This window comes from Acidovorax sp. BLS4 (assembly GCF_032929295.1).
Taxonomy (GTDB): domain Bacteria; phylum Pseudomonadota; class Gammaproteobacteria; order Burkholderiales; family Burkholderiaceae_C; genus Paracidovorax.
Window position 1 is genome coordinate 614577 of the sequence record NZ_CP136797.1, and the last position, 111734, is coordinate 726310.

The 111734-nt window shown below is 69.1% G+C and carries 101 protein-coding genes, 1 pseudogene and 1 CRISPR repeat array (2 of these 103 cut by a window edge); of the genes and pseudogenes, 55 read left to right on the forward strand and 47 right to left on the reverse strand.

The genetic code is table 11. The features are described from left to right. From R1Z03_RS02940 to R1Z03_RS02950, 3 genes and pseudogenes are all read left to right on the forward strand, one after another. Window positions 1-101, forward strand: partial view of a thioesterase II family protein gene (locus R1Z03_RS02940; RefSeq protein WP_284429184.1) — the 3' portion only. The gene continues 643 nt to the left of window position 1, outside the view; 101 of the gene's 744 nt are visible here — the last part of the coding sequence; its start codon lies beyond the left edge, outside the window; the stop codon is at window positions 99-101. Then, entirely contained in the window at window positions 79-771 is a 693-nt protein-coding gene (locus tag R1Z03_RS02945; RefSeq protein ID WP_284429183.1) for a 4'-phosphopantetheinyl transferase superfamily protein, read from the forward strand. Before R1Z03_RS02940 ends, R1Z03_RS02945 begins: the two co-directional genes overlap by 23 nt. 105 nt (window positions 772-876) lie before the next feature. After that, a pseudogene (locus R1Z03_RS02950) lies at window positions 877-4164 on the forward strand (condensation domain-containing protein); the annotation flags it as partial. A 161-nt stretch (window positions 4165-4325) separates the two neighbouring features. Beyond that, a CRISPR array of direct repeats spans window positions 4326-6335; the repeat unit is 28 nt; unit sequence TTTCTGAGCTGCCTATACGGCAGTGAAG. Window positions 6336-6465: 130 nt separating this feature from the next. On the opposite strand, the gene cas6f reads toward R1Z03_RS02950, so the two are convergent. The 10 genes from cas6f to araD all read right to left on the reverse strand — a co-directional run bounded on the left by cas6f (window position 6466) and on the right by araD (window position 18873). Further along, window positions 6466-7032, reverse strand: coding sequence for a type I-F CRISPR-associated endoribonuclease Cas6/Csy4 (cas6f, locus tag R1Z03_RS02955; RefSeq protein ID WP_317356737.1), 567 nt, complete (start codon window positions 7030-7032; stop codon window positions 6466-6468). A 14-nt stretch (window positions 7033-7046) separates the two neighbouring features. Beyond that, window positions 7047-8072, reverse strand: a complete 1026-nt coding sequence (gene csy3, locus R1Z03_RS02960) for a type I-F CRISPR-associated protein Csy3 (protein ID WP_317356740.1) — start codon at window positions 8070-8072, stop codon at window positions 7047-7049. A 59-nt stretch (window positions 8073-8131) separates the two neighbouring features. Beyond that, entirely contained in the window at window positions 8132-9211 is a 1080-nt protein-coding gene (csy2, locus tag R1Z03_RS02965) for a type I-F CRISPR-associated protein Csy2 (protein ID WP_317356742.1), read from the reverse strand. Continuing rightward, window positions 9208-10623, reverse strand: coding sequence for a type I-F CRISPR-associated protein Csy1 (csy1, locus tag R1Z03_RS02970; protein WP_317356745.1), 1416 nt, complete (start codon window positions 10621-10623; stop codon window positions 9208-9210). Before csy1 ends, csy2 begins: the two co-directional genes overlap by 4 nt. A 48-nt stretch (window positions 10624-10671) precedes the next feature. After that, window positions 10672-12990, reverse strand: coding sequence for a type I-F CRISPR-associated helicase Cas3f (gene cas3f / locus R1Z03_RS02975; RefSeq protein ID WP_317356748.1), 2319 nt, complete (start codon window positions 12988-12990; stop codon window positions 10672-10674). Next, a complete protein-coding gene (locus tag R1Z03_RS02980; RefSeq protein WP_317356750.1) occupies window positions 12948-14162 on the reverse strand; it encodes a CRISPR-associated endonuclease Cas3'' in 1215 nt (404 codons plus the stop codon). Before R1Z03_RS02980 ends, cas3f begins: the two co-directional genes overlap by 43 nt. A 35-nt stretch (window positions 14163-14197) precedes the next feature. Beyond that, window positions 14198-15184 (reverse strand): type I-F CRISPR-associated endonuclease Cas1f, encoded by a 987-nt coding sequence (cas1f, locus tag R1Z03_RS02985; protein ID WP_317356751.1) that lies wholly within the window; start codon window positions 15182-15184, stop codon window positions 14198-14200. Window positions 15185-15335: 151 nt separating this feature from the next. Then, on the reverse strand, window positions 15336-16301 hold the full coding sequence (locus tag R1Z03_RS02990) for a Bug family tripartite tricarboxylate transporter substrate binding protein (RefSeq protein ID WP_372588230.1): 966 nt from the start codon (window positions 16299-16301) through the stop codon (window positions 15336-15338). A 98-nt stretch (window positions 16302-16399) separates the two neighbouring features. Beyond that, complete coding sequence (locus tag R1Z03_RS02995) at window positions 16400-17110, reverse strand: ribonuclease activity regulator RraA (protein WP_284397471.1); 711 nt, start codon at window positions 17108-17110, stop codon at window positions 16400-16402. 17 nt (window positions 17111-17127) lie between these two features. Next, on the reverse strand, window positions 17128-18873 hold the full coding sequence (araD, locus tag R1Z03_RS03000; RefSeq protein ID WP_317356757.1) for an L-arabinonate dehydratase: 1746 nt from the start codon (window positions 18871-18873) through the stop codon (window positions 17128-17130). An 81-nt stretch (window positions 18874-18954) separates the two neighbouring features. Here araD and R1Z03_RS03005 point away from each other — a divergent pair, with 81 nt between their 5' ends. Then, a complete protein-coding gene (locus tag R1Z03_RS03005; RefSeq protein ID WP_317356759.1) occupies window positions 18955-19647 on the forward strand; it encodes a GntR family transcriptional regulator in 693 nt (230 codons plus the stop codon). A gap of 126 nt (window positions 19648-19773) precedes the next feature. On the opposite strand, the gene R1Z03_RS03010 is transcribed toward R1Z03_RS03005, so the two are convergent. Then, window positions 19774-21015, reverse strand: coding sequence for a DUF5666 domain-containing protein (locus R1Z03_RS03010; RefSeq protein WP_317356761.1), 1242 nt, complete (start codon window positions 21013-21015; stop codon window positions 19774-19776). Between the two features lie 486 nt (window positions 21016-21501). On the opposite strand from R1Z03_RS03010, the gene R1Z03_RS03015 reads away from it, so the two are divergent. Next, window positions 21502-21807: a flagellar basal body protein gene (locus R1Z03_RS03015; protein ID WP_317356763.1), complete on the forward strand. Its 306-nt coding sequence runs from the start codon at window positions 21502-21504 to the stop codon at window positions 21805-21807. A gap of 199 nt (window positions 21808-22006) precedes the next feature. Here R1Z03_RS03015 and R1Z03_RS03020 read toward each other — a convergent pair whose 3' ends face one another. Next, a complete protein-coding gene (locus R1Z03_RS03020; protein ID WP_272566451.1) occupies window positions 22007-22258 on the reverse strand; it encodes a DUF2061 domain-containing protein in 252 nt (83 codons plus the stop codon). A gap of 174 nt (window positions 22259-22432) precedes the next feature. Here R1Z03_RS03020 and R1Z03_RS03025 point away from each other — a divergent pair, with 174 nt between their 5' ends. The 6 genes from R1Z03_RS03025 (at window position 22433) to R1Z03_RS03050 (ending at window position 31137) form a co-directional block, all read left to right on the forward strand. After that, window positions 22433-23494: an SPFH domain-containing protein gene (locus R1Z03_RS03025; protein ID WP_317360223.1), complete on the forward strand. Its 1062-nt coding sequence runs from the start codon at window positions 22433-22435 to the stop codon at window positions 23492-23494. A 71-nt stretch (window positions 23495-23565) separates the two neighbouring features. Then, entirely contained in the window at window positions 23566-25062 is a 1497-nt protein-coding gene (locus R1Z03_RS03030) for a DUF4178 domain-containing protein (protein WP_317356766.1), read from the forward strand. 64 nt (window positions 25063-25126) lie between these two features. Continuing rightward, window positions 25127-25351 carry a DUF350 domain-containing protein gene (locus R1Z03_RS03035; RefSeq protein WP_272566455.1) on the forward strand — a complete coding sequence of 75 codons (225 nt, stop codon included), beginning with the start codon at window positions 25127-25129 and terminating at the stop codon, window positions 25349-25351. Window positions 25352-25502: 151 nt separating this feature from the next. Then, window positions 25503-27674 (forward strand): TonB-dependent siderophore receptor, encoded by a 2172-nt coding sequence (locus tag R1Z03_RS03040; protein WP_317356769.1) that lies wholly within the window; start codon window positions 25503-25505, stop codon window positions 27672-27674. 97 nt (window positions 27675-27771) lie between these two features. Further along, window positions 27772-29436 (forward strand): polyamine aminopropyltransferase, encoded by a 1665-nt coding sequence (locus tag R1Z03_RS03045; RefSeq protein ID WP_317356771.1) that lies wholly within the window; start codon window positions 27772-27774, stop codon window positions 29434-29436. A gap of 30 nt (window positions 29437-29466) precedes the next feature. Further along, a complete protein-coding gene (locus R1Z03_RS03050; protein WP_317356773.1) occupies window positions 29467-31137 on the forward strand; it encodes an FAD-dependent oxidoreductase in 1671 nt (556 codons plus the stop codon). Window positions 31138-31165: 28 nt separating this feature from the next. Here R1Z03_RS03050 and R1Z03_RS03055 read toward each other — a convergent pair whose 3' ends face one another. Beyond that, window positions 31166-31924 carry a M91 family zinc metallopeptidase gene (locus R1Z03_RS03055; protein WP_317356775.1) on the reverse strand — a complete coding sequence of 253 codons (759 nt, stop codon included), beginning with the start codon at window positions 31922-31924 and terminating at the stop codon, window positions 31166-31168. Between the two features lie 233 nt (window positions 31925-32157). Here R1Z03_RS03055 and R1Z03_RS03060 point away from each other — a divergent pair, with 233 nt between their 5' ends. After that, window positions 32158-32676, forward strand: a complete 519-nt coding sequence (locus tag R1Z03_RS03060) for a PadR family transcriptional regulator (protein WP_317356777.1) — start codon at window positions 32158-32160, stop codon at window positions 32674-32676. A 128-nt stretch (window positions 32677-32804) separates the two neighbouring features. Beyond that, on the forward strand, window positions 32805-33686 hold the full coding sequence (locus R1Z03_RS03065; RefSeq protein WP_317356780.1) for a siderophore-interacting protein: 882 nt from the start codon (window positions 32805-32807) through the stop codon (window positions 33684-33686). A gap of 33 nt (window positions 33687-33719) precedes the next feature. Here the strand turns inward: R1Z03_RS03065 and R1Z03_RS03070 are convergent, their stop codons facing one another. After that, the gene (locus R1Z03_RS03070) at window positions 33720-34658 is read right to left on the reverse strand and encodes a LysR family transcriptional regulator (protein ID WP_317356782.1); all 939 of its coding nucleotides are present in this window, start codon (window positions 34656-34658) and stop codon (window positions 33720-33722) included. A 65-nt stretch (window positions 34659-34723) separates the two neighbouring features. Here R1Z03_RS03070 and R1Z03_RS03075 point away from each other — a divergent pair, with 65 nt between their 5' ends. The 4 genes from R1Z03_RS03075 (at window position 34724) to R1Z03_RS03090 (ending at window position 38258) form a co-directional block, all read left to right on the forward strand. Then, complete coding sequence (locus tag R1Z03_RS03075) at window positions 34724-35626, forward strand: DMT family transporter (protein WP_317356784.1); 903 nt, start codon at window positions 34724-34726, stop codon at window positions 35624-35626. 112 nt (window positions 35627-35738) lie between these two features. Next, entirely contained in the window at window positions 35739-35978 is a 240-nt protein-coding gene (locus R1Z03_RS03080; protein WP_272566466.1) for a hypothetical protein, read from the forward strand. Window positions 35979-36076: 98 nt separating this feature from the next. Then, a complete protein-coding gene (locus R1Z03_RS03085; protein ID WP_317356786.1) occupies window positions 36077-37438 on the forward strand; it encodes an esterase-like activity of phytase family protein in 1362 nt (453 codons plus the stop codon). Between the two features lie 115 nt (window positions 37439-37553). Continuing rightward, window positions 37554-38258, forward strand: a complete 705-nt coding sequence (locus R1Z03_RS03090) for a riboflavin synthase subunit alpha (RefSeq protein ID WP_284409993.1) — start codon at window positions 37554-37556, stop codon at window positions 38256-38258. 105 nt (window positions 38259-38363) lie between these two features. On the opposite strand, the gene R1Z03_RS03095 is transcribed toward R1Z03_RS03090, so the two are convergent. Continuing rightward, window positions 38364-40139: a diguanylate cyclase gene (locus R1Z03_RS03095; protein WP_284407147.1), complete on the reverse strand. Its 1776-nt coding sequence runs from the start codon at window positions 40137-40139 to the stop codon at window positions 38364-38366. Between the two features lie 218 nt (window positions 40140-40357). Here R1Z03_RS03095 and R1Z03_RS03100 point away from each other — a divergent pair, with 218 nt between their 5' ends. Further along, a complete protein-coding gene (locus R1Z03_RS03100) occupies window positions 40358-40903 on the forward strand; it encodes a GNAT family N-acetyltransferase (protein ID WP_317356791.1) in 546 nt (181 codons plus the stop codon). Between the two features lie 22 nt (window positions 40904-40925). Here R1Z03_RS03100 and gcvA read toward each other — a convergent pair whose 3' ends face one another. Continuing rightward, a complete protein-coding gene (gcvA, locus tag R1Z03_RS03105; RefSeq protein ID WP_284430526.1) occupies window positions 40926-41816 on the reverse strand; it encodes a transcriptional regulator GcvA in 891 nt (296 codons plus the stop codon). A gap of 181 nt (window positions 41817-41997) precedes the next feature. Between gcvA and R1Z03_RS03110 the strand changes: the two genes are divergently transcribed. Further along, window positions 41998-42909, forward strand: coding sequence for a DMT family transporter (locus R1Z03_RS03110; RefSeq protein ID WP_317356793.1), 912 nt, complete (start codon window positions 41998-42000; stop codon window positions 42907-42909). Here R1Z03_RS03110 and R1Z03_RS03115 read toward each other — a convergent pair. Continuing rightward, complete coding sequence (locus R1Z03_RS03115; protein ID WP_317356795.1) at window positions 42906-43826, reverse strand: LysR substrate-binding domain-containing protein; 921 nt, start codon at window positions 43824-43826, stop codon at window positions 42906-42908. The genes R1Z03_RS03110 and R1Z03_RS03115 overlap by 4 nt on opposite strands. Window positions 43827-43941: 115 nt before the next feature. Here R1Z03_RS03115 and R1Z03_RS03120 point away from each other — a divergent pair, with 115 nt between their 5' ends. Both R1Z03_RS03120 and chrA read left to right on the forward strand, forming a co-directional pair. After that, window positions 43942-44646 carry an SDR family oxidoreductase gene (locus R1Z03_RS03120; RefSeq protein WP_317356797.1) on the forward strand — a complete coding sequence of 235 codons (705 nt, stop codon included), beginning with the start codon at window positions 43942-43944 and terminating at the stop codon, window positions 44644-44646. Between the two features lie 126 nt (window positions 44647-44772). After that, on the forward strand, window positions 44773-46131 hold the full coding sequence (gene chrA, locus R1Z03_RS03125; protein WP_317356799.1) for a chromate efflux transporter: 1359 nt from the start codon (window positions 44773-44775) through the stop codon (window positions 46129-46131). Window positions 46132-46154: 23 nt separating this feature from the next. Here the strand turns inward: chrA and R1Z03_RS03130 are convergent, their stop codons facing one another. After that, the gene (locus R1Z03_RS03130; RefSeq protein WP_317356801.1) at window positions 46155-46592 is read right to left on the reverse strand and encodes a helix-turn-helix domain-containing protein; all 438 of its coding nucleotides are present in this window, start codon (window positions 46590-46592) and stop codon (window positions 46155-46157) included. A gap of 63 nt (window positions 46593-46655) precedes the next feature. On the opposite strand from R1Z03_RS03130, the gene R1Z03_RS03135 reads away from it, so the two are divergent. After that, window positions 46656-47039 carry a DUF4148 domain-containing protein gene (locus tag R1Z03_RS03135; RefSeq protein WP_317356803.1) on the forward strand — a complete coding sequence of 128 codons (384 nt, stop codon included), beginning with the start codon at window positions 46656-46658 and terminating at the stop codon, window positions 47037-47039. 46 nt (window positions 47040-47085) lie between these two features. On the opposite strand, the gene R1Z03_RS03140 is transcribed toward R1Z03_RS03135, so the two are convergent. The 4 genes from R1Z03_RS03140 to paoA are packed head-to-tail and all read right to left on the reverse strand — an operon-like array spanning window position 47086 to window position 51937. Further along, complete coding sequence (locus tag R1Z03_RS03140) at window positions 47086-48099, reverse strand: XdhC family protein (protein ID WP_317356805.1); 1014 nt, start codon at window positions 48097-48099, stop codon at window positions 47086-47088. A gap of 18 nt (window positions 48100-48117) precedes the next feature. Next, on the reverse strand, window positions 48118-50316 hold the full coding sequence (gene paoC / locus R1Z03_RS03145) for an aldehyde oxidoreductase molybdenum-binding subunit PaoC (protein WP_317356807.1): 2199 nt from the start codon (window positions 50314-50316) through the stop codon (window positions 48118-48120). After that, the gene (locus R1Z03_RS03150) at window positions 50313-51269 is read right to left on the reverse strand and encodes a xanthine dehydrogenase family protein subunit M (protein ID WP_317356809.1); all 957 of its coding nucleotides are present in this window, start codon (window positions 51267-51269) and stop codon (window positions 50313-50315) included. Before R1Z03_RS03150 ends, paoC begins: the two co-directional genes overlap by 4 nt. Beyond that, entirely contained in the window at window positions 51266-51937 is a 672-nt protein-coding gene (gene paoA / locus R1Z03_RS03155) for an aldehyde dehydrogenase iron-sulfur subunit PaoA (RefSeq protein WP_317356811.1), read from the reverse strand. The genes R1Z03_RS03150 and paoA overlap by 4 nt, the downstream gene beginning before the upstream one ends. Window positions 51938-52236: 299 nt before the next feature. Between paoA and R1Z03_RS03160 the strand changes: the two genes are divergently transcribed. The 4 genes from R1Z03_RS03160 (at window position 52237) to R1Z03_RS03175 (ending at window position 56826) form a co-directional block, all read left to right on the forward strand. Next, window positions 52237-52719, forward strand: a complete 483-nt coding sequence (locus tag R1Z03_RS03160; protein WP_272566313.1) for an NUDIX hydrolase — start codon at window positions 52237-52239, stop codon at window positions 52717-52719. A gap of 193 nt (window positions 52720-52912) precedes the next feature. After that, the gene (mnmA, locus tag R1Z03_RS03165) at window positions 52913-54040 is read left to right on the forward strand and encodes a tRNA 2-thiouridine(34) synthase MnmA (protein ID WP_317356816.1); all 1128 of its coding nucleotides are present in this window, start codon (window positions 52913-52915) and stop codon (window positions 54038-54040) included. A 16-nt stretch (window positions 54041-54056) separates the two neighbouring features. After that, window positions 54057-54947 (forward strand): LysR substrate-binding domain-containing protein, encoded by an 891-nt coding sequence (locus R1Z03_RS03170; RefSeq protein ID WP_317356818.1) that lies wholly within the window; start codon window positions 54057-54059, stop codon window positions 54945-54947. Between the two features lie 217 nt (window positions 54948-55164). Further along, window positions 55165-56826, forward strand: a complete 1662-nt coding sequence (locus R1Z03_RS03175) for an L-lactate permease (protein WP_272566317.1) — start codon at window positions 55165-55167, stop codon at window positions 56824-56826. Between the two features lie 157 nt (window positions 56827-56983). Here the strand turns inward: R1Z03_RS03175 and R1Z03_RS03180 are convergent, their stop codons facing one another. Beyond that, entirely contained in the window at window positions 56984-57322 is a 339-nt protein-coding gene (locus R1Z03_RS03180) for a serine/threonine protein kinase (protein ID WP_284397368.1), read from the reverse strand. Between the two features lie 150 nt (window positions 57323-57472). Next, window positions 57473-58354 carry an MBL fold metallo-hydrolase gene (locus R1Z03_RS03185; RefSeq protein WP_317356823.1) on the reverse strand — a complete coding sequence of 294 codons (882 nt, stop codon included), beginning with the start codon at window positions 58352-58354 and terminating at the stop codon, window positions 57473-57475. A 124-nt stretch (window positions 58355-58478) separates the two neighbouring features. On the opposite strand from R1Z03_RS03185, the gene R1Z03_RS03190 reads away from it, so the two are divergent. From R1Z03_RS03190 to R1Z03_RS03210, 5 genes are all read left to right on the forward strand, one after another. After that, window positions 58479-58793, forward strand: a complete 315-nt coding sequence (locus tag R1Z03_RS03190; protein WP_284397363.1) for a helix-turn-helix transcriptional regulator — start codon at window positions 58479-58481, stop codon at window positions 58791-58793. 5 nt (window positions 58794-58798) lie between these two features. Continuing rightward, a complete protein-coding gene (locus R1Z03_RS03195; RefSeq protein ID WP_317356825.1) occupies window positions 58799-59227 on the forward strand; it encodes a YeeE/YedE family protein in 429 nt (142 codons plus the stop codon). Window positions 59228-59243: 16 nt separating this feature from the next. After that, window positions 59244-59666: a DUF6691 family protein gene (locus tag R1Z03_RS03200; RefSeq protein ID WP_284430508.1), complete on the forward strand. Its 423-nt coding sequence runs from the start codon at window positions 59244-59246 to the stop codon at window positions 59664-59666. 102 nt (window positions 59667-59768) lie between these two features. Next, a complete protein-coding gene (locus R1Z03_RS03205) occupies window positions 59769-60317 on the forward strand; it encodes a type 1 glutamine amidotransferase domain-containing protein (protein WP_284427864.1) in 549 nt (182 codons plus the stop codon). Window positions 60318-60322: 5 nt separating this feature from the next. Further along, window positions 60323-60595, forward strand: coding sequence for a hypothetical protein (locus R1Z03_RS03210; RefSeq protein WP_317356828.1), 273 nt, complete (start codon window positions 60323-60325; stop codon window positions 60593-60595). Window positions 60596-60706: 111 nt separating this feature from the next. Here R1Z03_RS03210 and ssb read toward each other — a convergent pair whose 3' ends face one another. After that, entirely contained in the window at window positions 60707-61276 is a 570-nt protein-coding gene (ssb, locus tag R1Z03_RS03215) for a single-stranded DNA-binding protein (protein ID WP_272566325.1), read from the reverse strand. 175 nt (window positions 61277-61451) lie between these two features. On the opposite strand from ssb, the gene R1Z03_RS03220 reads away from it, so the two are divergent. The 4 genes from R1Z03_RS03220 (at window position 61452) to R1Z03_RS03235 (ending at window position 69118) form a co-directional block, all read left to right on the forward strand. Continuing rightward, a complete protein-coding gene (locus R1Z03_RS03220) occupies window positions 61452-62798 on the forward strand; it encodes a chloride channel protein (protein WP_284430506.1) in 1347 nt (448 codons plus the stop codon). A gap of 50 nt (window positions 62799-62848) precedes the next feature. After that, window positions 62849-63331, forward strand: coding sequence for a C40 family peptidase (locus R1Z03_RS03225; RefSeq protein WP_284397350.1), 483 nt, complete (start codon window positions 62849-62851; stop codon window positions 63329-63331). A gap of 45 nt (window positions 63332-63376) precedes the next feature. Continuing rightward, a complete protein-coding gene (locus tag R1Z03_RS03230; protein WP_317356836.1) occupies window positions 63377-64492 on the forward strand; it encodes a 3-deoxy-7-phosphoheptulonate synthase in 1116 nt (371 codons plus the stop codon). Window positions 64493-64615: 123 nt separating this feature from the next. Then, window positions 64616-69118: an EAL domain-containing protein gene (locus R1Z03_RS03235; RefSeq protein WP_317356838.1), complete on the forward strand. Its 4503-nt coding sequence runs from the start codon at window positions 64616-64618 to the stop codon at window positions 69116-69118. A gap of 963 nt (window positions 69119-70081) precedes the next feature. On the opposite strand, the gene R1Z03_RS03240 is transcribed toward R1Z03_RS03235, so the two are convergent. Continuing rightward, entirely contained in the window at window positions 70082-70663 is a 582-nt protein-coding gene (locus R1Z03_RS03240) for an acyloxyacyl hydrolase (protein WP_284397338.1), read from the reverse strand. Window positions 70664-70838: 175 nt separating this feature from the next. Continuing rightward, the gene (locus R1Z03_RS03245) at window positions 70839-71426 is read right to left on the reverse strand and encodes a Spy/CpxP family protein refolding chaperone (RefSeq protein ID WP_284397335.1); all 588 of its coding nucleotides are present in this window, start codon (window positions 71424-71426) and stop codon (window positions 70839-70841) included. Between the two features lie 366 nt (window positions 71427-71792). Between R1Z03_RS03245 and R1Z03_RS03250 the strand changes: the two genes are divergently transcribed. From R1Z03_RS03250 to R1Z03_RS03270, 5 genes are all read left to right on the forward strand, one after another. Further along, the gene (locus R1Z03_RS03250; RefSeq protein ID WP_284430504.1) at window positions 71793-72797 is read left to right on the forward strand and encodes a recombination-associated protein RdgC; all 1005 of its coding nucleotides are present in this window, start codon (window positions 71793-71795) and stop codon (window positions 72795-72797) included. A 185-nt stretch (window positions 72798-72982) separates the two neighbouring features. Next, complete coding sequence (locus R1Z03_RS03255; RefSeq protein ID WP_284430503.1) at window positions 72983-73375, forward strand: DUF6152 family protein; 393 nt, start codon at window positions 72983-72985, stop codon at window positions 73373-73375. An 8-nt stretch (window positions 73376-73383) separates the two neighbouring features. Next, window positions 73384-73875 (forward strand): DUF2214 domain-containing protein, encoded by a 492-nt coding sequence (locus R1Z03_RS03260; RefSeq protein WP_284427922.1) that lies wholly within the window; start codon window positions 73384-73386, stop codon window positions 73873-73875. A gap of 84 nt (window positions 73876-73959) precedes the next feature. After that, complete coding sequence (locus R1Z03_RS03265; protein WP_317356842.1) at window positions 73960-75213, forward strand: nucleoside recognition domain-containing protein; 1254 nt, start codon at window positions 73960-73962, stop codon at window positions 75211-75213. A gap of 79 nt (window positions 75214-75292) precedes the next feature. Then, window positions 75293-75541: a DUF3297 family protein gene (locus R1Z03_RS03270; protein ID WP_284397321.1), complete on the forward strand. Its 249-nt coding sequence runs from the start codon at window positions 75293-75295 to the stop codon at window positions 75539-75541. Between the two features lie 125 nt (window positions 75542-75666). On the opposite strand, the gene R1Z03_RS03275 is transcribed toward R1Z03_RS03270, so the two are convergent. The 7 genes from R1Z03_RS03275 to R1Z03_RS03305 all read right to left on the reverse strand — a co-directional run bounded on the left by R1Z03_RS03275 (window position 75667) and on the right by R1Z03_RS03305 (window position 81541). Further along, window positions 75667-76143, reverse strand: coding sequence for an STY0301 family protein (locus tag R1Z03_RS03275; RefSeq protein ID WP_317356845.1), 477 nt, complete (start codon window positions 76141-76143; stop codon window positions 75667-75669). A 20-nt stretch (window positions 76144-76163) separates the two neighbouring features. Next, on the reverse strand, window positions 76164-76556 hold the full coding sequence (locus tag R1Z03_RS03280) for a BPSL0067 family protein (protein WP_284430500.1): 393 nt from the start codon (window positions 76554-76556) through the stop codon (window positions 76164-76166). Window positions 76557-76628: 72 nt separating this feature from the next. Then, window positions 76629-77816, reverse strand: a complete 1188-nt coding sequence (locus R1Z03_RS03285; RefSeq protein WP_317356848.1) for an acetyl-CoA C-acyltransferase family protein — start codon at window positions 77814-77816, stop codon at window positions 76629-76631. Between the two features lie 183 nt (window positions 77817-77999). Next, window positions 78000-78842 (reverse strand): enoyl-CoA hydratase/isomerase family protein, encoded by an 843-nt coding sequence (locus tag R1Z03_RS03290; RefSeq protein ID WP_372588231.1) that lies wholly within the window; start codon window positions 78840-78842, stop codon window positions 78000-78002. A gap of 145 nt (window positions 78843-78987) precedes the next feature. Continuing rightward, a complete protein-coding gene (locus R1Z03_RS03295; protein ID WP_317356850.1) occupies window positions 78988-80661 on the reverse strand; it encodes an ATP-binding protein in 1674 nt (557 codons plus the stop codon). Between the two features lie 254 nt (window positions 80662-80915). Then, window positions 80916-81347 (reverse strand): Cu(I)-responsive transcriptional regulator, encoded by a 432-nt coding sequence (gene cueR / locus R1Z03_RS03300; RefSeq protein WP_284407806.1) that lies wholly within the window; start codon window positions 81345-81347, stop codon window positions 80916-80918. Beyond that, on the reverse strand, window positions 81344-81541 hold the full coding sequence (locus R1Z03_RS03305; RefSeq protein WP_272550052.1) for a heavy-metal-associated domain-containing protein: 198 nt from the start codon (window positions 81539-81541) through the stop codon (window positions 81344-81346). The genes cueR and R1Z03_RS03305 overlap by 4 nt, the downstream gene beginning before the upstream one ends. A 140-nt stretch (window positions 81542-81681) precedes the next feature. Here R1Z03_RS03305 and R1Z03_RS03310 point away from each other — a divergent pair, with 140 nt between their 5' ends. Both R1Z03_RS03310 and R1Z03_RS03315 read left to right on the forward strand, forming a co-directional pair. Then, on the forward strand, window positions 81682-84036 hold the full coding sequence (locus tag R1Z03_RS03310) for a heavy metal translocating P-type ATPase (protein ID WP_317356856.1): 2355 nt from the start codon (window positions 81682-81684) through the stop codon (window positions 84034-84036). A 106-nt stretch (window positions 84037-84142) separates the two neighbouring features. Then, window positions 84143-85798, forward strand: a complete 1656-nt coding sequence (locus R1Z03_RS03315) for a methyl-accepting chemotaxis protein (protein WP_284430495.1) — start codon at window positions 84143-84145, stop codon at window positions 85796-85798. A gap of 84 nt (window positions 85799-85882) precedes the next feature. Here R1Z03_RS03315 and R1Z03_RS03320 read toward each other — a convergent pair whose 3' ends face one another. From R1Z03_RS03320 to R1Z03_RS03330, 3 genes are all read right to left on the reverse strand, one after another. After that, entirely contained in the window at window positions 85883-88993 is a 3111-nt protein-coding gene (locus R1Z03_RS03320) for a CusA/CzcA family heavy metal efflux RND transporter (RefSeq protein WP_317356859.1), read from the reverse strand. After that, complete coding sequence (locus R1Z03_RS03325; protein ID WP_317356861.1) at window positions 88990-90234, reverse strand: efflux RND transporter periplasmic adaptor subunit; 1245 nt, start codon at window positions 90232-90234, stop codon at window positions 88990-88992. Before R1Z03_RS03325 ends, R1Z03_RS03320 begins: the two co-directional genes overlap by 4 nt. 79 nt (window positions 90235-90313) lie before the next feature. Next, window positions 90314-91672 carry a TolC family protein gene (locus R1Z03_RS03330; protein WP_317356863.1) on the reverse strand — a complete coding sequence of 453 codons (1359 nt, stop codon included), beginning with the start codon at window positions 91670-91672 and terminating at the stop codon, window positions 90314-90316. Window positions 91673-91784: 112 nt separating this feature from the next. Here R1Z03_RS03330 and R1Z03_RS03335 point away from each other — a divergent pair, with 112 nt between their 5' ends. Further along, window positions 91785-92516 carry a response regulator transcription factor gene (locus R1Z03_RS03335; protein WP_317356865.1) on the forward strand — a complete coding sequence of 244 codons (732 nt, stop codon included), beginning with the start codon at window positions 91785-91787 and terminating at the stop codon, window positions 92514-92516. Then, window positions 92513-93949 carry a sensor histidine kinase N-terminal domain-containing protein gene (locus R1Z03_RS03340; protein ID WP_317356867.1) on the forward strand — a complete coding sequence of 479 codons (1437 nt, stop codon included), beginning with the start codon at window positions 92513-92515 and terminating at the stop codon, window positions 93947-93949. Before R1Z03_RS03335 ends, R1Z03_RS03340 begins: the two co-directional genes overlap by 4 nt. 230 nt (window positions 93950-94179) lie before the next feature. Here R1Z03_RS03340 and R1Z03_RS03345 read toward each other — a convergent pair whose 3' ends face one another. The 4 genes from R1Z03_RS03345 to R1Z03_RS03360 all read right to left on the reverse strand — a co-directional run bounded on the left by R1Z03_RS03345 (window position 94180) and on the right by R1Z03_RS03360 (window position 96811). Beyond that, window positions 94180-94791: a hypothetical protein gene (locus R1Z03_RS03345; protein ID WP_284397281.1), complete on the reverse strand. Its 612-nt coding sequence runs from the start codon at window positions 94789-94791 to the stop codon at window positions 94180-94182. Then, a complete protein-coding gene (locus R1Z03_RS03350; protein ID WP_284430490.1) occupies window positions 94782-95159 on the reverse strand; it encodes a hypothetical protein in 378 nt (125 codons plus the stop codon). The genes R1Z03_RS03345 and R1Z03_RS03350 overlap by 10 nt, the downstream gene beginning before the upstream one ends. A 121-nt stretch (window positions 95160-95280) precedes the next feature. After that, window positions 95281-95586 carry an NIPSNAP family protein gene (locus R1Z03_RS03355; protein WP_317356871.1) on the reverse strand — a complete coding sequence of 102 codons (306 nt, stop codon included), beginning with the start codon at window positions 95584-95586 and terminating at the stop codon, window positions 95281-95283. A gap of 100 nt (window positions 95587-95686) precedes the next feature. Beyond that, window positions 95687-96811, reverse strand: a complete 1125-nt coding sequence (locus R1Z03_RS03360; RefSeq protein WP_317356873.1) for an alkene reductase — start codon at window positions 96809-96811, stop codon at window positions 95687-95689. A gap of 360 nt (window positions 96812-97171) precedes the next feature. On the opposite strand from R1Z03_RS03360, the gene tauA reads away from it, so the two are divergent. From tauA to R1Z03_RS03375, 3 genes are read left to right on the forward strand one after another with little or no spacing between them, the layout of a single operon-like run. Continuing rightward, window positions 97172-98206 (forward strand): taurine ABC transporter substrate-binding protein, encoded by a 1035-nt coding sequence (tauA, locus tag R1Z03_RS03365; protein ID WP_317356875.1) that lies wholly within the window; start codon window positions 97172-97174, stop codon window positions 98204-98206. 40 nt (window positions 98207-98246) lie between these two features. Next, on the forward strand, window positions 98247-99068 hold the full coding sequence (locus R1Z03_RS03370) for a taurine ABC transporter ATP-binding protein (RefSeq protein ID WP_372588265.1): 822 nt from the start codon (window positions 98247-98249) through the stop codon (window positions 99066-99068). 20 nt (window positions 99069-99088) lie between these two features. After that, complete coding sequence (locus R1Z03_RS03375; protein ID WP_317356877.1) at window positions 99089-99958, forward strand: ABC transporter permease subunit; 870 nt, start codon at window positions 99089-99091, stop codon at window positions 99956-99958. Between the two features lie 45 nt (window positions 99959-100003). On the opposite strand, the gene gstA is transcribed toward R1Z03_RS03375, so the two are convergent. The 3 genes from gstA to R1Z03_RS03390 all read right to left on the reverse strand — a co-directional run bounded on the left by gstA (window position 100004) and on the right by R1Z03_RS03390 (window position 101642). Next, window positions 100004-100612: a glutathione transferase GstA gene (gene gstA, locus R1Z03_RS03380; RefSeq protein WP_284397266.1), complete on the reverse strand. Its 609-nt coding sequence runs from the start codon at window positions 100610-100612 to the stop codon at window positions 100004-100006. Window positions 100613-100651: 39 nt separating this feature from the next. Further along, window positions 100652-100960, reverse strand: a complete 309-nt coding sequence (locus R1Z03_RS03385; RefSeq protein ID WP_317356880.1) for a YkgJ family cysteine cluster protein — start codon at window positions 100958-100960, stop codon at window positions 100652-100654. 85 nt (window positions 100961-101045) lie between these two features. After that, the gene (locus R1Z03_RS03390; RefSeq protein ID WP_317356882.1) at window positions 101046-101642 is read right to left on the reverse strand and encodes an NAD(P)H-dependent oxidoreductase; all 597 of its coding nucleotides are present in this window, start codon (window positions 101640-101642) and stop codon (window positions 101046-101048) included. 233 nt (window positions 101643-101875) lie between these two features. Here R1Z03_RS03390 and mnmG point away from each other — a divergent pair, with 233 nt between their 5' ends. From mnmG to R1Z03_RS03430, 8 genes are all read left to right on the forward strand, one after another. Beyond that, a complete protein-coding gene (gene mnmG, locus R1Z03_RS03395) occupies window positions 101876-103882 on the forward strand; it encodes a tRNA uridine-5-carboxymethylaminomethyl(34) synthesis enzyme MnmG (RefSeq protein WP_317356884.1) in 2007 nt (668 codons plus the stop codon). Next, a complete protein-coding gene (rsmG, locus tag R1Z03_RS03400; protein ID WP_284430483.1) occupies window positions 103879-104577 on the forward strand; it encodes a 16S rRNA (guanine(527)-N(7))-methyltransferase RsmG in 699 nt (232 codons plus the stop codon). Before mnmG ends, rsmG begins: the two co-directional genes overlap by 4 nt. 30 nt (window positions 104578-104607) lie before the next feature. Further along, window positions 104608-105222 (forward strand): LysE family transporter, encoded by a 615-nt coding sequence (locus R1Z03_RS03405; RefSeq protein ID WP_317356887.1) that lies wholly within the window; start codon window positions 104608-104610, stop codon window positions 105220-105222. A 22-nt stretch (window positions 105223-105244) separates the two neighbouring features. Further along, complete coding sequence (locus R1Z03_RS03410; protein WP_284405563.1) at window positions 105245-106015, forward strand: ParA family protein; 771 nt, start codon at window positions 105245-105247, stop codon at window positions 106013-106015. Window positions 106016-106090: 75 nt separating this feature from the next. After that, complete coding sequence (locus R1Z03_RS03415) at window positions 106091-106627, forward strand: alpha/beta fold hydrolase (RefSeq protein WP_317356890.1); 537 nt, start codon at window positions 106091-106093, stop codon at window positions 106625-106627. Next, window positions 106627-107142 carry a hypothetical protein gene (locus R1Z03_RS03420; RefSeq protein WP_317356892.1) on the forward strand — a complete coding sequence of 172 codons (516 nt, stop codon included), beginning with the start codon at window positions 106627-106629 and terminating at the stop codon, window positions 107140-107142. Before R1Z03_RS03415 ends, R1Z03_RS03420 begins: the two co-directional genes overlap by 1 nt. A 20-nt stretch (window positions 107143-107162) precedes the next feature. Beyond that, window positions 107163-108083, forward strand: a complete 921-nt coding sequence (locus tag R1Z03_RS03425) for a ParB/RepB/Spo0J family partition protein (RefSeq protein WP_317356894.1) — start codon at window positions 107163-107165, stop codon at window positions 108081-108083. Between the two features lie 163 nt (window positions 108084-108246). Beyond that, complete coding sequence (locus R1Z03_RS03430; RefSeq protein ID WP_317356896.1) at window positions 108247-110223, forward strand: gamma-glutamyl-gamma-aminobutyrate hydrolase family protein; 1977 nt, start codon at window positions 108247-108249, stop codon at window positions 110221-110223. An 18-nt stretch (window positions 110224-110241) separates the two neighbouring features. Here R1Z03_RS03430 and R1Z03_RS03435 read toward each other — a convergent pair whose 3' ends face one another. The 3 genes in view from R1Z03_RS03435 to R1Z03_RS03445 are tightly spaced (at most 7 nt apart) and all read right to left on the reverse strand, a layout consistent with a single transcriptional unit that may run on beyond the window. After that, window positions 110242-111186 carry a lysylphosphatidylglycerol synthase transmembrane domain-containing protein gene (locus tag R1Z03_RS03435; protein ID WP_317356898.1) on the reverse strand — a complete coding sequence of 315 codons (945 nt, stop codon included), beginning with the start codon at window positions 111184-111186 and terminating at the stop codon, window positions 110242-110244. Further along, window positions 111183-111593 (reverse strand): GtrA family protein, encoded by a 411-nt coding sequence (locus R1Z03_RS03440; protein WP_317356900.1) that lies wholly within the window; start codon window positions 111591-111593, stop codon window positions 111183-111185. The genes R1Z03_RS03435 and R1Z03_RS03440 overlap by 4 nt, the downstream gene beginning before the upstream one ends. Window positions 111594-111600: 7 nt before the next feature. Then, window positions 111601-111734 carry the 3' end of an NAD(P)/FAD-dependent oxidoreductase gene (locus tag R1Z03_RS03445; RefSeq protein WP_272566269.1) on the reverse strand. The gene runs 1207 nt beyond the window's last position, so the window shows 134 of its 1341 coding nt (coding positions 1208-1341); the start codon falls outside the window, past its right edge; its stop codon occupies window positions 111601-111603.

The following is a 111734-nucleotide window of genomic DNA, read 5'->3' on the forward strand; positions in this document are numbered from 1 at the left end:
TCTTCCTGCGGCAACAGGAAGGCCCCTTCCTGGAGTCACTCGTGCGCCGCCTGGCGCAGACCACAGCGGGAGGTGCGCATGCCGCTGCAGCGCTTGCCTGAGCCGATGCCGATGGGCATCGAGGGCTACCGCCTCGACTTCGATCTGGAAAGCGATGAAGCACTGCATCTGGACGTCCTGAGTCCGGCGGAGCGCGCACGCGCCGGCCGGTTCCTGCGGGCGGCGGATCGCCTGCGCTTTGCGGAGACCCGCGCGGCCACCCGGCGCTTGCTGGCCGGCCGCCTGGGCTGCGGACCCGCCGAGGTGCCGCTGGCGCAGGATGCCCATGGCAAGCCGTTCATTGAAAAAGGTGGCGAAGTACCGCTGTTCAACGTGTCGCACTCCGGAGGCCATGCGCTGATCGCCGTGGCAGACCCGGGCGCCGTCAGTGCCGTGGGCATCGACATCGAGCAATGCCGCGAAGGGCTGGATATCGACTCCCTGGCGCAGACCGTTCTGACCGATCGGGAGCGTGTCGCGGTGACCTGGGCGACCGATCCGCAGCACGCCCTCTACCAGTGCTGGGTGGGCAAGGAAGCGGTGCTCAAGGCCATCGGCGTGGGCATTGCCGAGCACTTGCGCTGCGTAGGCATTCATCCCGACCGGGAAGGCCGGTGGTCAGTGGAAAGCACCGTGCCGCAATGGTCTGGGCTGGAGGCCATGGCGCTTTCAGCGCCGCCGGGCTACATGGCGGCGCTGGCATGGCGCAGCAAGGTGCCGGCTCCCGGTTAGTGGGCCGAGGTCTACCGCATCCGCCCGCCGCCCTTCAGGGTGCGAAACGGGCCAATCAACCATGGGAATGGACACATGACAGGCTTGACAGCATCGGTTGGCCGGATGGACCCGGCACCGAAGAATTTCGTGGAGCACCTGCAATCGCTGGCCCTGACGCGGCCGGATGAGGTGTGGCTCACCGTCGCGGGCGAGTCCGACGGTCAGCCGGTGGAAAGGGCCTTCACTTACGGCGCCTTCGAGCGGCGCACGCGGTCCCTGGCGGCGCGGCTGCAGCAGCAATGCGCGCCGGGTGATCGGGCCCTGGTGATGCTCGACAACGACGAACACTACGCCGCGAGCATGCTGGCCTGCTTTTACGCCGGTGTGATCGCCGTGCCCGTGTTTCCGCCGGAATCCCTGCGTCCCCAGCACCTGGCCCGGCTCACGGGCATTGCCACCGATTCCCAGGCCGCCTGTGTGCTCACCTCTTCGGCGCTTTTGGCGCTGATGGCTTCGGCCAAGGAGGGTTTCGATCAGGTCCGGACGATCGCCGTGGACTCGGTGGCTCTGGAATTGGCGGAGGACTGGCGCCCGTTTTCCCCGTCCGATGACGACGTGGCCTTCCTGCAATACACCTCGGGATCGACTGCTGCGCCCAAGGGGGTGATGGTCACGCACGGCAATCTCATGGCCAACGAGTGCGCCATTCGTGAGCGCATGGAAATCGGTCCGCAGGACAAGTTCGTGTCGTGGGCGCCGCTCTATCACGACATGGGCCTGATCGGCGGGCTGCTGCAGCCGCTCTACAGCGGCGCGCCTTTGGTGCTGACTTCGCCTCGGTACTTCCTGGAGCGTCCGGTGCGCTGGCTGGAGCTGATTTCGCGCCACCGCGCCACGCTGAGCGGCGGCCCCGACTTTTCTTACCGGCTGTGCACGGAGCGTGTGTCCGCGTCCCAGATGGATGGGCTGGACCTGTCGTGCTGGCGGGTGGCCTACACCGGTGCCGAGCCGGTGCGTGCGGACACGGAACTCGGGTTCTGCGAGCGCTTTGCCTCCGCGGGCTTTTCCGCTCAGGCCGTGTACGCCTGCTATGGCCTGGCCGAAGGAACGCTCTTTGTCACGGGCAGCCAGCGCGATGCCGGCATGGTGGCCCACCATTTCGACAGCGAGCAGCTCGCGCAGGGCGTGGGGGCGCGCCTGGAAGGCGAGGGCCATGCAGGCTCGCCGCTGGTGGCCTGCGGCACGGCGGTGCCGGGGCACACCGTCATGCTCGTCGATCCGTCGACGCTCGCCGAGAAAGCGCCGGGCCGGGTCGGCGAGATCTGGGCCGAAGGGCCGAGCATCTGTGCGGGCTACTGGGGCAAGCCGCAAGAAACGGCAGCCACGTTCGTCGAACGCGAGGGCCGCCGCTGGCTGCGCACGGGCGATCTCGGCTTCTTGCATGGGCAGCAGCTGTATGTGACCGGCCGCATCAAGGACCTGATCATCCTGCGTGGGCACAACCTGTATCCGCAGGACATTGAGCGCACCATCGAGGGCAGTGTGGATGCGGTGCGCAAAGGCCGGGTCGCCGCCTTCGCGGTATCGGGGCCGGACGGAGAGGGCATCGGCGTGGCTGCGGAGGTTTCGCGCAGCCTGCAAAAGCTCGTACCTGCGGCGGCACTGGCCGAGGCGCTTTCGGCTGCCGTCAGCGAAGTGTTCGGGCAGGGCCTGTCGGTGGTCGTGCTGCTCAACCCTGGGACACTGCCCAAGACCTCCAGCGGAAAGCTGCAGCGGCAGGCCTGCCGAAAGGGCTGGGAGGGCAAGACGCTGGATGCCTATGCCGTCTGGGAACATGGTGCCCTGGTAGAGGGGAAGGCCCCGGTTCAAGCAGTCAGCGGCCCGCTCTCCGACCACGAGCAGGCCCTGGCGGAGATATGGCGCGAACTGCTGCAATGGCCGCAGGACCGACCCATCGAGCGGGGCACGCACTTTTTTGCCGCCGGTGGCAACTCCCTGCTGGCGGTGCAGGCCGCGGTGCGCGTGGCCACGCGCTGGGACATCGAGTTCACGCTGCGCGATTTTTTCGAGCAACCGCGATTGGCCGATTGCGCTGCCATGGTTCAGGCGCGGCAGCGCAGTGCGACGGGAACGGTGCCGCCGTTGCGCATCACGCCTTTGCCTGCCGAGCAGCGCTTTCAGGGGCTGCCGTTATCCGCCGCGCAGGCGCGCCAGTGGTTCCTGTGGCAGCTGGCGCCGAGCAGCGCGGCCTACCACGTCGCAGCGGCGGTGCGTCTGGAGGGCGCACACCTTCCGACCGCGGTGCTGCAAGCCGCCGCCGAGGCGCTGGCCACACGGCACGAATCGTTGCGCACCGTGTTTCGCGCAGGTGCCGATGGCACGCCCCGGCAATGGATACAGCCTGCCTTGCAACCCGTGGTTTCCGTGGCGGACCTGAGTGGGCTGCCCGGCGGCGAACAACGGTTGCGCATCGACGAACTGGCATTGCAGTGGAGGACCGAGCCCTTCGATCTCGGGCGCGGCCCTCTGTGGCGCCTGGCGCTGATTCGCCTGGCCGACACGTCGCAGATCGTCGTGCTCGTCATGCACCACATCGTGTCCGATGCGGCGTCCATGCAATTGCTGCTGGACGCCTTGGCGGCGCACTGTGCCGCCGCGTTCTCAGGCAGCGGCTTGCCCCTTCTTGCGAGCGATGGCCTCCAATATGCGGACTATGCCGTTTCGCATGGCGCCTGGCTGCAGGAAGGGGAGGGCGCGCGCCAGCTGGATTGGTGGCGCAGTCAGCTGGGCGAGGTGCACCCGGTGCTGGCCCTGCAGACCGACCACCCGCGCCATGCCCAAGGCCGCTATCGCGCGGCGCGCCACGGGATGGCACTGCCGGCGGATTTGCTGGCAACCCTGCGCCAGCGGGCGCAGGCGCACGGCACCAGCCTGTTCACGGTGCTGCTGGCAGCGCTGCAGGCGCTGGCGTATCGCTACACGGGCATGGAGGACATCCGCATCGGCATTCCCGTGGCCGGCCGGCACCGTCCAGGAACGCAAGGACTGGTCGGCCTATTGGTCAACACCGTTGTGCTGCGCAATGGTGTGCAGGCTGGCATGGCGCTGGAGGAAATTCTGGCGGGCGCCCGCGCATCCATGCTGGGGGCGCATGACCACCAGGACCTGCCCTTCGACCAACTCGTCGAGGCATTGAAGCCGCAACGCAACGCGGGGCAGAACCCGCTGTTCCAGCTGCTTTTCAACCATGTTTTTGAAGACTACCGCGCGCTCGAACGGATTCCGGGTGTCACGGCGCACGCACACGCCCTGCCGGAAGGCGAGGCCCAATTCGAATGGGTACTGGAGTCGAGGGAGCGGGCCGATGGACACCTGTCGCTGGCCATCCTCTATGCGGCGGAGCTGTTCGATTCTGGGACGATGGAGCGGATGGGGGAGCACTACATGGCGCTCTTGCAGGCGCTGGCGGAGCGCGCGTGCGACTGGAGCCATCGGTGGATCAGGCGCTTTATTGCGAATAGGACGGGGCCGGGAATACGGGGGCAACATCAGACCAACGTCTGCGAGACGATTTTCCGAGCTGCCTATACGGCAGTGAAGGTCGTGCTTGAGCGGACCGTGCGGGAGCTGCATTTCTGAGCTGCCTATACGGCAGTTAAGGAAATGCTCTCCATCCTGTCCGGCTTCTTTTTTTTCTGAGCTGCCTATACGGCAGTGAAGAGCGCGCACTGAAGCATGCGCAAGCGGCAGCATTTCTGAGCTGCCTATACGGCAGTGAAGGCCGGGGGGCGGCAGATCGCGCCGACGACGCCTTTCTGAGCTGCCTATACGGCAGTGAAGTGCGGAAGACCCGCTCCTGCCTGAAGCTGGACTTTCTGAGCTGCCTATACCGCAGTGAAGGCGTGCTGGCCACCGCAGCCGCGGCCATTGGTTTTCTGAGCTGCCTATACGGCAGTGAAGGCACCGCATCCTGCTCCATCGGTGCTGCCGGTTTTCTGAGTTGCCTATACGGCAGTGAAGGTACCCCGCACCCGTGGCGGCTCCTGGGCAAGTTTCTGAGCTGCCTATACGGCAGTGAAGATCGAGCTGGAGCGACAGCGTCTGGCCGGAGCTTTTCTGAGCTGCCTATACGGCAGTGAAGCCACCAGCCAGCCATGCGATGGCTTTTTCTTTTTTCTGAGCTGCCTATACGGCAGTGAAGAGAATTGCGGTACGTGTCGATGGCGCCCCGAATTTCTGAGCTGCCTATACGGCAGTGAAGCGCAGCGCCTCCGGCAGGTCTGCCGCTGCTGCTTTCTGAGCTGCCTATACGGCAGTGAAGAAATGGACGGACGTTAGAGCCGACAGCTTTCTTTTCTGAGCTGCCTATACGGCAGTGAAGAAAATGGCTACGGGATCATTCAGGCGCACCGTTTTCTGAGCTGCCTATACGGCAGTGAAGCCCAGCCCGGCCGCTTGTCCAGCTTGCCGCTATTTCTGAGCTGCCTATACGGCAGTGAAGAAGGATGAGCGCGAGTACACGCCGCCTGAGTTTTTCTGAGCTGCCTATACGGCAGTGAAGGAATTGCAAACCGGGGCGTCATGAAAACCAATTTTCTGAGCTGCCTATACGGCAGTGAAGCACGCGAGCGACTGCACGCCGGGTTCGACCTTTTTCTGAGCTGCCTATACGGCAGTGAAGCCAAGGGGCCGCCGAGTGCGGCCCTTTTCTTTTTTCTGAGCTGCCTATACGGCAGTGAAGGTCAACAAGCTCACAAAGGCCGTGCAGTACATTTTCTGAGCTGCCTATACGGCAGTGAAGCCAGTGATGCGCCGCGCGATCTCGCCCGCCTTTTTCTGAGCTGCCTATACGGCAGTGAAGGGCTACACGCCGCCACCAGGAACGCTGCAGATTTTCTGAGCTGCCTATACGGCAGTGAAGCAGTCAGCGCGTGCGGGCCTGGGCGCGGACGTTTTCTGAGCTGCCTATACGGCAGTGAAGGAACTGGTGGCACTGGCCGTGATTGATGCGTTTTTCTGAGCTGCCTATACGGCAGTGAAGCGTGAGCAGTTCGAGGCATGGGCGGCCTCGCATTTCTGAGCTGCCTATACGGCAGTGAAGCTCGGCGCCAACGTGTACGCCAACGCACAGGATTTCTGAGCTGCCTATACGGCAGTGAAGAGCAGCTGCTTTTCTTGCACGGTGTCTGTGATTTTCTGAGCTGCCTATACGGCAGTGAAGATGATGCGGCTCCATCCGTCCACGCCAACGACTTTTCTGAGCTGCCTATACGGCAGTGAAGAGCGTGTTGCCCATGATCGTTCCTACGGACATTTTCTGAGCTGCCTATACGGCAGTGAAGGAGCAGCCGCCGTCGCGGATGGTTGGCCGGTATTTCTGAGCTGCCTATACGGCAGTGAAGAAAGTACCGGACGGTGCCGACTTGTCCCAGGTTTTCTGAGCTGCCTATACGGCAGTGAAGGGGCCCTCATCGAACGTACGCTTGCGCGGACATTTCTGAGCTGCCTATACGGCAGTGAAGGCCATCGCCGGCCCCGCCGTGGTTCCGGCCTCTTTCTGAGCTGCCTATACGGCAGTGAAGTAGAGAAAAATCTCCCTAGCCTGTTGATTCATCAGTGAAAAACAGCTGCTGCCTCCATTCATCCCTTTTTGCTACCAGTACGCCCAAGTGCTTGATTCATAAAGGTTTTGGCAATGGCTCCAAAAAAGGGTCAAAACCAGGGAACCGTCGTCAGGGGGCTCAACCCATAAGCGCTGAAATGGCCGAGGCTCGGCACGGCTTGCACCGGACCGTGCTCGAGAAACAGGCGAAACGCCTGTCCTGTGCTGGAACTCTGCAGGTTCAGATAAGGCAAATCCAGCCGCCGCGCCGCGCTGTCCGGGATACGCCTTTGGGCTTCGGCTTCGTCATAGCCGTGTCGGCGCATCTGTCGGCGGCGCAAGCGCTCAGGGCTGCTGTGCACCTGCACGCGGCGCACCACCCGGTGTGCCGTGCTCCCAGGCACCGGGGCGACGCTGCCTGCCAGTACATGGTCGCGCATGCCTTGCAGCCAGGGCAATGCTTGCAAGCGTTCCAACGCGGGCTCTGTGCCATGGAGCCGCAGCGTAGCGCCCAGGTCGGTTCCTCGCGGGTTCAGCCCCGGAAAACTCACGCCGATCTCACCCGTTTCCAATTGCACTAACGCACGGTGCAGTTTGGAAAACAGTGCGTTGCGCAACGGGGTTGGGCTGAACTCCGGATCCGGCAGCAAAGAAAGGTCCATGTAATGCGTGGTCATGGTTGGCGCTCAACTCAGCTCGCATCGCCAAACACGCCGCCACGGATCAACACGGCCATCACAAAGTGCTGTTGTTCGGTGGGGGGCACCTTGTCTTTCAGCAGCCATTCATCCAGCAGCGTGTAGAAATCCAGCTTCTGCTTCGGCTGCCGATACGCCTTTCCCTGGGTGGTGACAGAGCCGTAGGGTTCCACGGCAATCGGGCCCAGTTCGCCGGCGCCGTCGTACCAGGTGTCAATGGTACGAATGGCGTTGCCGATCTTCTGCGAGTGAATTGCAGCCACACCGTTGACGTGGTACAGCGTTTTGCTTTTGCCCGCGCTGCCCTTGTCCAGAATGAGTTCTTGCGACGGAAACACTTCTTGCCCCGCGCCTTGGCGCACAAAGGCCGTCACCTGCAGCAGCACATGGGTGCTGCCTGCCAGCCCGCCCGCGATGAGCTGGCCCAGCCCTTGCACCCCAGGTACTTCGGAACTGACAGCACCTACCGCGCGCGTGTTCAGCGCCAGGGCATCAAAAGACCAGGACTCAGCGGCCTTGCCGTCTTGCAATCGTTCCACGATGACCTGAACGCGCTCGGCGCCAACGCGGTTGCGCCACAGAAAGCGGCCATTGGCCAGGTTGGCGGCGTAGCGCTGCGCGAGTTCGGCAAAGCCATGCTGCTGCACATAGCCCTGCACGGTCGTCAGCAGCTTGGCCTGATAGGCCGCGCCATTGCAGGCCGACGGGGTGCCTGCGCCACCCAGCACGCGCAGCGTGAACTGCACCTTGAGCGTGTCGGCCTGTGGGGGCAACGCGGCCACGTCCACAGTTTGCAGGTTGGGCTTTTCGATGGCGGCGTCCAGCTTGGCGGGGTCTTGGTCTTTGGCCTTGAGCCGATTGCTGATGGTGCCGCGCACCGACTTGGGCTGGATGGTGACGGGCTGCCAGGCATGCGATTGGGCTTGGTCGTCCCAGCGGCCAGCATGGAACACGGCATCAGACGGGTCGAGCTTGCGCTCGAAGGCCAGGACGGAAGCGGTGGTGAGTTTCTCGGTCATGGTGTCAATCCTTGAAAAATGGAGGGTGAATCAGGCAAGCGGGATAAGGCACTGTCTGCTCAGGTGTAGTCATAGGCCTCTTCGTCATCCCAGTCACTGGCGGCGCCGGTTGCGGCGTTGGCGCCATCCTGTCCAGGGAGCGGCCGATAGCCGTTGCGGCAGCGGTACAGACCCAGGGTTTCGTCGGTCTCGGCCTGCCATAGCAATTGCTGCAGGCTCTGAAGCCGATGCGGGCTGACCCATTCGCCCAGCGAGTACACCGACTCAACGAAGCGCACGGGCACCGTGGCATCTCGGGCATTGCGCACACTGCCTGCGGGATGGAGGGCCGTGAGCGCTGCATAGCCAACGGGGATGGGCACGATCCACCCGCTGCCTTTGGGCCGAAACGGATCCCCCCAGGCCACTTGACCGTCGATTGCAGGCATTCCGTCCGCGCTCGGCAACGCCTGATGGTTGAAACGGGACGCGTGCAGCCAGGCATCCAGCAAAGTGGCTTGTGCATGCGTCGCACGCAGTTGCTGCAAGCGCCCCATCAGCAGGTCGTCGCGCCCCACCAAGGCAAAGCCGGGTAGCCACTGCCGACGCCATGCGCGAAAGAGGCTGGCAGCTTCCACCGGGTCATCGGGCACGATGTCCATCCATGGCCGCACGCGTTTTCCTGGCACGGCGCGCGAGGGCAGCACACTGCCGCCCGCCACGCGCATGCCCGCGAGGGTTTCACCAGCGATGCGAGCCCACTCCGCCCATTGCGCCTGATTGCCCTGCACCAGCACCGATGCCGTGTCAGGCGTGTTTTTTTCGGACACGGCGACCACCAGAGTGATCTGCAGATGCATGCGTCCCTCCTCCACGATGGCGGCGGTGCTTCCATCCTTGTCCACGGGATTGCGCGTCAGGTTGAAGCTGCGCACATAGCCGTGCGTCACCTGTTCCTGGTGGTGGTGGCAGACCACGCCCACCGCATGCAGGCGCAATGCCACACCGGCCAGGGCCAGCTTGCGCTCCAGTGCCCACATCAGCCCGGTAAAGGCCGTGATGGACGGAAAGCCGTGCGTGAGCGGGCTGGCGATGGCGTTGGCGTTCTGGATCCGCAGATGGGGGAGAACGAGAAGGGCCTGGGGTTGGGGTTGGCTCATGCGTCCTCCCCCGATGCCTTGGCCAGTTCAGCATGCGTTTGTCGGATGGGCACATAGTGCGGCGCGTCCCACTTGTCACGCATTTCGCGCAATCGCTGCCGGAAGCCGTCCTCATCGGTCAATAGCACTTTTTTCCACTCGCGCGCTTCGGCATCGCCCAGCGGCAGCTTGCCACGCAGCTGATCGTTCAGCCAGTTGGCAAAGCGCTTACCGATGGCTGCAGGCCAGTCCATGTAAAGCCAATCGAACGCAAATACCGGCTCTTCCGGTAGCTCAGCACGCAGCGGGTCCAGCCAAAGCTGCTCTTGGTAGTTCAGCTTGGCAAAGCGTTTTTCCGGGTCATGCACGGTCCACCCCGGTGGCAGCAGTTGCTGCATCTCAGCGGCCAGCGAAACCAGTTCGTCCAGCAGCGTATCCAGCAGGGCTTCGCGCCGCTGGCGCGTCGCTTGGTTGGGCTCGGGGTCGGATTCGAGAAAATGCCGCAGTGCACGTACCGTCTGGCGTACCTCTGGGCGGACGATGAACAGGCGGTCGAACACCGATTCCGCATGCACGGGGAATCGCCCTTCACTGGATTTCCATTGGGGTGGCAGCGACGACAGGAGATAGTTCATGCCCCGTCGCTCGCTGTTGAGCTGGCTGATGTTCTGCGGCTTGGTCCCACCCATGTTCTGCACCGCCAGCCCGGGATAGACGTGATACGTGCCTTCGTGCGCTTTGCGCTCGCGCCGGGCCTGGCGGGCGGCTTTGTTGGCTTCGCCGAAGCGGTCTTCCTGCACCTGGGTATGCACGGCCTGGGCCAGCGACGTGGCGTAAAGCGGCGCGAGCAGGACATAGTCGCTGTCCCTGCCGGCATCTGCGCCCACAAGCCAATAGAGCTGCTTGGCCAGCGGGTGGCTGCTGGCGCCTCCGGACCGCGGCTGGATGAGCGACACAAACGCGTCGCGCAACGCGTGGGCCTGCACAGGGTCCGCGTCCAGCGCCGCGAGGGCGTCGGGATCCTGGTCCAGCAGGGCGTTCAACAAAGTGCGCCCATTCACCTCCAGCTTGAGCAACTTGTACACATCCAGCGCTGCCGCGTTGCCCACCACATCGCCGACAAACCGATCGCCGAGGGCATGGCTGCCCAGATCATCCAGCGGAGGAAGATGCCTAGGCTCCACATACAGATTGGTGCCACGCGCGTCCGGGTGGATGGGTTTGAGGGAGTGGGTGACGGCCTGGATTTGATGCACTCGCTTTGCAGCTTCTTTCAGCCACCTGCTCGGGTGGTGCTGAGTGATCAGTTCCTGACGCTTCGCATCCTCCCCTTCCTCGGTTTTATCTAGCTTGGCCCCCAGACGTTCTTTTAAAAACGCTTGTATGGCCTCCCGGAAACTGCGGTATGCGATGGGAATTTCAGCTTTCGGCATGACTTCGGCCTCCGCAGTTAGACGTTATGTATCGGCACTTCAATGACATCAAGACACCTCCTTCTTGTTGAATCCCAAAAGCTCATGAAACCGCCATCCCTGCTGCTGGGATGGCAAGCTGGCACCGGCATAGCGTTCAGCACACTGTTGCAAGGTCAACCCCTGGGCCTGCGCCAATTGGGTCAGTTCATGCATCAGGTTCACGCTCGACCAGGGTGAAACAGTGCGGGCGGCCAATGCGGCCTCCGGCACCCGATCCAGCAAGCTGTCCTCTATGCGCACGTAGAGCCTGTCGCCTCGACCAGGCCCGTCATCGACGCGATGCAATTGCAAGGTGGATTCGTCTTCATCCGGCAGCAGGACCACGTCGTCGCGCGGTTGTGGGTCGTAGCGAAAGCGCTGGTATTGCGGCAGCAGGCCGGTGAGCCACAGGTTGCCTGGATGGGCCCAATGCAGGCTGGCTGCGCGGATGGGGGCGGTGGTGTCTTGACCGTCTGCATGGCGCGGCAGCATGCTGTCATGCATGCGGGCATGTTCCAAGTCCACCAGGTAACGGCGGGGCTGAAGCTTGCCGGCGGCCACCGCAATGCGCGGCTGCGCATCCACCGCCCACGGCGCGTTGCCTTGTGCCGCGTGCGCCATCACATCGCGCAAGCGGTGGGACTTCAAGTGGAACCAGCGCGCTGCGTCGGTCGTACCGGCGGACTGCGAACCCATCTCGAACCCAGGCTTGCAAAATGCCGCTTCGCCGATGTGCTCGTAAGACCGCAGGTTGCGGTCGAGTACCACCATGTTGGCATCTGCCACGCTACCCGGCCGATGACGGCGCACGCGGCCCGCCAGTTGGATCAGCGACCGCATAGACGAGGGCTCGACCACCGCCCAGTCGTAATCGTGGTCCCGCCCCACTTCAGTGACGGGACTACCCAGCACGATGAACAAGTGGTGGTGCTCGGGGTGGGCGTCGATGAGCGCACGCAATGCGGGGCGCTGGAGCACAGGGTCTTGCCCGCCACGGGCGCCGCGGCGATCGAGCAGGGTATCGAGCTGCTGCTCGATGACCGATCGGGCCAGCAGAGGGAATTGCGAGTGGTACACGCACAGATGCACGCGCACCCCGGGAGCCGGTGCACCCAACCGATGGATCGCCAAAGCCACGTCGTACAGCGGGGCAATGTTGGCCATGCGGATCAGTCCCAGGCTCACACGCTTGCCGCTGACGGAATCGATCATGTGATTGCAGGCCTGCTGGTGCAACTGCCAGGCATGGTGCAGCATCAGGCGTGCAAAATCCGTGCGCCGTTCGGCCTGGTCCATGTCACGCCACTCATCAGGCAAATCGGCGATCTGCGCGAGACGGCGCACTTCCGCCTGGGCCAGCCGAATCAACCGTTTTTGCACGTATTGGGTATGTGCCACACGAAAAGCGGCACCATCGGCGCAGTCCTGCGTGGTCTGGTGGAACTCATCGATCCACAGGCAGCAAGGATCAACCGGCGCATTGGGCCTTTCGCTGCGATGCTGCTGGTACACCGCGCGCCCGGCACGGTAAGCGAGGAACAGTCCTTCCACCAGTGCCGGCGGCAACGTGGCGGACGACAGCAGCACGCGAGAACCCAGTAACCCTGCCCAATGCACCAGGCGCGTCAAGGCAGGCAAATCGGCCATGTCGAAATCGTCTGGCTCGTCCAGTACCAAGTCGCCAGTCATGAGCCGCAGCATGGGTGCAATCTGGCGACCGCCACGCAGGCTTTCGGTGGCGGGGGTGAGATGGTCCACCGTGCAGACCAGCAACGGTGCGGCGATCAGCGCGCGGGCTTGGGCATCGTCGGTCAGGCGCTGCAGCAGGGGGTGCTGGTCGTGTCCCTCGTAGAGCACGGTACACGCTTCATCCAGCAACCGCTGGCGTGATGCAGAGCCCGTGGTCTCGGCCTGCCGCTCCCAATGGTCAAACAAAGCCCGGCTGGCTGCGCCGCCTACCTGGATGGCAAGTTGCTCCTCACCCAGCCCCAGATCGCGCTGGAAACTGCGCCCGGTTTGCAGCGTGAGCGTGCGCAACCCGATGGCGAACGCGCAACGCAGGCCCGTGGCAGGGTCGGCGAGCGCATTCATGATCCGGGCGTTGCCCAACGTCTTGCCGCATCCTGTGGAAGCCATGCTGACGATGAAAGCGCCTTGTACAGCGGCACGGGTGCGCACGCTCGCAGCCAAGTCGGCAGCTTTGTCTTGCCAGGCGAAGCGGATGTCGGTGTTGCGCCTTTTCAGTGGCTTGTGGTTTTGCAGTGCGGGCAGGCTTCGCCCGAGGCTGGGCAAAGAGCGCGCAATCAGTGTGGCATGCCCTTGAACGCCAAGCAGGTGTTCGTCCAACGTTTGATTGAAAAACGGCTTCCCGCGCTTCCCAAAAGCCCCTTGTCGCTATCTTTTTTGATTGCGTCTGTACAGGTATTGGCGTACAGCGGGTAGCCCGCGTTCCGATAGGGCAGACGCCGTGGCTCGTCGCTGATGCTGGAATAGTGGTGGTCTGCCAACATGAGGCACAGGCGCGCCACATGCATGGTGTAGGGGTCATGCAATACGCCTGCGTCGCCCGGGGCTTGGGGCCGTGCCAGCAGTTTGCGGGCATAGCGCGCAGCCTGTTTGCGCCAGGCCAGTGTTGCCACAGGCAAGCCATGCGGAAAATGCCAGTGGACCTGTACGGTGGCGGTGGAGGCTTGCTCGCGGGGCTCGTTCCAATCAGCGCTGACGCGGGCCAGGGCCCCATCCAACTCTTTGCTGTTGACGAATGGGGGGCGGGCGCCAAAGCGGTGCCATCGGGCGCGAGGCAGGCTGATGTCCTCCTCATGGCTGCCTTCGGGCCGATGCACCGGAAGACAAGGCAAGCGATGGTGGGTGAATACCAGCCAAGCCACCGCTTGTGCGAGCGGTGGCATTTGGGCAAAAGGCAGATGCTGCGTGGCCTGCGGTTCATCAAGACCGTCGCGTAGCAATCGCCCTCCTGCGTGGTCCAGCCATAGCGCTTCGAACGCTCTGGTGTCCGTGGCGGCGTCGGCACAACAGGCCAGACGCTGCAGCCATGCAGCATCGTCATCGCGGCCCACAAAAGCCTGAAACAGGCGCACCGAGACCCATTCATGGCGGTAGTGGTTGCGCTCGCGCACACCGGGATTTCTCAGCCGGTCTTGAAAAGCTTGCGTGGCTTTTCCCAAATCGTGAAGCAGGGCAGCGAGCGCCGCCAGCGAAGTCATCAGAGGCAAGTGGTGCCAACTGCTTTCATCCTCCACGCGCAGGATGTTGCTGGCCGTGGTGTGGGTGGGGGTCGCGCCTTGCGCATTGAACTGCCGGCCATCGCCCACCACCCACAACAGCTCACTGTGGTCTTTGCCGCGGATCCAATGGCACGCGACAGCGGTATTTTTGCGAGCCGTTTTACGCAGAAGCCGGCGAACGCTGTCCAATCCATCCGCCGTGATGGGGGTTTGCCAGGTGCGGTCCCCACGCCGTTCCGCGAACTGATCAAGGATGCGGCGGGTTTCCGTCAAAGCCCGTTTGCTGCATTGGGATACGAAAAGGACGTTCACAGCGCCGACTTCTGTGCGTGCCTCGCCGTCTCCAATGCGATTGCCTTGAGCGTATCGATCATGAAGTCCAGTGATTCGCTGCGGGTGAGGGCGTCGATGCAGTGGTGGCGAAACTGCTGTTCATCGTCTCCCCGCATCGCCGAGAGGAAGGCCTGCGGCAGGATCGAGGCATCCTTCACCAGGTCAGCCGCATCAAAGACCAGCCCACCCCGCCGTGTCTTGCCGTGCAGCACTGCCAGGCCGTGCGGGAGACCCAACACCCACGTGGCGGTCGCGCCGAGCCCGTAGGCCAGATAGTTGCCGTGGTCCAGGAAGCGGTTGGCGGCATCGCTGCCGGTACCGCGTTTGGCGCGTGTGAAATCGCCATAGCCCGTTGCATCCACCGCCAGTTTGAAAAGCGCCTTGGTCAAACGCGCCTCATCGGTGAGCAAGGTGGTGATGTCTGGCGCATTGGCGATGTGCGCCATAAAGGGATCCAGCAAGTTTTGCAAGCGTTGCGCATCCACCGCGAATCCGGCCTCGCGCACAGCACGCGTGGTCCATTGCGTCCGCAGCCTTTGCAGCCGCTGGATCTGGAGGGCTTTGGCTGCCATCAGCCGCAGTTCTTCGTCGAACCAGAAACGCACCCACGCTTGCAGATACTCCGTCGGGCGATACTCGGACTGCGGTGCGAACCATGCCACGTCCACGTCCAGTTCATTGGCACTGAACAGCGGGGTGCCCCCGCCGCCCGCAAACCCCACCAACACGCCGGCTTTGGCCAGTTCACGCATGGCCGCCTGGGTAATCGAGGTGCCTGTTCCCAGCAGAATGCTGGTGGTATTGGCGATGGGAATATTCCAGTACAGGCTTTTCTTGCCTGCATCCGTCACATATTCAACCCTGCCACCATTGACCAAGACCCGGCAGTGCTCAAGGTAGTAGAGATTGGCCCGCTTGGAGTGGAGTATGGATTTGAGATCAGATGCGGCGATGTCTTCCATGGTCGCGTCGCAGTGTCCCGATTTTTCTTGCGCATCGCTTACATCCACGGCCTCCGATATTTCACAAGCAATGCATCGCCGGCAGACACTTTGACTTCCTTAGAGAGTGCAGGCCTCAAGCCAGGAGCAGGCCTGCGCACTTCCCCGTCGCTCAATCCGCCGAAGCCCCCGACTTCTTCACCAGTTCCGCCCAGCGCGGAATCTCCTTGGCCATGTGCGCCGCCAGCGCTTCTGGGGTGCTGCCCACGATGTCCATGCCCAGCTGCGTGTGCAGCTTGTCCACCACGTCGGGCTGCTTGAGGGCCTTGACGATCTCGGCGTTCAGCCGCTGGACCACGGCCTTGGGCGTGCCCTTGGGGGCGTACACGGCCTGCCAGGACGACATCTCGAAGCCGGCCACGCCCGATTCGATCATGGTGGGCAGCTCGGGCGCGAGGGCGATGCGCTGGCCGGTGGTCACGGCCAGCAGCTTCACGCGGCCGGCCTTGGCCAGGGGCAGGGCGGCGGTCATCTGGTCGAACATGAACGACACCTGGCCGGCGGCCACGTCGGTGAGGGCGGGCGGCGTGCCCTTGTACGGCACGTGAGTGAGCTTCACGCCGATCAGGTCGCCGAACATCTCGCCCGCCAGGTGGGTGGAGGTGCCCGCGCCCGACGACGCGAACATGCGTTTGGACGGGTCTTTCTTGAGCAGCTCGATCAGTTCCTTGACCGAGTTCACGCCCAGCGCGGGGTTGACGATGAGCACGTTGGGCAGCGTGGCCACCAGGGCCACGGGCTCGAAGTCCTTGACCGGGTTGTACGACAGGTTCTTGTACAGGCTGGCGTTGATGGCGTGCGTGCTGATGGTGCCACCGAAGAGGGTGTAGCCGTCCGGCGGGGCCTTGGCCGCGTACGAGGCGCCGATGCCGCCGGCCTGGCCGGGCTTGTTGTCCACCACCACCGATTGCTTGAGCGCCTCGCCCAGCTTGTTGGCGAGCACGCGGCCGATGATGTCGGTGGAGCCGCCGGGCGTGAACGGCACGACGTAGGTGATGGGCTTGGCGGTAGGCCATTCCTGGGCGCCCGCAAGGAATGGGGCCAGGGCCAGGGCGGCCAGCAGGGTGGTGTGTCGCATGAATCGCATGGGGTTTGTCTCCGGGTGTCGTTGTGGTGCTGCGATGTGGGGAAGGGGGAACAGCGGAAAAAAGCGGTTCGGGCGGTGTGTGCCGGGTGTCAGCGGCCTTTCTCGGCGCGCCAGGCGGCGAAGTCGCCGTGGGTGGCGGGGTCGGTGGGCGGGTACAGGCCGATGATCGAGCGGCCTTCCAGCACCTTTTCGGTCACGAAGTCTTCGAAGGCGGTCATCTCGGTGGCTTCGGCGGCGATCTCATCGGCCAGGTGCGCGGGGATGACGATGACGCCCTCGCCATCGCCCACCAGCACGTCGCCGGGGAACACGGCCACGTCGCCGCAGGCGATGGGCCCGTTGATGTCGATGGCCTGGTGCAGCGTGAGGTTGGTGGGCGCCGAGGGGCGCTGGTGGTAGGCCGGCATGTCGAGCGCGGCGATCTCGGGCGTGTCGCGAAACCCGCCGTCGGTGACCAGCCCGGCCACGCCGCGCTTCATGAGGCGCGAGGCGAGGATGGAGCCGGCCGATGCGGCGCGCGCGTCCTTGCGGCTGTCGATGACCAGCACGGCGCCGGGCGGGCAGTCTTCCACGGCCTTGCGCTGCGGGTGGTCGGGGTTCTTGAACACGTCGATGGTGTTCAGGTCTTCGCGCGCCGGGATGTAGCGCAGCGTGAAGGCCTCGCCCACCATGTTGGCGCGGCCGGTGCGCAGGGGGTGGACGTTCTGCAGGAACTGGTTGCGCAGCCCCTTCTTGAAGAGGGCGGTGCACAGCGTGGCGGTGCTGACGTGGGCGAGGCGGTCGCGGGTGGCGGGGTTCAAGGGCATGTCTCCGGGGGTCAGAAGATGTCGGGCTCGGGCACGGGGGCGCCGAAGCCGGTTTCTAGGAAATCGAAGTCGCAGCCCTGGTCGGCCTGCAGGATGTGGCGGCTGAACATCCAGCCGTAGCCGCGCTGGTAGCGTGCGGGCGGCGGCGTCCAGGCGGCGCGGCGGCGGGCGAGTTCTTCGTCGCTCACCTCCATGTGGATGCGGCGCGCGGGCACGTCCACGGTGATGAGGTCGCCGGTTTTCACGAGCGCCAGCGGGCCGCCGATGTAGGCCTCGGGCGCGGCGTGCAGGATGCAGGCGCCGTAGCTGGTGCCGCTCATGCGCGCATCGGACAGGCGCAGCATGTCGCGCACGCCCTGCTTCACCAGCTTCGCGGGGATGGGCAGCATGCCCCATTCGGGCATGCCGGGGCCGCCCTGCGGGCCGGCGTTGCGCAGCACCAGGATGTGGTCGGCCGTCACGTCGAGGTCGGGGTCTTCCACCGCGGCCTTCATGCTGGGGTAGTCGTCGAACACCAGCGCCGGGCCGGTGTGCTGCTGCAGGTGCGGCGCGCACGCGCTGGGCTTGATGACGGCGCCGTCGGGCGCCAGGTTGCCGCGCAGCACGGCGAGCGCGCCCTCGGCATAGATGGGGTTGTCCAACGGGCGGATCACGTCGTCGTTGAACACGGCGGCGCCTTCGATGTTCTCGCCCAGCGTGCGGCCGGTGACGGTGCGCGCACCCAGGTGCAGGTGCTGCGGCATGCGCGACATGAGGCCGGGCAGGCCGCCGGCGTAGTAGAAGTCCTCCATCAGGTAGGTGTCGCCGCTGGGCCGCACGTTGGCGATCACGGGCACGTGGCGGCTGGCGGCGTCGAAGTCATCCAGCGTGACGGCGCAGTGCGCGCCCGCGCGGCGCGACATGGCCACGAGGTGGACGATGGCGTTGGTGGAGCAGCCCACGGCCATGGCGACGTTGATGCCGTTCAGGAACGATTCGCGGCTCAGCAGCTTCGCCGGGGTTTCGTCCTGCCAGACCATCTCGACGATGCGGCGGCCGCTCTCGGCGCTCATGCGCACATGGTTGGCGTCCGGCGCGGGGATGGACGAGGCGCCCGGCAGCGTCATGCCGATGGCCTCGGCGATCGCCGTCATGGTGCTGGCCGTGCCCATGGTCATGCAGGTGCCGTGGCTGCGGGCGATGCCGCCTTCCACCCCGAGCCACTGTGTCTGCGTGATCTGGCCGGCGCGGCGCTCGTCCCAGAGCTTCCACGCGTCCGAGCCCGAGCCCAGCACCTGCCCGTTGTAGTTGCCGCGCAGCATGGGGCCGGCGGGCACGAAGACGCAGGGCAGGCCCATGCTGATGGCGCCCATCAGCAGGCCGGGGCCGGTCTTGTCGCAGCCGCCCATCAGCACCGCGCCATCGACCGGGTGGCTGCGCAGCAGCTCTTCGGTCTCCATGGCCAGCATGTTGCGGTAGAGCATGGTGGTGGGTTTGACGAAGGCCTCGGCCAGCGAGATGGCAGGCAGTTCGATGGGAAAGCCGCCCGCCTGCAGCACGCCGCGCTTGACGTCTTCCACGCGCTGCTTGAAGTGGCCATGGCAGGGGTTGATGTCCGACCATGTGTTGACGATGGCGATGATGGGCTTGCCCACCCAGTCTTCGGGCGCGTAGCCCATTTGCATGATGCGGGAGCGGTGGCCGAAAGAGCGCAGGTCGTCGGGGGCGAACCAGCGTGCGCTGCGCAGGGACTCGGGGGGGCGGCGGGTCGTCGTCATAGGCTCCATCACAGGTTTTGGCGCATTAAAGCACTAATATATTAGTACGTCAAAATCGTGCGGTGCGACAATCCGCCGCCTATGAACGTGAGAGACAAAGTCCGCCTCGACCGGTCGCGCCACGCGGCGCCGCAGATCTTCGAAAAGCTGCGCGCGGCCATCGTGTCGCTGGACCTCACCCCCGGCACCGTGCTGGCCCGCGCCGAGCTGGCCGAACGCTTCGGCATCAGCCAGACGCCCGTGCGCGATGCGCTGATGCGGCTGGGCGAAGAGGGGCTGGTGGACATCTTTCCGCAGCACGCCACGGTGGTGAGCCGCATCGACGTGGCCGCCGCGCGGCAGGCGCACTACCTGCGCCGGTCCATCGAGCTGGAAGTGGTGCGCACGCTGGCGCTGCAGGGCGGCGAGGCCGTCGCCCGGCGCCTGCAGGCCCAGATCGGCGTGATGCAGGCCGCGGCCGAGCCCCTGGAGCCCGAAGCGTTCTCGCAGGCCGACCTGGCGTTCCACCGCCTGATGTACGAGGCCGCCGAGGTGCCGCGCCTGTGGGAGCTGGTGCGCAGCCACTCGGGCCACGTGGACCGTCTGCGCCACCTGCACCTGCCCAGCGCGGGCAAGGCCGCGTCGGTGCTGGCCGACCACCGCCGCATCGCCGAGGCCATCGCGCAGGGGGACGCGCCCGGCGCCCAGGAGGCGCTGCGCACGCACCTGTCAGGCACGCTCAGCCAGGTGGACGAGATCTGCGCCCGCCATCCGGAGTACGTGAACGCCGACTGAAAGCGGAGCGCAGCGGACCCGGGCGGCTCGGGGCGAAAGGCGCCCGCGCCGGCCCATGGTCAGCCCCATCGGCCTCCAGCGCAATATCTACTAGGGCATACCGCTATTTAATTGATAGCAATCGAATCAGGCAACGAATCGGATGGTCTGCGCCACCAGGCCGAAGGTGCCGGCGGCCACCTGCGCCTGGATCTCCACGGAGCGGTTCTCGGCCAGGTCGGACGCGGTGCCGCCCTCGAAGCGGGCGCTGGCGTAGTGGACCGGCACGCCGCGCACCACGATCACCGAGGCCGCCGGGATCACGCGCTGGATCGATCCCTTCACGTCGAAGCTGCGGCTGGCCAGGCTGCCGGCCTCTTCCAGCGCGATCTCGCTCGCATTGAACTGCCCGCTCACGAACACGCCCTTCACGTCCACGCGCCGGCCCAGCGCCAGGTCCGCAGGCGGGTTGGCCACGCCGCTGGCGTTGACCGGCACGCCGTTCACGCTGAAGGCCGTGTTGCTCGTGAACGCGGTGACGTAGCCCTTGAGTTCGACCGCCACGTTGCTGCCGCTGGGCAGCGTCACGCTGCTGGCGGTGGTGCGCAGGGCCGAGGCCACCCAGCGGCCGGACGCGTCGGGCGCCGTCTGCAGCTCCACGCGGGCGTACTGCCCGTTGGCGATGCCGGGGGCCTGCGACGCGACGGCGCCGTAGGCGATCACCGCGCCGCCGATGCGGAAGGTCTGCGCCGTGCCGTCCAGCGCGGCGACCACGCCGCGCAGCTTGTAGCGGGTGGGCACGGGCTCGTCGCGCACCACCAGCGTGGCGCTGTACAGCCCGTCGGGGTTGCGCAGGCCGAACACCTGCACCACCTGGCCCACCGCCAGGCTGGCCGCGCCATTGGGCAGGTTGTCGCTGTAGAGCGTGGCATCGGCCCACTGCACGGTCTGGCCCAGCACGGCGAAGGTGCGGGCGGCGGCGTCGATGGCGGTGATGGGCCCCTCGATCTCGCTGCGCAGGCTGATGGTCGAGGCCACGGAGCGGCGCAGCCCGCTGGCGTCCACCGCGATGCCCGAGCCGTTCACCTCCACCACCATGCCCAGCCGCAGGGCGGCGGTGGTGACGGCCTGGCCGGCATCGTCCAGGATGCGCGCGGCGGTGTCGTCGTAGCGCAGGTTGTTGACGATGATGGAGCCGAAGCCGCTGATGGGGCCGCTGGAGAACGACGCATCGGCCGTGCTGCCGACGCCGGAGACATCGCCACCGCCGCCGCCCCCTCCACCGCAACCGAACAGCGCCAGTGTGGCGGAAGCCGCGCCACCGGCCAGCAGGCGGCGGCGCGCGGGGGAGGACGGGTGGACGTCGGGAAGCAACAAGGTGGACTGCATGGAAACCTCCGAAGGCGATGGGATGTTGAAACGGCGAGGCCGGGCGGCGCTGGCGGGTGCGCGGCCAGAACCGATGCCGCGCGCCACGCCAGCGCCTGGAGGCATCTTGGAATCACCGGTCGCGCCGATGATTTCAATATGTGCACAAACTTGTTCAGTTTTAGAAGTGATTCGGCCACCACGCCGCCCGGGCGTTGGCGGGGCGCCTGTCTCGATACCGCGCCCGGCGTGCGCTGCGGCGCGCAACCAAACGCCGAGCCGGCCGTGCAGCCACAGCCATTTCATTTCGAAACACTTGTGTACGCTTTAGCGTTTCGCGCCACGCCGGGCCCTGCGTGCCCTGGTGAAAAAACCAACGCCTCGGCCATGCCGAAGCAAGCGCAGGGGCCTGCGATCATTCCCAGTCGTTTTCACGGCCGGGCTGGTCATTCCTGCACCTGCGGCGGATAATCCAGGCACTTCCTCGCCCTCCACCGGAGCACTCCCATGGCCTCTGTTTCCTTGATCGCCGCCTCCGGCCTGCGCGCCGCCCAGGTGCGCATGGATGTCTCCGCCAACAACGTCGCCAACATGAACACCCCCGGCTTCAAGCGCCAGACGGTGGACCAGGAGGCCGTGGCCTCCCAAGGCGGCGTGGCCACCACCAATGTGGGCCGTGCGGCGCAGGAAGGCGCCTCGCTCGAGGCCGATGCGGTCGACCAGATCTCGGCCACCTATGCATTCAAGGCCAATCTGCAGGTGTTGCGCACCGAAGACCGCATGATGGGCTCGCTGCTCGACACCCGGGCCTGAACCGCCGGATACGCCTCTTACCCGTCCGCTGGGCCAGCCCGGGCCGACGGCAGCCTGGCGGCCCTCTTTCCCTTTCCCTCTTCTCTCAGACCATCACAGCGCGCCGGCCAGGCCGGCCAGCCGCTCGATCAGCCAATGCTGAAACGGTCCGGTCGACTGCCGGGGGCGTGGATTCGGTGCGGTATTCATGGCCGCTTCCTCAAGCAGCCAGGGGCGCATCGCCGGCCGCTGCCGCGCGGCGGCGGGCCGCCCGCTCCCAGGCCTTTTCGTGGAAGAAGAACGCCACCGCCTGCACCGTGGGCTCCAGAAGGCTCAGCGTGATCGAGGCGATCAGGTTGCCGGTGACCGCGTAGGCCACCAGGGCCGCCACACAGATGTGGATGAGGTAGTAGCTGCCCGTCTTCATGAGGGTGGGCAGGTTGCGGAGCGTGGCTTGGCGGATGCGGGACATGGCGGACTCCTGTGGGGCAATCTCGGATGGGAACGAACAACTGCACGAATGCTAGTGATTCGCATTGGCGAGCGCCAATTGATCGTGTCCAACGCCGCGATAGCCAAGCCCCGGGGCGCCGCTATGATGGCCGCACTTTCCAACCCCTCCGCACACCTCGAACGGGAGCACCGCATGGCCCTCATGGACTTCATCAAGAAACAGTTCATCGACATCATCCAGTGGACCGAGGACAGCGACGGCACGCTGGCCTGGCGCTTCCCGATGCGGGACATGGAAATCCAGAACGGCGGCACGCTCGTGGTGCGCGAGTCGCAGATGGCGGTCTTCGTGAACGAAGGCCAGGTGGCCGACGTGTTCGGCCCCGGCACCTACAAGCTCACCACGCAGACGCTGCCGGTGCTCACCTACCTGAAGAACTGGGACAAGCTCTTCGAGTCCCCGTTCAAGAGCGACGTGTACTTCTTCAGCACGCGCCAGCAGGTGGACCAGAAGTGGGGCACGCCGCAGCCCATCACCATTCGCGACAAGGATTTCGGCGCCGTGCGCCTGCGCGCCTTCGGCAACTACGCCTTCCGCGTGGCCGACCCCAAGCTGTTCCACACCGAGATCTCGGGCACGCGCTCCGAGTACACCGTCTCCGAGATCGACGGCCAGCTGCGCGGCCTGGTGCTGCAGAACATCAGCAACGCCATCGCGGGCAGCGGCCTGCCGTTCCTCGACCTGGCGGCCAACCAGGTGATGTTCGCCGAGGCCCTGGCCAAGGAGCTGCAGCCCGCGTTCGCCAAGATCGGCCTGCTGCTGGAGGGCATGACGGTGCAAAACGTCTCGCTGCCTGAAGAGCTGCAGAAGATCCTGGACCAGAAGATCGGCATGGGCATGGTCGGCAACGACATGGGCAAGTTCATGCAGTACCAGACGGCGCAGGCGATCCCGAAATTCGCCGAAGGCTCGGGCAACGGCGGGGGCGGCATTGCCGGCGACGCCATGGGCCTGGGCGCCGGCGTGGCGCTGGGCCAGGTGCTGGCGCAGAACCTGCAGCAGGGCCTGCAGGGCCAGAACCCCGCCGCGGCCCAGCAGGCCGCAGCTGCCGTGGCCGCCGCGCCTGCGGCGGGCGTCAAGCCCGAGGACGTGATGGCCACGCTGGAGAAGCTGGGCGAGCTCAAGGCCAAGGGCATCCTCACGCAGGAGGAGTTCGACGCCAAGAAGGCCGAACTGCTCAAGAAGCTGGTCTAGTCTTCGCTATCGATTGAATAGCATCCTGCCCAATCGATACTAGGGCAGGAGGCCAAAAACACTCAAAAAACATGGCCGAGAGCGGCACCCAGCGTACCTACCGCGCGCCCTGCCCCGGCTGTGGCGCGCCGGTCGAATTCAAGAGCGCGCAGTCCACCCACGCCGTCTGCCCCTACTGCCAGAGCACGGTGGTGCGCAGCGGCGAGGTGCTCACGCGCGTGGGCAAGATGGCCGAGGTCTTCGACGACCACAGCCCCCTGCAGCTCATGGCCAGCGGCCGCATCGTGCTGGACGGGCAGGACCTGCCCTTCACGCTGATCGGGCGCCTGCAATACAAGGGCGACGCCGGCACCTGGACCGAGTGGAACGCTTTCCTGGAGGACGGCAGCACCGCCACGCTGGGCGAGGACAACGGCGCCTACGTGTTCACGCGGCCGGCCGCGGCGGGGCGTGAGCTGCCCGCGGCCGAGCAGTTCCGCGTCGGCATGACCACGGCGGTGGCCGGCAAGCCCTACAGCGTGGCCGCCAACGTGCAGGCGCAGCTCATCTCCGCCCAGGGCGAGCTGCCCAAGCTGCCGCCGCTGGGCCACCCGTTCAGCATGGTGGAGCTGCGCAGCGCGGACGGCGAGGTGCTGTCGATCGACTACGGCAGCACACCCCCGAAGGTGGACCGCGGCCGGGCCGTGCAGCTCGACGATTTGAAACTGCAGGGCCTGAAAGACGCGTCCGCCAAGGACGAGACAGGCCGCCAGTTCAACTGCCCGAACTGCGGCGCGCCGGTGCCCGTGACGCTGGGCAGCACCAAGAGCCTGACGTGCCCGTCGTGCCACAGCCTCATCGACCTGTCCGGCGGCATCGGTGGCGAACTGCGCCACGCCGTGCAGGACGAGCCGGTGAACCCGCTCATCCCGCTGGGCCAGACCGGGCAGCTGGAGGGCGTGCACTGGCAGGTGGTGGGCTTTCAGCACCGCATGGGGGTGGAGCCGGGCGACGACGAGCACTTCGGCTGGGATGAATACCTGCTCTACCACCAAAAGCGCGGCTTCGCCTTCCTGGTGGACGCGACCGACGGCTGGAGCCTGGTGCGGCCCACCACGGGCGCGCCGCAGCTGACCGGCGGCGGCCAGAGCGCCACCTACCTGGGCACCACCTACCGCCTGTCGAGCCAGTACGACGCCGAGACCACCTACGTGGCCGGCGAGTTCTACTGGCCCGTGGAGCGCGGCCAGAAAAGCGCCAACCGCGACTTCGCCAGCAGCACCGGCCGCGGCCTGCTGTCGATGGAGCAGACCCCGCGCGAGATCACCTGGTCCAGCGGCAGCAAGATCGACAGCGCGGTGGTGGCGCAGGCCTTCAAGCTCGGCGGCCAGCAGGACATGTTCAAGCGCGAGGACGCCGCGCCCCTGGCCAGCGCGACCAGCCTGGGCTGCGGGACCATCATCGTCATTGCGATCGTGCTCATCATCCTGCTGCTGCTCATGAGCAACTGCTCACGATCTTCGGGCGGCGGCTACCGCAGCTCGGGCGGCTCCTTCGGCGGGTATTCCAGCGGGGGCGGGCACAAATGACGGAACGGCGACGCCCCCGCGCTTCCTTGTTGCAACCCCTTTTCATCTGACGGAGGTCATCATCATGGCTCTTGAATGGCTGCGGCCCGCCGCGTTTTTCGGCTCCATCCTGTTCGCGCTCATCGGCGTGCTGGTGTTCTGGGTGAGCTTCATCATCATCGACAAGCTCACGCCCTACGACCTGTGGGCCGAGATCGTCGAAAAGCAGAACAAGGCCCTCGCCATGGTGGTGGCGGCCATGTGCCTGGGCATCAGCATCATCGTGGCGGCGGCGATGCACGGGGGGTGAGGCGCGGGGCAGGGGGCGGATGGCCGCCCGAATGCCCTTTTTTTGGCCAGATTCCAAATACGAATCGTTATCAGTAACGTTACAATTTTGCTCTTTCCGATACAAACGGCTGCCCCTGCCGGGCGGCCGTTTTCTTTTCCAGAGAGAGCGAATGACACATCCGGACCCTGCACCAGCGGCCGCCGCCCTGGCCTTCTTCCATTCCCGGGCCACGGCCACCGCGGCGGCGCTGCTCGCCGGCATGGCGGGCCTGCCGGCCACCGCCCTGTCCCAGCCGCAGGCCGAAGCCGCATCCCAGGCGGCCCTGCCCACCGTGCACGTCACGTCGGAGTACGACGCCGACGATGTGCGCCCCGAAGGCGTGACCACGGCCACCAAGACCTACATGGCGCCCAAGGACATCCCGCAGACCATCGACACGCTGGAGGTCAACAAGTACAAAAGCTACGGCATCAACGACCTGGCCGTCATGCTGGACGGCGTGCCCGGCGTGAACACCAAGTACGACATGCGGGGCGAAGGCGTGATGATCCGCGGCTTCAACGCCGACTCGGGCGACATCTACCGCGACGGCGTGCGTGAAAGCGGCCAGGTGCGCCGCAGCACCGCCAACGTGGAGCGCATCGAGATCCTCAAGGGCCCGGCGTCGGTGCTGTACGGCCGCAGCAGCGGCGGCGGCATCATCAACATGGTGAGCAAGCAGGCCCGCTTCGATGCCAAGAGCAGCATCAACCTGCGCGGCGGCTCGTGGGACAACGTCGGCGGCACGCTGGACATCAACCGCGTGCTGAACGAGAACGTGGCCGTGCGGCTGACGGCCGACCGCGAGCAGGCGAACAGTTTTCGCAGCGGCATCCGCAACCGCAATGAAATGGTCTCGCCCAGCATCCTCGTGGACACGCGCACCGGCCTGCGCTGGACCGGGCAGTACACGTACGACACGGTGTGGCGCGTGCCCGACCGTGGCCCGGCCTACGACCAGCTGCCCGCCGGCGTGTCGATCCGCACCGGTTTCGCCCACCCCGACGACATGGTGGAAGACCGGCTGCGCGTGCTGCGCTCGGACCTGAGCTACGACTTCAACCCGGCCTGGAGCGTGCGCTGGGTGGCGAGCAAGCGCGAGGCCAGCCAGGACTTCGACCACTACTTCGCCGGCACCTACTGCAACGCCCGGGGCCGCACCTCCACAGGCGCCAGCTGCGACTATGCCGGCCGCGTGCGGCCCAACTACGCCTGGCAGCAGACGCGCAACGAGACGCTTTCCAACACCGTGGACATCACCGGCAAATTCACGCTGGCCGGCCTGCAGCACGACCTGCTCGTGGGCATGGAAGCCAGCGAGGAAGAGCGCCAGCCGCGCCTGTCCAGCGGCGCGGCCAGCTTCACCTACGACCCGCTGCGCCCCATTCCCTGGGCTCCCAAGCCCGCCCAGGGCGCGCCCACCCAGTACAACCTGCACGAGGCGCAGAGCCGCGCGCTCTACCTGCAGGACCTCGTGAGCCTGGGCACGCAGTGGAAGCTGCTGGCCGGGCTGCGCTACGACCGGTTCGACTTCCACAGCACCAACCTGCTCACGTCCGCCGGGCGCGGCTACGACGGCGACTCGGTCAGCCCCCGGCTGGGCGTGGTCTGGCAGCCGGTGCGCGAGCACAGCATCTATGCCTCATGGAACAAGAGCTACTCGCCCTACGGCGGGCGCGGCATGATCACCGTGGACACCTCGGCCAGCGCCGTGTACGACGACGAGCCCCAGCATTCGCGCCAGTTCGAAATCGGCGCCAAGAGCGACTGGCTGGACGGAAAGCTGTCCACGCAGGTGTCGGTCTACCAGTTGGAGCACTACAACATCCGGTACCGCCCCGATGCGGTCAACGACCCGTTCACCTGGGCCGTGCGCGGCAAGGAGCGCTCGCGCGGCATCGAGTTCAGCGCGGCCGGCCGCGTGGCGCCCTCGTGGTACGTGCGCGGCGGCGTGGGCCTCATGAGCGCCAAGGTCACCGAGGACCGCAGCGCGCCCGCGAACGTCGGCAAGTACCTGCAGGACACGGCCCAGCGCAATGGCAACGTCTTCCTGCGCTATGCGCCGCAGGGCCCGTGGTACGGCGAGATCGGCGTGACGCACACCAGCGCCCGCTGGCTCAACGCGGCCAACACCTCGCGCCTGCCGGCCTACACCCGCTGGGATGCCATGGTGGGCTGGCGCGCCGCGCCTTGGACCGTGACCGTCGCGGTCACCAACCTGCTGGACAAGGAATACTGGCGCTCCGTCGACATGCCCGGTGCGCCGCGCGGCGTGCTGGTGAGCGCCACCTACCAGTTCTGACCCGGGAGCCCGGGCGATGCCGGGCGGGCGAAGAAGGCGCCCTCGCCCGGTGGGCCTGCGGCGGCCGCCGCCGGGGCCCATCCCGCAAAATAGCGGCTTGACCGCCGCTGCCCACCCCACCCCTTCCGCCGCGCCCGCGCCCCGCCCCATCGACATCGCGCTGCTCGCCAGCGTCTTCGTCGTCGCCGCCTGCGGCCTGCTCTACGAACTGGCGGCCGGCGCGCTCGCCTCGTACGTGCTGGGCGATTCGGTGCTGCAGTTCTCCACCATCATCGGCACCTACCTCTTCGCCATGGGCGTGGGATCGTGGCTGTCGCGCTACTTCGAACGGCAATTGCCCGCGCACTTCCTGCGCATCGAACTGCTGGTGGCCCTGGTGGGCGGCGCGCTTCCGGCCACGCTGTTCCTGGCCAACGCCTACGCGCCGGGCGCGTTCCGCGTGCTGCTGTACGGCATGGTGCTGCTGGTGGGCACGCTGGTGGGGCTGGAGATCCCGCTGGTGATGCGCATCCTCAAGCGCAACGCGGTGCTGAAGGACCTGGTTTCGCAGGTGCTCACGTTCGACTACCTCGGGGCGCTGGCGGTGTCGCTCGCGTTCCCGCTGCTGCTGGTGCCGCACCTGGGGCTGATCCGCACGGGGCTGCTGTTCGGCCTGATGAACGCGGCGGTGGCGCTGTGGGCGGTCTGGCTGTTCCGCCACGAGCTGCGGCGCCTGCGCGCGCACGTGCTGGCCTGCGTGGCCGTGTTCGGCGTGCTGCTGGCGGGGCTGGTGGGCGCGGAGCACATCACGCGCTTTGCCGAGGACAAGTTCTACCAGGACCGCATCGTGGTGAGCCGTGCCACGCCCTACCAGCGCATCGTGGTCACCGAGGGCAAGGCGGGGCACCGGCTGTACCTCAACGGCAACCTGCAGTTCGCCGAGCGCGACGAGTACCGCTACCACGAGGCCCTGGTGCACCCGGCGATGGCGGCGTTCGCCTCGGGCGGCGCCGGGCCGCGGCGCGTGGCGGTGCTGGGCGGCGGCGACGGCATGGCGGTGCGCGAGATCCTCAAGTACCCCTCGGTCGAGTCGGTCACGCTGGTCGAGCTGGACCCGGCGATGACGCGCCTGTTCACCGACGACCCCACGCTCGCGCGGCTGAACGGTGGGGCGCTGTCCAACCCCAAGGTGCATGTCGTGAACACCGACGCGTTCCAGTGGCTGCAGCAGGGGAGCGTGGGGGCGCAAGACTCCAGCGCCGCCGGGCCGCCCCAAGGCGCGGGGGCCCCCTCGGGGGGCAGCGAACCACGCGCAGCGGGGAGCGTGGGGGCGCAAGACTTTTTCGACGTGATCGTGGTGGATTTCCCCGACCCGACCAACTTCGCCATCGGCAAGCTCTACACCAACAGCTTCTACGCCCTGCTGGCGCAGCGCCTGTCCGCCAGCGGCTACGCCGTGGTGCAGACCACCTCGCCCCTGGTGGCACGCCAGAGCTTCTGGACGGTGGTGCAGACCATCGAGTCGCTGGGCCTGCGCACCGCCCCGTACCACGCCCACGTGCCCAGCTTCGGCGAATGGGGCTTCGTGATCGCCAGCCGCCGGCCCTGGCACCTGCCGCAGGCGCTGCCCGAGGGGCTGCGATTCCTGTCGGTGCCCACGCTGGCGCTGCTGTTCGACTTTCCGCGCGACATGGCGCGCGTGCCGGCCGAGGTCAACCGCCTGTCCAACCAGGTGCTGGTGCACACCTACGAGCAGGAGTGGGGTAAGGTGGCGGCCCACTGACCGCGCTGGCCGCCCGGCCGCACCGCCCACATGCAACGCCGCCAATTCCTCGCCGCCTCGGCCACCTCGGCCGCTGCCGCCGCCCTTGCCGGGTGCGGCGCCCCGCCCGAACTGGAGGGTGGCTTTGCCGGCATCGACATGGCGCGCGGCCACGCGCTGCGCGACCGGCTCCAGAAGGGCGGGCCGATCGAGCCCGACATCGTCCGGCGCACCCAGGTGGTGATCGCGGGCGGGGGCGTGGCCGGCCTGGCCGCCGCGCGCTCGCTGCGGCTGGCCGGCACCGACGACTTCGTGGTGCTGGAGCTGGAGGACACCGCCGGCGGCAACAGCCGCGCCGGCAGCGTGGCCGGCCTGGCCTGCCCGCTGGGCGCGCACTACCTGCCCGTGCCGGGCGACAGCGCGCGCGAGGTGCAGGACCTGCTGGAAGAACTGGGCCTGCGCCAGCGCGTGGCCGGGCGCTGGCGCTACGACGAGCGCCACCTGTGCCACAGCCCGCAGGAGCGCCTGTTCTTCCAGGGCCAGTGGCAGGACGGGCTGCTGCCCATGCAGGGCGTGGGCGCCGAAACGCTGGCGCAGTACCGGCGCTTTTCCACCCGCGTGGCCGAACTGGGCCGCGCGGCGCCCTTCACCATGCCGGTGCTCAAAGGATGGAAGCCCAATCAGCCCCTGGCGCAGATTCATCTAGGGCTTGACGCTATTACTTTCATAGCATGGCTGGAGCAGGAGGGCTTCGACGACACGCACCTGCGCTGGTACCTGGACTACTGCTGCCGCGATGACTACGGCGCCGGCGTGGCGCGCGTGTCGGCCTGGGCGGGCATCCACTACTTCGCCAGCCGCCACGGCTTCCATGCGCCCGGCGATGCGGCCACCGAAGACCGCGAGGGCGTGCTCACCTGGCCCGAGGGCAACGGCTGGCTCACCCAGCGCCTGGCCGCGCCGCTGCAGGCCGGCGGACAGCTGCGCACCGGCAGTTCGGTGCTGCGCATCGAGGAAACCCGCCAGGGCGTGGAGGTGGACGTGTTCCACCACGCCAGCGAGAGCGTGGAGCGCTGGCAGGCGCGCCGCTGCATCGTGGCGCTGCCGGTCTTCGTCGCGGCGCGCGTGGTGCGCAACCCGCCCGGCTTCCTGCAGCAGGCGGCGCAGCGCCTGTCGTGGGCGCCCTGGCTGGTGGCCAACATCCACATCGACGCCCCGCTGGCCGACCGCGAAGGCGCGGCCCCTGCCTGGGACAACGTGCTCTACGCCGACCCCACGCCCGGCGGACTGGGCTACGTGAACGCCGGGCACCAGCGGCTGGACCCGCGCCCGGCCGCCACCGTGCTCACCTACTACCAGGCGCTGGGCGACGTGGCCGATGGCCGCCGGCAGTTGGCGGAGCAACCCTGGGCGCACTGGCGCGACGCCATCCTCGCCGCGCTGGCCGCGCCGCACCCCGACCTGGCCCGGCACGCCCGGCGCATGGAGATCACGCGCTACGGCCATGCCATGTCGATCCCTTTGCCGGGCACCCAGGCGTTTCTCAGCAAAATCGCGCCGCAGCGACCGTCTGGCAAGCGCTATGCGCTATCGAATGGAGAGCGCGTGCCCGTGCCGCCCACGCCCGGCACCGCGCGGCTGGCTTTCGCGCATGCGGACTGGTCGGGCTATTCGGTGTTCGAAGAGGCGTTCACGCGCGGGCACGCGGCGGCACTGGCCTGAGCGCTTTTCTCTGGCCCCCCTCTGTCCATCAATGGTCACCGGTAAAGCCGTGATAGCTCCTGCGCAGCGTCAGCCCATGTTCTCTTCGAATGGAGTTTTCTGAAGGGACTTCGTCGGCATAGGGTCCGACGCCGATCGTGCGCAACTCCACGGGCAGCAGCGCTTTCTCCAAAGGACGGTCCGAGCCCTGATGACCAGAGGTCGAGGTGTCTTCCGAGCGGTGTGGCTGAATGCCGTGCAGGCTGTCCCGCGCATGGATCATTTCGTGGCCGAGCGTTGCAACGTAATGGTCTGCGCTCAACTCGTACTCATCCGAGTCCTCGGATGAAAACTTCATGCCGATGTCTGGGTCGGTGCGGATCCAGACTTCGTCTGCGCCGGGAGTCTCCCTGCCGGGCATCGGGGCGGCCGCCACTTCGGGCATGAACGAATCGCCCGACGGACGGCGGCTCATGTAGCTGTCGATGTCGTCCCAATTGTCCATGGGCCGCAACTGCGTGTTGCCAGCGATCTGCTGGCAGGAAAGCGCTTGCGGCCAACCCCCTTGCGAAGGCGTCAGCACCACGCGCTTTCGGGGCGCCATGGTGGTGATGGATTCGATCTGCCTCAGCAGCGTGCGGCCGGAAGATTGGGACGCCAGTTGCGCCAGGGTTCCCTGGTTGCGGTGCAAGAAATCCTGGTTCTTGGCTTCAAGGGCTTCCACCTGCTGGAGGTTGCGAGCGCCCGCTTCCTGCGGCCGGGGCGTATGGATGTAGACACCGGGAAAATCCGTGCGGTGGATGGGCATGGGACACCTCCTGGCGGCGTTTGCCGAAAAGGGAAAGACGCTACCGGCATCCCGGTCACGCGGCGGCCCGCGACGCGAAGGAAGTGACCAGGTTCCGAACGGCATCCCGGGAAGGGGTTGGGCACTGGCGAGCTCTCACAGACCATGGAGCCGGCAGGGGTATCCCAGGCAGCCAATCAGCCCGTTTCCAAAATAGATATATCTTTTGTTTTTTAGATATATCTAATTTCCCCATGAAGCATGAATTCCTGGATGCGCGCCAGCCCCCTCTCGAGCGGCGCGGTGGCGGCCGCGTGTTCGGCCACGGCGGGCTGCGCCTCGTGCTGCTGCAGCTCATCGCCGACAAGCCGCGCCACGGCTACGAGCTCATCAAGGCCATCGAAGACCGGCTGAACGGTGCCTACAGCCCCAGCCCCGGCGTGATCTACCCCACGCTCACCCTGCTGGAAGAGATGGGCCATGTCACCGTCACCGCCGATGGCGGCCGCAAGCTGCACACGCTGACCGATGCGGGGCGCGACCACCTGGCCGAGCACCGCGCCGAGGTGGATGCGCTGCTGGCCCGCATGGCCAGCGGCCTGCCGATGCGCGGCGGCGGTCACGGCGAGCGCCCGGCGCCCATCGAGCGCGCCGTGCACAACCTGCGCCATGCGCTGCACCTTCGCCTGGCGCGCGAGCCGCTGGCCGAGGCGCAGATCCATGCCATCGCCGATGCGCTGGACGCCGCGGCGCGGCAGATCGAGCGCCTTTAGCACCTGTTCCCCGCCGGCCTGCAGGGCGCCCCAGAGCGACCGCCCCGGCCCCCGTTGCCCGGAGTGCGCCCCACGACGCCCTGGCCTCCCTCCGCAACGCCGGCATCGCCCCGGCAGAAAGCCCTGAAATGACCACACTGTCCGCTTCGACCACCACCCCAGCCACCTTTGCCGCCACCGCAGCGCAGCCTTCCCCCGAACTGCTGGCGGCCCGCGCGCCCCAGCGCATGCGCCATGAACTGCGCCGGCGCATCCTTACTGTGCAAAGCGCCGAGCGCGTCACGCCGCACTGCGTGCGCATCGTCCTCACCGGCCCCGACCTGGAGGGCTTTGACAGCGCGGGCTTCGACGACCACGTGAAGCTCATCCTGCCCGACCCCGCCACGGGCCGGATCGACTTTCCCGTGCCGGCGGACACCGGGGGCCTCGCGCCCAACTCGCCCCGGCCCACCATGCGCGACTACACGCCGCGCCACCACGACATCGCCGCGCGCACCCTCACCATCGACTTCGCGCTGCACGACGCGGGCCCGGCCACGCAATGGGCGCTGCAGGCCGCGCCCGGGCAGACCGTGGGCGTGGGGGGCCCGCGCGGCTCCATGGTCATTCCCACCGCCTTCGACGGCTACGTGCTGATCGGCGACGACACGGCCCTGCCCGCCATCGCCCGGCGCCTCGCCGAGCTGCCCGCCGGCGCGCCCGTGCTGGTGCTGGCCGAGGTGGACGGCCCGGCCGACGAGCAGCCCCTGCCCACCGCCGCCGATGCCCGCATCGTCTGGGTGCACCGCCAGGGCGCCGAGGCCGGCACCGCCGAGCCCCTGCTGCAGGCGCTGCGCGCGCAGCCCCTGCCCGCGGGCGATTTCCACGCCTGGGTGGCCTGCGAATCGGCCGTGGCCAAGGCCCTGCGCGCGCACCTGGTGGGCGAGCGAGGCGCCTACCCCAAGTGGGTCAAGGCCTCGGGCTACTGGCGCCGGGGCAGCGCGGCCACGCACGACACGCACGAGGACTGACCGGCAGGGACCGGCAGGCGCCGCGCGGGCCCCTCATGCGGGCCGCGCGGCCAGACCCTGCGCCACATGGTCGATCCAGGCCCGCACCCGCGCCGGCAGAAAGCGGTTGGGCGGGTAAAGCAGCCAGGCCGTGCCGGAATACGCCGTGGTGTGGCGCCAGCCGGGTAGCACGCGCACCAGCGTGCCGGCCGCCAGGGCCGCCTGCGCCGTGAAGCCCGGCAGCGAGGCGATGCCCAGGCCGCCCAGGGCGGCCTCGCACCGCACCTCGCTGTGGTTGGCCACATAGCGGCCGCGCACCTTCACCACGGCGGATTCCGCTGCGCCACCCCCGCCACCCGGCCGCTCGAAGCGCCAGTGCCGGTCGCGCTCGTCCTCGCCCAGGGGCAGGCAGTCGTGCTGCGCCAGATCGCGCGGGTGCTCCGGCAGGCCGCGCTGCGCCAGGTAGGCCGGGCTGGCGCACACCACGTGTTCCACCGGCTCCAGCGGCCTGCCCGCCAGGCCCGGGGGCGGCGCGTCGGTGATGCGCACCGCCACGTCGATGTGCTCGGTGAACAGGTCCACGGTGCGGTCGGTGATGACCAGTTGCACGTCCACCTGCGGGTGCGCGGCCAGGAAGGACGGCACCAGCGGGTGCAGCCGCTGGCGTCCATAGGCCTTGGGCGCGCTCATGCACACCAGGCCGCTGGGCACGTCGGCATGGTGGCCGGCCAGCGCCAGCACCTCGCGCGCGCACGATTCCAGCCCCTGGCAGCGCGCGAACGCCGCGTGGCCCGCCTCGGTCAGGCGCAGGCGCCGGGTGGTGCGCTCCAGCAGCCGCACGCGCAGCACGCCTTCCAGCCGCGCCACCTGGCGGCTCACGGCCGACGGGGTCAGGCCCAGCTCGCGCGCCGCCGCGGAAAAGCTGCCCGCCGCCGCCACGCGGGCGAACACCGCCATGTCGGGCAGGCAGTCCAGGGCGTCATTTGTGCGCATGGGGAACCAATGTTGTTCTCTGACCAGCCATTATCGATGGCGCGGCATGAATCTACGATCGCCGCATGACCACGCTGCCCCTCGCCCGCCCCGCCACGCTGCTGCGCAGCGCCGACCTCGTCCTGCTGCTGGTGGCCGTGGTCTGGGGCACCAGCTACGGCGTGGCCAAGGGGGCGCTGGCGTTCTACCCGGTGCTGGGTTTCCTGGCCGTGCGGTTTTTGCTCACGGCGGCGCTGCTGGCCCCGGCGTGCCTGCGGGCCACGCGGGCGCAATGGCACGGCGCCCTGCGCGCCGGCCTGCCGCTGGGCGCGCTGCTGATGGCGATCTTCGTGTGCGAGACCTATGGCGTGGCGCACACGCAGGCCAGCCAGGCGGCGTTCCTCATCAGCCTGTGCGTGGTGTTCACTCCGTTCGCCGAATGGTGGATGCTGGGTCGGCGGCCGGCCGGCGCCGTGTTCGGCTTTGCGGCCGTTTCGCTGCTGGGCGCGGCGCTGCTGGCGGGCGGCGGCCTGCAGATTCGATGGGGCCTGGGCGACGGACTGATGCTGGCCGCCGCCGCGCTGCGCGCCGTGACCGTGTGCGCCACCAGCCGCCTCACCCGGCGGCATGCCCAGGCGCCCATGCTGCTGCTCACCGCCGTGCAGTCCGCCGTGGTGGGGCTGGGGTGCCTGCTGGTGGCCGTGTCGCTGCCGGGCGGGCTGCCCGCCCTGCCGGCCGAGAGCGCCTTCTGGGCCGCGAGCCTGTACCTGGTGCTGGGCTGCACGGTGTTTGCCTTCATCGCGCAGAACTGGGCGCTGAAACACACCGCCCCCAGCCGCGTGGGCCTGCTGATGGGCACCGAGCCGGCCTGGGGCGCGTTGTTCGCCGTGCTGTGGCTGGGGGAGAGTCTGGGCCCGGTGCAATGGCTGGGCGGGGCGCTGATCGTGGGGGCGGCGTGGTGGACGCTCGCGCGCCAGCGCACGGGCTGATCACCGGCTCGAAGCTCCCATTGCACCGCGACACTGCACGGCGATACTCCGGCAGACAACGCGCCCGCACCGAGCCGCAGTGGCGGCGCCGACGCCCACAAGGAGCTTTCCGATGACCGACCTTCGCGACATCCTGGCGCACCTGCGCGCGGGGCGCTGGAACGAGGCCCACCAGCAGGTGCAGGACGATGCGACGCCGCTGGGCGCCTGGCTGCACGGCATCGTGCATCTGCAGGAAGGCGACCTGGAAGACGCCGAATACTGGTACGACCAGGCCCAGCGCCACTTCCGCAGCCGCGGCACGCTGGAGGAAGAGATGCAGCGGCTGGAAGCGGCCCTGCCGCAGAAGTAGCGCTGGAAACCGCCGCGCACGGGCGCGGCCCTGCGCCGTCATGGCCCTGTAACGGCGCGCCGGCATCGTTGCGGTTTTCGTTCGCCACAAGCCATCGCATGCTGCCCTCTTTCCGCCTCGCCCCCTTCGCCCTGCTGGCCTGCGCTGCCGCCCTGCTGCCCGCCCACGCCCAGCAGGCTTTTCCCGCCACGCTCGCCGGCCATGCGGTGCTGCCGTCGCAGACCTTCATTCCCGCACCCAAGGATGCCCCGGCCGATCTGCAGACCAGCGGCAAGTTCACCACGCCGCAGCGCGTGGACCAGCTGGGCAGCGTGGAAGGCACCTCCGCCGGCCGGCCCACGGGCGTGTCGCTGCCGTTCAAGGGCCAGCCCGCGCAGGGCCATTCGGGCATCAAGCGCATGGCCGACGGGTCGTTCTGGATCCTGACCGACAACGGCGCGGGGGCCAAGGCCAACTCGCCGGACTTCATGCTGTACCTGAACCACTACACGGTGGACTTCCAAAGCGGCCAGTTCAAGCGCCAGAAGACGGTGTTCCTGCACGACCCGGACAAGAAGGTGCCGTTTCGCATCGCCGAAGAGGGCACGAAGGAACGCTACCTGACCGGCTCGGACTTCGATCCCGAGAGCTTCCAGTTCGCCGGCGGCGCGCTGTGGATCGGCGAGGAGTTCGGCCCCTACCTCATCAAGGCCGACCTGTCCGGCCGCGTGCTGGCCGTGTTCGAGACGCAGGTGGACGGCAAGGTCGTGCGCTCGCCCGACCACCCGGCCATCACCGCCGCGGGCGCGCCCGATGCCAAGGCGCCGGCCTTCGAGATCAAGCGCTCCAAGGGCTTCGAAGGCATGGCATCGTCCAGGGACGGCAGCAAGCTCTACGCGCTGCTGGAAGGCCCGGTGTGGAACGAATCGGCCAAGGCCTACGAAGCGGTGGAAGGCGGCAAACAATACCTGCGCGTGCTGGAGTTCGACGTGAAGCAGGAAAAGTGGACGGGCCGCCACTGGAAGTACGTGCTGGAGGCCAACCACCACGCCATCGGCGACTTCAACATGATCGACGAGAACACCGGCCTGATCATCGAACGCGACAACGGCGAGGGCACGGCCGACAAGGCCTGCCCCGAGGGCCAGAAGCGCACCGACTGCTTCCACGACCTGGCGAAGTTCAAGCGCGTGTACAAGGTGGAGCTGACCGATGCCAACGCCGGCGCCGAGCTGCGCAAGGTGGGCTACATCGACCTGCTGAACATCCAGGACCCGCAGCGCCTGGCGAGAAAGCCCTTGAACAACGGCGTGCTCGCCTTCCCGTTCTTCACCATCGAGAACGTGGACGTGGTGGACGCCACGCACATCGTGGTGGGCAACGACAACAACCTGCCGTTCAGCTCCAGCCGCGAGCCCAACCGGGCCGACGACAACGAGCTGGTGCTGCTGGAAGTGGGCGAGCTGCTGCGCGCGCGCTGAAACCCTGCAGGCGGCGGGCCCCGACCCGGGTGGCAAAATCGCCGCACCCTCGGGGCACCCGGTTGCGCGGCGCTGCCCCCGGCGGCCTTTTTCCACGCACCGGGAATCCACACGCATGTTCACTGGCATCGTCCAAGCCACGGCGGCCCTCGCCGCCATCCATGACCGCGAAGGCCTGCGGACCTTCATCATCGATTTTCCGCCCGGCTTCTGCCAGGACCTCGCCGTGGGCGCGAGCGTGGCGGTGGATGGCGTGTGCCTCACGGTGACCGAGCTGCTGCCGCCCAACGCGGCGGCGTTCGACGTGGTGCTGCAGAGCCTGAACGTGACCACCCTGGGCAGCTACGCCGTGGGCGACCGCGTGAACGTGGAGCGCGCGGCCAGGGACGGCGCCGAGATTGGCGGGCACCCGCTGTCGGGCCACATCGACTTCGCCACCACGCTGCAGTCGGTGCGCGAGTCGGACAACAACCGCGTGTGGCGCGTGGACATTCCGCCCGCCTTCCGCAAGTACATCTTCGCCAAGGGCTACATCGCCATCCACGGCGCGAGCCTGACGGTCTCCGAGGTGAACCGCGCCGAGGGCTGGTTCGAGGTGTGGCTGATCCCCGAGACGCGCCGCGCCACGGTGTTCGAGCACAAGCAGGCGGGCGACCGCCTCAACATCGAGATCGAGCGCAGCACGCAGGTGGTGGTGGACACCGTGCGCGAGGCGGTGCAGGAAAGCCTGGGGGCCCTGCAGCCGGTGCTGGAGGCGCTGCTGCGCGACAAGGGCCTGTCGCTCGAAGACTTCGTGCAGCCGCCCGTGCTGCCGCGCTGAAGGGCCACCGGGCTCCGGGTGTGGCAGCCCGGCATCAAAACGGGCTCCAGCACATATTCCACTAGGGCGTATCGCTATTAATTCAATAGCAAACGCCTGGACACGTCAAAGAATGACCAGCTCCCCGGCGCCCGTGTCCGCCCGGGGCTCGGCCAGCACCACGCGGTTGCGGCCCGTTTCCTTGGCGCGGTACATCGCCGCGTCGGCCTCGGACAGCAATTGGTCCAGCACCAGGCCGTGGCGGCCGGAATCGGCCACGCCGAAGCTCGCCGTCACGCGCAGCGGCTCGGGCGATGCCGGCAGCAGCAGCTGCAGATTCGCCACCACCTCGCGCAGGCGCTCGGCCAGCCGCACGCCGTGCGCGGGGTCGCAGTGGCTCAGCAGCACCACGAACTCCTCGCCGCCGAAGCGGCCCACCAGATCGCCCAGCCGCAGTTCGGCCCGCAGCGCGCGCGCCACCGACACGAGCGCCTGGTCGCCCACCGCATGGCCCCACTGGTCGTTGAGCATCTTGAAGCGGTCCACGTCCAGGATGACGATGACCACGCCGAAGCCATGGCGCCGGGCCTGCGCGAGCACGCTTTCCGCCGCGTCGAAGAAGGCGCGCCGGTTGGGCAGGCCGGTGAGGAAGTCGGTGTTGGACTGCTCGCGCAGTTGCGCGATCAGGCTGTTGCGCTCGCGCTCCAGGGCCTCGCGCTGGCGGGTCTGCAACTGCAGTTCGCGCGCGGCGCGGATCACCGCGGCCATTTCGTCGTTGGCGGCGGGCTGGGGCAGGGGCGCATCCAGGTCGTTGTTGGCCAGCGCCTTCAGCGCCCGCGCGGTCTGCACCAGCGGGCGCAGGACGCGGCGGTCCACCATCGACAGCGCCACCAGCAGCAGCGCCAGCAGCACCACCGAGCCCGCGGCCACCAGGCCCAGCATGCGCACGGCCCGGGTGTACTCGGCGCTGGCGCGCTCGCGCAGCTGGTTGAGCAGCGTGTCGCGCACATCGAAGATGGTGTTCATGTCGGGCACGTAGAGCGCCGCGAAGCCCGCGGCGTCCAGTCCGTAGCGGCCGTTGCCCTCGCCGGCGGCGATCATGCGGTCGATGAGCGGCCCGGTGTCCCGGAAGTAGCGCTGCTGCACCGTCTGCCACGCCTGCGCGATGGGGCGCGGCTGCTCGGGCACCGAAAGCCGCAGCTCGATCAGGAAGCGCAGCTGCGCGATGCGCCCGCGCGTTTGCTCGATGGCCCGGCGTTCCTCGGCCGTGAACGGCTGCTGGCGCGCCAGCGCCGCCGTGAAATGCGAGCCCAGCAGCCCTGCGAACTCCCGCAGTTCGGCCGCGAGGCGCGCAACCTGCACGTCATCGGCCAGGGCCGGGTAGTGCTGCCGCGCGGCATTGGCCAGGCTGCTCGTGACCGGGGCCAGCAGCGGCACGATCGCCACCATGCCGTAGACGGCCGAACGGATCGACTCGGGCGCCCGCGCCTCGCGCGGCTGCGCCACCACCTGATCCACCCCCGCCCGGGCCGTGGCCAGCGCCATCTTGGCGGCGAGCACGCGCCGCGCGCCGTCGGCCAGCGTGGGATCGCCCGTGCGCGCTGCCAGCACGCCATGCAGCGCGTCGAAGGCGCGGTCGGTGCGGGCACGGGCCTGCGCCAGCGGCTGCTGCAGTTCCGGCGGCAGGGGCGACGGGCCGCCCAGCGCCCCATTGGTGGGACCGCGCTCGCGCGACACCATTTCGGCAGCGAGCAGCCCCGCGCGCAACTGGTCGATGGCCTCCACGCTGGCCGCCGACGCGCGCACCGACTGGTACTCCGTCGTGGCGATGCGGCCGACCAGCAGCATCGTGGCCAACACCACGAGGGCCCCGAAAAGGCGGAGGAATCGGCTTAAAGACATGGTGTCTGGCATCAGTACGGCGGGGCAACGGTGTGGAAATTCTCTCACCTGCATCCGATCGGGGCGCTGCGGCCGCGAACGGATGGGCCAAATGGCGACGGTTTTCGGGGAGTTGGCAACGAAAAGGTGCAAGAAATGCGCCTGCACGGGCCGGCGGGCACCGGCCGTAGGATGGAGGCCTTCGCTGCCCGTGCCGCCCCTTCGCACCGCCCACGCCCATGCCCGCCCACGCCCGATCCCACCCCCTGCCATCCGCCCCGCCCCGGGCGCGCCCGCTGGCCGCGGCCGATCTGCCCGGCCTGTTGCAGGTGCAGCGCGCCTGCTATGGCGAGGGGTTCGAGGAAAGCCATGCGGTGTTCCTGCGCCGCCTGGCGAGCCCGGCGCAGTGCTCGCTCGCCCTGGAGCGGGACGGCCACCTGTGTGCCTATCTGGCGGCCTACCGCTCGCTGCGGGGCAAGGTCACGCCGCTGCACGGCGATTTCGAGGCCGCCCAGGCCCCCGACACGCTGTACCTGCACGACATGGCCGTGTCACCCGCGCTGGCAGGGCAGGGCCTCGCGCAGGTGCTGCTGGCCGCGGCCTGGGCCACGGCACGCAGCGAAGGGCTGCGCCACAGCGCGCTGGTCTCGGTACAGGGATCGCAGGGCTACTGGGCACGGCACGGCTATGCCCCCGCACCGTTGCAGGACGCTGCGCAGCGCACGCGGCTGGCCACCTACGGCGAGGGCGCGGTCTACATGGTGCGGGCATTGCCGGGGGCGTGAAGCCCGGCGCCGGCCACATCGCTCAAGCGCCGCCGCCGCGCTCCTGCCCGGCCTGCGCGACGATCCAGTCGCGGAAACGCCGCAGCTCCGGATCGATGAGCGCGGGTGCCGCATAGACCAGGTGGTACGCCAGCGGCGTGGCCAGCGCACCCGCCTGCACGCCGATCAAGGCGCGCGTGGCCAGCTCGCGCCCGATGAGCGCGCGGCGCACCAGCGCGAAGCCCCGGCCGGCCACGGCGGCTTCGATGGCGCCGTTGGAATCAGCAAACACCACGCCCTGTTCGGTGTTTACCCGGGGCATACGGTGCGCCTCGCACCACAGCCGCCAGTCGCCCCGGTGCTCGTCGTGCAGCAGGCGATGGCCGTCGATGTCGCGGGCGCGCGCGATGCGCCGCGGCGCGATGAGGCGGGGGCTGCACACGGGCACGAGATCGTCGGCCAGCAGCGCTTCTGCCCGCAGGCCCGGGTACTTCCCCATGCCGTGGCGCACCGCGAAATGCACGCCCTCGCCGGCCAGATCGACCGTGCGGTTGGTGGTGCTCACGTGCACGTCCAGGCCGGCTGCGTGCTGCTGAAAGTCCTGCAGGCGCGGCACCAGCCACTGCACGGCGAAGCCAGGCGTGCAGCTCACCAGCACGACGCGCCGCGCGCCGGCGGCCACCCGCGAGGTGGCGTGGCCGATGACCGCGAGCGCATCGCTGCAGGCCGACTGGTATTCGGCACCCGCCCGCGTGAGCGCCAGGCCGCGCGGCAGGCGCTCGAACAGCGTGCAGCCCAGGAACTCCTCCAGCTTGCGCACCTGCTGAGACACGGCGCCCGGCGTGACGTGCAGCTCGGCGGCGGCGCGGCGCACGCTCAGATGGCGCGCAGTGGCTTCGAAAAATCGCACGGCGATGAGGGGAGGCAGGCGCATGACCGTTCAGTCAAAATAAACAGTCGCGCAGCATAAATGGTTTGCGCGAACCCACCGGATTTCGAAGAATGGGCCTCCAGCGCCGGGGGCGGCCCGGGCCCGCCAGGGCTTGGCGAAAGCCTTCGGTTTCGTCGTTTCGTTTTGCCGATTCGGCGGGGTCCATGCCCCGCCGGCGCCACCCATGACCCTCGCCAGCTTGATCCGCCTGTTCGCCCTCGCCGCCCTGTGGGGCGGCAGTTTTCTGTTCATGCGCATCGCCGTGCCGGTGCTGGGCGCGGTGCCGACGGCCTTCGGGCGCTTGGCGTTGGCGGCGGCCGGGCTGATGGCGTTGCTGGCGTTCGCGCGGCTGCGGCCGGCCTTTCACGGCAAGCTGGGCGCGGCGCTGGTGCTGGGCGTGGTCAATTCGGGGGTGCCGTTCCTGATGTTCGCGCTCGCGGCCCGCACGCTGCCGGCGGGCTACAGCGCCATCCTGAACGCCACCACGCCGCTCATGGGCGTGCTGATCGGCGCCGCGGCCTTCGGCGAGCGGATCACCGCCGCGCGCACGGCCGGCGTGCTGCTGGGCATGGCCGGGGTGGCCGTGCTGGCGCAGACGGGCCCCGTGGCCCTGTCGCCGCAGGTGCTGGCGGGCATGGGCGCCTGCCTGGTGGCCACGGCCTGCTACGGCGCGGCGGGCTTTCTCACGCGCCGCTGGATCACCGCGCGCGGCGGGCTCGACAGCCGCCTGGTGGCGGTGGGCAGCCAGTGGGGCGCCGTGCTGGTGCTGGCGCCGTTCGCGGCCTGGGAGGTGTGGCGCCAGCCCGGCCTGCCCGCCACGTGGATGGCCGCGCCACCCGTGGTGTGGGCCGCCATGCTCGCCATGGGGCTGCTGTGCACGGCCCTGGCCTATGTGCTGTATTTCCGGCTCATCGCCGACGTGGGGCCGCTCAAGGCGCTGTCGGTGACCTTCCTGGTGCCGCTGTTCGGCGTGGCCTGGGGCTGGCTGGTGCTGGGCGAGGCCGCCACCGCCGCGCACGCGGCCGGCGGCGGGCTGATCGCCGCGGCGCTGTGGCTGGTGCTGCGGCCGACGGCCGTGGCGAAACCTGGACGTTAGCGCGGCAACGGGGGTGGGGCGCCCGGTGGTTCGCCCGCGCCGTCCAGCAGCCAGCGCCGCACCTGTGCGACCGATTCGGGATGCCGTTGCTTGCGGGGGTGCACGAGGTAGTAGCCCGCGCCGGTGCGCAGGGCCTCGGGAAAGGCCAGCACCAGCCGCCCGGCCGCCAGATCGGGCGCCACGAATTCCTGCTGGGCCAGCGCCACGCCCTGCCCCATGGCGGCGGCATCGATGGCGAGCGTGGTCTGGTTGAAATGCAGGGCGCGCGCCGCAGGCGCCCTGGCCTGCGGCGCGCACTGCTCGAAGTAGGTCTCCCATGGCGACTGCGCATCGTGCAGCAGCACCTGCGCGATGCCATCGCCGGCCCGCCCGGCCTGCGCGCTCCGTTCTCGCCACCGCGGGCTGCAGACGGCGACCAGGCATTCCTCGAACAGCAGATCGGCGGACAACCCGGGACCGAACGGGGGCCGGCCATAGCGCACGGCCAGGTCCACCGCCTCGTTGTGGAAGTGCGCCAGCCGCTCCGTGGCCAGGATGCGCAGATCGACGCCTGGGTGCTGGCGCGTGTAGCCGTCGAGCCGCGGGATGAGCCATTTGGTGGCGAAGGTGGGCGTCACGCTCACGGTCAGTCGCAGGGGCTGGGGGACCAGGCTCTCCGTGGCCTGGGCCAACAGTTCGAAGGCCCGCCGCACGCCGACGATGTAGCGCTGGCCGTTGGACGTGAGCGCCAGCGCGCGGGGCAGGCGCTCGAAGAGCTTCAGGCCCAGTTCCGCCTCCAGGGCCCGCACCTGCTGCGCCACCGCGCCTTGCGTCACCCCCAGTTCCAGCCCGGCCAGCCGGAAGTTGAGGTGGCGGCTCGTGGCCTCGAAGGCACGCAGGGCATTGAGCGAGGGCATGCGCCCGAGGGGTTGCGTCATGGGTGCAGATTTTCTACTGATTCGAGGCAGGCGATCTGCAGCAAGTCAGCCCCCTGAAACGCCTGCGCTGTCGAACAATCTCCAGGTGCCACTGGCGGCACGCAAGGACCGACAAATGGCAGTAGAAAAAGTGGCGCTCATCACCGCCGGCGGCAGTGGCATGGGGGCGGCGGCCGCACACCGGCTGGCCGCCGATGGCTTTCGCATCGGCATCCTTTCCTCCTCCGGGAAAGGGCAGGCGCTCGCCGAGGCGCTGGGGGGTGTGGGGGTCACCGGCTCCAACCAGTCGGTGGAGGACATCGGGCGGCTGGTGGACCTGGCCCACGGGCGCTGGGGCCGCATCGACGTGCTGGTCAACAGCGCCGGCCATGGGCCTCGGGCGCCATTGCTGGACCTGTCCGACGAACAGTGGCTCGAGGGCATGAACACCTACCTGTTGAACGTGATCCGGCCCACCCGCCTGGTGGCGCCCCTCATGCAAAGGCAGGGCGGCGGGGCAATCGTCAACATCTCCTCGGCCTGGGCACTGGAGCCCAGCGCGCTGTTCCCGGCGTCGTCCGTCATGCGCGCCGGGCTGGCCTCGTTCACGCGCATCTTCGTCGACAGCTTCTCAGCCGACAACGTGCGGATGAACAACGTGCTGCCCGGCTGGATCGACAGCCTGCCCGTGTGGGAAGAGCGGCGCACCGCCGTGCCGCTGCAGCGCTACGGCACCGTGGAGGAAGTCGCCGCCACGGTCGCCTTCCTGGCCTCCGACGGGGCGGCCTACATCACGGGGCAGAGCCTGCGGGTGGACGGCGGGCTCATGCGCGCGCCGTGATCCGTCCGGGCCCTTCCACGGCCACGGCGGCGGCCCTATGATCCGCGCACCGGGAACACAGCCTCCCGTCCCGCCCCGGGTAGACGGTGTCCCGTCCAAGTGCTGGCAGCTCTCATGGAATCGATCATGGACACCGCCTTGCCCGACGACGCCGCATCGGCACGCCCCCACCCGCTGCCACTCTCCGTGGCCCTGCTTTTCTGGCTGAAGCTCGGCTTCATCAGCTTCGGCGGCCCGGCCGGGCAGATCGCCCTCATGCATGCGGAACTGGTGGAGCGCCGCCGGTGGATCTCGGAAAAGCGCTTTCTCCACGCCCTGAACTACTGCATGCTGCTGCCCGGGCCCGAGGCCCAGCAGCTGGCCACCTACCTCGGCTGGCTGCTGCACCGGACCTGGGGCGGCATCCTCGCCGGCACGCTGTTCGTGCTGCCGTCGCTGGGCCTCCTCATCGGGCTGTCCTGGCTCTACATGGCCCATGGGGACATGCCGGTGATCGCCGGGGTGTTCTACGGCATCAAGCCGGCCGTCACGGCGCTGGTGGTGCAGGCGGCCTGGCGGATCGGAGGCAGAACGCTGAAGAACCGCTGGCTGTGGGGCATCGCGGTGGCCGCGTTTGTAGCCATCTTCGCGCTGCAGGTGCCGTTTCCCGCGATCGTGCTGCTCGCGGCGTTTGCCGGCCATGTGGGCGGCCGGGTGTCGCCGCAGGCTTTTTCCGCCGGTGGCGCCCATGGCGCGGCAACGGCATCGGCCGGGCGGGCGCTGATCGACGACGACACGCCCGCCCCGCCCCACGCCTTGTTTTCGTGGACGCGGTTTGCCAAGGTGCTGCTGGTGGGCGGGGGGTTGTGGCTGCTGGCGCTGGGAGGGCTCTGGGCGCTGTTCGGATGGCATGGGGTGCTGACCCAGATGGGGTGGTTCTTCACCAAGGCCGCGCTGATGACCTTCGGCGGCGCCTACGCCGTGCTCCCCTACGTCTATCAGGGCGCGGTCGACCACCACCATTGGCTGAGCGCCACGCAGATGATCGACGGCCTGGCGCTGGGCGAGACCACGCCCGGCCCGCTCATCATGGTGGTGTCGTTCGTGGCCTTCGTCGGGGGATGGACCCATGCCCTCTTCGGGCCCGGATCGCTGTTCCTGGCAGGCGCCGTGGCCGCCACCGCGGTGACGTTCTTCACCTTCCTGCCCTCGTTCGTCTTCATCCTGCTGGGCGGTCCGTTCATCGAGTCCACCCACGGCAACCTGAAGTTCACCGCGCCGCTGACCGGCATCACCGCCGCCGTGGTCGGCGTGATCGCCAACCTGGCGGTGTTCTTCGCCTATCACGTGCTGTGGCCGCAGGGCCTGGGAGGCCGCTTCGACGCCGCCTCGGCCGCCATCGGCGTGCTGGCCGCGGCGGCCCTGTTCCGGCTCCGATGGGGTGTGATTCCGGTGCTGGCGCTCTGCGGACTGCTGGGTGTGGCGTGCCAGCTGTCAGGGGTGTGAGCCGCTGCAGCGCGCAGCCACCGTCACTCCGGATTCACCAGCTTGATGGCGCGCGTTCCGATCTCCGCGCCTGTCACCGCATCGATCGCGATGGGCTGGATGTCGGTCCCCTGTTCGGCGTCCTGAAAGCGCACCAGCGGGCCGGTGCCCCGGTGCTTTCGCCCCCACGCGCCGATCATGAAAAGCACCGGCAGGTAGTCGCGCCCCGCCTGGGTCAGGACGTATTCCTCGCGCGGCGGACGTTCGGAGTACTGGCGCTTTTCGAGCAGCTTTTCCTCGGTCATGGCGGCCAGCCGCTTGGTCAGCATGGTGGGCGCGATCCCGAGGCTCTTCTTGAACTGATCGAAGCGCGTGAGGCCGGCATGCGCATCCCGAAGGATCAGCATGGTCCAGGCATCGCCCAGAACCTGCAGGCTGCGCGCGATGGGGCAGGGGCTGTCGCCCGATTTTTCAGCGTTCATATCGTTTCGGTATTGACTAACTATTAAATCGATACTAACATGCGGACCTCTGCCAGTCCACCCATGGAAACCATCCCAATGCCTTATTTCACCCTGAATTCCTCGCCGTCGATCAAGGCCCCATTGCCTGCTTCGCCCGCCGCCCCGGTACGCCTTCGGGCCACAGTGGCCGCGGCACTGGCGCTGGCGAGCGCCTTCGCGATGCCCGCCCATGCACAGGAGCGCACCGCGACGCAGCAGCAACAGCCCACGCTGTCCCGTGCCGAGGTGATCGCCGACCTCGCCCTGTGGCGCCGAGCGGGCGCCGACCGGTACGAAGGGCTGTCGCGTTCGTACGGCCTGGAGACACAGGCCTACGATGCGGCCCAGCAGGAGTACCTGCGCCTTCGCCAGAGCGAGGCATTCCCGGCGGAAGTCCGCAAACAGCAGGCAGCGGACGGCCAGTGAGCCCGCGCACGGTGGGACACGGCGGCGCTCGCGGGCGGCCGCCGCCTCACCCTGCGAGCAAGGTCTTGGCCGGCGCCACCTGCATCTGCGGCGGGATCGCCACCCCGTTGCGGACACTCAACACCTCGGCCATGACGCTCACGGCGATCTCCGCCGGCGTCTTGCTGCCGATGAACAGACCGATGGGCCCCTTCAACCGCGCCAGCGCCGGTGCATCCAGGTCGAAGTGCTCGGCCAGCCGCTGGCGCCGCGCTGCGTTGTTGCGCCGGCTGCCGATGGCGCCGACATAGAACGCATCGGTCTTCAGCGCCTCCAGCAGGGCGAGATCGTCCAGCTTGGGGTCGTGCGTCAGCGCGATCACGGCGCTGCGCCGATCGGGGCGGAAGGCCAGCACCACGTCGTCGGGCATGCCATCGGCCAGCGCGGTGCCGGGCACCGACCACGCGCCGCGGTACTCCACCCGCGGGTCGCACACCGTCACCGCGAAGCCGTTGAAGCCGGCCATGGTGGCCAGGTATTCGGCCAGTTGCCCCGCGCCGATCAGCAGCATGCGGTACTGCGGGCCGAAGGTGCTGGCCACCGTTTGCGCATCCGCATGGAAGGCCTGCGCGCCGCGGGCCTCGGACAGGGTGACCGCCCCATCGGAGAGCCGCACGCTGCGGCGCACCAGGCAGCCCTCGGCCAGCGACTCGACCAGGGCCTGCAGCGAGTCGAGCGCCGGATCGCGCTCCACCAGCAGCTCCAGCGTGCCGCCGCAGGGCAGTCCGAACCGGTGGGCCTCATCGGCGGACACGCCGTACTTCAGGAGCACCGGCTTCGCCGGGTCCCGGGGCAGGGCATCGTCCCGGCCGGGCGTGCAGCACCGGGCGATCAGGTCGTCCTCGATGCAGCCGCCACTGACGGAGCCCACGACCGCGCCGCGGTCCGACAGCGCAAGGATGGAGCCCACGGGCCGGGGCGACGAGCCCCACGTCCGCACCACGGTGACGAGCCAGCCGTGCCCCCCCGCGCGGCGCCAGTCGAGCAGGGTGTGCAGCACCCGGAAATCGAGGTTGTCCACGGCGCGTTCCCTCCGGCGTCAGGCCTGGGCCGGCAGGTGCGGCAGCAGCTTGTCCAGGGTGATGGGGTAGTCGCGCACCCGCGCACCCGTGGCGTTGTAGACCGCGTTGGCCACGGCGGCGCCGACGCCGCACAGGCCCAGCTCGCCCACGCCCTTGGCTTTCATGGGCGAGGAGATGGGGTCGGTCTCCGGCAGGAAGATGACCTCCTGGTGCGGGATGTCGGCATGCACCGGCACCTCGTAGCCGGCCAGGTCGTGGTTGACGAAGAAGCCCCGGCGCTTGTCCACGGCCAGCTCTTCCATGAGCGCCGAACCCACGCCCATGGTCATCGCGCCGATGACCTGGCTGCGGGCGGTCTTGGGGTTGAGGATGCGGCCCGCCGCGCACACGGCCAGCATGCGGCGCACCCGCACTTCGCCCGTGTCCACCGCCACGCCCACCTCGACGAAATGCCCGGCGAAGGTGGACTGCTGGTACTGCTTGTCGAGGTCGCCGTATTCGATGGCGTCCTCGGCCACCAGGCCGGCCTCGCCCGCCGCCTCGCCCAGGGGCACCGAACGCCCCGCCGCGCGCACCATGCCATCGGCGAACACGGCATCGGCCGGCGCCACGCCGAGCTTGCGCGCGATCGTCTCGCGCAGCTTCATGCAGGCCGCGTACACGCCGGCTGTCGCGTTGTTGGCGCCCCACTGGCCGCCCGAGCCGGCCGAGGCCGGAAAGGCGGAATCGCCCAGGCGCACGTCCACCTGCTGGAGCGCGACGCCCATCACCTCGGCGGCCGTCTGGCCCATGATGGTGTAGCTGCCGGTGCCGATGTCGGTCATGTCGCTCTCCACGGTCACGCGCCCCTTGCGGTCCAGGCGCACGCGCGCGGCCGACTTCATCAGCAGGTTGTTGCGAAAGCCCGCGGCCACGCCCATGCCGACCAGCCACCGGCCCTCGCGCCGCTGGCCTGGTGCCGCGCTGCGCTGGCTCCAGCCGAAGCGCTCCGCGCCCAGGCGCAGGCACTCGACCAGCTGGCGCTGCGAGAACTTGCGGCCCGGCTTTTCAGGATCGGTCTGGGTATCGTTAAGGACGCGGAATTTGATGGGGTCGATGCCCAGCCGCTCGGCCATTTCGTCCATGGCGATCTCCAGCGCCATCAGCCCGGGCGCCTCGCCGGGCGCGCGCATGGCATTGCCTTCGGGCAGGTCCAGCTGCGAGATGCGCAGCGCCGTGTAGCGGTGGGCACCGGCATACAGAAGCCGTGTCTGCGCGATGGCGTCCTCGGGGTCGCCGCCGGGCAGGTTGCCGGACCAGCTTTCATGGCCGATGGCGGTGATCCGCCCGTCCTGGCCCGCACCGATGCGGATGCGCTGGATGGTCGCAGGCCGGTGCGTGCCGTTGTTGGCCATGAGCGGGCGCTGCATCGCCACCTTGACCGGCCGGCCTGCCGCGCGCGCGCCCAGCGCGGCCAGCACGGTGTCGGCCCGCAGGAAGAGCTTGCCGCCGAAGCCGCCGCCGATGTAGGGCGACACCAGCCGCACCTTGTCCGGCGCCAGGCCCAGGGTCTTGGCCAGGTCGCCCGCGGTCCAGGCGATCATCTGGTTGGACAGCCACACCGTGAGGTGGTCGCCCTCCCAGGCCGCCAGCGAGGCGAAGGGCTCCATCATCGCGTGGGTGTGGTCGGGCGTGGTGTAGGTGACATCCAGCCGCACCGGGGCCTCGGGATAGCGGCCGGCGAAGTTACCGAACGCGCTCTCGGGCTTGGAGGACTTGGGCACGGTGGCGGAACCACGCTCGGCCGCCAGGTCGAACGCGCCAGGCGTGCTGACGTAATCGATCTTCAGCAGATGCGCCGCGGCGCGGGCCTGCTCGAAGGTTTCGGCCACGACCAGCGCGACGGCCTGGTGGTAGTGCTCGATGCCGCTGCCGCCCAGCAGGCGGGCGACGTTCATCTTGCCCTTGCCGAGCTTGCCGGCGTTCTGGGCATTGACGATGGCCAGCACGCCCGGCGCGGCACGCGCGGCGGTCAGGTCCATTGAGGCGATCCGCCCCTTGGCGATGGACGATCCCACGATGCAGCCGTACGCCTGGCGCGCCACGACGTCGTGCTGCTCGTAGGCATAGCGCGCCTGTCCGCTGGTCTTGAGCGGGCCGTCGATGCGGTCCAGCGGCTGGCCGACCACCTTGAGCTGGTCGATGGCATTGTGCGAAGCCGGGGTGTTGAATTTCATGATTGGCCTTTCGCCTCGGCCAGCACGCCGGCGAGCGTGCGCTCGACCAGGGCCACCTTGAATGCGTTTTCGTGGGTGGGGCGCGCCGCGCCCAGCAACTGCGCCGTGGCGGCCTTCGCGCCTTGCGGCAGGGCCGCGTCCGCCGACGCCATGCGCCAGGGCTTGTGCGCCACGCCGCCCAGGGCGACGCGGCCCGTGCCGTCCTTTTGCAGCACGGCCGCCACGGAAATGAGCGCGAAGGCGTACGAGGAGCGGTCGCGCACCTTGCGGTAGATGTGGGTGCCGCCCGCGGGCGCGGGCAGCGTCACGGCGGTGATGAATTCGCCGGCGTCGAGCGCGGTCTCGATGTGCGGGGTGTTGCCCGGCAGCCGTTGGAAGTCGGCAATGGGAATGCGGCGTGGCTGGCCGTCCGCCCGCACCGTCTCGACCACCGCATCCAGCGCCCGCATGGCGACGGCCATGTCGCTCGGGTGCGTGGCGATGCAGGCCTCGCTCGCGCCCACCACCGCATGCTGGCGCGTGACGCCGCCGATGGCCGCGCAGCCCGCGCCCGGCTGGCGCTTGTTGCACGGCATGTTGGTGTCGTAGAAGTAGGGGCAGCGCGTGCGCTGCAGCAGGTTGCCGGCGGTGGTCGCCTTGTTGCGCAACTGGCCCGACGCACCGGCCAGCAGGGCGCGCGACAGCAGGCCGTAGTCGCGCCGCACGCCGGCATGCGCCGCCAGGTCGGTGTTGCGCACCAGCGCACCGATCCGCAGGCCGCCCTCCGGCACGGGCTCGATGCGGTCCAGGCCCAGGCCGTTGATGTCGATGAGGTGCGTGGGCGCCTCGATCTGCAGCTTCATCAGGTCCAGCAGGTTCGTGCCGCCGGCGATGAACCGGGCCTGCGGGTTGCCTGCGGCGGCGGCTGCGGCGGCCTGCACCGAGGCCGCGCGTTCGTAGGTGAATGGCTTCATGCAGCACTCCCGTTCGTGGTGGCCACTTCGGTGATCGCATCCAGGATGTTGGAATAGGCCCCGCATCGGCAGAGGTTGCCGCTCATGCGCTCGCGGATCTCGTCGGCCGAGAGCAGGGGTTGCGCCGTGAGGTCGCCGCTCACATGGCTGGGAATGCCGGCCTTGATTTCCTGCAGCACCCCCACGGCCGAGCAGATCTGGCCCGGCGTGCAGTAGCCGCACTGGTAGCCGTCGTGCTTGACGAACGCGGCCTGCAGCGGGTGCAGCTTCTGCGGCTGGCCCAGGCCTTCGATGGTGGTGACCTGCGCGCCCTCGTGCATCACCGCCAGGGTCAGGCAGGCATTGATGCGGCGGCCATCGACGATGACCGTGCAGGCACCGCACTGCCCGTGGTCGCAGCCCTTCTTGGTGCCGGTGAGGTGCAGGTGCTCGCGCAGGGCGTCGAGCAGCGTCGTGCGGGTGTCCAGCGACAGGGTGTGCTGCTGGCCGTTGATGGTCATGCGCACCGGCATGGCCGTCTCGCCCTGGGGCGCCAGCGCGCCGGACTCGGCCGGCAGCGGCGCCGCGGTGCGGGCGGCGGCCCCGGTGGCGGCCACCGCAGAAGCCGAGGCGGCCCCCACGACGAACAGGTCTCGCCGGGTCAGCGCTGGGTCGGAGAAGTTTTGCATCGTGGGATCCTTTATGGGGGAAGGGGCGGGGGAGCCCTCTGGCCACTCGCCGGGGTGCGGGAGCGCGTGCGCGGGCATGTCTTTGCAAGCCTCACCCAATCCATCTTGCGCAGACGCCAAGGAGAAGGTTTGGAGGCCAACGCCGCGTCCGCTTGTCAGCCACCGGTGGCGCGGCAGGCGATCGGCAGGCCGTACCCTTCGATGTCCGTCCATACCGATGCCGGGCGAATCGCCGTCCTCGCCCGCGTGTCGCGCATCCCCTACACGGCCTGACATGCCCTCTCGTCATAATGGCCGCCATGCCGAACCGCTGGAAACCCAACGTCACCGTGGCCGCCGTCATCGAACAGGACGGCCGCTTCCTGCTGGTGGAAGAAGACACGGCCGACGGGCTGCGGTTGAACAACCCGGCGGGCCACCTGGACCCGGGCGAGTCGCCCATTGACGGCTGCGTGCGCGAGGTGCTGGAGGAAACCGCCTGCGACTTCACCCCCACGGCACTGGTGGGCGTGTACCTCAACCGCTTCACGCGCACCCGCACGGGCGACGACATCACCTACCTGCGCTTTGCCTTCGCCGGCTCGGTGGGGCCGGTGCATGCCTGGCGCACGCTGGACGACGGCATCGTGCGCACCGTGTGGATGACGCTCGATGAGATCCGCTGCTGCGCGGACCGCCACCGCAGCCCGCTGGTGATGGAGTGCATCGAGGATTACCTGGCCGGCAAGCGCTACCCGCTGGAGCTGATCCACACCGACGCCAGCGTGCTGCAGCCGCGCTGACCCGGGCGGGCCGCACGGCGCCCGCCACCGCCGCGTTCCGGCCCGTATCGCCTCCATGCGGGCGGATTGATTGCCCTTGTTGCTACCAATTAAATAGCAAAACAGATCCGACCGGATCGCATGCCCCGCGGCGCACCTGGCGTTCTGCCGGCACGCCCCCGGCCGCGGCGGCATAAAAAATACAATCCCGGCCATGACAGCAACCCCCAAGCACCGCGTCGTCGTCGGCCTGTCCGGCGGCGTGGATTCCGCGGTCACCGCCCATCTGCTGAAAGCCATGGGCCATGAGGTCGTCGGCATCTTCATGAAGAACTGGGAAGACGACGACGACAGCGAATACTGCTCCTCCAACATCGACTTCGTGGATGCGGCCGCCGTGGCCGACGTGATCGGCATCGAGATCGAGCACGTGAACTTCGCCGCCGAGTACAAGGACCGCGTGTTCGCCGAGTTCCTGCGCGAGTACCAGGCCGGCCGCACGCCCAACCCCGACGTGCTGTGCAACGCCGAGATCAAGTTCAAGGCCTTCCTGGATCACGCCATGCGCCTGGGCGCCGAGAAGATCGCGACCGGCCATTACGCGCGGGTGCGGCAGAACGCGGCGAGCGGCCTGTTCGAACTGCTCAAGGGCCTGGACCCGTCCAAGGACCAGAGCTATTTCCTGCACCGCCTGAACCAGGCGCAGCTGTCGAAGACGCTGTTTCCCGTGGGCGAGCTGCACAAGACCGAGGTGCGCCGCATCGCCGAAGAGATCGGCCTGCCCAATGCCAAGAAGAAGGACTCCACCGGCATCTGCTTCATCGGGGAGCGGCCGTTCCGCGAGTTCCTGAACCGCTACATCGCCCATGCGGCGGGGCCGATCCAGGACGAGCGCGGGCGCACGCTGGGCCGCCACCAGGGCCTGAGCTTCTACACGTTGGGCCAGCGCCAGGGCCTGGGGATCGGCGGGGTGAAGGAAAAAGGCGCGCAGCGGGGCAGCGGGGACCACGCCCCCTGGTTCGTCGCGCGCAAGGACCTGGACAAGAACGTGCTGCGCGTGGTGCAGGGCCATGACCACCCCTGGCTGCAGTCGCACACGCTGCAGGCGGGCGATGCGAGCTGGGTGGCCGGCGCGCCGCCCGCCGCCGGCCTGCTGGCGGCCAAGACGCGCTACCGGCAGGCCGATGCGCCCTGCCGCATCGATCCGCAGGCGGACGGCGGCTTCGCGCTGGAATTTCCCGACGCGCAATGGGCCGTCACCCCGGGCCAGTCCGCCGTGCTGTACGACGGCGAGGTGTGCCTCGGGGGCGGCGTGATCGCGTCGGCCACCACCGTCGCCTGACGGGCCCGCCGCACGCATGGCCCCCCCGCGCATTCCGCCGATCCAGGGCCTGCTGGCGTTCGAGGCGCTGGCGCGGCTGCGCAGCGTGACGCACGCGGCCGAGGAGATGAGCGTGACGCCCAGCGCGGTGAGCCACCGCATCCGCCAGATGGAGACGTTGCTGGCCGTCAAGCTCTTCGCGCGCGGCGATTTCAGCCTGACGCCCGCCGGCGCCGCCTACCTGGAGCGGGTGCGCGAGGCCATCGCCGCGCTGCAGCACGTGCCCGGCACCCTGGGCGTGGGCCAGGCGACGCGCCTGCGCCTGGGCGTGACGCCGACCTTCGCGCGCCAGATGCTGCTGCCGCGCATCGCGCAGTTCCGCCACGCCTACCCGGACATCGAGCTGCAGCTGCAGGTGTCGCTGCCGGTGCACCACGTGATGGCCGAGGAGGCCGACGTGGAGGTGCGCTTCGGCACCGGGCACTTTCCCGACCGCGAATCGGTGCAGCTCTTCGCCGACCGGATCACGCCGGTGTGCAGCCCCGAATACCTGGCCGAGACCGGTCCGCTGGACGGCCTGGCGACGGAAGAGGCGGCGGCGCGCGTGCGCTTCATCCGCTGCGCGCTGGAGCCCTGGCGCACCTGGTTCAAGGCCGTGGGCATTGCCCAGCCCGAGCCGGTGGTGGGCAGCCAGTTCAACGACCTGGGCATGGCCTGGGACGCGGCGGTGGCCGGCTTCGGCGTGGCGCTGCTGCGCCTGCGCGCGGGCCAGCCCTGGCTGGAGAGCGGCCAGCTCGTGCGCCTGTCGCGCGACAGCCTGCCGTCGCCGCACGACTATTTCCTGTGCTGGAAGGCCGGCGCGCTCGAGCGCTGGGAGTGCGCGGCCTTCGTGGACTGGCTGCGCCAGGCGCTGCACGACGGCCCCTGACGGGCGCTGGGCGCTCCGGGACGGCGAGGCGCAGCCCCTGCGGGCGCAGCGGCTGACACGGAACTGACACGGTTTGAAAAGCCTTCACGCGGGCCGCGAAGGTTTTTCACGCCGCGCGCTCCGCAAATTTCTACAGTGGGCCGGCGCAGGTCCCGGCAGAGGGCCGCGGCACGGGGCCCCGCGGTCCGCACACCGATAGAACACCGGAGACAAATCCATGACCTGGCAGCAAATCTACGACCCGTTCGGCAACATGATCATTTCCACCGCGCTGGCCGCGATCCCGGTGGTCGTGATGCTCGCCGCGCTGGGCTTCTTTCACATCAAGGCGCACATCGCGGCCGGGCTGGGCCTGGTCGCGGCGCTGCTGGTGGCCATCTTCGCCTACGGCATGCCGGCCGACATGGCCGGGCGCGCGGCGCTGTATGGCGGCTTCACCGGCCTGCTGCCCATCGGCTGGATCGTGCTGAACATCATCTTCCTGCACCAGCTGACCGAGCAGAACGGCAGCTTCAAGGTGCTGCAGGATTCGCTCTCGGGCATCACCGGCGACCGGCGCATCCAGCTGCTGCTGATCGCCTTCAGCTTCGGCGCGTTCTTCGAGGGCGCGGCGGGCTTCGGCACCCCGGTGGCGGTGACGGCGGCCATCCTGATCGGGCTGGGCTTCTCGCCGCTGGCCGCCTCGGGCCTGTCGCTCATCGCCAACACGGCGCCGGTGGCGTTCGGGGCGCTGGGCACGCCGGTCATCACGCTGGCCAAGGTACACGGCTACGACCTGATGGAGGTGACGGCGATGGTGGGGCGGCAGTTGCCGTTCTTCTCGCTGCTGGTGCCGTTCTGGCTGATCTGGGCCTTCGCGGGCCGCAAGGGCATGTGGGAGATCTGGCCCGCCATCCTGGTGACGGCGGTGTCCTTCGCCGTGCCCCAGTACCTGGTGTCCAACTTCATCGGCCCCGAACTGGTGGACATCATCGCCGCCATCGTCTCCATGGCCTCGCTGGTGGCCTTCCTGCGCGTGTGGAAGCCCAAGACGGTGTGGACCTCGGCCTCGCTGCGCGGGCGCGACGTGAGCGCCTCGGAGGCCAAGCCGCCCCAGCCCGTCACCGCGCACAGCCGCGCCGCGCTGGTGGCCGCCTGGACGCCCTGGGTCATCCTGTCGGTGTTCGTGTTCATCTGGGGCCTGCCGCCGGTCAAGGCCTGGCTCAACGGCCTGTTCGCGCCCGCCTTCCCCATGGCCGGCCTGCACAACCTGATCGAGAAGGTGCCGCCCGTGGTGCCCACGCCCACCAAGGAGGGCGCGGTGTACACGCTGAACCTGCTGTCGGCCACCGGCACCGCCATCCTGCTGTCGGCGGTGGTGAGCGCGTTCTTCATGAAATACAACCCGGTCGCCATCGCGCGCACGTTCTTCAAGACGGTGTGGCTGGTGCGCTTTTCGCTGCTGACCATCGTGCTCATGCTGGCCCTGGGCACGCTCACGCGCTATTCGGGCACCGACACCACGCTGGGGCTGGCGTTCGCCAACACGGGCGTGTTCTACCCGTTCTTCGGCACGCTGATGGGCTGGCTGGGCGTAGCGCTCACCGGCTCGGACACGGCCTCGAACGTGCTGTTCGGCGGCATGCAGAAGGTCGCCGCCGAGCAGTTGGGCCTGTCGCCCAACCTCATGGGCGCGGCCAACAGCTCGGGCGGGGTGATGGGCAAGATGATCGATGCGCAGTCGATCGTGGTGGCATCGACGGCCACCCGCTGGTTCAACCACGAGGGCGACATCCTGCGCTACGTGTTCTTCCACTCGATCGCGCTGGCCTGCCTGGTGGGGCTGTACGTGACGCTGCAGGCGTATGTGTGGCCCTTCCACCTGATGGTGGTGCACTGAACGGGCCGTGGAACCGGCGGCGGCCTCGACGTCAGGCGCTTGAAGCCTTTTGGGCCGCAACCGCATGTTCCACTAGGGCATACCGCTATATTTTCAATAGCAAACAAAAGGGGCGCACGGGCGCCCCTTTTGTTTTTTGCTGCGTTGCCGCGCCGCGTCAGCCGGTGCGCTTGGCGTCCGGGTCGCTCGGGCCGTTGCGGTCGGAGAGCATCTCGGCCGGTGGCTCCAGGTCGCCGCTGTCGCTGCCCTCGGCCTCCCAGGTGCCGCCGTCGCGGCCGGTCTTGCCGCGGGGGTGGGCCATGTCGGTGCCGTCGTCGAAGTTCAGCGGGCCGCCGCTGCGCGGGTCGTCGAAGGCCTGCACCGAGATGTCCTCGATGCCGTCCGAAACGTCCTGCTCGGCTTCCAGGTGGTCGTTGATGTCGTCGCCTTCCGGCATTTCGGCCGTGGGATCGTCGGTGGGGTCGATGGCGGTGTCGGGAACGATGGGGGTGCGCATGGCGGGCTCCTTGGGTCGGTCGGTGGGGACGCGGTCCGTGAAACGGTGCGCCGGATGCCCACAGCTTCGCCCCGTGCCAGCGCCGGGGCAGTGGGCCCGGCACCTGTTACCGGGTAGGAGCGATCCCGCACGGCACGACAACGCCCGGGCTCAGGCGGCCGGCGGCGTCCCGAACGCGTTCAGCGGAATGCGCAGGTAGGCGATGCCGTTCGCCTCGGGGGGCGGCAGTTGCCCGGCGCGCACGTTGACCTGCAGGGAGGGAAGCAGCAGCGCCGGCGCGCCCAGCGTGGCGTCGCGCGCGCGGCGCAGGGCGACGAAATCCGCCTCGGCCACGCCGCCGCCCACGTGGATGTTGTGTTCGCGCTGCGCCTGCACCGTGGTCTCCCATTGCGGCGCGCGCCCGGCCGGTGGGTAGTCGTGGCATACGAACAGGCGCGTGTCGCCCGGCAGCGCCAGCAGCCGCTGGATGGAACGGTAGAGCGTGGCCGCATCGCCCCCGGGAAAGTCCGCCCGCGCCGTGCCCACGTCGGGCATGAAGAGCGTGTCGCCCACGAAGGCCGCGCCGTCCACGAAGTAGGCCATGTCGGCCGGCGTGTGCCCCGGCACCCACAGGGCCGTGACGGGCGTGTCGCCCAGCCGCAGCGTCTCGCCATCGCGCACCAGATGGTCGAACGGGCTGCCGTCCGCGGCGCCGGTTTCGGCGGGAAAGAGCCGGCCGAAAGCGGCCTGCACCGCGCGGATGTGCTCGCCCACCGCGATGCGTCCCCCCGCCTGCGCCTTCAGGTATGGCGCGGCCGACAGGTGGTCGGCATGCACATGGGTCTCCAGGATCCACTGCACCGTGAGCCCCCGCTCGCGCACGCAGGCCAGCACCCCATCGGCCGAGCGGGTGGCGGTGCGGCCCGCGGCGGCATCGAAGTCGAGCACCGGATCGATGATGGCCGCGCACCGCGTCGCCAGATCCCACACGAGGTGGGTCACCGTGCCCGTGGCGGGATCGAAGAACGACTGCAGGGAAGTGGTGCGGGGCATGGCGGGCGGCCTTTCAGGCGGTTCAGCAGACAACAATCTTTCCACAGATATTATGTGATTTGATATATTGAATCCAACGCCGACCTTTCGGTGGCCTTGTGACGGCTTTTGCATCGATCTTCCCATGGACCCCACCCCCATCGACCCCGAGCGCCTGCGCCAGGCGGCCAGCCAAGCCGTCTCGGCCCTGAAGGCCCTGGCCAACGAAGACCGGCTGCTGCTGCTGTGCCAGCTGTCGCAGGGCGAGCAGTGCGTGAGCGACCTGCAGGCACGTCTGGGCATCCAGCAGCCCACGCTGTCGCAGCAGCTCGGCGTGCTGCGCACCCAGGGCGTGGTGGAGACCCGGCGCGAGGGCAAGAACATCCATTACCGCGTGGCCGACGCCGCGCTGCTCGAGATCCTGGCGGTGCTGTACCGCCTGTATTGCCCCAAGGAATGAACCCCATGGCCATCGACTGGAACGCCTTCACCCCCGGCACCGCGTTGGCGGGCGGCGCGCTCATCGGCCTGGCGGCCGGGGGCTTTTTCCTGCTGGCGGGGCGAATCGCCGGCATCAGCGGCGTGGTGGGCGGCCTGCTGCGGCCCCGGCGCGGTGACCGGGCCTGGCGCGTGGCCTTCGTGGCGGGCCTGATCGCGGCGCCACTGGCCTATGCACTGGCCGCACCCCTGCCGGCGGTGCGCATCGACGCCGGCCCGGGCCTGCTCATCGCCGCGGGCCTGCTGGTGGGCGTGGGCACGCGCTACGGGGCGGGCTGCACCAGCGGCCACGGCGTGTGCGGACTGTCGCGCTGGTCGGTGCGCTCGCTGGTGGCCACGCTGGTTTTCATGGCGGCCGGCATGGGCACCGTCTTCGCGCTGCGGCACCTGGCCTGAACGGAGGGAACGCGCCATGACCGTTCTGATCGCCTTTGCCGCGGGCCTGGTCTTCGGGCTGGGGCTGCTGGTGTCCGGCATGGCCGACCCGGCCAAGGTGCTGGGGTTCCTGGACATCGCGGGGTCCTGGGACCCGTCGCTCGCCCTGGTAATGGCTGGCGCCGTGGGCGTGGCCCTGGTGGCGTTCACGATGGCGCGCCGTCGGGGCACCACGCTGCGCGGCACACCGTTGCAGTGGCCCGCCGCGCACGGCATCGACGCGCGGCTGGTGGGCGGCAGCGCGTTGTTCGGCATCGGCTGGGGGCTGGCCGGCATCTGCCCCGGCCCGGCCCTGGTGCTGCTGGGCATGGGGGTGCCGGACGGCGTGTGGTTCGTGGCCGCCCTGCTGGCCGGCATGGCGGTGTTCGAGGGCATCGAGCGCTGGCGCGGTCGCGGCTGACGACCGCCATGCAGGCCGATGTCCTGCGCCGCGATGGCAGTTGGCCGACACGCCACGGGCACCACGGCCCCTAGATTGGTGGCCTTTGAAAGGACCCCACCCATGACCGCATCCTCTCCCGCCGCCAGCGCCCGCACCGTCGCCATCCTCGTGACCGACGGCTTCGAGCAGGTCGAGCTGACCGGCCCGCGCGACGCGCTGCAAAAGGCCGGCATCGCCACCCGGATCATCGCCCCGAAGGCCGGCCAGGTGCAGGGCTTCCACCACGACGAAAAGGCCGACACCTTCGCGGTGGACGGCACCCTCGATCAGGCCGATCCCGCCCGGTTCGATGCCGTGCTGCTGCCCGGCGGCGTGCTCAACGCCGACACCCTGCGCACGGACGCGAAAGCCCAGGCCTTCGTGCAGGCCATCGACCAGGCCGGCAAGCCCATCGCCGTGATCTGCCATGGCGCCTGGCTGCTGGTGGACGCTGGCCTGGTGCGCGGCAAGACCCTGACCAGCTGGCCCAGCCTGGCCACCGACCTGCGCAACGCCGGCGCCACCTGGGTGGACGAAACCGTGCACGTCGAGGGGCAATGGGTCAGCAGTCGCAAGCCTGACGACATTCCGGCGTTCAACCAGAAGCTGTTGCAGGCCGTGGGCGCCTGACCGCGATGGACGACTGGCTCGGCCTCTTGCAGTGGCCGGCATTCGCGGCGTCGGTGCTGGCAGCCTGGCTGGTCGCCTCCACGCACTCAGCGCGGCGCAATGCCGGGTTCTGGATCTTTCTCGGCAGCAACGTGCTGTGGCTGGCCTGGGGATGGCACACCCGCGCCTGGGCGCTCATGGCGCTGCAGTGCTGCCTGGCGGCGATGAACGTGCGGGGCCTGTGGAAAACGGAGCCGGCCGGCGAGGAAAAGGAAGGCGCGGGCAAGGAGGCCGCCTGAAAAAGCAGTCCGTCGGTGGCCCTGCACCCCGCAATAAAGGTGCGAAAAAGGCCTGTCTCCTTGCGAAGACAGGCCTTTCATGGGCCACGACGGCACAACGGCACAACGGCTTCAGAACGGAATGTCGTCGTCCATGTCGTCGAAGCCCGAGGCCGCGCGCGGGGCCTGGGCGGCGGGCGCCGGTGCCGGGCGGGGTGCGGGCGCGGCAGGGCGCTGGACTGGTGCCGGTGCCGGGCGGCGTGCCGGAGCGGGCGGGGCGCTGTTGTCGTAGCCGCCGTCGTTGCCACCGCCGCCATAGCCGCTGTCTTCGTAGCCGCCACCGCCGCCCTGGCCGCCGCCCATGCCCTGGCGGCTGCCCAGCATCTGCATGGTGTCGGCGCGGATTTCGGTGGTGAATTTTTCCTGGCCGGCCTGGTCGGTCCACTTGCGGGTGCGCAGGCTGCCTTCCACATAGACCTGCGAGCCCTTGCGCAGGTACTGGCCGACGATTTCGGCCAGGCGGCCGTTGAACACCACGCGGTGCCACTCGGTGGCTTCCTTGTTCTCGCCGGTGTTCTTGTCGCGCCAGCGGTCGGTGGTGGCGATGGTGACGTTGGCGACCTGGTCGCCGCTGGGGAAGGTGCGCATTTCGGGATCGCGCCCGAGATTGCCCACGATGATGACTTTGTTGACGGATGCCATGGTGTAAGGGCCTGTAGAGAATGGTGGAGAGAAGGCACTACGGCCTGCGCGGCCTGCCAGGGGCCGCGGGGAGCCGTCGATTGTGCCCGATTCGCCCCGTTCGCGGACTGGCCGTGCGGCAAGCCCGTGCCACAATCAAAACGCCTTGTTCCACCGCCTGCCCTGGCCATTTCCCATGCATCGCGAACCCGACTTTCTTCACAACCTGCGGCAGGAGTTCGCGGACGGCTGGCGGTGGGTGGAGCGCGCGATCGTGCTGGCCTACGCCGCGGCGGCCGGGCTCTTCGTGGTGGCGTTCACGGTCCTGGGGGAATGGGCGTTCGCACGCTTCGAGCAGGTGCTGCACTGGCAGGGCGGCTGGGGCGTGCTGCTGTGGACCCCGGCGCTCACGGCGGCCATCGTGTGGGCCACGCGCCGCTTCGTTCCCGGGGCGGCAGGCTCGGGCATTCCGCAGGTGATGGCGGCGCTGGAGCCGGGCCTGCCGCCCGGCCAGCGCGGCTACTTCGTCTCGCTGCGCATGTCGCTGGGCAAGGTGCTGCTGGGCAGCGCGGGCTTTCTGGCCGGGCTTTCCATGGGCCGCGAGGGCCCGTCGGTGCAGGTCGCGGCGGGCGTGATGCAGCACGCGCAGCGCTGGCTCGGGCCGCGTTCGGGCATCACCAGCCATGCGCTGCTGGTGGCGGGCGGGGCAGCCGGCATCGCCGCGGCGTTCAATGCGCCGCTGGCGGGCGTGGTGTTCGCGATCGAGGAGCTGTCGCGCAAGCTCGAATCGCGCAGCAGCGGGCTGATCATCGCGGCCATCGTGCTGGCCGGGCTGATGGGGGTGTCGTTCTTCGGCAACCTGACGTATTTCGGGGTGATCCGCGTGCCCCGCCTGGGCTGGGACGCGCTGCTGCCTGGCCTGGGCGTGGCCCTGGTGTGCGGCGTGCTGGGCGGCCTGTTCGCCAAGCTCATCACCGCTTCGCTCACCGGTGCGCCGGGCCGGCTCAACCAGTGGCGCGCCCGGTTCCCGGTGCGCTTCGCGGCGGCGGGCGGGCTGGCGGTGGCGGTGATCGGCCTGGCCACCGGCGGCGCCACCTTCGGCGCCGGCTCCGAGGCGGTCAAGCACATGCTGGCGGGGCAGGCCGATGTCCCGGCGTTCTATGTCACGCTGAAATTCATCGCCACCTGGCTCACGGCCTGGTGCGGCGTGCCCGGCGGCTTCTTCGCGCCAGCGCTGTCGATCGGTGCGGGGGTGGGGCACAACATCTCGCTGCTGACCGGCGCGGACATCGCCCCGGCCCTGATCGCCATGGGCATGGCGGCCTTCCTGGCGGCGGTCACGCAGGCGCCGCTCACGGCCTTCATCATCGTGATGGAGATGGTGGACGGCCATGCCATGGTGCTGAGCCTGATGGCCTCGGCCATGCTGGCCAGCCTGGTGTCGCGCATGCTGGTGCGCCCGCTGTACGAAACGCTGGCGGAACACCTGCTGCACAAGGTGGGCGCGGGGCCGGCGGCACCGGCGGACGCATCGCCCCGCTGACATCCACGCTCGCGCGCCTGGTGCCGCAGCACATCCGTTACCCTCGGTGCATGCGTGCCTCCCTCTGCCTTGCACTGTTGTCCGCCGCCTTGCTGCTGGCCGGCTGCGGCACCACGCCACAGCCGCGTTCGCCGCGCACCAGCGTGACGTATTCGCAGCTGTCGCCCGACCAGTCGAGCGACATCGCCATCCATGCGCTGGGGCTGGTGGGCACGCCGTACCGCTATGGCGGCAACACGCCCGAAGGCGGATTCGACTGCAGCGGCCTCATCGGCTATGTGTACAAGAGCCGCGCGGGCATCGCCCCGCCGCGCACCGTGGCGCAGCTGAGCGACTTCGGGCTGCCGGTGGACAGCGGCGACCTGCGCACGGGCGACCTGGTGGTGTTCGGCGCGGGGCGGCCGACGCATGCGGGCATCTACGTGGGCGAGGGCCGCTTCGTGCACGCGCCCTCCACCGGCGGCGAGGTGCGGATGGACCGGCTCGATTCGCGCTACTGGTCACGGCAGAAAACCGCCTTCCGCCGGCCCTGAGCGGGGCCGAGGGGCAGCGGCGGGCGGCGCGCGACAATCGCCGCCATGACGACCCCAGCCACCCCCCACGTGCACCGCACCGCCACCCCGCTCTCCACCCACGACACGACCCGCATTGACGACACGCGCATCAAGGCCGTGCGCCCGCTGATCACGCCTGCGCTGCTGCAGGAATGGCTGCCCACGCCGCCCGGCGCGCTGCAGCTGGTCGAGACCAGCCGCGCGGCGATCTCGCGCGTGCTGCACGGCCAGGACGACCGGCTCGTCGTGGTGGTGGGACCCTGCTCGATCCACGACCACGGGCAGGCCATGGAATACGCCCGCCAGCTCAAAACGCAGGCCGATGCGCTGTCGCAGGACCTGCTGGTCGTGATGCGCGTGTATTTCGAGAAGCCCCGCACCACCGTCGGCTGGAAGGGCTACATCAACGACCCGCACCTGGACGGCAGCTTCGCCATCAACGAGGGGCTGGAGATGGCCCGCGCGCTGCTCCTGGACATCCTGGCGCTGGGCCTGCCGGTGGGCACCGAATTCCTGGACCTGCTCAGCCCGCAGTTCATCAGCGACCTGGTGAGCTGGGGCGCGATCGGGGCGCGCACCACCGAAAGCCAGAGCCACCGCCAGCTGGCCAGCGGCCTGTCGTGCCCGGTGGGCTTCAAGAACGGCACCGACGGCGGCGTGAAGGTGGCCAGCGACGCCATCCTGGCGGCCCAGGCGCCGCATGCCTTCATGGGCATGACCAAGATGGGCCAGTCCGCCATCTTCGAGACGCGCGGCAACAACGACTGCCACGTGATCCTGCGCGGCGGCAAGCAGCCCAACTACGCGGCGCCGTCCGTGGACGCCGCCTGCCAGCTGCTGCAGGCGGCGGGGCTGCGCGCGCAGGTAATGGTCGACGTCTCGCACGCCAACAGCAGCAAGCAGCACAGCCGCCAGATCGACGTGGCGGCCGATGTTGCCGGGCAGGTGGCCGGCGGCGACCGCCGCATCGTGGGCCTGATGATCGAGAGCCACCTGCAGGAAGGCCGGCAGGACATCGTCGCTGGCCAGCCCCTGGCGCAGGGCGTGTCGGTGACCGACGCCTGCATCAGCATGGCGCAGACAGTGCCGGTGCTACAGGGCTTGGCCCAGGCGGTGCGCGAACGGCGCCAGGCCCGATAGGCCAGGAAGCAACACCGGCCGGCGCAGCGCCGGTGTAGCATTCACCGTTACTTTTTGTAGTCATTTGCCGCCGCAGATCCCGATCCGCCCGAATCCCATGCAGGTGCTGTCGCCTACCGACCCATGCCCACGGTCACTTTCCCGTCCGCTGGCCTTTTGAGCGTGCCGCCCAAGGTTGCGCCCGTGGGCAAACGCCTGGAGGCGCTGCGTGCCTGCGCGGTGCTGGACACCCCGGCGGAGGAGGCGTTCGATCAGCTGACCCGGCTGGCCGCCCGCCTGTGCGGCATGCCCATGGCGGCGATCGGTTTCATCGACCAGGGGCGCGAGTGGTTCAAGGCCAGCACCGGCATCGAACTGCAGTCGCTGGATGCGGCCCACCCGCTGTGCGCCCTGGCGGTGGACGGCCGGGTGGTGCAGGTGCAGGACACCCACGCCCATTCCACGCTGCGCCGCCATCCGCTGGTGATCGCCGGGCCGCGCGTGCGCGCCGTGGCGTGCATGCCGCTGATCACCGCGGAGAAATGGGTGCTGGGCGCCGTGGTGGTGATGTCCACCGAGCCGTGCGTGCTGCAACCGCCCCAGCTCGAATCGTTGCGCGCGGTGGCCGGGCAGGCCATCGCCCTGCTGGAGTTGCGCCGCAGCCAGCGCAACCAGGCGCGCATGGCCACCGAGCGGGCCGCCAGCGACGAGCGCTTTCACCTGGTGGCGCGCGCCACGGCCGACGCCATCTGGGACTGGAACCTGCACGACGACTCCATGTGGTGGAACGAGGGCATGCAGACGCTGTTCGGTGTGCCCATGCAGACCCTGCCGCACGACAGCACGTCGTGGACGCTGCGCCTGCACCCGGAAGACAGCGACGCGGTGCTGGAGAGCATCCACGCGGCGATCGAGGGCACGGCCAAGCACTGGGCCGAGGAATACCGCTTTCGCCGCTACGACGGCAGCTACGCCTGGGTGCAGGATCGCGGCTTCGTGATCCGCGACGCCGAAGGCCATGCGATCCGCATGGTGGGCGGCATGACCGACATCAGCGCGCAAAAGGACAGCGCGCTGCAGGCCAAGGACGAGGCCCGCACCCACGCCGAGCTGGTGCGCGTGCAGCAGAAGATTTCGTCGCTCGAACTGTCCATGGACGAGGTGCTGCAGCTGGTGGCCCGCACCGCGATGGAACTGTCCGATGCCGGCGGTGCGATGGTGGTGATGCGCGAAGGCGACAAAGCCCGGGTGCAGGCCAGCACCGGCATGCGCGCCGTGCCGCTGAACGACGTGCGCCCGCTGGAAGGCTACGAGCTGTGGCACCGCATCGACGCGGGCGAGACCGTCTGCAGCCAGCCGGCCGTCGCGCAGGCCATGCCCTCGGCCGCCCTGTGCGAGCCGGGGCCGGTGGCCTTCATCGCGGCGCCGGTGCGCGCGGGCGACGCGGTGGTGGGCATGCTCAAGGTCAACGGCGACCCGCTGGCGTCGTTCTCGCAGCGCCACCTGGCGCACGTGCAGATCCTGGCCGAGTCGCTGGGCGCCGTGGTGCAGCTGCGGCGCTATGCCGCGCAGCTGCACGCGTCAGAGCAGCAATACCGCCTGCTGTTCGATGCGCACCCGCAGCCCATGTGGGTGTACGAGCTGGGCACCCTGCGCATCCTGGCCGTCAACCGGGCCATGGTGCGCCAGTACGGGTACAGCGAGGCGGAACTGCTGTGCATGACCACGCCTGACCTGTGGCCCCAGGACAACCGCGAAGCCCGCATACGGGAAGCGCACACCATTCCCCACAATGCCCGGCGTGACGCCGTGCACCGGCGCCACCGCAAGAAGGACGGCACGGTGATCGACACCGAGGTGTATGCCGGGGGCATCGAATTCAACGGCGTGCCCGCACGCCAGGTGCTGGCCACCGACGTCACGCAGCGCATGCGCCTCGAACGGGAGCTGGCGCGGGTGGGCAGCATCCAGCGGCTGCTGGCCGCCTGCAACGAATCCCTGGTGCGCGCGACCTCCGAGGCAGACCTGCTGCGCGAGGTCTGCCGCATCGCCACGGACGTGGGCGGCTACCGGATGGCCTGGGTCGGCATGGTGCGCGACGATGCGCGCCAGACCATCGAGCCCGTGGCCTGCGCAGGCAAGGACAGCGAAAGTTATATCGAAAGGCTCCAACTGAGCGGGTCGGCCGACCAGCCGGGCGGCCAGGGCCCGGCCGGGCTGGCGGTGCGCAGCGGCCGCCCGGTGATCGTGCGCGACATCCGGCTCGACCCGACATTCGCCAGCTGGACCGAGCGCATGCTGCGGCAAGGCCTGCATTCGGTGATCAGCCTGCCGCTGCGCAACGCCGAGCGCTCGTTCGGCCTGCTGTACCTCTACCCGCCCGAAGTGCTGGAGATCGGCTCCGAGGAGACCGAGCTGCTGCAGCAGCTGGCCAACGACCTGGCCTTCGGCATCGAGAGCCTGCGCACCCGCCAGGACCAGCAGCGCCTGCAGAGCGTGGTGCTCAAGGCCGCCGCTGCCATCTCGGCCAGCACCGGGACCGAATTCTTCAAGCAGCTGGCCAGCAACATGGCGGACGCCCTGGGCGCACAGGCCGGCTGCGTGACGCGGCTGCTGCCGCCGGTGGAGGGACAGCCGCCGCGCGCCATCACGCTCTCGCGCGTGCAGGATGGCGTGGTGCAGCCCAATGCCGAGTATTCGCTGGAGGGCACGCCCAGCCTGCGGCTGGCGACCGAGGCGGAATACGTGGTCACATCCGGCGTCTGCGAGCTGTACCCGCGCTCACCCGTCGCGGCGCTGGGCGCCCAAAGCTACGTGGGCCAGCAGCTGCGCGACGCCGAGGGGCGGCCCATCGGGCTGATCTTCGTGATCTTCCGCGAGCCGCTGGAGCGGCCGGCGCTGGTTTCCTCGACCTTGCGCATCTTCGCGGCGCGCGCCACCGCCGAAATGGCCCGCCAGGCATCGGACGCCCACATTCGGCGCCAGGCCTCGCTGCTGGACAAGGCCCGCGACGCCATCATCGTGCGCGACCTGGAGCACCGCATCACGTTCTGGAACCAGGGCGCGGAACGCATGTACGGCTGGTCGCAGGCGCAGGTGCTGGGCCGCACCATCGACACGCTGCTCTACCAGAACGCCACCGAGTTCCTGCGCGCCACCGAGGCCACCCTGGCCCAGGGCGAGTGGACGGGCGAGATCGTGCAGTTCCACCAGGACGGGCATGCGATCGACGTGGAAGGCCGCTGGACCCTGGTGCGCGACGAGGGCGGCCAGCCCGAATCCATCCTGGCCATCCACACCGACATCGGCCACCGCAAGGCCACCGAGCGCGAGATCCAGCGCCTGGCGTTCTTCGACTCGCTCACCGGCCTGCCCAACCGCATGCTGCTCATGGACCGCATGCACCAGGCCCTGGCCACGGCGCAGCGCCAGCGCCAGGGCGGGGCGCTGCTGTTCATCGACCTGGACAACTTCAAGACGCTGAACGACACGCTCGGCCACGACAAGGGCGACCTGCTGCTGCAGCAGGTGGCGCAGCGCCTGAACACCTGCGTGCGCACCGTCGATACCGTGGCGCGGCTGGGCGGCGACGAGTTCGTGGTGATGATCGAGGCGCTCAGCCCCCGGCCCGACGAACTGGCCGTGAGCGCCCGCGTGGTGGGCGAGAAGATCCTGTCGGTGCTGAGCGCCCCCTATGCCCTGGACGGCTACCAGTACCGCAGCACGCCCAGCATCGGCGTCGCCCCGTTCACCGACGGCCAGTCCACCGTGGGCGAGCTGCTCAAGCAGGCGGACCTGGCCATGTACCAGGCCAAGACCGCCGGCCGCAACACCCTGCGCTTTTTCGACCCCGGCATGCAGGCCGTGGTGACGGCCCGGGCCGCGCTGGAAGACGACCTGCGCACGGCGATCGCCCGCGAGGAATTCCTGCTGCACTACCAGCCCCAGGTGGACACGATGAACCGCGTGGTGGGGGTGGAGGCGCTGGTGCGCTGGCCGCACGCCAAGCGGGGCATGGTGCCGCCAGGCGATTTCATCCCCCTGGCCGAGGAAACCGGCCTCGTGCTGCCCCTGGGCCGCTGGGTGCTGCACACCGCCTGCACCTTGCTGGCCAGCTGGCAGGACGAGCCCTCCCTGTCGCACCTCACCATGGCGGTGAACGTGAGTTCGCGCCAGTTCCACCACGCGGGCTTCGTGGACGACGTGGTGCGTGCGCTGGTGTTCACCGGGGCGCCGGCCGACCAGCTCAAGCTGGAGCTGACCGAAAGCCTCTTCGTGGACGACATGGAAACCACCATCGCCACCATGTCGGCGCTGCGCGCCCATGGGGTGGGTTTCTCGCTGGACGACTTCGGCACCGGCTACTCCTCCCTGAGCTACCTCAAGCGCATGCCACTGGACCAGCTCAAGATCGACCAGAGCTTCGTGCGCGACCTGCTCAGCGATCCCAACGATGCGGCCATCGTGGACACCATCATCGCGCTCTCGCGCAGCCTGGGCCTGAACGTCATCGCCGAAGGCGTCGAGACCGGCGCCCAGCGCAACCGCCTGGCCCAGGCGGGCTGCCAGCTCTACCAGGGCTATTTCTTCAGCCGGCCGCTGCCGGCCGACGTGCTCGAGCGCTTCCTGCGGAACGCGCCCGTCTGATCTTTTTCCTCTGACAGCCCCCGGCAGGCCCCTGCCGGGCGGCTGGGCGGCCTTTCACCCGCCGGGTGGCCCCTCCCCCTGCCTCCGCTGTGCCGAAGGCCCCTGGCGCCTTCCTGCGCCACGCGCATCGTTCTGCCAAACCTCCTCGCCATCCGGGGCGGGCCGCGGGCGACGGTTTTTTCTGTCTTCTCCTTAATGTCTTTATCAATCCATAGTAGTCGTAGTAAGCACGGCCTCCAACTGTGGACAACTGCATTTTTCCGTTGCGGATCAACAGACTTGCGATGCCGTGAACCTTGTGGGCGGCACCCAGCTCCCGCTGTCGCGGCGGCGGGGACAAAACCGGCGCATCGCCTTTCGCTGTGGACAAGTGGCCGGTTGTGCGGGAAATATCCACAGACTTGTTCCCCTGGCCGCCCTTTTTCGCCCATTGGCGCGAAAGCGGCCCCTTCCGTGCGATGTCGCCAGGTCCGACACCTGCCGACCATGGCTCGGGCGCAGCCCGTCGATCGGACGGCGAGGCGTTCGCCCCTTTCTTCTTTTTCTTTCCCTTCCCTTTTTCTTTTCCCACGGCGGGCGGGATGCCTTCGTTTTGCGCCGGGCCCGGGTGGCCTCGGACAAGGAGCGCGGCGGTCGGTTTTCGGCGGCCCGGAGGTTCCTTGTTATTCCATTAAAGGTTCTATCAATACATAGCAGTAGTAGTAGAGGAGCCCCGTTTCTGTGGACAAGGCCGATTTCCTCAACGCTGCCAAGCACTTGGATGGTCGCAAACCCTGTGGCGCTGGCCGGGTGAACCGGCATGCCGGGCGACAACAACTTCGGCGCCTCGGCGTCTTCTGTGGATAACCCATGGGTTGCTCCGGAAATGTCCCCAGGTTTGTCCACAATGCGCCCCGGATCGGCATTGGCCAAAGAAAAAGGGCCCCGAAGGGCCCTTGTTGGCATGGATGAAACAGGCAGGGATCAGAAGTGGTACGCGTAGCGCAGCTGCACGAAGTTCTCGCCCGGGTTGGGCTTCTTGATGCCCGCGTTGGACAGGTGCTGCACCCGCAGCACGATCTCGTGCTGTCGCTGCGCGCCCAGGCTGTAGCCCACGCCCAGGTGGGAGCCGAAGTTGTATCGGGTGCTGAACTCCTTGTCGGGGGTGTGGTACTTGCGGTCGGCATACGTGATGCCGACGCCCCCTTCCCAGAACCAGTTGGCGCGGCCGTTGTCCGGGCGCAGGCGGAAGGTGGGGGTGAAGCCGACCACGGTCAGGTCGCCCGAGCCATTGACCCCGTTGTACGACCAGCGGCTGGCGGAAATGTCCCAGTAGCCGCGCACTTCATGGCCCCACAGCTCGCTCTGCCAGTTCCAGGGCAGCGTCACACCCACGGCGGCGGAATCGGTCTGGTGTTCTGCCCAGCCGCCTTGCACGTAGACGGATGGGCTGGTGCCCGAAGGCTGGGCGTGAACGGCGCCTGCGCCGGCGACGCAGGCCAGCGCCAGGAAAAAAGCGTTCCCGCGCAGCAGGGCGCGGGAACGCAGGAGGTGGGTGATCGGCATGGAAATTCCCTCGATGGAATGACTGTGGGTTTGCACAACGTGTGTAACCCACTGTATTCCGCCCATCGGGGGGTGCGTTGTAGGCAGTCGCCTCAACCGTACTGATCGGTCGGGATCTGACCGGGGGGTATGCAGAGATATCCAGACTGTGCGCAAACCCCCCCGGACCGGTCGCTTACTGCGGCGCGGGTGCGGGCACCGGCGGCACGGCCGGGCGTTCGCCGCGCGGGCCGCCGTGGCGTCCGTCCTTGCCGCGTTCACCATCGCGTGGGCCGCCCATGCCAGGGTGGCGGTGCATGCGGCGGCTTTCCTGGTCGAAGGTCTTTTGCTGCGCCGGGGTCAGCGTGGCGTAGAAGGCCTTGGTGGCTTCATCGCGGCGGTCGGCCTCCGCGCTGTGCTGGGCGCGCATGGCCCGCATGCGGTCGATGCGCTCGGGCGTGGTCAGCTGGTCGAGGCCCTTGGGGTCGAGCCGCGCGCCGCGCTCCTGCGGCTGCATCGCGGCCTTGAAGGTGTCCCAGGCGGGCTGCTGGGCCGGGGTGAGCTGCAGCTTTTGCTGCAGGGCGTTGGCGCGCTGCTCCATGTGCGCCTTGCGCTGCTCGGGGCTGGGCATGCGGTGGCGCGGGCCGTCCTGCGACGGGCCGGCGGCGGGCGGCGCGGACGGGGCGGGGGGAGGGGTCTGCGCGAAGGCGGGTGCGGCCAGGGCGGCCAGCAAGGCGGTGGCGGCGGCAGCGCCGGCGATGCGTCGTTGGAAGAAGATGGACATGGTGGTTCCTTTCTTGCCCCAGGGGGCGAGTGGGTCCGCCGCAACGACCGTTGCAGCGGTTGAGGGCCAGTGTCTTCCCCCTGTGTAACGCCGGCGTGAGGCGTTCGTGTGGCTGTGTAAAGTTGTGACAAGGGTTGGTTGCCCTGTCCGTGCAACGGGGGATGGGAATGGCCCCATGCCGGCGTATTGATTGCCTGTGCAGCTATTGAATCCATAGCAAACGGGGTGCCATGCCAGCGAAGGCCACGCCAGGCCGCGGGCCCGGCGCCGACCGCACCCCCGACAATGGCACCCCGCTGCACCGCGCCGCGCCCCCGGGCGTGCGCCCCAGGGTGTGCCAATGAACGTCAGAGCTGAAGGATTTCCGTGTTCAAGAACATGATCGTGTACCGCATCGCGCCGCAGTGGCAGGTGGACCTGCCGCAGGTGGAGGAGGCGCTGGCCAAGACGCCGTTCGTGGAGTGCGGCGCCACGCAGGAAAAATCGCTGGGCTGGGTGCCGCCGCGGGGCGACGCGCACGGCCCCATGGCCGAATCCGTGGGCGGGCAGTGGGTGCTGCGCTTCATGGTCGAGTCCAAGATGCTGCCCGGCTCGGTGCTCAACCGCAAGGTCAAGGAAAAGGCCGCGCGCATCGAGCAGGAAACTGGCCGCAAGCCCGGCAAGAAGGAAGCCAAGGAGCTCAAGGACGAGGCCAAGCTCGACCTGCTGCCCATGGCCTTCACCAAGCAGGGATCGATGTGGGTGTGGATCGACCCGCAGGCCCACTGGCTGGTGCTGGACACCAGCAGCCAGTCGCGGGCCGACGAGGTCGTCACGCTGCTGGTCGAGGCGCTGCCCGGCCTGTCGGTGGCGCTGCTCGATACGCAGACCTCGCCCCAGGCCGCCATGTCGCACTGGCTCAGCACGCAGGAGCCGCCCGTGGGCTTCAGCGTGGACCGCGAGTGCGAGCTCAAGAGCGCCGACGAGGCCAAGGCCGTAGTGCGCTATGCCCGCCATCCGCTCGACATCGACGAGGTGCGCGAGCACATCGCCGCCGGCAAGCTGCCCACCAAGCTCGCGATGACCTGGGACGACCGCGTGTCCTTTTTGCTGAGCGAAGGCCTGCAGGTGCGCAAGATATCGTTCCTGGACACGGTGTTCGAAGGCACCAAGGCCGATGACGGCGGCTTCGACACCGACGTGGCCATCGCCACGGGCGAACTCAGCAAGTTGATTCCCGACCTGATCGAGGCGCTGGGTGGCGAAGGCCGCACCGAACTGGGCGGCACGCCCCCGGCAGCGCCGGCGGCCGACCCTGCCGCCCCTGCGCCTTCGAGCGGCCCTGCTGCCGTGGCGGCCAACGGTGCCGAAGACGACGACGCACCGTTCTGACCCGCGGGCCCGCGGCCCGGGACAGCGCGCCGCCGCGCGGGCGCGAACCCCCATCGCCGTGGGGCCATCGTTTGGCGATGCGCCGCGCTGCGTGCACGATGGCTGTCGCGGCAGGGCCGGCCTGGACCGATGGCCGACCGGCGCATTCCCCACGTCCCGTGAAAACCGTTGCCTGGAGGTATCCGATGACCGTCATCACCCGTTCCGTTGTCAGCACCGCCGTCGCCCTGGCGGCCCTGTGCGCCGGCCCCGCGCAGGCGCACCACGGCTGGTCCTGGGCGGAAGAAGCCCAGTCCGAGCTGGCCGGCACCGTGCAGCGCGTACAGATCGCGCCGCCCCACCCGACGCTGGAGGTCAAGACCGCCGAGGGCGCCCTCTGGCGCGTGGAACTGGGCAATCCGTCGCAGACCGAGCGCTCCGGTTTCACCGCGGCCTCCGCCAAGCCGGGCGATGCCATCACCGCCATCGGCAACCGTGACCGGGACACTTCCCAGCGGCGCATGAAGGCCGTGCAGATCCAGGTCGGCGGCAAGACCTACGCCCTCTACCCCGAACGCATCCAGAACCCCAAACGCTAGAAGGCCCCATGGATTTCGCCGGGCTCACGCCCCTGCTGGACACCCTGGCCGCGTCCGCCCCGGCCGCGTGGCTGCGCCAGTCCGGCACGGCCTACCTGGTGGTCAACGCCCTGCACATCGCCGTGCTGGGCCTGGGCGTGGGCGCTGCCGTGCTGCTGGACCTGCGCCTGTGGGGCGCCATCGGCCGGCGCATTCCCCTGGCGCTGCTGGGTCCGTTCCTGTCGCGCGCGGCGGGGGCGGGGATCGCGCTGGCTCTGGTCACCGGGCTGTGGCTGTTCGCCACCCGGCCGGCCGACTACCTGGCCAATCCGGCGTTCCTGGTGAAGGTGGCGGTCATCGGGCTGGCGCTGCTGAATGCGCTGGCGCTGCATGCCGGCGGGCACTGGGCGCGCGCCCTGCGCGAAGGGCGCGCTGGCGGCTGGGTGCGCATGCAGGCTGCGGTGTCGCTCGCGCTGTGGCTGGGGGCCGTGCTGGCGGGGCGCTGGATCGGATTTCTCTGAGAACGCCGGGCGATTGAGCGCCAACGCGATCTCCAGAAAGACATTGGACAGGTTCTCAGGGTCCGTGCGGCTACCATCCCGGCCATGGCGCTCAACTGGGTCTGGATCGGGTTCTTCACCGTGGCGTTCGCCACCGCTGTCGTGCGCTGGCTGCTGGGCGCGGACGGCATCTTCCAGGCCTTGCTGGCCGCGCTGTTCGATGCGGCCCGCTCGGGCTTCGAGATCTCGCTGGGCCTGGCCGGCGTGATGGCGCTGTGGCTGGGCCTGCTGCGCGTGGGCGAGCGCGCCGGCATGATCGAGCTGCTCGCCCGCGCCGCCGCCCCGCTGCTGCGCCGGCTGTTCCCCGGCGTGCCCGACGGCCACCCGGCGCAGGGCGCGATGACCATGAACCTCTCGGCCAACCTGCTGGGCCTGGACAACGCCGCCACGCCGCTCGGCCTCACGGCCATGCGCGAACTGCAGACCCTCAACCCCGGCCCGCCCGACACCGCCAGCAACGCGCAGATCATGTTCGTGGTGATGAACACCGCGGGGCTCACGCTCATTCCCACCTCGGTCATCGCCATCCGCCAGAGCCTGGCCCTGAAGCAGGGGTTGGGCGCGGGCTTCAACGCGGCGGACATCTTTTTGCCGACGCTGCTGGTCACCTTCGCGTCGCTGCTGGCGGGCGTGCTGGCCGTGGCCGTGTGCCAGCGCCTGCCCCTGTGGCGCGCGCGCCTGCTGCTGCCGGTGCTGGCCGTGTCCGGGCTGCTGGCAGCGGCCGTCACGGCGCTGGCCCGGTTGCCGGCCGAGCAGGCCGCGCGCATAGCCGGCACCACCGGGGCGGCGGTCATCCTGGGCGTGGTCATGCTCTTCGTGCTGGCGGGCGCCGTGCGGCGCGTGAACGTCTACGACGCCTTCATCGAAGGCGCCAAGGAAGGCTTTGGCGTGGCGGTGCAGATCGTGCCCTACCTCATCGCCATCCTCGCGGCCATCGGCATCTTCCGCGCAGCCGGCTGCATGGATGCACTGCTGGGCGCCATCGGCGCTGGCGTGGCGGCGATGGGCTGGGACACCGCGTTCCTGCCGGCCCTGCCCGTGGGGCTGATGAAGGTGCTCTCCGGCGCCGGCGCGCGGGGCCTGATGATCGACGTCATGCAGACGCACGGCGTCGATTCCTTCGCCGGCCGCCTGGCCGCCATCGTGCAGGGATCGACGGAAACCACCTTCTACGTGCTGGCGGTGTACTTCGGCAGCGTGGGCATCCGGCACGCGCGGCATGCGCTGGCGTGCGCGCTGGTGGCGGATGCGGTGGGGCTGGCGGCGGCGATCGGGGTGGGGTACGCGATGCTGCGGTGACTGCGCTGCCTCTCAAACCTTGGACAATTCACCCCTTCGACTGCCATCCCATTCACGCCTTCCCTCAGAAAGCCTTTCCGTGACCGACGCTCCGCAACGCCCCGACCTGCCCGACCACCTCTCCATCGACCCGCGCAGCCCGCACCATGTCGCCGCCGTGTTCGAGCACGACATCGGGATCCGCTTCAATGGAAAGGAGCGCTTCGACGTGGAGGAGTACTGCGTGAGCGGGGGCTGGGTGAAGGTGCCCGCGGGCAAGACGGTGGACCGCAAGGGCCGGCCGCTGATGATCACGCTCAAGGGCGCGGTGGAAGCGTTCTACAAGTGAAAACCCCGCCATGCCGGCGGATTGTTTGCCTGGATTGCTATTAAAAAAATAGCGAATTGACGGCGCTGCGTGTCGCGGCGGATTCCCGTCTGCCCGGACATCCGCCGCGCGCCCTCAGGCGCGGCTCACTCGCACTGGAAGCGCGTCTGCAGCGTGGCCGGGTTCTTCGTGGTGCTTGATCGGGCGGTGCAGCGCTTCACCGCGTCGTCCACGCGCTGCACCACGCGCACGGCGCCGCCGGCGTAGTCGCACGCGAGGAACTTGCCCTGCGGGTAGTCGCCTTCGAAATTCCACACGGCTGTGGCGCCCCCCTTGCCGGGCTTGTCCGACTGGGGCATGAGGACGGCGCCCTGGGCGGGCGGGCCGTCGAAGACGTTGTGGCCGGTCAGGCGCAGGGGGCGCTGGTCGAGCACGATCTCGGTGCCGGCCGGCAGGCCGGCGGCCTCCGCGCGGGGCGAGGTGAGGCGCACGGTGGCCGGGCAGTCCAGCGATGCCGTGGCGGCAATCGCTGGAGCGGACACGCCAGAGAAGAGCGCTGCGGTAAGGGCAACCAGCGCCGCCGCTCGGGCTGCAGGGCGGCGCAAAAGGGGGGTGGAGCGCATGTGGGCCTTTTCTTGGTCGATCACTCGATGACGGAATACGCGGCGGCGTTGTTGCTGGGATCGGCGAAATCCCCATTCTTGCGCTGGACTTTCGGCCGGATGTAGCGCATGGAGACCTTGGGTTTTTGCGTATCGCTCAGCCACTGGTCCATGATCCAGATGCCGCCGGGGTCCTGTGAGATGAAGAACGCCGCGTGGTTGCCCGTGGGCAGGCTGCCGTAGCGTCCTTTGTCGTTGAAGGTGGCGATGGCCGTGCCCTTCTTGATGTTGGCGTTGCCGAAGACGGTCTCGCCCGGTTTCCAGGAACTGGTGTGGGGCAGTTGCGCATAGTGCTGCAGCAGGGCCACGCAGTGCTTGCTGCCGACCTTGCTGGTTCCCTCCAAGGCTTCGGCGTTTTGGTAGATGTAAGGCATCGTCGAGTGGGCGGACAAAAGCAGCGATCCTAGTCGGCCGCGTGCCTTTTGCCCTGGCTGTTTCCAACCGTTTCAAACCCGCTCGAAGATGGCCGCGATGCCCTGCCCGCCGCCGATGCACATCGTGACCAGCGCGTACCGCCCGCCGGTGCGGTGCAGCTCGGCGACGGCCTTGGTCGTGATGATCGCGCCGGTGGCACCCACGGGGTGGCCCAGGGAGATGCCCGAGCCGTTGGGATTGACCTTGGCGGGGTCCAGGCCGAGTTCCTGAATGACGGCGCAGGCCTGGGCGGCGAAGGCCTCGTTGGCCTCGATGACGTCCATGTCCTCGATCTTCAGGCCCGTGCGCTGCAGCACCTGGCGCGTGGCGGGCACCGGGCCGATGCCCATGTAGGCCGGGTCCACGCCCGCGTGCGCGTAGCCGACCAGGCGGGCGAGCGGCTTGGCGTTCAGCGCGGCCACGCGGTCGCCGGCCACCAGCACCACGGCGGCGGCGCCGTCGTTGATGCCCGAGGCATTGCCGGCGGTGACACTGCCGCCGTCCTTCTTGAACGCGGGCTTCATGCCGGCCAGCACGTCCAGCGTGGTGTTGCCGCGCACATGCTCGTCGGTGTCGAACAGCACGGTGCCCTTGCGCGTGGCGATCTCGACCGGAACGATCTGCGCCTTGAAGTACCCGGCGGCAATGGCCGCGGCGGCGCGGTGCTGGCTGGCGGCGGCCAGTTCGTCCTGCATGGTGCGGCTGATGCGGTAGCGCTCGGCCACGTTCTCGGCGGTGATGCCCATGTGCATCTTCTGCCAGGGGTCGTGCAGGATGCCCAGCATGTAGTCGATGCTCTTGGCGTCGCCCATGCGCTGGCCGTAGCGCGCGGCGGTGTCGAAGTAGGGGCCGCGGCTCATGGATTCGCTGCCGCCGCCGACGGCCACGTCGCAGTCGCCCAGCACGATGGCCTGCGCGGCCGACACGATGGCCTGCAGGCCGGAGCCGCACAGGCGGTTGACGTTGAAGGCCGGCGTCTCGATGGGGCAGCCCGCATCGATGGCGGCCACGCGGGCCAGGTAGGCGTCCTTGGTGTCGGTGGGGATGACGTTGCCCATGACCACGTGGCCTACCGTGTCGGGTGCGAGGCCGCTGCGTTCGATGGCGGCGCGCGTGACCGTGGTGGCCAGCTGGCTGTTGGGCACGTCCTTGAGCGTGCCGCCGAAGGTGCCGATGGCGGTGCGGGCGGTGCCGACGATGAAGACGTCGCGGTGGTTCATGGCAGGGGTCTCCTCAAGGAATGAAGGGGCGGACAGGTTCTCAAATGCAGGGCCGGTCGTTGCAGTGCGCTGCGCGGGCCGCGCAATGGGGATCGGACAGGATGTTAGGGCCGGGCGGCGGGCAGGGCAGCCGCGTGGGCGTCAGCCGCCGCGGCGGTGTCGTGCCCTGCCGCGCAGGGGTGCCTACCGCCCTTCGAAGCGCGGCTTTTCCTTGGCGTAGAAGGCGGCGATGCCCGCGGCCAGGTCGGCCGTGCGCGCGCAGTCGCCGAAGGCGCGGGTTTCCGCCTCCAGTTGCGCGGGCAGGTCGCGGTCGAACGAGGCGCGCATCAGCCGGCGCATGTGGCCCAGCGCCACCGTGGGGCCGGCGGCCAGGCGCTCGGCGAGAGCGTCCACCGCCGCATCGAGCTGGTCGGCGGGCACCACCTGGTTGACCAGGCCCAGGCGCTCGGCATCGGCGCTGGTGAGCGTGTCGCCGAGCAGGGCGATCTCCAGCGCGCGGCGCAGGCCCACCTGGCGCGGCAGGGCCCACGAGGCGCCCACGTCGCAACTGGTGCCCAGGTTGATGTAGGCCAGGTTGAAGCGCGTGCCCTCGGCGGCGAGGATGAAATCGGCCAGCAGCATCAGGCTCATGCCGGCCCCGGCGGCCACGCCGTGCACCTTGGCGATGACGGGCGCGTCGATGTTCGCGAGCAGGGTGGCGGCCTCGTTGAGCGGGCCCAGCAGGTCCGCGGCGCCCTGGACGGGGTCTTCGCGCAAGGTGGCCAGATCGCCCCCCGCCATGAAGCCCTTGCCCGCGCCGCACAGCACCACGGCCCGCACGCCCGGATCGGCCGCGATGCTGCGCGCGGCCGCGCACAGCGCCTGGGCCATGGGCACGTCGATGGCGTTGAGCGCGGCCGGGCGGTGGAACTGCAGCGTGGCGATGGTGCCCTCGCGGCGAAAGACCAGAGGCGGGCTGGCGGCGTCGGGTGCGGTGGCTGCGGCATCGTTGTCTCCTGTGCAAGGTGAGCCTGCTTTCGTGAGCAAGCAAAACCACCTTGGTTTTGCTGCGAAAGCGACCAAGTTGCCATGCTTTCTCCAGCATGGGCATGCGTTGTTTAACCCGCTATCGTGTCTTCTCAAAAGATGTCGGGTTTTATAAGTCGTTGATTTATATGAAATGCCTGATCGGTCAAAGGGCTGCTTTAACTTTTTTATCGCCTGTTGGCTTAAAGACCGACGTATCTGCAAGATACCAGCGGGCCCACCGCCGCTGGCCAAGAACACCGATCAAACCCTCATTGCGTAACTCGTCGAGCAGTTTCTGCACTGCCTTCATGGGCAGCGACGGCAACACTTGGCGGAACTCGCTGAGCGGTGCACCCGCTTCCCCCTGGTCTTTGAGGTGTTGCAGCAACAGGGCCTTGTTGGTGCCGTGATCTAGGCCCCGCTTGCGGGTATAGGTGCCTTTGTTTCCCAGCGTCGCATACAAGGCGGCAGCCAGCATGTATTTCGCGGTTTTGCCACGGCCCACCATTTCCACCGCGCCGACCTCTGCCAGCGCGGGCAGGCGCTCCTGAATTTCGGGGGTGAGCGAACGGCCTTGTTCCAACCTCTCGAGTGCCAGATAGTCCAGCGTTGAAAAACCGCGCAGCGTCTCTTCGCCCAGCCGCTCCATGAACCGCACAAACGCCGGGTTGCGCACTCCGCCCTCCAGCGTCAGTCGAACTTCATGCGTGGCCGTGCCCGCAAAGCTAGGCAGCGGCTTGCCCTGGCGCACGGCGCTTTCCATCATCAGGTTCAGACCTTGTCCAGAGCGCTCGATCAGGCCGCAACGTCCCAAGGCTTCTGCCAAGCGGCGATTGCGTGGGTATTGCTGATCGATGATGTTTTCCGGAGTAATGCCTGGAGGCAGACCGCCAGGACTCACTACTTCCAGGCGTTTGGCAAACTGCCGGATGAAGATCGATCCACCCAACCTGTAGTCGCGGTGGGCGACCGCGTTCAAAATGGCTTCACGCACCGGCACTTCAGCGAAGGTGGGCAGGTCCATGCGAAAGAAGTCATCCTGGTAGCTTTGGCGGTCGTTGCGCAGGTTGATCTTTTTCCATAGTGCGTCTTGCCAAGCAAAAAAGCCTGCGCGGTATTCCTCCCTGTCCGCAGCCGGGCCAGCGGCTTCGGATGAGCGGTATTCAAACACCAGCTCAGCCTGGGCCAGCCACCGTGTAAGGCCCGCGCGCGTGCCAAACAGGATGAGCGCCGCATAGCTCACACGGTCGCCATCCACCAATAGCTCGGCATCGCGCAGGGTTTGCTGGTCACTCAAGTCGTGCCTGCGGATGTCGCCGCTCTTGCGCGTCCAGCGCTCGCGAAAGAGCGCTATGGATTCAGAGTCCAGATCCGCCAGCGTGGCGCCAGGACAGGGCTGGGCAGAAAAGTCCGGGCCAGTCTCGGCAAAGATGTCGCGCAGTTCCTGGCTGCTCAATGCTGCGAGGTCGTCGCCTGCGCGTTTGAAGTATTGGCCGTCGATCTCCCACGCCGTGCCCGGTAGCCGGGCAGGGACATGCACGATCACCACCCGTCCCTCAGGCAGACGGAGCTCTTCGACCGGGATGCGATGTCCTAGCCGCTGGTGCAAGCCCGCCTCCGTGCGCTCTGGCGCATCAAAGGCCAGCGAACCGACGATGCGCCGAGGCCGCTTGTCCGTCACGCCCAGAACCATGGTGCCGCCGCCTTCGTTGGCCAGGGCCACGCAGTACTTGAGCAGCTTTTCAAAATCGTAGCGCTGCTTGGCCTCTTTGAACTCCAGGCGCTGGCCTTCGGGTTCAAGCAACCATTGTTCAAGCTGGGCGACGGAAGTGGGCATGGCAGTGGATGGGGTGCGGTGAGGCTGAAGATTTCAGTGGCATTGGCGTGCCTCGAGTGATGCCTGCGGATTGAGGACGTTCCACCGGATCGACCTTGTTCCTCCATTCACCGGTGAGCATCGGACTGCGCGCGGGGCGTTGCAAGCAAAGTGGCAAGTCTGCCACGGGATGCCGTTGCGTGCTCCTAAAAAATTCGGCCTGGTTTTGCCTTCAGCGCATATCCACCTAGCGCAGTTAGCTATCAAAAGATGAGCTAACTTGCAGTTGGACCTGCCAGATCGTCCAGGATCGGGCAGTCCGGCCGCTCGTCCCCCTGGCAGCAGCCCACCAGCGACTGCAGCGTGCGCTGCATGGCCTGCATGGCGGCGATGCGCTGGGCCAGATCGTCGATGTGGGCTTGGGCGATCTGCTTGACGTGGGCGCTGGCGCGGCGCTTGTCCTGCCACAGGCCGAGCAGGGTGGCGATCTCCTGCATCGAGAACCCCAGGTCGCGGCTGCGGCGGATGAAGCGCAGGGTGTGCACGTCGGCCTCGGTGTACTGGCGGTAGCCGCTGCCGGTGCGCGCCACGCCGGCCAGCAGGCCCAGGGCCTCGTAGTGGCGCACCATGCGCGGCGAGACCCCGGCCCGCTCGGCCGCGGTGCCAATGGGCACCGGCCCGCCCTGCGGTGCGGCCGTGGCGCTCATGCGGCGACCGTGTAGCCCTCTTCGGTGATCGCGGCGGCCAGCGCGTCGCGCGCCTGGTCGCTCTCGACCACCACCTTGCCCTGGGCCAGATCCACCTGCACGGTGGCGTCGGGATCGACCTGGCGGACGGCGTGGACGACGGCGCGTTCGCAGTGGCCGCAGGTCATGCCGGTGACTTGGAGATGGTGTTGCATGGGGTGCTCCGTTCGGGAAAGGGTGGAAGAACAATGGGTGCCAGCATCATGAACCCTGACATGGTGGCAGAGTCAAGCGGCCCCGTGCTTTCCGCGGGGCGCTTGACCTTGCCATCGCGTCAAGGTTTAAGGTGCCCACCATGAACCCGACACCCACCGCCCCGCCATCCCCCTCCGATTCCGCCCCGGGCACGCTCGACCTGGGCATCGGCGGCATGACCTGCGCGAGCTGCTCGGGCCGCGTGGAGCGCGCACTGCGCAAGGTGCCGGGCGTGCAGGAGGCCACGGTCAACCTGGCGACCGAGCGGGCCCATGTGGTCTATGCGGCCGGTGCTGCCGATGTGGCTGGTGTGGCCGGTGGGGGCGCGGCGATGGAGGCGCAGCTGCGCCGGGCGGTGCGCAACGCGGGCTACGAGCCCCGCGCCCCGCAGGCGCAGGACGCCGAGGCGCGCGGCCAGTCGCCCTGGGCGGGCTTCGGGCCGGTGGCCCTGGGACTGGCGCTGTCGGCGCCGCTGGTGCTGCCGATGCTGCTGGGCCTGTTACCGGAGCGCTTCGGCGCGCTGCTCGGCCCGCACGGCATGCTGCCGGCATGGCTGCAGTGGCTGCTGGCGACGCCCATGCAGTTCTGGCTGGGCGCGTGCTTTTACAAGGCGGGGTGGCACGCCCTCAAGGCGCGCTCCGGCAACATGGACCTGCTGGTGGCGATCGGCACCAGCGCGGGCTACGGGCTGTCGCTCTGGCTGTGGCTGACCGCGCCCGCCGGCCACGCCCCGCACCTGTACTTCGAGGCCTCGGCCGTGGTGATCACGCTGGTGCTGCTGGGCAAGTGGCTGGAGGCGCGGGCCAAGCGCCAGACCACGGCGGCCATCCGGGCGCTGCACGCCCTGCGGCCCGACGTGGCGCATCTGGTGGGTGCCGATGGCGAGGTGGACGTGCCCGTGGCCGAGGTGATGGCCGGCGACCGGATCGTGGTGCGCCCGGGCGAGCGCATTCCTGTGGACGGCACGGTGCTGGAGGGGCACACGCAGGTGGATGAATCCATGCTGACCGGCGAGCCGCTGCCGGTGCCGCGCACCGCGGGCGAGGCGCTCACGGGCGGCTCGATCAACGGCGACGGGCGGGTGGTGGTGCAGGTGTCGGCCGTGGGGGCCGAGACGGTGCTGGCCCGCATCATCCGGCTGGTGGAAAACGCGCAGGCCGGCAAGGCGCCGATCCAGCGGCTGGTGGACCGGGTGTCGGCGGTGTTCGTGCCGGTGGTGCTGGGCATCGCGCTGGCCACGCTGCTGGGCTGGCTCTTGGTGGGCGCCGGCGGCGAGGCGGCGGTGATCCACGCCGTGGCGGTGCTGGTGATCGCCTGCCCCTGCGCTTTGGGCCTGGCGACGCCGGCGGCCATCATGGCGGGCACGGGCGTGGCGGCCCGGCACGGCATCCTGATCCGGGACGCCGAGGCGCTGGAGCGCGCGCACCGCGTGGGCACGGTCGCCTTCGACAAGACGGGCACGCTGACGGTGGGCCAGCCCCGGCTGACCGCCTTCGAGGTGGCGCCCGGGCAGGACGGTGACGCGTTGCTCGCGGCGGTGGCCGGCGTGCAGGGCGGCAGCGAACACCCGCTGGCCCGCGCCGTGGTGCAGGAGGCCCGCCGCCGCGGCTTGGGTGTGCCCGCGCCGCAGGCCGTGAGCGCCGTGCCGGGCCGGGGCACCGAGGGCACGGCGGCCGGGCGCCAATTCCGCGTGGGCAGCCTGCGCTGGATGGAGGAACTGGGCGTGCCGCTGGGCGCCCTGGCCGCACCCGCCGCCGCGCTGCAATCGGCCGGTGCCACCGTGTCGGCGGTGGCCGAGGCACCGCCGGGCGAAGTGCCAACGGGCGAGGGTACGGCCGGCCCGGCGTGGGTGCTGCGGGCGCTGCTGGCCTTCGGCGACGAGCCCAAGCCCGGCGCGCGCGAGGCCCTAGCGGCGCTGCGGGCGCGCGGCCTGCGCGTGGTGATGGTGTCGGGCGACCACCGGGGCGCGGCCGAGGCCATGGCGCGCCGCCTGGGGCTGGACCCGGATGCCGGCGAGGTGATGGCCGAGGTGCTGCCCGGCGACAAGGCGGCGTGCGTGGCGCGCCTGCGGTCCGAGGCCGCGGCGGGGCCGGGCGCTCACCGCCCGGCACGCCACGCGGTGGCCATGGTGGGCGACGGCGTGAACGATGCGCCGGCCCTGGCCGCCGCCGACGTGGGCATGGCCATGGGCAACGGCACCGATGTGGCCATGCAGGCCGCGGGCATCACCCTGATGCGCGGCGACCCCCGGCTGGTGGCCGCGGCGCTGGACATTTCGCACCGCACGGTCGCCAAGATCCGGCAGAACCTGTTCTGGGCGTTTGCCTACAACGTGGCCGGCATTCCCCTGGCCGCACTGGGCTACCTGAGCCCCGTGGTGGCGGGCGCGGCCATGGCCCTCAGCTCGGTGAGTGTGATGGCGAACGCTTTGCTATTGAAGCGCTGGCGCGTTTGATAGTTACATTCGGTTAAAAGTCGGCAGGTCTGGCACACTGCAACGTTTGGTTGCATATGGTGGGCATCCTTTTGCTGGTCACCGAAGAGATTAGAGGACGACAACTATGAATTTCTTTTCGCTCATGCGGGGTTTTTCCATCCGCGTACGCATGCTGGGTGCGATTGGCGTGGTGCTGGGTTTGCTGGGATTGCTGGGGGGCGCAGGCATGCTGGGCATGTTCCGCATCCACGCGATGAGCGAGGAATTCATGGCGAATTCCTTCTCCGAGGTGGGCTACATGGCCGAGCTGCGCGGCGAGATGGGAGCCATCCGCCAGTTCGAGAAGGACATGATCATCCAGTACGAGAAGCCCGAGGGCGTCAAGCAGGCGCACACGGCATGGCTGGCCAGCCTGGACCGCGCCAAGAAGGTCGCGGCCCGCTTCCTCGAAGGCCCCGAAGACCCGGACAACGCCCTGGTGCGCGACATCGTCAAGCGGCTGGACAGCTACCGCGAACAGTTCGCGCACGTGGCGCGGCAGCTGGAGGCCGGCGGCTACGACACGGCCACCATCGCCAACCGCATGAGCGGCAAGGCCGTGGCCGAGTTCGCCGAGGCCGACAAGCTCATGGTCCAGCTCGATACCAGCCTGCGCAACGAGGTGGCCGAGGTGGCCGCCCGGCAAAAGCAGGTGTCCGGCGAAACCCAGTGGCTGTTCGTGCTGGCGGTGCTCATCACCATCGTGGTGGTGGTGCCTCTGACCTTGCTCAACATGGTGTCCATCTGCCGTCCGCTGGCCGAGGCCCAGCGCATGGCGCAGGCCATTGCCGGCGGCGACCTCTCGCAGCGGGTGCAGGTGGAGGGCCGCGACGAAGTGGCCGACCTGCAGCGCGCGCTGGACGACATGCAGCAGGGCCTGGGGGCGCTGGTCTCGCAGGTGCGCGATGCGAGCGGCAGCATCGCCACCGCCAGTGCCGAAATCGCCACCGGCAACCAGGACCTGTCCGGCCGCACCGAGCAGACGGCCAGCAACGCCCAGGAGGCCGTGGCCTCGCTGGCGGAGCTCACCACCACGGTGCAGCAGACGGCATCGTCCTCGCAGGTGGCCAACCAATTGGCGTCGTCCGCCTCGGGCATCGCCACGCGCGGCGGCAGCGTGGTGCAGCAGGCCGTGGCCAGCATGCACGAGATCTCCAGCTCCAGCCGCAAGATCAGCGACATCATCGGCGTGATCGACGGCATCGCCTTCCAGACCAACATCCTGGCGCTGAACGCGGCCGTGGAAGCCGCCCGCGCGGGCGAGCAGGGCCGGGGCTTCGCGGTGGTGGCCGGCGAGGTGCGCAGCCTGGCCCAGCGCTCGGCCGAAGCGGCCAAGGAAATCAAAGCGCTGATCAGCTCCAGCGTGACCGCGGTGGACGGCGGCGTGCGCCATGTCGAGGACGCCGGCGCGGCCATGAAGGAAATCGTGGACAGCGTGCAGCGCGTGTCCGACATCATCGGCGAGATCAATTCCGCCTCGGCCGAGCAGACCGCCGGCATCGGCCAGGTCAACGGCTCGGTGGGCGAGATCGACCGCATGACACAGCAGAACGCCGCGCTGGTGGAGCAATCCGCCGCCGCCGCCGAATCGCTGCGCGAGCAGGCCGCGCGCCTGTCGCAGGTGGTGCAGCAGTTCCATCTGGCCGACGGGCAGGCCTACGCCTCGGTGCACGCTGATGCGGCGCTGCAGGGCTTGCCTGCCTCCAGCGGCCTGGTGCGGCCGCAGCTCACCGGGGGTTGACCCGGCGGGAGGGCCGGTCCTCCCGGCCCCTCCTGCTCCCCAGCCTCCCCGGCCAGCGCCGTGCCGGCGCGGCCGGGGGGCTTCTCAGGTCAACGCCCTGGGGGGCTCGCCGCCGGGCGAGGGTTCACCGGCACGGCCCTTGCGCGGCCCGAACCACGCCACATACAGCGCCGGCAGCACCACCAGCGTCAGCAGCGTCGCCGTCACCAGCCCGCCGATCACCACGATGGCCAGGGGCCGCTGCGTCTCTGAGCCGATCTCGTGCGACAGGGCCATGGGCAGGAGGCCCAGCATGGCGAGCATGGCGGTCATCAGCACCGTGCGCAGGCGCTGCATGGAGCCCTGGCGCACGGCATCGACCACGGCCATGCCGCCCGACTGCAGCTGCTGGAACACCGAGAGCATCACCACCCCGTTGAGCACCGCCTGGCCCGACAGCGCGATGAAGCCGATGGCGGCCGACACCGACAGCGGGATGCCGAACACCCACAGCGCGATGAACCCGCCGATGAGCGCCAGCGGCACGTTGATGAGGATCAGCGAGGCCATCTTGAACGACTTGAAGGCGTCGAACAGCAGCACGAAGATCAGCAGCAGCGAGATGGGCACCACCACCGACAGGCGCTTCATCGCGCGCTCCTGGTTCTCGAACTCGCCCGACCAGTTGACCTGGTAGTTGGACGGGATCTTGACGTTCTTTTCCACGCGGGCCTTCATGTCGGCCACCACCGAGCCCATGTCGCGGCCCGCGATGAAGATGCCGATGGCCGTGGTGCGGCGTCCGGCCTCGCGGGCGATGTTCATGGCGCCCGTGCCCTCGCGGATGTGCACCACGTCGCCCAGCTGCACGTAGCCGCCGTCGGGCGTGGCGATGGGGGTGCGCGGCAGGTTGGAGATCACGCGTTCGTCCTTGGGCAGGCGCACGGCCACGGCGAACTTGCGCTCGCCCTCCCACAGGCTGGTGGCGGCCTTGCCGGCGAGGGCGGCCTCGATCACGTCCTGGATGTCGCCCACGTTCAGGCCGTAGCGCGCGGCGCGGTCGCGGTCGATGTCCAGCAGCAGCTGCGGCACCTGGCCGTCGCGGTCGATCTCGGCGCGGGCCACGCCCTGCACCTGCTTGATCTCGCGTGCGATCTCGTCGGTGATGCGCTTCATCTCCACCAGGTCGTCGCCCGCGAGCTTGATGACGATCTGGCCCTTGATCTGCGAGATCGACTCCAGCACGTTGTCGCGGATGGGCTGCGAGAACGCGGGGTCGATGCCGGGGATGGCCGACAGCGCGCGGCCCATCTCCTCGGTGATCTTCTCGCGCGTCATGCCGGGGCGCCATTGGTCCTCGGGCTTCACGTCCACGAAGATCTCGGCCATGGAGATGGTCTTGGGGTCGGTGCCGTCCTCGGGCTGGCCGGCCTTGGAGACCGTGGTGCGCACCTCGGGCACGCTCAGCAGGGCCTTGCGGGCCATGCGCAGCACGCGCGCCGCCTCGTCGGTGGAGACGTTGGGCGAGAGGGTGAAGTTGACCCAGGTGGTGCCCTCGTCCAGCTCGGGCAGGAACTCCGAGCCCAGGCGCGATGCGGCCACCAGCGCCAGGCCGAACACGGCCAGCGCGATCACCATTACCGTGCGGCGGCGGGCCAGTGCCCAGTCCAGCACCGGGGCGTAGGCGCGCTTGGCGAAGGTGACCACGCGGTTGTCGCCGTGCGGCAGCTTCCTGCGCAGCATCCAGTAGGCCAGCAGCGGCACCAGGGTGAGCGAGAAGATCAGCGAGCCAACGAGCGCGGCCGAGACCGACAGCGCCATGGGCTGGAAGATGCGGCCTTCGTGGCGCTGCAGCGCGAAGATGGGGATGTGCGCCGCGATGATGATGAGCATCGAAAACAGCGTGGGCCGGCCCACTTCGCCGGCGGCCTCGATGATGGTGTCGCGCCGGTCGCGGTCGTCCATGTCCTCGCCGCGCTCGGCCAGGCGGTGCATGATGTTCTCGATCACGATCACCGCGCCGTCCACGATGATGCCGAAGTCCATGGCGCCCAGGCTCAGCAGGTTGGCCGGCACGCCCATGATCTTGAGGCCCATGAAGGTCGAGAGCAGGGCCAGCGGAATGACCACCACCACGGCCAGGCTGGCGCGCAGGTTGGACAGGAAGATGTACAGCACCAGCGCCACCAGCAGCGCGCCTTCCACGAGGTTGTGGAACACGGTGGTGAGCGTCTTGTCCATGAGCCAGGTGCGGTCGTAGAACGGCACGATCTGCACGCCCGGCGGCAGGCCGCGCGCGTTCAGTTCGGCGATGCGGTCCTTCACGCCTTTGAGCACCACGCTCGGGTTCTCGCCCTTGCGCATCACGACGATGCCGGTGACCACGTCGTCGTCCAGGTCCTGGCCGACCACGCCCAGGCGCGGCACGGCGCCGATCTTGACCTGGCCGATGTCGCGGATCAGCACGGGCGTGCCGTTTCGCGAGGCCACCACGATGCGGCCGATGTCGTCGGCCGAGCGCAGCAGGCCCAGCCCGCGGATGGTGTACTGCTGCGCGCCTTGCGCCACGTAGCTGCCGCCGGCGTTGGCGTTGCCCCGGCCCAGCGCGTCCAGCAGGTTCTGGAACGTGACCTTGTACGCGCGCAGCCGGTCCATGTCGGGCTGCACCTCGTACTGCTTGATCGAGCCGCCCATGGCCACCACGTCGGCCACGCCGGGCACCTGGCGCAGCGCGCGCTCCACCGTCCAGTCCTCCACGGTGCGGATGTCGGTGGTCGACAGGCCGTCGCCCTTGAGGCGGTAGCGCATGATCTCGCCCACCGGCGTGGCGTTGGGCGCGATCTCGGCCTGCACGCCGGGCGGCAGGTCGATACTGGACAGCCGCTCGGCCACCTGCTGGCGCACGATGTTCGTGTTGGCCGCGTCGTCGTACGTGACCACGCTGAACGACAGGCCGAACTGCGTGTGCGAGAACACGCGGATCGAATTGGGCAGGCCCGCCAGGGCCGTCTCGATGGGCAGGGTGACCTGCTTTTCGACTTCCTCGGGCGCGCGGCCCGGGTACAGGGCGATCACCGTCACCTGGGTGTCCGTCACGTCGGGAAAGGCCTCGACGGACAGGTTCTTGAACGAGATGAATCCCGCCAGGGCGAACAGCAACGTGCCCAGCACGATGAACAGCGGCTGGTGCAGCGCGTAGTGGATGAGGCGCCTCATGGCTTGGCCGTCCCTTCCGCCTTGCCGCCCGCCGGGCTGGCGGGCGCGCCGGGTACCGGTGCGGGCGCGTCTTCCTCGGCGGCCTGGAACTGGCGGGCCAGCAGCAGCACGTTCTCGGCCACCACCTTCTCGCCGGCTTCCAGCCCGCGGGAGACGACCACCTCGCGCGGGCCTTCGTAGCCCAGCACCACCTTGCGCGGCTCGAACACGCCGGGCTCGCGCTGCACGTACACGGTGTGCTGCGTGCCGTTCAAGGTGACGGCGGCGGCGGGGATGACGACCCCACTCTCGCGGCTTTCCTGCACGTGCACGGTGGCCAGCATCTCGGCCTTCAGGCGCCGGTCGGCATTGGGCACCACGCCGCGCACCTTGAGCGTGCGCGTGCCGGGATCGATCGCGTCGGCTGCGGCGGTCACGCGGCCGGTGAAGGTGGCCTCGGGGTAGGCCGGCACCTGCAGCGTGAAGCTGTCGCCTGGGCGCAGCGAGGCCAGGTCGCCCTCGCGCGCGTCGATCTGCACCCACAGCGAGGCGGGGTCGGTCACCACGAACAGCGCCGGGTTGCCGGGGCCGGACTGGTCGGGCCGCACCTCCTGGCCGGGATTGAGGTTGCGCTCCACCACCACGCCCGCCATGCCGGCCGTGAGCGCGAGCTGCTGGTTCACGGCGTTGCCGCCGCCGTAGAGACTGGTGCGCGCGGCGGCGCGGGCCACTTCGGCCTGGGCGCGCGCGGCGTCGGCCTCGGCCTGCTCCAGGTCCTTGCGGGCCACGATGCCGGCTTCGAACAGTTCACGCTGGCGGCGCAGGCCCTGCTGGGCGAACGACTGGTCGGCGCGGGCCTTGGCCGTGTCCGCCTGGGCCTGGCCGAAGTCGGGCGAGGCCAGCAGCGCCAGCGGTGCGCCCGCCTTGACCGACTGGCCCAGATCGGCGCGGATGGCCGTGACGCGGCCGGCGAACGCGGGGTACACGCGCTGGGTGCGTTCCTCGTTCCACACCAGGCGTGCGGGCAGGTCGACGGCGATGTCCTTGCTGGCGCGCGCGGGGGCCACGGTCAGCAGCGCCAGCTGCGGATGGCCGGGCGGAAAGCGCAGCTGCCCTGATTGGGCGATGGGCGGTGCGGCTTCCGGCGCCGCGGCGGGTTCGGCGGCCTTGCTGCAGCCTTGCAGCAGCGCGCCGCCGCCCAGGGCGAGGACGAGCAGGCCGCAGGTGGTCAGGCGCGGTAGGGAGAGGGCAGGGTGCACCATGGTGGACTTCGCGATACGAGAGGTGGAAGGGGAACGGCAGGGCATGGATTGGCGTGGCTGGACTTGGGGCGGGGGGCGTTCAGGGCAGGCTGCCCAGCAGGGTTTGCGGCTGCGTGCGCAGCAGCCAGGCGCCCTGGGCCTTGGCATAGTCGACACGGGCCGAGAGCGCCTCCAGCGCCGTGGCGCGCAGGGTGCGCTGGGCGTCCAGCAGGTCGGTCAGCGGCATGGCGCCCTTGCGGTACGCCAGCTCGGCGCTCTGCGCCACCTGGCGGGCGCGCGGCAGCACGCCTTCGTCGTAGCTGGCGGCGCGGCGCGCGGCGCTCAGCGCGGCCTGCTGCAGGTGCTGCAGGTCCAAAAGGGCCAGGCGGCGCGTGTTGTCCAGTGCGTCCTGCGCGCGGGTCAGCTCGGCCTGGGCGCGGCCGATCTCGCCCTGGAACTGGTAGCCCCATTGCAGTGGGATCTGCACGCGCACTTCCAGCAGGCGGTTGGAGGTGCCGGGGTAGTGGTCCACCGAGGCCCCCACCGTCCAATCGGACTTGCGCAGGGCGCTGGCGTTGTCCAGCGCCGCCTGGGCGGACTGCACGCGGGCGATGGCGGCGCGCACGTCGGCGCGTGCCTCGGCCCAGGCGCCCAGATCGCCGCCGCCGTCCAGCGGGCCGCTGCCGGGGGCCGCGCCCGAGGCGGCGGCCGGGGGCAGGGCGGGCCAGTCGGTGCCGCCGGCCTGCACTGCCAGGCTGCTGGCCGTGACCTGCGCCAGCGCCAGCGCGGCCTGCTCCTGCAGCTGCGAGGCGGCCTGCGTGTCGGCGCGGGCGCGCTCGGCCTCGATGCGGGTGCGCGACGCATCCTGCGCGGACAGGTCGCCCGCCTTCACGCGGCGGTCGGCCAGGCGGGCCAGCTCGGCCACGCTGCGTTCGATCTCGGCGGTTTCGCGCACGCGCTCCTGCGCGGCCAGCAGGTCGTAGTAGGCGGCCAGCGCGGCCTGCAGCTGCTGGGTCTGCGTGTCTTCCACATCCGCCTGGGCCGCGTCGGCGGCGCGCTGGGCGGCCTGTGTGCGCAGCTCGCGCTTGTTGCCGCGCTCCCAGGTCCAGTCGATGCCCACCGACTTGTCGATGCGCTTGCGCGTGAGCACGTTGCCGGGCCCCAGGCCGTGCTGCAGGTCCATGGAGGTGGCCTTGGAGCTGAACACCGGCAAGGGGGCATGGTCGGCGCTCAGCACGTCGGCGCGCGCCGCGGCCAGGGCCTGGCGGGACTGGATCACGTCGCTGTTGTCGCGGGCGGCGGCCAGGGCCTGCGCCAACGTCCACTGCGGCGCCAGGGGGGCAGCGGCAGGGACCGTGGCGACGGGTGCCGCGGGGCTGTCGGAGGCGCGGGTCTGGCTCCAGCCCGGCAGTGCGCAGGCCAGGGCGCAAAGGAGGATGCAGGGGTGTCGTATGCTCATGCCGCGTTTATCGGCGGGGGTGCCTGACCGCTACCTGACCTCGGGACTGCGGAAACTGCGTACCCCTCGCCCCGGCGCACCGCACAGCCGCCCAACAACCCAGCCCCAACCCATGCGAATCCTGGTCGTGGAAGACGATGACGTGCTGCGCGGCGTGATGCTGCGCAGCCTGACCGATGCGGGCCACCGCGTGGATGCCGCTGCCAGCGTGGCCGAGGCGCACCACTTCTGGAGCGTGCAGCCCTTCGATGCCGTGCTGCTGGACCTGAACCTGCCGCAGGGCGGCCCGCCAGGCGGCGCCCTCGCCAGCGCAACGGCCAGCGCAATGGCCAGCGGCCTCACGGTGTTGCGTGCGGCGCGGGCCCGGGGCGACCGCACGCCGGTGCTGGTGCTCACCGCGCGCGACCGCACCGAGGAGCGCATCGCCGGCCTGGACGCCGGCGCCGACGACTACCTGGGCAAGCCCTTCGATCTGGCCGAGGTGGAGGCCCGCCTGCGTGCCCTGGCCCGGCGCACGCTGGGCGCGGACGACCGTGCCGCCGTCGGCGCCCTGGTGCTGGACCGCCGGGCGCGCCGCTTCACCCTGCACGGCGCGCCGGCCGAACTGCCCGCGCGCGAATTCGAGGTGCTGTGGGAGCTGATGACGCCGCCCGGGCGCGTGGTGAGCAAGCGCACCCTGTCGGACAAGCTCTCCGACTTCGACGAGGCCCTGGGCGACAACGCGCTGGAGGCCTTCATCTCCCGCCTGCGCAAGAAGCTGCAGGGCAGCGGCGCGGGCATCCGCACGCTGCGCGGCCTGGGCTACATGGTGGAGCCCGAGGCGGGCGGGCCCGGCGCGCCATGACCGCCATCCATCCCCCCTCGCCCCCGCCGGCGCCTGCGCAGCGCGAGCCCCGCTCGCTGCAGGCGCGGCTGCTGCGCCACGTGCTGGTGCCGCTGGGCCTGACGTGGCTGGTGGGCACGGCCGGCTCGGTGCTGCTGGCCAATGCCTTCACCCAGCGCGCGTTTGACCGCTCACTGCTCGACGATGCCTACGCGGTGGCCGCCAACGTGCGCGCCAAGGGCGACGCGCTCGATTTCGCGCTCACCTCGCGCGAGGTCAAGGCCGTGCTGTTCGATCAGGTGGAGACGGTGTACTTCGCGGTGCTGCGACCCGATGGCTCCATGCTGGCGGGCAATGCCGGCGGCCTGCCCGTGCCCCCGCCGCGCGGCGACGAGGCCTACCGGTTCTCCGACATCCAGTTCCATGGCCGGGCGCTGCGCGCGGTGCGGCTGGATGTGCGCGAGCCCCTGCCGTTCGAGGTCGTCACCGCGCAGACCGTGCACAGCCGCAGCGCCATGCTGCGCAGCGTGCTGCTGTACTCGGGCGTGTCGCAACTGCTGCTGCTGGTGGCGCTGGCCGTGTGGCTGCGCCGCGCCATCCAGCGCGACCTGCAGCCCCTGGCCGCGTTCCAGCAGGCGCTGGACCGGCGCGACGCGCGCGACCTGGCGCCCGTGCCCGTGGAGGCCTCCACCCGCGACGTGCAGCACCTGGGCGCCGCGGTGAACGACCTGCTCGCCCGCGTGGCCCAGGGGGTGCGCGCGCAGCGCGAGTTCGCCGGCAACGTGGCGCACGAACTGCGCACCCCGCTGGCGGGCATCCGCGCGCTGGCGGGCTACGGCTTGGCCCACAGGGACCCCGCCGTGTGGCGCGAGCAGCTGGCCGGCATTGCCGACAGCGAGGCCCGCGCCAGCCACCTGGTGGACCAGCTGCTCGCGCTGGCCCTGGCCGACGAGGCCCGCGGCGCCATGCCCCGCCAGCCCGTGGCCCTGGACGAGCTGGCGCGCGACGCCGTGCTGCGCTTTCTGCCTCGCGCCGATGCGGCGGGCGTGGACCTGGGCGCCACCGGCCTGGACCAACCCGTGGTCGTGCAGGGCCAGCCGCTGCTCATCGAGGGGGTGCTGGGCAACCTGATCGACAATGCCCTGCGCTACGGCCGCCCGGGCACCGGCACGCGGCCCCGCGTGACCGTGGAAATCTCGCGCGAGGCCACGGTCGATGGCCGCGAAGCCACCGTGCTGGCCGTGGTCGACAACGGCCCGGGCCTGTCGGCCGCGCAGCGCACCAACCTTCTGCAGCGCTGGGCCCAGGGCCGCGAGGGCGAGCGCCTGGGGCAGGGCGCGGGCCTGGGCCTCGCCATCGTGGCGCGCTACGCCGAACTGCTGGGCGTGCGCCTGGCGCTGGAGCCTGGGCCGCAGGGCGAAGGCCTTTGCGTGCGACTGGTGTTCGCTGGGTGAGTGCAGTGCCCGCGTCGGCGGGGAACGAAAGACATCGCGTTGGAACATTTGGCGGTTTCCAACAGCATCTGGTGGAACACGAGGGCCACGCCGTCTTTCATGGTGCCGCTCCAGTTCAATTGGACATTGGCGAACCGGAAGAACGGTTCGATCATGGCTTTGAGTTCCTCGCGCAATTTTGGTGAGTGCAGCGGCTGTGCCGGGATGCGCGCAGCCTCCACCCCTACGGATCAGGGAAACTTGACCACTTTCAGATGCGACATCAGTTGCCTGAACAGCGCGGGCGACAAGCGCCCGGACACCATGTAGTAGTGCTCGGGATCGGGGGTGAAGATGTACAGAAGATCCCGGCTGGGCTCTATGTCCTGGATGCGGATGGCGGTGATGGGGCCCTTGGAAAACTTCTCGTAGCGCACTGAATTCGCAACGCCCTCGACCTTGCGGGCCCGGTCGATCACGGGATCGCCCAAATTGGCCTGCCCCAGCAATTCGTAGAACGCCAGCGGTGTCTGGATGCCATGCTTTTCCAGCACGCCGAGCTTCTGGTAAAGCTCTTGCAGTTTGGTGAACTCCTTCAGTTGAATTAGGGGGCCGTCAAGCAAGCCATTTTCAGTGGGCGCGAAAGCGATGAAAGGGTCGCCCGCCGGCGGTACGAAGAACTTGCCCACCAGATGCTGGGGAACTTTCAGTTCCAGCCACCCGTACTGCAAGGCCACGCATCCGGAGCAACGCTGGTAGGGTGGCCAATCGCGGTCTTCCAGCATGCCCTTCTCGCTGGCGAAGGCGGGGCCGGCCAGCGATGCATGCAGCAGTGCGCAGAAAAGAAGCGGCTTCAGGCGCATGGCATGAACATCAGGGCCGCGATGCCCATGGATGCCATTTCAAAAGGGGAGCGGAAATTGCCAATGGCTTTTCTGGCACAAGCCAAGTTGAATTTGTTCTCGATGTTCCGGTAGCCCATGGCTGCCAATTGGGTGGCAAGCCATAGCACGGAAGGGGGCCCTCCTGCGGGGCGGGGAACGAAAGACATCGCGTTGGAACATTTGGCGGTTGCCAACAGCATCTGGTGGAAAACCAGGGCCACGCCGTCGTTGACGGTGCCGTCCCAGTTCAATTGGACATTAGCGAACCGGAAGAACGATTCGATCATCGCCCTGAGTTCATCCTGCGATTTTTCAGCAGCGTCGCCCTTGGGAACGGCGTTGGACATGGAAAACCTTCCTTTGACTGCGTTTGAATTCTGTCAAGCGGAACGAAATATAAATAGGTTTGGATGCACGCAGTCTTCAAAATTGCAAAATGACGTAACTAAATATCAAGCTTCGCACCCATCATTTGAAGACGGGCCGGAAGAAGCTGCGCTCGTAGCTCAGGATGCAGCGCGTTTCCTGCGCGTAGCGGAAGGCGGCGAGGCATTCCGGGTCCTGCATCGACTGCGCGCGGTAGGTCTCGTACGCCGCCAGCGAGGGAAAGGTGAACAGCGCCAGCGCGATGTTGTTCGCGCCTTCGGACGGCAGGAAATAGCCGTGGTGCTGGCCGCCGAATTTCTCCACCAGCGGGATCCAGAGCTTGCCGTAGTGCTCGAATTCGGCGAGCTGGTGGGGGTCGATGACGTAGCGCAGGTAGCAGGTGACCATGGGGAAGGTGCCGTGAAAAAAAGGGGGACGAAAAAAAGCCCGCCGGGCCTTCGGAGCCGTGGCGGGCCGTGCCAGCGGGCACTTTACGCTGCGGCGCGCGTCAGGCGGCCTTTTCCGCCAGCGTGGGGTAGTCGGTGTAGCCCTTCTCGCCGCCGCCGTAGAACGTGCTTTGGTCCCATGCGTTGAGCGGTGCGTTCTGGCGCAGGCGCTCGACCAGGTCCGGGTTGGAGATGAAGGGCTTGCCGAAGGCGACGATGTCGGCATCGCCGCTGGCCACCGCCTGGGTGGCGAGGGCGCCGTCGTAGGCGTTGTTCACCATCCACGCGCCCTTGCCGCCGGCCGCGCGGTAGGCGGCCTTGAGCGCGGCGTAGTCGAAGGGGCGGCCTTCCACTTCGCGCGGACCGCCGGTGGCGCCTTCGATCACATGGATGTAGGCCAGGTCCAATGGTGCGAGCTGGCGGATCACGTAGTCGAACAGGGGCTGCGGGTCGGCATCGGCGATGTCGTTGGCCGGCGTCACGGGCGACAGGCGGATGCCCACCTTGCCGCCGCCGATGGCATCGACCGCGGCGCGCGTGGCCTCCAGCAGCAGGCGGGCGCGGTTTTCGATGCTGCCGCCGTAGTCGTCCGTGCGCTGGTTGGCGCCGGTCTTGAGGAACTGGTCCAGCAGGTAGCCGTTGGCCCCGTGGATCTCCACGCCGTCGAAGCCCGCCGTCTCGACCGCGTTGCGCGCGGCGGCGGCGTAGTCGTGCACGATGCCGGGCAGCTCGCCCGCATCGAGCGCGCGGGGCTCGGACGTGGGCACGAACTGGCCCTTGCCGGTCGCGCGGTCCACCAGGTAGGTCTTGGACTTGGCGGTGATGGCCGATGGGGCCACGGGCTTGCCGCCGTCCGGCTGCAGGTCGTTGTGCGAGATGCGGCCCACGTGCCACAGCTGGGTCACGATCTTGCCGCCGCGTGCGTGCACGGCCTCGGTCACGCGCTTCCAGCCATCGAGCTGCTCGGTGCCGTACAGGCCCGGCACGTCGGCATAGCCCTGGCCCTGGTGGCTGATGGCGGTGGCTTCGGTGATGAGCAGGCCGGCGGTGGCGCGCTGGGCGTAGTAGGTGGCCGTGATGTCCTTCGGGATGGCCTCGGGCGAGCGGTTGCGCGTGAGCGGCGCCATGGCGATGCGGTTGGCCAGGTGCAGATCGCCGGCCTGGACCGGATCGAAGAGAGTCGTCATGACAGGGTGCTTTCTTTGGAGGGACAGGAAAAAACGGGGCCTGGGCTCCGGGGTGGCACGGGGCCGGGCCCGTTCCAAGCCAGGGACACGAACTTACCGCCATTTCCGGAAGGCTGCAGTGCACTGGCGACCCCAAGGATTTGCCGACTGTGCTAGCGGCGGCGCCCCCCGCGCGCCGCAGGCGTGCGGCAGCGCGCTGATGCGTTTTCCGGATATCGATGCGCGAAACGGGCGCATGCCGCGCGGGGGCCGGTTCCTAGAATTTTGCGCAAGGGCCCATCGACGGCCCGGCCCGCGCACCCTGCGCCCCAGGGGCTGCCCGTTGCGGGTGCCCCTCTCTTTTGCTCCAAGGAACCCCCCATGCAATCCCCGTTCTCCGCCACCCGCAGGGCCGCCGTGCGCGGCCTTTCCGCCCTGCTGGGCGCCACCTTGTTCTGCGCGGCGGCCGGGGCGCAGGGCAAGAAGGAGGTGGTGATCGGCTACCAGGACATGGTCGTGCCGTGGCGCTATGCGCAGGAGACCCGGGAGGTCGAAAAGCGCACGGGCTACCAGGTCACCTACCGCAAGCTGGGCAGCGGGGCCGAGGTGGTGCGCGCACTGGCCTCCGGTGCGATCCACATCGGCGAGGCGGGGTCTTCGCCGTTCGCCTCGGCGCTGTCGCAGGGCGTGCCCATCGAGGTGTTCTGGATCCTGGACGACATCCATGAGGCCGAGGCCCTGGTGGCCCGCAACGGCTCGGGCGTGAAGCAGCTGGCGGACTTGAAGGGCAAGAAGATCGGCCTGCCGTTCGTCTCGACCACGCACTTCCACACGCTGGTGGCGCTGCAGGCGGCGGGCGTGGACCCCAAGGGCGTGAAGATCGTGAACCTGCGCCCGCCCGAGATCCTGGCGGCGTGGGAGCGCGGCGACATCGACGCCACGTTCGTGTGGGACCCGGTGCTGGCCAAGGCCAAGCAAAGCGGCACGGTGATCGCCACCTCGGGCCAGATCGCCGCGCAGACCGGCAAGGCCACGTTCGACGCGCTGGCCGTGTCCAGGCCATTCGCGCGCGAGCACGATGCCTTCCTGACCCAGTTCGTGCAGGTGCTGGCCGATGCCGACCGCGCGTACACGGCCCAGAAGGCCGCCTGGACGGCCGATTCGCCCCAGGTCCAGGCGGTGGCGAAGTGGACCGGCGCCGAGGCGCCCACGGTGCCTGCCAGCCTGGCGCTGTATGCCTTCGTGCCGCCGGCCGAGCAGGCCTCGCCGAAATGGCTGGGCGGCGGCGCGCAGTCGGTGGCGGCGCAGTCGCTGGCCGCCACGGCCGCCTTCCTGAAAGAGCAGGGCACCATCCAGGCCGTGCTGCCGGACTATTCGGTGGGCGTGAACCCCACCTGGGTGCAGCGTGCGAAGTAGCCCGCCGGCCGCGGGCGAAGACCCTGCGGCCTTGCCACCCGTGGTCCATGGCGCGGGCGATCTGGTCATCCGCGGCCTGAGCGTGCGCTACGCCGGGGCGCGCGGGGCCGCGCCGGTGCTGGCGCTCGCCGGCGTGGATCTGGACATCGCCGCGGGCGAATTCGTCGTCGCCCTGGGCGCATCGGGCTGCGGCAAGACCACGCTGCTCAACTGCATCGCCGGATTCACGCCGGCCTCGGCGGGACATATCGCGCTGGGCGGGCGCGTGGTGCGCGGGCCGGGGGCCGAGCGCGGCGTGGTGTTCCAAAAGCATGCGCTGATGCCCTGGCTCAACGTGATCGACAACGTGGCGCTGGGCCTGCGGCTGCGCGGTGTTCCACGTGGAACGCGCCGGACGGTGGCGGCCGAGACACTGGCCCTGGTGGGGCTGGAGGCGTTCGCCCAGGCGCCCGTGTGGCAGCTGTCGGGCGGCATGCAGCAGCGCGTTGGCATTGCCCGCGTGCTGGCTAGCGACCCGGACGTGATGCTGATGGACGAGCCGCTGGGCGCGCTCGACGCCTTCACGCGCGAATCGCTGCAGGAACTGGTGCTGCGGCTGTGGCAGCGCACGGGCAAGACCATTTTCTTCATCACCCACGACGTGGAGGAGGCGCTGTTCCTCGCCTCTCGCCTGGTGGTGATGTCGCCCCGCCCGGGCCGCATCGTGCGCGAGCAGGCCCTGGCGTTCAACCGCGCCCACCTGGGCGGCCAGGCGGCGCGCGCGGTGAAATCCAGCCCGGACTTCATCGCCTGGCGCGAGCGCGTGCTGGACTGGGTGGGACCGCAGGCCGGGGTGCCCGGGCCGGTGGGGGCGGGGGCATGAGTGGGGGAATGGGTGGGGGAATGGGTCAACCGGCGGCTCCGCAGGACGCGGCGCTGCGGCCCCCCGTCCCGGAGCCTGATCCGGCCACGGTGCGCCCCGTGTCGCCCTTCCTGCGCCCCGGTGCGGGCAGCAGCCGGGCCTTGAGCGCCCTGTGCGTCGTGGCGCTGCTGGCCCTGTGGTGGGCCGCCACGCACTGGCGCTGGGTGCCGCCGCTGTTCCTGCCGGCGCCGAGCGCCGTGGCGCGGGCGTTCTTCGATGCCTGGCACGGGCGGATCCAGGGTGGCGAGCCGCTGTGGGTGCACCTGCAGTGGAGCGCCCTGCGCGTGTTCGGCGCGTTCGCGCTGGCCGCGGTGACGGCCGTGCCCGTGGGCATCGCCATGGGGGTGAGCCGCATCGCGCGCGGGGTGTTCGACCCGCCGATCGAGTTCTACCGGCCCCTGCCGCCCCTGGCCTACCTGCCGCTCATCGTGATCTGGCTGGGCATCGACGAGGCGTCGAAGGTGCTGCTGATCTACCTGGCGTGCTTTGCGCCCATCGCCCTGGCGGCCAAGGCCGGCGTGCGCAGCGCCAGCACCGAGCAGCTCAATGCCGCGGCTTCGCTGGGCGCTAGCCGCCTGCAGGTGGTGTGGCATGTGGTGGTGCCGGCGGCGCTGCCGGAGATCCTGGTAGGCCTGCGCATCGCCCTGGGCTTCGGCTGGACGACGCTGGTGGCGGCCGAGATGGTGGCCGCCACCGTGGGCGTGGGGCAGATGGTGCTCAACGCCTCGAACTTCCTGCGCACCGACCTGGTGGTGATGGGCATTCTGGTGATCGGCCTGGTGGCCTGGTCCTTCGACCTGGCCGTGCGCTGGGCCGAGGCGCGGCTGGTGCCGTGGAAGGGGCGTGCCTGAATCCAGGCACCGAAGGCACGCCCGACCCCCGGCCGTTGGTCTGGCTTACTTGAGCAGGCCTTCGGCCTTGAGGGCCGCCTGCACCGCAGGGCGGGCGCCCACGCGGGCGTGGTGGGCCGACAGGTGGGTCAGGTGGGATGTGTCCAGGCCCACCACCTTGCCCCAGCCGACGACGGTGAACAGGTAGCCGTCGGCCACCGAGAAATGCTCGCCCATGAGCCATTCCTTGCCGTCGAGCTGGCTGTCCACCCACTGCAGGCGCGACAGGAGCTTTTCGCGCACGGTGGTCTTGTATTCCTCGGGCGTGGACGAACCGAATAGCGGGCTGAAGCCCTTGTGCAGTTCGGTGCCGATGAAGGTCAGCCATTCCTGCAGGCGGTAGCGGGCCAGGGTGCCATTGGCGGGGGCCAGGTTCTTGAGGGGGGCCTGGTCGGCGATGTATTGCACGATGGCCGGGCCTTCGCGCAGGCGGGTGCCGTCGTCCAGCTCCAGCAGGGGCACGTAGCCCAGCGGGTTGATCGTGTAGTAGTCCGTGCCGTCCTGCAGCTTGTGGCTCTTGGTGCTGGCCAGCACGGGGGTGAAGGCCAGGCCCGCTTCGTGCAGGGCGATGTGGGGGGAGAGCGAGCAGGCGCCGGGGCTGTAGTAGAGCTTCATGGATGACCCGAAGGTATGGTGTTGGACAAGCTCTGCATGCTAGCTGGAAGCGGCCGGGGCCGCTGAAGGCCGGGGCGCCGGGCGCGTGACCGCCTCCAGCTGGCCCAGGTAGTGCAGGGCGTGGGCCCGGTCCGGACCGCACATGGCCGGCTCGGGCTGCAGCGAGCCGCACACGGCCGGGCGCTCCGGGTGGCCGAAGATGCGGCAGCGCTGCGCATCGTCCAGCTGGATGCAGCGCACGCCGGCCGGCTTGCCCTGGGGCATGCCGGGGATCGGGCTGGTGATCGAGGGGGCCGTGCAGCAGGCGCCGCAGCCGGGCCGGCAAACCGTCACGACTGCATCTGCCATTGGTTTGCTATCGAAATAATAGCTAAATGCCCTAGTGGATATTGCGGTGCGGCACCGTTCGGGCCATATCCCTGGGTGGCCTGCCTCAAGCGGGCAGGCCCGGAATGGCCAGCCGGTCGGCCGCCCACAGCACCTGGTCCACCACGGCGCGCACGCGCTGGCGGTGCGGCTCGTGTGCCAGGGCGCCCTGGTCGTCCAGGGCGCTGGCCGCCAGGCCCAGGGCAAAGGCCTGCGGGGCCACCCAGCACTCCAGGTTGATGAGCAGGGGGGCCAGGTGGCTCTGCGAGCGCAGGCCGCCCAGGCCGCCGTTGGAGGCGCTCAGCATGCCCACCACCTTGCCGCGGAAGGGTCGGGTGCCATCGCTCCACACCGGGTGGCCGGCCACGGGGCTGGAGGCCCAGTCGATGGTGTTCTTGAGCAGGGCGGTGTAGCTGCCGTTGTACTCGGGCGAGCAGATGATCCAGCCCGGGTGGGCATCCAGCGCGGCCTTCAGGCGCAGCACGTCGGGCGGGGTGCCGGCGGCTTCCAGGTCGGCGTTGTACATGGGGATGTCGAAGTCCGACAGTTCGAGCAGCGTCACATCGGCCCCGGCATCGCGCGCGATGTCGGCGGTGGCGCGGGCGAGACGGCGGTTGAACGATTGCTGGCGGGTACTGCCCGCGAAGACGAGGAGTTTTTGCATGGCCGCGATTGAAGCACACCGGCGGGGCAGGAAACCTGCAAGAAACCCGTTGTTGCAAGGCACCTGTTCCACGTGAAACAGCACCGGTGGCAGGGGCGGGCCCGAAGTGGGAAAATCACGGGTTTTCCAGCCTGCCAGGGCCGGCCTTCGGCGCCGTTCCTGCCGGGCACGCCCCGCGCCCTGCGGCGGCGATCGAATCGATGAACGGCCCCGCGGGGCCCCGGAGCAGTCCCATGTTGTACCCCCAGGAATTTGATGTCATCGTCGTCGGTGGCGGCCATGCCGGCACCGAGGCCGCGCTGGCCGCCGCGCGCATGGGCCAGCGCACGCTGCTGCTCACGCACAACATCGAGACGCTGGGGCAGATGAGCTGCAACCCCTCCATCGGCGGCATCGGCAAGGGCCATCTGGTCAAGGAAGTGGATGCGCTGGGCGGTGCCATGGCGCTGGCCACGGACGAGGGTGGCATCCAGTTCCGCATCCTCAACAGTTCCAAGGGCCCGGCCGTGCGGGCCACGCGCGCGCAGGCCGACCGCATCCTGTACAAGGCCGCCATCCGCCGCATGCTGGAGAACCAGCCCAACCTGTGGCTGTTCCAGCAGGCGGTGGACGATCTGATGGTGGAGGGCGACCGCGTGGTGGGCGCCGTCACGCAGGTGGGCCTGCGGTTTCGCAGCCGCACCGTGGTGCTCACGGCCGGCACCTTCCTGGACGGCAAGATCCATGTGGGCCTGAACAACTACGCCGCCGGCCGGGCGGGCGACCCGCCGGCCGCCAGCCTGTCGGCCCGCTTGAAGGAACTGAAGCTGCCGCAGGGGCGCCTGAAGACCGGCACGCCGCCGCGCATCGACGGCCGCAGCATCGACTTTTCCCAATGCGAGGAGCAGCCCGGCGACGGCATGCCCGGCGGCGTGAACGAGGGCACGGTGCCGGTGTTCAGCTTCATGGCGCATGCGCACGGCGGGGCGGCGATGCACCCGCGCCAGGTGCCGTGCTGGATGACCCACACCAACGAGCGCACGCACGACATCATCCGCAGCGGCTTCGACCGCAGCCCGATGTTCACCGGCAAGATCGAGGGCGTCGGCCCGCGCTACTGCCCTAGCGTGGAAGACAAGATCAACCGGTTCGCCGACAAGGACAGCCACCAGATCTTCCTGGAGCCCGAAGGCCTGACCACGCACGAGTTCTACCCCAACGGCATCAGCACCAGCCTGCCATTCGACATCCAGTACGACCTGGTGCGCAGCATGGCGGGGCTGCAGAATGCGCACATCCTGCGCCCCGGCTACGCCATCGAGTACGACTACTTCGACCCGCGCTCGCTCAAGAGCACGTTCGAGACGCGCCAGGTACAAGGCCTGTTCTTCGCCGGTCAGATCAACGGCACCACGGGCTACGAAGAGGCCGCGGCGCAGGGGTTGTTCGCCGGCATCAATGCCGCGCTGCAGTGCCGCCAGATCAAGGGCGAGGCCAACGATTTCGGCGGCGCCTGGCTGCCGCGGCGGGACGAGGCCTACCTGGGTGTGATGGTGGACGACCTCATCACCAAGGGGGTGACCGAGCCCTACCGCATGTTCACCAGTCGGGCCGAGTTCCGCCTGCAGCTGCGCGAGGACAACGCGGACATGCGCTTGACCGAGGCCGGTCGTCAGCTGGGCCTGGTGGACGATGCGCGGTGGGATGCCTTCAGCCGCAAGCGCGATGCGGTTTCACGTGAAACAGAGCGTCTCAAGGCCACCTGGGTGAACCCCCGCAGCCTGCCGGCCGAGGAGTCGGCGCGGGTGCTGGGCAAAGCCATCGAGCACGAATACAACCTGTTCGACCTGTTGCGACGTCCGGAAGTGGACTACGCCACGCTCATGGGCATGGACGGTGGCCGGCTGGCGTCGCCGGACGTTTCACGTGAAACACTCGGTGAGCTGGCCGACCCGGTGGTGGAGCAGGTGGAGATCGCCGCCAAATACTCCGGCTACATCGACCGACAAAAGGACGAAGTGCAGCGCGCCGCCCATTTCGAAACCCTGCGCCTGCCCGCCGAGTTGGACTATCTTCAGGTGCCGGCCCTGTCCATCGAGGTGCGCCAGAAGCTGCAGAAGCACCGTCCGGAAACCCTGGGCCAGGCCTCGCGCATCTCGGGCGTGACGCCCGCCGCGATCTCGCTGCTGCTGGTGCATTTGAAGAAGGGCGGTTTCAAGGGCTTCAGCGCCACGCCTGCCACAGCCGAGGTGCCCGCATGACCGCGCAGGCGTTGCAGGACACGCTGGCCGAAGGCGCGCAGGCCCTGGGGCTGGGGCTCGGCAGCGCACAGATCGGCCAGTTGATGGATTTCCTGGCGCTGCTGCAGAAGTGGAACAAGGTCTACAACCTGACGGCCGTGCGCGACCCGCAGGAGATGCTCACCCACCACCTGCTGGACAGCCTGGCGGCGGTGCCGCCGCTGCGCCGCCAGCTGGCGCAGGTGCCGGCGGACCTGGATGCCAACCCCGCGCTGCCGCCCCGGCTGCTGGACGTGGGCTCGGGCGGCGGGTTGCCTGGCGTGGTGTTCGCCATCTGCTGCCCGGGCCTGGACGTGAGTTGCGTGGACACCGTGGCCAAGAAGGCGGCGTTCATCCAGCAGGCCGCCGTGACGCTGCGCCTGCCCAACCTGCACGGCATCCACGCCCGGGTCGAGACCCTGGCCGGGCCGTACGATCTGGTGAGCTGCCGCGCCTTCGCCTCGCTGCCGGACTTCACCACCTGGTCGAGCGGCGCCATGGCAGGGCACGCCGTATGGCTGGCCATGAAGGGCAAGCGGCCCGATGACGAGATCGCCGCGCTGCCGGCGGGCGTGCAGGTGTTTCACGTGGAACCTCTCGCCGTGCCCGGCCTGGATGCCGAGCGCTGCATCGTCTGGATGCGGCGCCCGGCGGGTGCGCCGCCGGCCGTCGCTTAAACTCGCTCCTCCAGTTTTCGGGGGGCTTTCATGTTTGGCGTAGCAGATTACGGCGCGTTCGTCGCAGCCATCGTGTTGTTCCTCGCCATTCCCGGCCCCGGCAACCTGGCGCTCATCACCTCCACCAGCAAGGGCGGCATGCGTGCCGGCCTGGCCGCCACGCTGGGCGTGATGGCCGGCGACCAGGTGCTGATGTGGATGGCGGTGGCGGGCGTCGCCGCGCTGCTGGCCTCGTACCCGGCGGCCTTCCATGCCGTGCAGTGGCTGGGCGCGGCCTACCTGGCGTGGCTGGGCTTCAAGATGCTGACCGCACGACCCGGCGGTCAGCCGGTGCTCCACATCGAGCCCCGGCACTACTTCCAGCAGGCGGCGTGGATCACGCTGCTCAATCCCAAGGCCATCGTGTTCTACATGGCGTTCTTCCCGTTGTTCGTAGACCCGGCGCGCCACCAGGGCCTGCTGACCTTCGGCGCCATGGCGGCCACCATCGCGGTGCTCACCTTCCTGTACGGCCTCGTCGTCGTGCTGCTGACCCACCGCCTGGCCGAGCGCATGCGCGCCAACCCGAAGGTCGCGCGCGGGCTGGAGAAGATCGCCGGCGTCTTCCTCATCGGCTTCGGCATCAAGCTGGCCCTCTCCAAATAATTTCCGCGAAACGAAAGCAGTCATGGCCAAGATTTTTTGCATTGCCAATCAGAAGGGTGGGGTGGGCAAGACCACGACCTCCGTCAACCTGGCCGCGGGGCTGGCCAAGATCGGCCAGCGGGTGCTGATGGTCGACCTGGACCCGCAGGGCAATGCCACCATGGGTTCGGGCGTGGACAAGCGCGCGCTGGAGCTGACGGTGTACGACGTGCTGCTGGAGTCGTCCTCGGTCAAGGAGGCGGCGGTGCTGTCGGAAAAGTGCGGCTACCACGTGCTGGGCGCCAACCGCGAACTGGCCGGCGCTGAGGTCGAACTGGTGGCCCTGGAGCACCGCGAGCGGCGCCTGAAGGCAGCCCTCGCCGAGGTGGACAAGGACTACGACTTCATCCTCATCGACTGCCCGCCGTCCTTGAGCATGCTGACCCTGAACGGCCTGTGCTGCGCCCACGGCGTCATCGTGCCCATGCAGTGCGAGTATTTCGCGCTGGAGGGGCTGACCGACCTGGTCAACACCATCAAGCAGGTGCACGCCAACCTGAACAAGGACCTGCAGATCATCGGCCTGCTGCGCGTGATGTTCGACCCGCGCATCACGCTGCAAAGCCAGGTGAGCGAGCAGCTCAAGGACCACTTCGGCGACAAGGTGTTCAACACGGTGATCCCGCGCAACGTGCGCCTGGCCGAGGCACCGAGCTACGGCCTGCCCGGCGTGGTGTTCGACCCGTCCGCCAAGGGCAGCCAGGCGTTCGTGGACTTCGCCCGCGAGATGGTCAAGCGCGTCAAGCGCATGTAGGCCGCAGCGGGTTTGAGTGCCAGATCGCCCTCATGCCGTCGGATTCATTGCCCTCTTTGCTATCAAAAACATAGTATGAAACCAGACAACGTGCTGCTGCTGCCCGGTTGGCAGAACTCCGGGGAAGACCACTGGCAAAGCCGCTGGGAGCGCCTGCACGGCCACCGGCGCGTGGAGCAGCACGACTGGATGCACCCGCTGCGTGGCGACTGGTCCGCCCGCCTGGAAGAGGTGGTGGTGGACGCCGGCGGCCCCGTGGTGCTGGTGGCGCACAGCCTGGGCTGCATCCTCACCGCCTGGTGGGCGGCGCATTCGAAGAATGCCCACCGGGTGCGCGGCGCGCTGCTGGTGGCCCCCGGCGACGTGGAGCACCCCGACATCGCGCCCCTGCTGCCCGGCTGGGCCCCCATCGCGCGCCAGCCGCTGCCGTTTCCTGCCGTGCTGGTGGGCAGCCGCAACGACCCCTATTGCAGCTTCGAGCGCGTGCAGGGGCTGGGCCACGACTGGGGCGCGCGCTTCGTCGATGCGGGCGCGCTCGGCCACATCAATGCCGAGTCGGGCCTCGGCGACTGGGCGCAAGGCCGCGGCTGGCTGGAGGCCCTGTCGCGGTGATGCGGCGACAGCCCCTGGGCGCCTCGGCCGAGGGGCCGAGGCCTGTGGCTCAGGCCCGTGCCACGCCGCTTTCCTGGATCGCACGGCTCAAGGCGGGCGTGGCGTCCAGCCTGCAGGTGGCCGCGGAGTGCGGCGTGGGCCTGCTGAGCCTGGCCGGGGTTCCGGTCATGGTGTTCACCGGGAAGCTGTTCGCCGCCGCCGTGCTGGCCGTGATCGCGCTCGGGGTGTTCCTGAGGTTCGCGGCGCGGCGGGGAACGCCCGGGTCGGCCGCCACACCGCCTGCACCGCTGTGGCTGTCTGCGGCGGTGGCCCTGCTCACGGCGCTTGAAGTGGCCCTGGCGGTAGAGGCCACGGGCCTGCCGGTTCGTCACGGCCAGCCAGGGTTTTCGCAGGGGAACTGGCTGTGGGTGCTGATGGCGTTCGCAGGGCTTTTCTGGGGCCAGCGGCGCTGGCTGAACCGGCGCCTTGCCCGCCGCCGCGGGTCCGATCCGCACGGCATCCGCCCCCCTTTTTGATTTGTACGAGGAACGACAACATGGTCACCAAGAAACCCAAGGGCCTCGGCCGCGGCCTGGAAGCATTGCTGGGCCCCAAGGTCTCCGAAAAGGGCGATGCCGCCCCGCCGCCGCCCGAAGGCACTCCCACCACGCTGGCCCTGGCCGACATGGTGCCCGGCATGTACCAGCCCCGCACGCGCATGGACGAGGGCGCGCTGTACGAGCTGGCCGAGTCGATCAAGGCGCAGGGCATCATGCAGCCGATCCTGGTGCGCCGGCTGGCGCAGGGCGATCATGCGGGCCGCTACGAGATCATCGCCGGCGAGCGGCGCTTTCGGGCCGCGCGGCTGGCGGGCCTGGCCGAGGTGCCGGTGCTGGTGCGCGACGTGCCCGACGAGTCGGCCGCCGCCATGGCCCTCATCGAGAACATCCAGCGCGAGGACCTGAACCCGCTCGAAGAGGCGCAGGGCCTGTCGCGCCTGGTCAAGGAATTCGGTCTCACGCACGAGCAGGCCGCGCAGGCCGTGGGCCGCTCGCGCAGCGCCGCCAGCAACCTGCTGCGCCTGCTGAACCTGGCCGACCCGGTGCAGACGATGCTGATGGCCGGCGACATCGACATGGGCCATGCGCGCGCGCTGCTGTCGCTGGACCGGGCGGCGCAGATCACGGCGGGCAACCAGATCGCGGCCAAGAAGCTGTCGGTGCGCGAGGCCGAAGCCCTGGTCAAGAAGATCGGCGCCGAGTTCAGCCTGGTGCCCCAAAAGCCCAAGAAGGACGCCAAGTCGCGCGACCTCAAGCGGGTGGAGGAGGAACTGTCCGACCTGCTCATGGCCGAGGTCGAGGTGCGGGTCAAAAAGCGCGTCAAGCGTGGCAGCCGCACCGAGGAGATGGGCGAGCTGGCGATCCAGTTCGGCTCGATCGAGGCGCTCAACGGCCTGATCGAGCGCCTGCGGGGCTGACGCTCTCCCTGCCGCCCGGCACCAGCGCATTGCGTTGGTCGATATGCGAAATCCGCGCTTTGCGCGGGCGCGATCCCTGTTCAGAATCGGCGCCCCGTCGGCATGGCTCCACTGGTGGCGTTGGGCCGCGCAGGGAGGCCGGCGGACAGGGAGGTGCATACCAATGAAAGTGACAGTGAACGCTGCCGAGGTGAAACACCGGCAGCCCGAATCCACCGGGGCCGATGGCGCCCCGGCCATCGGCAAAAGCGGGCCCGCTGCGGCGGGGCCCTCGGGCCATCCGGACCTGGCGGCCAGGCAACCCCGTTCCCCGGGCGCCGAGGCCGTGCGATCGCGCGTGCCGCTGTCGGCGCTGCCGACCGGCGCGGGCCCGTCCGTACCGCCAAAGGCCCCGCTCGCCGTGGGCACGGCGGACACCGCCTTGCTGCACCGGCTCCTGCAGGCCGTGGCCGATGCACCGGCGGGCGCCTTGGATGCGGCCGGCCGCAGCAAGCCGTCGCTCGCGGCCGCATTGGCCGCCGCGGGCCATTCCCACGTGTTGGAAGGCGTGCAGTGGGCCGAGGGTGATCCGGCCCTGCGGGGGTGGGATCTCTCGGGCGTGGATTTCAAGCGCTGCCAGTTCGATGCCAGCTCCCTGGCCGACACGCACATCGAAGGCAGCCGGTTCGAAAGCTGCCGGTTCGAAAGCGTTTCATTGGCGGGCGCCTCGCTGCGCAACACCGCTTTCAAGCGCTGCGAATTCAAGGAGACGATGTTCCTGCACGCGGAACTGAGCGGCGTTCGCTTCGAAGACAGCGAGCTGCACCTCTGCAGTTTCGAGGATGCGCAACTGACGGGCGATTGCGTGTTCACGGGCGTGAAGATGCCCGGCACGCACTTCCTCAGCACCTCGGTGGCCGAGGGGACGCGGATCGAAGCGTCCGCCACCCAAGGACCGTCCGTCCTGACCGACACCTTGTTCCTGGGCACGAAGGGGCGCTTCACCATCGACGCGGTGTCCGACGCGACCGTCGGCCTCACCCGGCCCACCACGGCCACGCTGGTCTCCCATGACTCGCGGGGCATCACCGTCCCGCGCGTGGTTGCCAAGCTCGAGGCGGTGGCGGGCACCTTGCCTCTGCGGGTCGAGATGCGGGCCGCCTCGCTGCAGGCGAAGGCGGTGGATGCGGAGGTCGAGGCGCACCTCGAACATCTGGCCTCGCAGCCGGGCAGCGACCAATCCTTGCCGCAGCGCCTCGTGATCGATGCCCTGGCGAACCCCGAAGCCCTGCCGAAGATCGCGCAGATCCTGGCCAAGGCCGAGATCCTGGCCCGGCACGTGGACTCCGTCGTGCTGCCTGGCGGCGAAGATATTTCGCCCCGCCTGTACAACCAGCAGCCCGAGCCGCAGACGGACTGGAAGGGCGACTACCGCCGGTCCGTGCTCGAAATGGGTCTGCTACACCAGTGCTTTCACCGCGGCGTGCCCTTGATGGCGATCTGCCGGGGCTTTCAGATGACCAATGTATTTTTCGGCGCGGCGCTGCAGCAGCACGTGGGGCACCAGGTCGGCGTCCGCACGCTCGGCAACGACCAGGGCGAAGAAGCCGGGCAGGCGCGGGCCACCGAGGTCGCGGAGAACGGCGTCGGCGTCTTCGGCACAGCGCTGCAAGGCATCCGCGCGGCCGTCTATCACCACCAGGCCGTGATCGACCCACCGGAGGGCCGGCCGCACCTGAGCACCTCGCTGCGCCGGACCATTCCCTCGGAAGGGGGCGAGACCGCCTGGCGGGCCATCATGGCGGTCGAATCGTCCCAGCCGCGCGCGCCGCTGATCGGCTTGCAGTTCCACCCCGAGTTCTTCGACGGATCGACGGCCCGGGGCGGCGAGGCCCGGCCGTTGTCCAACACGGAACTGGAGCAACTGGGGGCGGGCTATACGCGGCCTGGAGCGCAGACGTCGGGCTTGCAGAACCCGGCCGACCTGATCGCCAGCGGCATCCTGGACCACATGTCGCCTGGCAACGATGCGCTGTGGAAGATCCTGTCGGACGCGGCGACCGCGCACCGCCACAAGGCCGCCATCACGGCCGAGGCGCTGGCGGAGGGCCGGGCGAAGCTGCGGCCCGCGGAGCCGGCAGTGGAGCCGGCCATTGGCTGACGCGCTGCGCCAGCGCGCTCACCTGCCGGCTTCGCCCGGCGCGCGCCGGCGCTCCAGCACCCCGATGGCCACGAAGCCGCACAGCACGGCGAACCACAGCGTGGCCACGCGGATGCCCACGGCCGCCAGCGTGGCCAGGCCCAGCGGCACGGCGTGCAGCGCCAGCAGGGCGACCAGGGTGGCCTCGGTGGTGCCGATGCCGGCTGGCAGCATGGACGCTGCGCCGGCCAGCATGGCGGTGGGGTACAGGGAGGCGGCATCGCGCCAGGGCAGGCCGATGCCCAGCCCGTGCAGCAGCCAGGCGAACGACAGCGCCACCAGGCCCCATGCGGCCAGGCCCAGGCCCAGCGAAAGCCCCCAATCCAGCGGGTGCAGCCACGCCCTGCAGCCGGCCAATCCCAGCGCCAGGGCCCGCACCGCACGCGACAGTCGCGGCCAGCCGCGGCGGCGCAGCCGGGCGGCACCGCGCAGCAGCCATGCGGGCCGTGCCGCCACCAGCACGACGGCGCCGATCATGCCCGCCACGAATGCCACCAGCACCGCGAACAGCGGCAGGGCGGGGATGGCCAGCGCCGCCAGCAGCACCACGCACAGCAGGTCGAACGCACGCTCGTACACGAAAGCCGAGACGGTGCGCGCCGCCGGCACGCCGGCGCGAGCGAAGTAGCGCACGCGCACCAGCTCGCCCACCTTGCCGGGGGTCGCAGTGAAGGCGAAGCCCGAAAGGTAGGCCAGAAATCCCGCACCCCAGGGCACGGCGTGCCCCGCGCGGGCCAGCAGCCAGCGCCAGCGCAGGTAGCGCAGCAGGTAGGAGGCGAAGGCGATCGCCGCCATCGAGGGCATCCAGGCGAGCACCTGCGGCAGTTGCGCGAAGACCTGGTTGCGCGCGTCGGCCCACACCAGGGCGGCCACGTAGGCCGCCGTGCAGGCCCCGGCCGCGGCGACGGCGTGGCCGGGCTTCATGCGCGGTCGGCGAAGGACCAGCGCTTGTGGCCCAGGTAGCTCGTGAACACCGGCACGGCCACGCCCACGGCATGGGCGATCTCGGGCACGAAGGCGGTCACGCCCAGGGCGGGCAGCACCTGGCGCGCCAGCAGCAGGCTCACGGCCCAGGTCTGCGCCACCGCCAAGAGGTTCACCAGCACGAAGAACGCGGCGGACTTGCGCACCGACTGCTGGCTGCCCTGGAACACGAAGGCGCGCGCCAGCAGGAAGGCCGTGACCATGCCCACGCCGTAGGCCAGCACCACGGCGTAGGAAAACGGCATCCACTGGTTGAGCACGATGCGCGCGATGAAGTTGGCGAGCGCGGCCAGGCCGCCGGTCACCAGGAAGGCCACGAACTGCCGGGAGCGGAACTGCGCGAGCATGCGGGGCCTAGACGGGTGCCGCGGCCGCCTGCGCGGCCATCTGGCGCCCGAAGCCGATGCTCTCGGAGATGCCGCGGTCCTCGGGGTAGTAGTAGGACGTGTCGGCCACCCACAGGCCGCGCACGGGCAGCTGCACGGGCG

Bases quoted from the DNA above. Each gene is read 5' to 3' on its own strand.
- R1Z03_RS03320 (WP_317356859.1), bottom strand. From the start codon at position 88,993: ATGAGGCGCCTCATCCACTACGCGCTGCACCAGCCGCTGTTCATCGTG.
- R1Z03_RS03360 (WP_317356873.1), bottom strand. From the start codon at position 96,811: ATGACGACTCTCTTCGATCCGGTCCAGGCCGGCGATCTGCACCTGGCC.
- R1Z03_RS03265 (WP_317356842.1), top strand. From the start codon at position 73,960: ATGGCGCTCAACTGGGTCTGGATCGGGTTCTTCACCGTGGCGTTCGCC.
- R1Z03_RS03285 (WP_317356848.1), bottom strand. From the start codon at position 77,816: ATGAACCACCGCGACGTCTTCATCGTCGGCACCGCCCGCACCGCCATC.
- R1Z03_RS03030 (WP_317356766.1), top strand. From the start codon at position 23,566: ATGGCCGAGAGCGGCACCCAGCGTACCTACCGCGCGCCCTGCCCCGGC.
- R1Z03_RS03420 (WP_317356892.1), top strand. From the start codon at position 106,627: ATGCGGCGACAGCCCCTGGGCGCCTCGGCCGAGGGGCCGAGGCCTGTG.
- R1Z03_RS03415 (WP_317356890.1), top strand. From the start codon at position 106,091: ATGAAACCAGACAACGTGCTGCTGCTGCCCGGTTGGCAGAACTCCGGG.
- R1Z03_RS03255 (WP_284430503.1), top strand. From the start codon at position 72,983: ATGACCGTCATCACCCGTTCCGTTGTCAGCACCGCCGTCGCCCTGGCG.
- R1Z03_RS03200 (WP_284430508.1), top strand. From the start codon at position 59,244: ATGACCGTTCTGATCGCCTTTGCCGCGGGCCTGGTCTTCGGGCTGGGG.
- R1Z03_RS03355 (WP_317356871.1), bottom strand. From the start codon at position 95,586: ATGGTCACCTGCTACCTGCGCTACGTCATCGACCCCCACCAGCTCGCC.
- R1Z03_RS03375 (WP_317356877.1), top strand. From the start codon at position 99,089: ATGGGTCAACCGGCGGCTCCGCAGGACGCGGCGCTGCGGCCCCCCGTC.
- R1Z03_RS03390 (WP_317356882.1), bottom strand. From the start codon at position 101,642: ATGCAAAAACTCCTCGTCTTCGCGGGCAGTACCCGCCAGCAATCGTTC.
- R1Z03_RS03185 (WP_317356823.1), bottom strand. From the start codon at position 58,354: ATGCCCCGCACCACTTCCCTGCAGTCGTTCTTCGATCCCGCCACGGGC.
- R1Z03_RS03405 (WP_317356887.1), top strand. From the start codon at position 104,608: ATGTTTGGCGTAGCAGATTACGGCGCGTTCGTCGCAGCCATCGTGTTG.
- R1Z03_RS03035 (WP_272566455.1), top strand. From the start codon at position 25,127: ATGGCTCTTGAATGGCTGCGGCCCGCCGCGTTTTTCGGCTCCATCCTG.
- R1Z03_RS03040 (WP_317356769.1), top strand. From the start codon at position 25,503: ATGACACATCCGGACCCTGCACCAGCGGCCGCCGCCCTGGCCTTCTTC.
- R1Z03_RS03245 (WP_284397335.1), bottom strand. From the start codon at position 71,426: ATGTCCATCTTCTTCCAACGACGCATCGCCGGCGCTGCCGCCGCCACC.
- ssb (WP_272566325.1), bottom strand. From the start codon at position 61,276: ATGGCATCCGTCAACAAAGTCATCATCGTGGGCAATCTCGGGCGCGAT.
- R1Z03_RS03260 (WP_284427922.1), top strand. From the start codon at position 73,384: ATGGATTTCGCCGGGCTCACGCCCCTGCTGGACACCCTGGCCGCGTCC.
- R1Z03_RS03115 (WP_317356795.1), bottom strand. From the start codon at position 43,826: ATGACGCAACCCCTCGGGCGCATGCCCTCGCTCAATGCCCTGCGTGCC.
- R1Z03_RS03050 (WP_317356773.1), top strand. From the start codon at position 29,467: ATGCAACGCCGCCAATTCCTCGCCGCCTCGGCCACCTCGGCCGCTGCC.
- R1Z03_RS03080 (WP_272566466.1), top strand. From the start codon at position 35,739: ATGACCGACCTTCGCGACATCCTGGCGCACCTGCGCGCGGGGCGCTGG.
- R1Z03_RS02945 (WP_284429183.1), top strand. From the start codon at position 79: ATGCCGCTGCAGCGCTTGCCTGAGCCGATGCCGATGGGCATCGAGGGC.
- R1Z03_RS03090 (WP_284409993.1), top strand. From the start codon at position 37,554: ATGTTCACTGGCATCGTCCAAGCCACGGCGGCCCTCGCCGCCATCCAT.
- R1Z03_RS03085 (WP_317356786.1), top strand. From the start codon at position 36,077: ATGCTGCCCTCTTTCCGCCTCGCCCCCTTCGCCCTGCTGGCCTGCGCT.
- R1Z03_RS03055 (WP_317356775.1), bottom strand. From the start codon at position 31,924: ATGCCCATCCACCGCACGGATTTTCCCGGTGTCTACATCCATACGCCC.
- R1Z03_RS03305 (WP_272550052.1), bottom strand. From the start codon at position 81,541: ATGCAACACCATCTCCAAGTCACCGGCATGACCTGCGGCCACTGCGAA.
- R1Z03_RS03205 (WP_284427864.1), top strand. From the start codon at position 59,769: ATGACCGCATCCTCTCCCGCCGCCAGCGCCCGCACCGTCGCCATCCTC.
- R1Z03_RS03175 (WP_272566317.1), top strand. From the start codon at position 55,165: ATGACCTGGCAGCAAATCTACGACCCGTTCGGCAACATGATCATTTCC.
- R1Z03_RS03180 (WP_284397368.1), bottom strand. From the start codon at position 57,322: ATGCGCACCCCCATCGTTCCCGACACCGCCATCGACCCCACCGACGAT.
- chrA (WP_317356799.1), top strand. From the start codon at position 44,773: ATGGACACCGCCTTGCCCGACGACGCCGCATCGGCACGCCCCCACCCG.
- R1Z03_RS03100 (WP_317356791.1), top strand. From the start codon at position 40,358: ATGCCCGCCCACGCCCGATCCCACCCCCTGCCATCCGCCCCGCCCCGG.
- R1Z03_RS03060 (WP_317356777.1), top strand. From the start codon at position 32,158: ATGAAGCATGAATTCCTGGATGCGCGCCAGCCCCCTCTCGAGCGGCGC.
- R1Z03_RS03005 (WP_317356759.1), top strand. From the start codon at position 18,955: ATGAACGTGAGAGACAAAGTCCGCCTCGACCGGTCGCGCCACGCGGCG.
- R1Z03_RS03225 (WP_284397350.1), top strand. From the start codon at position 62,849: ATGCGTGCCTCCCTCTGCCTTGCACTGTTGTCCGCCGCCTTGCTGCTG.
- R1Z03_RS03235 (WP_317356838.1), top strand. From the start codon at position 64,616: ATGCCCACGGTCACTTTCCCGTCCGCTGGCCTTTTGAGCGTGCCGCCC.
- R1Z03_RS03095 (WP_284407147.1), bottom strand. From the start codon at position 40,139: ATGTCTTTAAGCCGATTCCTCCGCCTTTTCGGGGCCCTCGTGGTGTTG.
- R1Z03_RS03210 (WP_317356828.1), top strand. From the start codon at position 60,323: ATGGACGACTGGCTCGGCCTCTTGCAGTGGCCGGCATTCGCGGCGTCG.
- R1Z03_RS03160 (WP_272566313.1), top strand. From the start codon at position 52,237: ATGCCGAACCGCTGGAAACCCAACGTCACCGTGGCCGCCGTCATCGAA.
- R1Z03_RS03025 (WP_317360223.1), top strand. From the start codon at position 22,433: ATGGCCCTCATGGACTTCATCAAGAAACAGTTCATCGACATCATCCAG.
- R1Z03_RS03385 (WP_317356880.1), bottom strand. From the start codon at position 100,960: ATGGCAGATGCAGTCGTGACGGTTTGCCGGCCCGGCTGCGGCGCCTGC.
- mnmG (WP_317356884.1), top strand. From the start codon at position 101,876: ATGTTGTACCCCCAGGAATTTGATGTCATCGTCGTCGGTGGCGGCCAT.
- R1Z03_RS03340 (WP_317356867.1), top strand. From the start codon at position 92,513: ATGACCGCCATCCATCCCCCCTCGCCCCCGCCGGCGCCTGCGCAGCGC.
- tauA (WP_317356875.1), top strand. From the start codon at position 97,172: ATGCAATCCCCGTTCTCCGCCACCCGCAGGGCCGCCGTGCGCGGCCTT.
- R1Z03_RS03120 (WP_317356797.1), top strand. From the start codon at position 43,942: ATGGCAGTAGAAAAAGTGGCGCTCATCACCGCCGGCGGCAGTGGCATG.
- R1Z03_RS02990 (WP_372588230.1), bottom strand. From the start codon at position 16,301: ATGCGACACACCACCCTGCTGGCCGCCCTGGCCCTGGCCCCATTCCTT.
- R1Z03_RS03275 (WP_317356845.1), bottom strand. From the start codon at position 76,143: ATGCGCTCCACCCCCCTTTTGCGCCGCCCTGCAGCCCGAGCGGCGGCG.
- R1Z03_RS03325 (WP_317356861.1), bottom strand. From the start codon at position 90,234: ATGGTGCACCCTGCCCTCTCCCTACCGCGCCTGACCACCTGCGGCCTG.
- csy3 (WP_317356740.1), bottom strand. From the start codon at position 8,072: ATGACCGAGAAACTCACCACCGCTTCCGTCCTGGCCTTCGAGCGCAAG.
- araD (WP_317356757.1), bottom strand. From the start codon at position 18,873: ATGACGACGACCCGCCGCCCCCCCGAGTCCCTGCGCAGCGCACGCTGG.
- R1Z03_RS03020 (WP_272566451.1), bottom strand. From the start codon at position 22,258: ATGTCCCGCATCCGCCAAGCCACGCTCCGCAACCTGCCCACCCTCATG.
- R1Z03_RS03315 (WP_284430495.1), top strand. From the start codon at position 84,143: ATGAATTTCTTTTCGCTCATGCGGGGTTTTTCCATCCGCGTACGCATG.
- R1Z03_RS03435 (WP_317356898.1), bottom strand. From the start codon at position 111,186: ATGAAGCCCGGCCACGCCGTCGCCGCGGCCGGGGCCTGCACGGCGGCC.
- gstA (WP_284397266.1), bottom strand. From the start codon at position 100,612: ATGAAGCTCTACTACAGCCCCGGCGCCTGCTCGCTCTCCCCCCACATC.
- gcvA (WP_284430526.1), bottom strand. From the start codon at position 41,816: ATGCGCCTGCCTCCCCTCATCGCCGTGCGATTTTTCGAAGCCACTGCG.
- R1Z03_RS03330 (WP_317356863.1), bottom strand. From the start codon at position 91,672: ATGAGCATACGACACCCCTGCATCCTCCTTTGCGCCCTGGCCTGCGCA.
- csy2 (WP_317356742.1), bottom strand. From the start codon at position 9,211: ATGAGCCAACCCCAACCCCAGGCCCTTCTCGTTCTCCCCCATCTGCGG.
- cas1f (WP_317356751.1), bottom strand. From the start codon at position 15,184: ATGGAAGACATCGCCGCATCTGATCTCAAATCCATACTCCACTCCAAG.
- R1Z03_RS03075 (WP_317356784.1), top strand. From the start codon at position 34,724: ATGACCACGCTGCCCCTCGCCCGCCCCGCCACGCTGCTGCGCAGCGCC.
- R1Z03_RS03010 (WP_317356761.1), bottom strand. From the start codon at position 21,015: ATGCAGTCCACCTTGTTGCTTCCCGACGTCCACCCGTCCTCCCCCGCG.
- R1Z03_RS03070 (WP_317356782.1), bottom strand. From the start codon at position 34,658: ATGCGCACAAATGACGCCCTGGACTGCCTGCCCGACATGGCGGTGTTC.
- R1Z03_RS03430 (WP_317356896.1), top strand. From the start codon at position 108,247: ATGAAAGTGACAGTGAACGCTGCCGAGGTGAAACACCGGCAGCCCGAA.
- R1Z03_RS03220 (WP_284430506.1), top strand. From the start codon at position 61,452: ATGCATCGCGAACCCGACTTTCTTCACAACCTGCGGCAGGAGTTCGCG.
- csy1 (WP_317356745.1), bottom strand. From the start codon at position 10,623: ATGCCGAAAGCTGAAATTCCCATCGCATACCGCAGTTTCCGGGAGGCC.
- R1Z03_RS03190 (WP_284397363.1), top strand. From the start codon at position 58,479: ATGGACCCCACCCCCATCGACCCCGAGCGCCTGCGCCAGGCGGCCAGC.
- R1Z03_RS03150 (WP_317356809.1), bottom strand. From the start codon at position 51,269: ATGAAGCCATTCACCTACGAACGCGCGGCCTCGGTGCAGGCCGCCGCA.
- cueR (WP_284407806.1), bottom strand. From the start codon at position 81,347: ATGAGCGCCACGGCCGCACCGCAGGGCGGGCCGGTGCCCATTGGCACC.
- rsmG (WP_284430483.1), top strand. From the start codon at position 103,879: ATGACCGCGCAGGCGTTGCAGGACACGCTGGCCGAAGGCGCGCAGGCC.
- R1Z03_RS03295 (WP_317356850.1), bottom strand. From the start codon at position 80,661: ATGCCCACTTCCGTCGCCCAGCTTGAACAATGGTTGCTTGAACCCGAA.
- R1Z03_RS03280 (WP_284430500.1), bottom strand. From the start codon at position 76,556: ATGCCTTACATCTACCAAAACGCCGAAGCCTTGGAGGGAACCAGCAAG.
- paoA (WP_317356811.1), bottom strand. From the start codon at position 51,937: ATGCAAAACTTCTCCGACCCAGCGCTGACCCGGCGAGACCTGTTCGTC.
- R1Z03_RS03110 (WP_317356793.1), top strand. From the start codon at position 41,998: ATGACCCTCGCCAGCTTGATCCGCCTGTTCGCCCTCGCCGCCCTGTGG.
- R1Z03_RS03015 (WP_317356763.1), top strand. From the start codon at position 21,502: ATGGCCTCTGTTTCCTTGATCGCCGCCTCCGGCCTGCGCGCCGCCCAG.
- R1Z03_RS03440 (WP_317356900.1), bottom strand. From the start codon at position 111,593: ATGCTCGCGCAGTTCCGCTCCCGGCAGTTCGTGGCCTTCCTGGTGACC.
- R1Z03_RS03425 (WP_317356894.1), top strand. From the start codon at position 107,163: ATGGTCACCAAGAAACCCAAGGGCCTCGGCCGCGGCCTGGAAGCATTG.
- R1Z03_RS03350 (WP_284430490.1), bottom strand. From the start codon at position 95,159: ATGTCCAACGCCGTTCCCAAGGGCGACGCTGCTGAAAAATCGCAGGAT.
- R1Z03_RS03230 (WP_317356836.1), top strand. From the start codon at position 63,377: ATGACGACCCCAGCCACCCCCCACGTGCACCGCACCGCCACCCCGCTC.
- R1Z03_RS03065 (WP_317356780.1), top strand. From the start codon at position 32,805: ATGACCACACTGTCCGCTTCGACCACCACCCCAGCCACCTTTGCCGCC.
- R1Z03_RS03170 (WP_317356818.1), top strand. From the start codon at position 54,057: ATGGCCCCCCCGCGCATTCCGCCGATCCAGGGCCTGCTGGCGTTCGAG.
- R1Z03_RS03240 (WP_284397338.1), bottom strand. From the start codon at position 70,663: ATGCCGATCACCCACCTCCTGCGTTCCCGCGCCCTGCTGCGCGGGAAC.
- R1Z03_RS03130 (WP_317356801.1), bottom strand. From the start codon at position 46,592: ATGAACGCTGAAAAATCGGGCGACAGCCCCTGCCCCATCGCGCGCAGC.
- R1Z03_RS03310 (WP_317356856.1), top strand. From the start codon at position 81,682: ATGAACCCGACACCCACCGCCCCGCCATCCCCCTCCGATTCCGCCCCG.
- mnmA (WP_317356816.1), top strand. From the start codon at position 52,913: ATGACAGCAACCCCCAAGCACCGCGTCGTCGTCGGCCTGTCCGGCGGC.
- R1Z03_RS03195 (WP_317356825.1), top strand. From the start codon at position 58,799: ATGGCCATCGACTGGAACGCCTTCACCCCCGGCACCGCGTTGGCGGGC.
- R1Z03_RS03410 (WP_284405563.1), top strand. From the start codon at position 105,245: ATGGCCAAGATTTTTTGCATTGCCAATCAGAAGGGTGGGGTGGGCAAG.
- R1Z03_RS03335 (WP_317356865.1), top strand. From the start codon at position 91,785: ATGCGAATCCTGGTCGTGGAAGACGATGACGTGCTGCGCGGCGTGATG.
- R1Z03_RS03135 (WP_317356803.1), top strand. From the start codon at position 46,656: ATGGAAACCATCCCAATGCCTTATTTCACCCTGAATTCCTCGCCGTCG.
- cas6f (WP_317356737.1), bottom strand. From the start codon at position 7,032: ATGACCACGCATTACATGGACCTTTCTTTGCTGCCGGATCCGGAGTTC.
- paoC (WP_317356807.1), bottom strand. From the start codon at position 50,316: ATGAAATTCAACACCCCGGCTTCGCACAATGCCATCGACCAGCTCAAG.
- R1Z03_RS03345 (WP_284397281.1), bottom strand. From the start codon at position 94,791: ATGCGCCTGAAGCCGCTTCTTTTCTGCGCACTGCTGCATGCATCGCTG.